The organism is Brachybacterium sp. GU-2 (assembly GCF_030866705.2).
GTDB lineage: Bacteria > Actinomycetota > Actinomycetes > Actinomycetales > Dermabacteraceae > Brachybacterium > Brachybacterium conglomeratum.
Window position 1 is genome coordinate 225,508 of the sequence record NZ_CP133037.2, and the last position, 113,038, is coordinate 338,545.

The 113,038-nt window shown below is 70.6% G+C and carries 108 protein-coding genes, 4 tRNA genes, 1 other RNA gene and 1 pseudogene (2 of these 114 running past the window's edge); 72 read left to right on the forward strand and 42 right to left on the reverse strand.

The features are described from left to right. On the reverse strand, positions 1-583 hold the 5' portion of the coding sequence (locus RBL05_RS01080) for a metal ABC transporter substrate-binding protein (RefSeq protein WP_308740912.1). It extends 407 nt beyond the left edge of the window; only the first 583 of its 990 coding nucleotides appear in the window; the start codon lies at positions 581-583; its stop codon lies off the left edge, out of view. A 150-nt stretch (positions 584-733) separates the two neighbouring features. On the opposite strand from RBL05_RS01080, the gene RBL05_RS01085 reads away from it, so the two are divergent. Both RBL05_RS01085 and RBL05_RS01090 read left to right on the forward strand, forming a co-directional pair. Next, a complete protein-coding gene (locus RBL05_RS01085) occupies positions 734-2,125 on the forward strand; it encodes a glycine--tRNA ligase (protein ID WP_308740911.1) in 1,392 nt (463 codons plus the stop codon). 229 nt (positions 2,126-2,354) lie between these two features. Then, the gene (locus RBL05_RS01090; RefSeq protein ID WP_308740910.1) at positions 2,355-3,395 is read left to right on the forward strand and encodes a DUF4037 domain-containing protein; all 1,041 of its coding nucleotides are present in this window, start codon (positions 2,355-2,357) and stop codon (positions 3,393-3,395) included. A 291-nt stretch (positions 3,396-3,686) separates the two neighbouring features. Here RBL05_RS01090 and RBL05_RS01095 read toward each other — a convergent pair whose 3' ends face one another. After that, positions 3,687-4,727 carry an LLM class flavin-dependent oxidoreductase gene (locus RBL05_RS01095; protein ID WP_308740909.1) on the reverse strand — a complete coding sequence of 347 codons (1,041 nt, stop codon included), beginning with the start codon at positions 4,725-4,727 and terminating at the stop codon, positions 3,687-3,689. A gap of 257 nt (positions 4,728-4,984) precedes the next feature. Between RBL05_RS01095 and dusB the strand changes: the two genes are divergently transcribed. The 7 genes from dusB to RBL05_RS01130 all read left to right on the forward strand — a co-directional run bounded on the left by dusB (position 4,985) and on the right by RBL05_RS01130 (position 12,603). Continuing rightward, positions 4,985-6,214, forward strand: a complete 1,230-nt coding sequence (gene dusB, locus RBL05_RS01100; RefSeq protein ID WP_308740908.1) for a tRNA dihydrouridine synthase DusB — start codon at positions 4,985-4,987, stop codon at positions 6,212-6,214. A gap of 3 nt (positions 6,215-6,217) precedes the next feature. Continuing rightward, positions 6,218-7,549: a deoxyguanosinetriphosphate triphosphohydrolase gene (locus RBL05_RS01105; protein WP_318603964.1), complete on the forward strand. Its 1,332-nt coding sequence runs from the start codon at positions 6,218-6,220 to the stop codon at positions 7,547-7,549. A 4-nt stretch (positions 7,550-7,553) separates the two neighbouring features. Next, positions 7,554-9,530, forward strand: coding sequence for a DNA primase (gene dnaG, locus RBL05_RS01110; RefSeq protein ID WP_308740907.1), 1,977 nt, complete (start codon positions 7,554-7,556; stop codon positions 9,528-9,530). Positions 9,531-9,751: 221 nt separating this feature from the next. Then, entirely contained in the window at positions 9,752-10,423 is a 672-nt protein-coding gene (locus tag RBL05_RS01115) for a MarR family winged helix-turn-helix transcriptional regulator (protein WP_308740906.1), read from the forward strand. A 238-nt stretch (positions 10,424-10,661) separates the two neighbouring features. After that, complete coding sequence (locus tag RBL05_RS01120) at positions 10,662-11,759, forward strand: NAD-dependent epimerase/dehydratase family protein (protein WP_318603965.1); 1,098 nt, start codon at positions 10,662-10,664, stop codon at positions 11,757-11,759. After that, entirely contained in the window at positions 11,735-12,052 is a 318-nt protein-coding gene (locus RBL05_RS01125; protein WP_318603967.1) for a DUF1731 domain-containing protein, read from the forward strand. Before RBL05_RS01120 ends, RBL05_RS01125 begins: the two co-directional genes overlap by 25 nt. A gap of 218 nt (positions 12,053-12,270) precedes the next feature. Further along, positions 12,271-12,603, forward strand: a complete 333-nt coding sequence (locus RBL05_RS01130) for a hypothetical protein (protein WP_308740904.1) — start codon at positions 12,271-12,273, stop codon at positions 12,601-12,603. Between the two features lie 123 nt (positions 12,604-12,726). Here the strand turns inward: RBL05_RS01130 and RBL05_RS01135 are convergent, their stop codons facing one another. The 5 genes from RBL05_RS01135 to RBL05_RS01155 all read right to left on the reverse strand — a co-directional run bounded on the left by RBL05_RS01135 (position 12,727) and on the right by RBL05_RS01155 (position 17,296). Then, positions 12,727-13,176 (reverse strand): hypothetical protein, encoded by a 450-nt coding sequence (locus RBL05_RS01135; RefSeq protein WP_308740903.1) that lies wholly within the window; start codon positions 13,174-13,176, stop codon positions 12,727-12,729. Positions 13,177-13,609: 433 nt separating this feature from the next. Then, positions 13,610-14,860: an IS256 family transposase gene (locus RBL05_RS01140; RefSeq protein WP_318603968.1), complete on the reverse strand. Its 1,251-nt coding sequence runs from the start codon at positions 14,858-14,860 to the stop codon at positions 13,610-13,612. Positions 14,861-15,094: 234 nt separating this feature from the next. After that, positions 15,095-15,388, reverse strand: a complete 294-nt coding sequence (locus RBL05_RS01145) for a hypothetical protein (protein ID WP_308740902.1) — start codon at positions 15,386-15,388, stop codon at positions 15,095-15,097. A 104-nt stretch (positions 15,389-15,492) separates the two neighbouring features. Then, positions 15,493-15,978, reverse strand: coding sequence for a hypothetical protein (locus RBL05_RS01150; RefSeq protein ID WP_308740901.1), 486 nt, complete (start codon positions 15,976-15,978; stop codon positions 15,493-15,495). Between the two features lie 155 nt (positions 15,979-16,133). Next, positions 16,134-17,296 (reverse strand): IS3 family transposase gene (locus RBL05_RS01155; RefSeq protein WP_318603971.1). Its coding sequence is split into 2 segments (ribosomal slippage): positions 16,134-17,009 and positions 17,012-17,296, totalling 1,161 coding nucleotides; the frame shifts between segments, so codons are not numbered across the junction. 98 nt (positions 17,297-17,394) lie between these two features. Here RBL05_RS01155 and RBL05_RS01160 point away from each other — a divergent pair. From RBL05_RS01160 to RBL05_RS01195, 8 genes are all read left to right on the forward strand, one after another. Further along, positions 17,395-18,330 carry a hypothetical protein gene (locus RBL05_RS01160; protein WP_308740900.1) on the forward strand — a complete coding sequence of 312 codons (936 nt, stop codon included), beginning with the start codon at positions 17,395-17,397 and terminating at the stop codon, positions 18,328-18,330. Further along, on the forward strand, positions 18,327-18,716 hold the full coding sequence (locus RBL05_RS01165) for a hypothetical protein (RefSeq protein ID WP_308740899.1): 390 nt from the start codon (positions 18,327-18,329) through the stop codon (positions 18,714-18,716). Before RBL05_RS01160 ends, RBL05_RS01165 begins: the two co-directional genes overlap by 4 nt. 1 nt (position 18,717) lies before the next feature. Beyond that, on the forward strand, positions 18,718-20,829 hold the full coding sequence (locus RBL05_RS01170; RefSeq protein ID WP_318603972.1) for a DEAD/DEAH box helicase: 2,112 nt from the start codon (positions 18,718-18,720) through the stop codon (positions 20,827-20,829). Positions 20,830-21,125: 296 nt separating this feature from the next. Next, on the forward strand, positions 21,126-21,830 hold the full coding sequence (locus tag RBL05_RS01175) for a FadR/GntR family transcriptional regulator (protein WP_318603973.1): 705 nt from the start codon (positions 21,126-21,128) through the stop codon (positions 21,828-21,830). A 1-nt stretch (position 21,831) separates the two neighbouring features. Continuing rightward, a complete protein-coding gene (locus tag RBL05_RS01180; RefSeq protein ID WP_308740895.1) occupies positions 21,832-22,746 on the forward strand; it encodes a dihydrodipicolinate synthase family protein in 915 nt (304 codons plus the stop codon). A 43-nt stretch (positions 22,747-22,789) separates the two neighbouring features. Continuing rightward, positions 22,790-24,061 carry an ABC transporter substrate-binding protein gene (locus RBL05_RS01185; RefSeq protein WP_308740894.1) on the forward strand — a complete coding sequence of 424 codons (1,272 nt, stop codon included), beginning with the start codon at positions 22,790-22,792 and terminating at the stop codon, positions 24,059-24,061. Positions 24,062-24,131: 70 nt separating this feature from the next. Then, positions 24,132-25,079 carry a carbohydrate ABC transporter permease gene (locus RBL05_RS01190; RefSeq protein ID WP_308740893.1) on the forward strand — a complete coding sequence of 316 codons (948 nt, stop codon included), beginning with the start codon at positions 24,132-24,134 and terminating at the stop codon, positions 25,077-25,079. Positions 25,080-25,083: 4 nt separating this feature from the next. Further along, entirely contained in the window at positions 25,084-25,905 is an 822-nt protein-coding gene (locus RBL05_RS01195; RefSeq protein ID WP_308740892.1) for a carbohydrate ABC transporter permease, read from the forward strand. Positions 25,906-26,068: 163 nt separating this feature from the next. On the opposite strand, the gene RBL05_RS01200 is transcribed toward RBL05_RS01195, so the two are convergent. Together RBL05_RS01200 and RBL05_RS01205 are read right to left on the reverse strand one after the other, a co-directional pair. Beyond that, positions 26,069-26,626: a PIN domain-containing protein gene (locus tag RBL05_RS01200; RefSeq protein WP_308740891.1), complete on the reverse strand. Its 558-nt coding sequence runs from the start codon at positions 26,624-26,626 to the stop codon at positions 26,069-26,071. Between the two features lie 12 nt (positions 26,627-26,638). Next, positions 26,639-27,166: a helix-turn-helix domain-containing protein gene (locus RBL05_RS01205; RefSeq protein WP_308740890.1), complete on the reverse strand. Its 528-nt coding sequence runs from the start codon at positions 27,164-27,166 to the stop codon at positions 26,639-26,641. Between the two features lie 358 nt (positions 27,167-27,524). Between RBL05_RS01205 and RBL05_RS01210 the strand changes: the two genes are divergently transcribed. From RBL05_RS01210 to RBL05_RS01225, 4 genes are all read left to right on the forward strand, one after another. Next, on the forward strand, positions 27,525-28,604 hold the full coding sequence (locus tag RBL05_RS01210; protein ID WP_308740889.1) for a hypothetical protein: 1,080 nt from the start codon (positions 27,525-27,527) through the stop codon (positions 28,602-28,604). A 64-nt stretch (positions 28,605-28,668) separates the two neighbouring features. Further along, positions 28,669-29,373 (forward strand): hypothetical protein, encoded by a 705-nt coding sequence (locus RBL05_RS01215; protein WP_308740888.1) that lies wholly within the window; start codon positions 28,669-28,671, stop codon positions 29,371-29,373. Positions 29,374-29,431: 58 nt separating this feature from the next. Continuing rightward, complete coding sequence (locus RBL05_RS01220) at positions 29,432-30,619, forward strand: site-specific DNA-methyltransferase (protein ID WP_308740887.1); 1,188 nt, start codon at positions 29,432-29,434, stop codon at positions 30,617-30,619. A 68-nt stretch (positions 30,620-30,687) separates the two neighbouring features. After that, a complete protein-coding gene (locus RBL05_RS01225) occupies positions 30,688-31,899 on the forward strand; it encodes a hypothetical protein (protein WP_308740886.1) in 1,212 nt (403 codons plus the stop codon). A gap of 378 nt (positions 31,900-32,277) precedes the next feature. Here the strand turns inward: RBL05_RS01225 and RBL05_RS01230 are convergent. Together RBL05_RS01230 and RBL05_RS01235 are read right to left on the reverse strand one after the other, a co-directional pair. Next, a protein-coding gene (locus tag RBL05_RS01230; protein WP_308740885.1) for an IS3 family transposase occupies positions 32,278-33,566 on the reverse strand; the annotation gives its coding sequence in 2 pieces (ribosomal slippage) (positions 32,278-33,293 and positions 33,293-33,566; 1,290 coding nt in all). A gap of 51 nt (positions 33,567-33,617) precedes the next feature. Then, positions 33,618-33,857, reverse strand: coding sequence for a hypothetical protein (locus tag RBL05_RS01235; RefSeq protein ID WP_308740884.1), 240 nt, complete (start codon positions 33,855-33,857; stop codon positions 33,618-33,620). 156 nt (positions 33,858-34,013) lie between these two features. Between RBL05_RS01235 and RBL05_RS01240 the strand changes: the two genes are divergently transcribed. Then, a complete protein-coding gene (locus RBL05_RS01240) occupies positions 34,014-35,249 on the forward strand; it encodes a metal-dependent hydrolase family protein (RefSeq protein WP_308740883.1) in 1,236 nt (411 codons plus the stop codon). A 15-nt stretch (positions 35,250-35,264) separates the two neighbouring features. Then, positions 35,265-36,692, forward strand: coding sequence for a sodium:solute symporter family protein (locus tag RBL05_RS01245; protein ID WP_308740882.1), 1,428 nt, complete (start codon positions 35,265-35,267; stop codon positions 36,690-36,692). 126 nt (positions 36,693-36,818) lie between these two features. On the opposite strand, the gene RBL05_RS01250 is transcribed toward RBL05_RS01245, so the two are convergent. Beyond that, a complete protein-coding gene (locus tag RBL05_RS01250; RefSeq protein ID WP_308740881.1) occupies positions 36,819-37,298 on the reverse strand; it encodes a hypothetical protein in 480 nt (159 codons plus the stop codon). 232 nt (positions 37,299-37,530) lie between these two features. Between RBL05_RS01250 and RBL05_RS01255 the strand changes: the two genes are divergently transcribed. Continuing rightward, on the forward strand, positions 37,531-38,193 hold the full coding sequence (locus RBL05_RS01255) for a hypothetical protein (protein ID WP_308740880.1): 663 nt from the start codon (positions 37,531-37,533) through the stop codon (positions 38,191-38,193). 44 nt (positions 38,194-38,237) lie between these two features. Here RBL05_RS01255 and RBL05_RS01260 read toward each other — a convergent pair whose 3' ends face one another. The 6 genes from RBL05_RS01260 to RBL05_RS01285 all read right to left on the reverse strand — a co-directional run bounded on the left by RBL05_RS01260 (position 38,238) and on the right by RBL05_RS01285 (position 41,984). Continuing rightward, the gene (locus RBL05_RS01260) at positions 38,238-38,624 is read right to left on the reverse strand and encodes an RNA polymerase-binding protein RbpA (RefSeq protein ID WP_308740879.1); all 387 of its coding nucleotides are present in this window, start codon (positions 38,622-38,624) and stop codon (positions 38,238-38,240) included. Next, the gene (locus RBL05_RS01265; RefSeq protein WP_308740878.1) at positions 38,624-38,794 is read right to left on the reverse strand and encodes a hypothetical protein; all 171 of its coding nucleotides are present in this window, start codon (positions 38,792-38,794) and stop codon (positions 38,624-38,626) included. The genes RBL05_RS01260 and RBL05_RS01265 overlap by 1 nt, the downstream gene beginning before the upstream one ends. 11 nt (positions 38,795-38,805) lie before the next feature. Then, complete coding sequence (locus tag RBL05_RS01270; RefSeq protein WP_318603980.1) at positions 38,806-39,132, reverse strand: hypothetical protein; 327 nt, start codon at positions 39,130-39,132, stop codon at positions 38,806-38,808. 269 nt (positions 39,133-39,401) lie between these two features. Continuing rightward, on the reverse strand, positions 39,402-40,460 hold the full coding sequence (locus RBL05_RS01275) for a DUF4062 domain-containing protein (protein ID WP_308740876.1): 1,059 nt from the start codon (positions 40,458-40,460) through the stop codon (positions 39,402-39,404). 144 nt (positions 40,461-40,604) lie between these two features. Beyond that, entirely contained in the window at positions 40,605-41,609 is a 1,005-nt protein-coding gene (locus RBL05_RS01280; protein ID WP_308740875.1) for a hypothetical protein, read from the reverse strand. A 301-nt stretch (positions 41,610-41,910) separates the two neighbouring features. After that, positions 41,911-41,984: transfer RNA gene (locus tag RBL05_RS01285), tRNA-Ile, on the reverse strand. Positions 41,985-42,294: 310 nt separating this feature from the next. Here RBL05_RS01285 and RBL05_RS01290 point away from each other — a divergent pair. From RBL05_RS01290 to RBL05_RS01305, 4 genes are all read left to right on the forward strand, one after another. Next, positions 42,295-42,366 (forward strand) — tRNA-Asn (locus tag RBL05_RS01290). 73 nt (positions 42,367-42,439) lie between these two features. Then, on the forward strand, positions 42,440-42,910 hold the full coding sequence (locus tag RBL05_RS01295) for an OsmC family protein (protein WP_308740874.1): 471 nt from the start codon (positions 42,440-42,442) through the stop codon (positions 42,908-42,910). Further along, positions 42,907-43,398, forward strand: coding sequence for a peptide deformylase (locus RBL05_RS01300; protein ID WP_062950737.1), 492 nt, complete (start codon positions 42,907-42,909; stop codon positions 43,396-43,398). Before RBL05_RS01295 ends, RBL05_RS01300 begins: the two co-directional genes overlap by 4 nt. A gap of 89 nt (positions 43,399-43,487) precedes the next feature. Then, positions 43,488-43,979: a DUF3145 domain-containing protein gene (locus tag RBL05_RS01305; protein WP_010551654.1), complete on the forward strand. Its 492-nt coding sequence runs from the start codon at positions 43,488-43,490 to the stop codon at positions 43,977-43,979. 101 nt (positions 43,980-44,080) lie between these two features. On the opposite strand, the gene RBL05_RS01310 is transcribed toward RBL05_RS01305, so the two are convergent. From RBL05_RS01310 to aceE, 5 genes are all read right to left on the reverse strand, one after another. Beyond that, positions 44,081-45,322: a beta-ketoacyl-[acyl-carrier-protein] synthase family protein gene (locus RBL05_RS01310; RefSeq protein ID WP_308740873.1), complete on the reverse strand. Its 1,242-nt coding sequence runs from the start codon at positions 45,320-45,322 to the stop codon at positions 44,081-44,083. 73 nt (positions 45,323-45,395) lie between these two features. Next, the gene (locus RBL05_RS01315) at positions 45,396-45,644 is read right to left on the reverse strand and encodes an acyl carrier protein (RefSeq protein WP_010551652.1); all 249 of its coding nucleotides are present in this window, start codon (positions 45,642-45,644) and stop codon (positions 45,396-45,398) included. A 145-nt stretch (positions 45,645-45,789) separates the two neighbouring features. Continuing rightward, complete coding sequence (locus tag RBL05_RS01320) at positions 45,790-46,791, reverse strand: beta-ketoacyl-ACP synthase III (protein ID WP_308740872.1); 1,002 nt, start codon at positions 46,789-46,791, stop codon at positions 45,790-45,792. Position 46,792: 1 nt separating this feature from the next. Then, positions 46,793-47,740: an ACP S-malonyltransferase gene (locus tag RBL05_RS01325; RefSeq protein ID WP_308740871.1), complete on the reverse strand. Its 948-nt coding sequence runs from the start codon at positions 47,738-47,740 to the stop codon at positions 46,793-46,795. A 114-nt stretch (positions 47,741-47,854) separates the two neighbouring features. Continuing rightward, entirely contained in the window at positions 47,855-50,602 is a 2,748-nt protein-coding gene (aceE, locus tag RBL05_RS01330) for a pyruvate dehydrogenase (acetyl-transferring), homodimeric type (protein WP_308740870.1), read from the reverse strand. Between the two features lie 307 nt (positions 50,603-50,909). Between aceE and RBL05_RS01335 the strand changes: the two genes are divergently transcribed. The 3 genes from RBL05_RS01335 (at position 50,910) to RBL05_RS01345 (ending at position 52,152) form a co-directional block, all read left to right on the forward strand. Continuing rightward, on the forward strand, positions 50,910-51,329 hold the full coding sequence (locus RBL05_RS01335) for a DUF3052 domain-containing protein (protein WP_308740869.1): 420 nt from the start codon (positions 50,910-50,912) through the stop codon (positions 51,327-51,329). Positions 51,330-51,396: 67 nt separating this feature from the next. Next, positions 51,397-51,473: transfer RNA gene (locus RBL05_RS01340), tRNA-Val, on the forward strand. A gap of 238 nt (positions 51,474-51,711) precedes the next feature. Further along, positions 51,712-52,152, forward strand: coding sequence for a hypothetical protein (locus RBL05_RS01345; protein WP_308740868.1), 441 nt, complete (start codon positions 51,712-51,714; stop codon positions 52,150-52,152). A gap of 14 nt (positions 52,153-52,166) precedes the next feature. Here the strand turns inward: RBL05_RS01345 and RBL05_RS01350 are convergent, their stop codons facing one another. The 5 genes from RBL05_RS01350 to RBL05_RS01370 form a co-directional block, all read right to left on the reverse strand. Then, positions 52,167-53,945 carry a hypothetical protein gene (locus tag RBL05_RS01350; RefSeq protein ID WP_318603985.1) on the reverse strand — a complete coding sequence of 593 codons (1,779 nt, stop codon included), beginning with the start codon at positions 53,943-53,945 and terminating at the stop codon, positions 52,167-52,169. Between the two features lie 62 nt (positions 53,946-54,007). Beyond that, positions 54,008-54,925 (reverse strand): DUF4365 domain-containing protein, encoded by a 918-nt coding sequence (locus RBL05_RS01355; protein WP_318603987.1) that lies wholly within the window; start codon positions 54,923-54,925, stop codon positions 54,008-54,010. A 51-nt stretch (positions 54,926-54,976) separates the two neighbouring features. Beyond that, positions 54,977-56,146 carry a hypothetical protein gene (locus tag RBL05_RS01360; protein WP_318603989.1) on the reverse strand — a complete coding sequence of 390 codons (1,170 nt, stop codon included), beginning with the start codon at positions 56,144-56,146 and terminating at the stop codon, positions 54,977-54,979. Positions 56,147-56,813: 667 nt separating this feature from the next. After that, on the reverse strand, positions 56,814-57,176 hold the full coding sequence (locus RBL05_RS01365) for a helix-turn-helix domain-containing protein (protein ID WP_308740864.1): 363 nt from the start codon (positions 57,174-57,176) through the stop codon (positions 56,814-56,816). Between the two features lie 240 nt (positions 57,177-57,416). Further along, positions 57,417-57,707 (reverse strand): hypothetical protein, encoded by a 291-nt coding sequence (locus tag RBL05_RS01370; protein ID WP_308740863.1) that lies wholly within the window; start codon positions 57,705-57,707, stop codon positions 57,417-57,419. 70 nt (positions 57,708-57,777) lie between these two features. On the opposite strand from RBL05_RS01370, the gene RBL05_RS01375 reads away from it, so the two are divergent. From RBL05_RS01375 to RBL05_RS01385, 3 genes are read left to right on the forward strand one after another with little or no spacing between them, the layout of a single operon-like run. Next, complete coding sequence (locus RBL05_RS01375) at positions 57,778-59,055, forward strand: SufS family cysteine desulfurase (protein ID WP_318603990.1); 1,278 nt, start codon at positions 57,778-57,780, stop codon at positions 59,053-59,055. Further along, positions 59,052-59,510 carry a Fe-S cluster assembly sulfur transfer protein SufU gene (gene sufU, locus RBL05_RS01380; RefSeq protein ID WP_062950747.1) on the forward strand — a complete coding sequence of 153 codons (459 nt, stop codon included), beginning with the start codon at positions 59,052-59,054 and terminating at the stop codon, positions 59,508-59,510. Before RBL05_RS01375 ends, sufU begins: the two co-directional genes overlap by 4 nt. A 5-nt stretch (positions 59,511-59,515) precedes the next feature. Next, positions 59,516-60,388, forward strand: coding sequence for a Nif3-like dinuclear metal center hexameric protein (locus RBL05_RS01385; RefSeq protein ID WP_308740861.1), 873 nt, complete (start codon positions 59,516-59,518; stop codon positions 60,386-60,388). Between the two features lie 126 nt (positions 60,389-60,514). Here RBL05_RS01385 and yaaA read toward each other — a convergent pair whose 3' ends face one another. After that, positions 60,515-61,111, reverse strand: coding sequence for a peroxide stress protein YaaA (gene yaaA / locus RBL05_RS01390; protein WP_318603993.1), 597 nt, complete (start codon positions 61,109-61,111; stop codon positions 60,515-60,517). A gap of 330 nt (positions 61,112-61,441) precedes the next feature. On the opposite strand from yaaA, the gene rnpB reads away from it, so the two are divergent. Then, positions 61,442-61,802, forward strand: an RNA gene (gene rnpB, locus RBL05_RS01395) — RNase P RNA component class A. Positions 61,803-61,923: 121 nt separating this feature from the next. On the opposite strand, the gene ppgK is transcribed toward rnpB, so the two are convergent. Beyond that, the gene (gene ppgK, locus RBL05_RS01400) at positions 61,924-62,724 is read right to left on the reverse strand and encodes a polyphosphate--glucose phosphotransferase (protein WP_308740859.1); all 801 of its coding nucleotides are present in this window, start codon (positions 62,722-62,724) and stop codon (positions 61,924-61,926) included. A gap of 197 nt (positions 62,725-62,921) precedes the next feature. Continuing rightward, complete coding sequence (gene map, locus RBL05_RS01405; RefSeq protein ID WP_308740858.1) at positions 62,922-63,809, reverse strand: type I methionyl aminopeptidase; 888 nt, start codon at positions 63,807-63,809, stop codon at positions 62,922-62,924. Positions 63,810-63,846: 37 nt separating this feature from the next. On the opposite strand from map, the gene RBL05_RS01410 reads away from it, so the two are divergent. Further along, entirely contained in the window at positions 63,847-64,032 is a 186-nt protein-coding gene (locus tag RBL05_RS01410; protein WP_308740857.1) for an SPOR domain-containing protein, read from the forward strand. A gap of 77 nt (positions 64,033-64,109) precedes the next feature. On the opposite strand, the gene panB is transcribed toward RBL05_RS01410, so the two are convergent. Next, positions 64,110-64,940 (reverse strand): 3-methyl-2-oxobutanoate hydroxymethyltransferase, encoded by an 831-nt coding sequence (gene panB / locus RBL05_RS01415; protein WP_308740856.1) that lies wholly within the window; start codon positions 64,938-64,940, stop codon positions 64,110-64,112. 156 nt (positions 64,941-65,096) lie between these two features. Here panB and RBL05_RS01420 point away from each other — a divergent pair, with 156 nt between their 5' ends. From RBL05_RS01420 to RBL05_RS01465, 10 genes are all read left to right on the forward strand, one after another. Further along, positions 65,097-65,624 (forward strand): hypothetical protein, encoded by a 528-nt coding sequence (locus RBL05_RS01420; RefSeq protein WP_308740855.1) that lies wholly within the window; start codon positions 65,097-65,099, stop codon positions 65,622-65,624. Positions 65,625-65,755: 131 nt separating this feature from the next. Beyond that, the gene (locus RBL05_RS01425; RefSeq protein ID WP_308740854.1) at positions 65,756-66,439 is read left to right on the forward strand and encodes a hypothetical protein; all 684 of its coding nucleotides are present in this window, start codon (positions 65,756-65,758) and stop codon (positions 66,437-66,439) included. Positions 66,440-66,607: 168 nt separating this feature from the next. Then, complete coding sequence (locus RBL05_RS01430; RefSeq protein ID WP_308740853.1) at positions 66,608-67,945, forward strand: glutamine synthetase family protein; 1,338 nt, start codon at positions 66,608-66,610, stop codon at positions 67,943-67,945. After that, positions 67,938-71,159, forward strand: coding sequence for a bifunctional [glutamine synthetase] adenylyltransferase/[glutamine synthetase]-adenylyl-L-tyrosine phosphorylase (locus RBL05_RS01435; protein WP_308740852.1), 3,222 nt, complete (start codon positions 67,938-67,940; stop codon positions 71,157-71,159). The genes RBL05_RS01430 and RBL05_RS01435 overlap by 8 nt, the downstream gene beginning before the upstream one ends. Before the next feature lie 139 nt (positions 71,160-71,298). After that, positions 71,299-72,216 (forward strand): PD-(D/E)XK nuclease family protein, encoded by a 918-nt coding sequence (locus tag RBL05_RS01440; protein WP_318603998.1) that lies wholly within the window; start codon positions 71,299-71,301, stop codon positions 72,214-72,216. A 173-nt stretch (positions 72,217-72,389) separates the two neighbouring features. Next, positions 72,390-73,082, forward strand: a complete 693-nt coding sequence (locus RBL05_RS01445) for a TetR/AcrR family transcriptional regulator (protein WP_318604001.1) — start codon at positions 72,390-72,392, stop codon at positions 73,080-73,082. Then, positions 73,079-74,008 (forward strand): ABC transporter ATP-binding protein, encoded by a 930-nt coding sequence (locus RBL05_RS01450; protein ID WP_308740848.1) that lies wholly within the window; start codon positions 73,079-73,081, stop codon positions 74,006-74,008. Before RBL05_RS01445 ends, RBL05_RS01450 begins: the two co-directional genes overlap by 4 nt. Beyond that, positions 74,005-75,651, forward strand: coding sequence for an ABC transporter permease (locus RBL05_RS01455; protein WP_308740847.1), 1,647 nt, complete (start codon positions 74,005-74,007; stop codon positions 75,649-75,651). Before RBL05_RS01450 ends, RBL05_RS01455 begins: the two co-directional genes overlap by 4 nt. 95 nt (positions 75,652-75,746) lie before the next feature. Then, positions 75,747-76,088, forward strand: a complete 342-nt coding sequence (locus tag RBL05_RS01460) for a YciI family protein (protein ID WP_308740846.1) — start codon at positions 75,747-75,749, stop codon at positions 76,086-76,088. Between the two features lie 47 nt (positions 76,089-76,135). Further along, positions 76,136-76,342, forward strand: coding sequence for a hypothetical protein (locus tag RBL05_RS01465; protein WP_308740845.1), 207 nt, complete (start codon positions 76,136-76,138; stop codon positions 76,340-76,342). Between the two features lie 81 nt (positions 76,343-76,423). On the opposite strand, the gene glnA is transcribed toward RBL05_RS01465, so the two are convergent. Beyond that, positions 76,424-77,854 (reverse strand): type I glutamate--ammonia ligase, encoded by a 1,431-nt coding sequence (gene glnA, locus RBL05_RS01470; protein ID WP_308740844.1) that lies wholly within the window; start codon positions 77,852-77,854, stop codon positions 76,424-76,426. A 178-nt stretch (positions 77,855-78,032) separates the two neighbouring features. Between glnA and RBL05_RS01475 the strand changes: the two genes are divergently transcribed. After that, positions 78,033-78,467, forward strand: a complete 435-nt coding sequence (locus tag RBL05_RS01475; RefSeq protein ID WP_308740843.1) for an RDD family protein — start codon at positions 78,033-78,035, stop codon at positions 78,465-78,467. 252 nt (positions 78,468-78,719) lie between these two features. Here the strand turns inward: RBL05_RS01475 and RBL05_RS01480 are convergent, their stop codons facing one another. The 3 genes from RBL05_RS01480 to lipB form a co-directional block, all read right to left on the reverse strand. Further along, positions 78,720-79,478 carry a DUF4191 domain-containing protein gene (locus RBL05_RS01480; protein ID WP_308740842.1) on the reverse strand — a complete coding sequence of 253 codons (759 nt, stop codon included), beginning with the start codon at positions 79,476-79,478 and terminating at the stop codon, positions 78,720-78,722. A 32-nt stretch (positions 79,479-79,510) separates the two neighbouring features. Next, on the reverse strand, positions 79,511-80,533 hold the full coding sequence (gene lipA, locus RBL05_RS01485) for a lipoyl synthase (RefSeq protein WP_308740841.1): 1,023 nt from the start codon (positions 80,531-80,533) through the stop codon (positions 79,511-79,513). 61 nt (positions 80,534-80,594) lie between these two features. Beyond that, positions 80,595-81,293 (reverse strand): lipoyl(octanoyl) transferase LipB, encoded by a 699-nt coding sequence (gene lipB, locus RBL05_RS01490; RefSeq protein WP_318604007.1) that lies wholly within the window; start codon positions 81,291-81,293, stop codon positions 80,595-80,597. Between the two features lie 81 nt (positions 81,294-81,374). Here lipB and RBL05_RS01495 point away from each other — a divergent pair, with 81 nt between their 5' ends. After that, positions 81,375-82,904: a hypothetical protein gene (locus tag RBL05_RS01495; RefSeq protein ID WP_308740840.1), complete on the forward strand. Its 1,530-nt coding sequence runs from the start codon at positions 81,375-81,377 to the stop codon at positions 82,902-82,904. Between the two features lie 97 nt (positions 82,905-83,001). Here RBL05_RS01495 and sucB read toward each other — a convergent pair whose 3' ends face one another. The 3 genes from sucB to RBL05_RS01510 form a co-directional block, all read right to left on the reverse strand. Next, positions 83,002-84,831 carry a 2-oxoglutarate dehydrogenase, E2 component, dihydrolipoamide succinyltransferase gene (gene sucB, locus RBL05_RS01500; RefSeq protein WP_308740839.1) on the reverse strand — a complete coding sequence of 610 codons (1,830 nt, stop codon included), beginning with the start codon at positions 84,829-84,831 and terminating at the stop codon, positions 83,002-83,004. A 23-nt stretch (positions 84,832-84,854) separates the two neighbouring features. Beyond that, the gene (gene lpdA, locus RBL05_RS01505; protein WP_308740838.1) at positions 84,855-86,258 is read right to left on the reverse strand and encodes a dihydrolipoyl dehydrogenase; all 1,404 of its coding nucleotides are present in this window, start codon (positions 86,256-86,258) and stop codon (positions 84,855-84,857) included. A 147-nt stretch (positions 86,259-86,405) separates the two neighbouring features. After that, positions 86,406-87,887, reverse strand: a complete 1,482-nt coding sequence (locus RBL05_RS01510) for a leucyl aminopeptidase (RefSeq protein ID WP_308740837.1) — start codon at positions 87,885-87,887, stop codon at positions 86,406-86,408. An 81-nt stretch (positions 87,888-87,968) separates the two neighbouring features. On the opposite strand from RBL05_RS01510, the gene RBL05_RS01515 reads away from it, so the two are divergent. The 15 genes and pseudogenes from RBL05_RS01515 (at position 87,969) to RBL05_RS01585 (ending at position 101,557) form a co-directional block, all read left to right on the forward strand. Next, a complete protein-coding gene (locus RBL05_RS01515; protein WP_318604010.1) occupies positions 87,969-88,334 on the forward strand; it encodes a hypothetical protein in 366 nt (121 codons plus the stop codon). Continuing rightward, positions 88,331-88,792, forward strand: coding sequence for a hypothetical protein (locus RBL05_RS01520; RefSeq protein ID WP_308740835.1), 462 nt, complete (start codon positions 88,331-88,333; stop codon positions 88,790-88,792). The genes RBL05_RS01515 and RBL05_RS01520 overlap by 4 nt, the downstream gene beginning before the upstream one ends. Before the next feature lie 92 nt (positions 88,793-88,884). Continuing rightward, a complete protein-coding gene (locus RBL05_RS01525) occupies positions 88,885-89,991 on the forward strand; it encodes a quinone-dependent dihydroorotate dehydrogenase (protein ID WP_308740834.1) in 1,107 nt (368 codons plus the stop codon). Between the two features lie 69 nt (positions 89,992-90,060). After that, positions 90,061-91,448 (forward strand): annotated as a pseudogene (locus RBL05_RS01530) (replication-associated recombination protein A). A gap of 132 nt (positions 91,449-91,580) precedes the next feature. Beyond that, positions 91,581-92,207 (forward strand): 30S ribosomal protein S4, encoded by a 627-nt coding sequence (gene rpsD, locus RBL05_RS01535; protein ID WP_010551614.1) that lies wholly within the window; start codon positions 91,581-91,583, stop codon positions 92,205-92,207. 154 nt (positions 92,208-92,361) lie between these two features. After that, positions 92,362-95,070: an alanine--tRNA ligase gene (gene alaS, locus RBL05_RS01540; protein ID WP_308740832.1), complete on the forward strand. Its 2,709-nt coding sequence runs from the start codon at positions 92,362-92,364 to the stop codon at positions 95,068-95,070. Next, positions 95,067-95,606, forward strand: a complete 540-nt coding sequence (ruvX, locus tag RBL05_RS01545) for a Holliday junction resolvase RuvX (RefSeq protein ID WP_308740831.1) — start codon at positions 95,067-95,069, stop codon at positions 95,604-95,606. The genes alaS and ruvX overlap by 4 nt, the downstream gene beginning before the upstream one ends. Next, positions 95,606-96,793: an endolytic transglycosylase MltG gene (gene mltG / locus RBL05_RS01550; protein WP_308740830.1), complete on the forward strand. Its 1,188-nt coding sequence runs from the start codon at positions 95,606-95,608 to the stop codon at positions 96,791-96,793. The genes ruvX and mltG overlap by 1 nt, the downstream gene beginning before the upstream one ends. Further along, a complete protein-coding gene (locus RBL05_RS01555; RefSeq protein ID WP_308740829.1) occupies positions 96,772-97,668 on the forward strand; it encodes a shikimate dehydrogenase in 897 nt (298 codons plus the stop codon). The genes mltG and RBL05_RS01555 overlap by 22 nt, the downstream gene beginning before the upstream one ends. A gap of 104 nt (positions 97,669-97,772) precedes the next feature. After that, entirely contained in the window at positions 97,773-98,201 is a 429-nt protein-coding gene (locus RBL05_RS01560) for a hypothetical protein (RefSeq protein WP_308740828.1), read from the forward strand. 90 nt (positions 98,202-98,291) lie between these two features. Continuing rightward, positions 98,292-98,377, forward strand: a tRNA-Leu gene (locus RBL05_RS01565). Positions 98,378-98,606: 229 nt separating this feature from the next. After that, a complete protein-coding gene (locus tag RBL05_RS01570; RefSeq protein WP_308741143.1) occupies positions 98,607-99,992 on the forward strand; it encodes a GntP family permease in 1,386 nt (461 codons plus the stop codon). A gap of 80 nt (positions 99,993-100,072) precedes the next feature. Continuing rightward, positions 100,073-100,204, forward strand: coding sequence for a hypothetical protein (locus RBL05_RS01575; protein WP_308740827.1), 132 nt, complete (start codon positions 100,073-100,075; stop codon positions 100,202-100,204). A 34-nt stretch (positions 100,205-100,238) separates the two neighbouring features. Then, positions 100,239-100,706, forward strand: coding sequence for a tRNA (cytidine(34)-2'-O)-methyltransferase (locus RBL05_RS01580; RefSeq protein ID WP_062950816.1), 468 nt, complete (start codon positions 100,239-100,241; stop codon positions 100,704-100,706). After that, positions 100,703-101,557, forward strand: coding sequence for an RNA methyltransferase (locus RBL05_RS01585; protein WP_308740826.1), 855 nt, complete (start codon positions 100,703-100,705; stop codon positions 101,555-101,557). Before RBL05_RS01580 ends, RBL05_RS01585 begins: the two co-directional genes overlap by 4 nt. 78 nt (positions 101,558-101,635) lie before the next feature. Here the strand turns inward: RBL05_RS01585 and RBL05_RS01590 are convergent, their stop codons facing one another. Together RBL05_RS01590 and RBL05_RS01595 are read right to left on the reverse strand one after the other, a co-directional pair. Beyond that, entirely contained in the window at positions 101,636-102,139 is a 504-nt protein-coding gene (locus RBL05_RS01590) for a hypothetical protein (protein WP_308740825.1), read from the reverse strand. Between the two features lie 85 nt (positions 102,140-102,224). Beyond that, positions 102,225-102,503 carry a DUF5703 family protein gene (locus RBL05_RS01595; protein WP_010551602.1) on the reverse strand — a complete coding sequence of 93 codons (279 nt, stop codon included), beginning with the start codon at positions 102,501-102,503 and terminating at the stop codon, positions 102,225-102,227. Between the two features lie 165 nt (positions 102,504-102,668). Between RBL05_RS01595 and RBL05_RS01600 the strand changes: the two genes are divergently transcribed. The 3 genes from RBL05_RS01600 (at position 102,669) to mshC (ending at position 105,373) form a co-directional block, all read left to right on the forward strand. Next, positions 102,669-102,986, forward strand: a complete 318-nt coding sequence (locus tag RBL05_RS01600) for a DNA primase (protein ID WP_308740824.1) — start codon at positions 102,669-102,671, stop codon at positions 102,984-102,986. A 219-nt stretch (positions 102,987-103,205) separates the two neighbouring features. Continuing rightward, positions 103,206-104,078, forward strand: a complete 873-nt coding sequence (locus RBL05_RS01605) for an undecaprenyl-diphosphate phosphatase (RefSeq protein ID WP_308740823.1) — start codon at positions 103,206-103,208, stop codon at positions 104,076-104,078. A gap of 35 nt (positions 104,079-104,113) precedes the next feature. Next, positions 104,114-105,373 (forward strand): cysteine--1-D-myo-inosityl 2-amino-2-deoxy-alpha-D-glucopyranoside ligase, encoded by a 1,260-nt coding sequence (gene mshC, locus RBL05_RS01610; RefSeq protein ID WP_308740822.1) that lies wholly within the window; start codon positions 104,114-104,116, stop codon positions 105,371-105,373. 18 nt (positions 105,374-105,391) lie between these two features. On the opposite strand, the gene RBL05_RS01615 is transcribed toward mshC, so the two are convergent. Next, positions 105,392-106,201, reverse strand: coding sequence for a PAC2 family protein (locus RBL05_RS01615; protein WP_308740821.1), 810 nt, complete (start codon positions 106,199-106,201; stop codon positions 105,392-105,394). Between the two features lie 120 nt (positions 106,202-106,321). Here RBL05_RS01615 and RBL05_RS01620 point away from each other — a divergent pair, with 120 nt between their 5' ends. The 6 genes in view from RBL05_RS01620 to pafA are tightly spaced (at most 52 nt apart) and all read left to right on the forward strand, a layout consistent with a single transcriptional unit that may run on beyond the window. Continuing rightward, positions 106,322-107,437, forward strand: coding sequence for a site-2 protease family protein (locus tag RBL05_RS01620; protein ID WP_308740820.1), 1,116 nt, complete (start codon positions 106,322-106,324; stop codon positions 107,435-107,437). Positions 107,438-107,480: 43 nt separating this feature from the next. Further along, a complete protein-coding gene (locus RBL05_RS01625; RefSeq protein ID WP_270407753.1) occupies positions 107,481-108,554 on the forward strand; it encodes a tRNA (adenine-N1)-methyltransferase in 1,074 nt (357 codons plus the stop codon). Positions 108,555-108,606: 52 nt separating this feature from the next. Next, positions 108,607-110,187 (forward strand): proteasome ATPase, encoded by a 1,581-nt coding sequence (gene arc, locus RBL05_RS01630; RefSeq protein WP_308740819.1) that lies wholly within the window; start codon positions 108,607-108,609, stop codon positions 110,185-110,187. Further along, positions 110,184-111,860 carry a depupylase/deamidase Dop gene (gene dop / locus RBL05_RS01635; RefSeq protein ID WP_308740818.1) on the forward strand — a complete coding sequence of 559 codons (1,677 nt, stop codon included), beginning with the start codon at positions 110,184-110,186 and terminating at the stop codon, positions 111,858-111,860. Before arc ends, dop begins: the two co-directional genes overlap by 4 nt. A gap of 28 nt (positions 111,861-111,888) precedes the next feature. Next, complete coding sequence (locus RBL05_RS01640; protein ID WP_010551593.1) at positions 111,889-112,080, forward strand: ubiquitin-like protein Pup; 192 nt, start codon at positions 111,889-111,891, stop codon at positions 112,078-112,080. Positions 112,081-112,084: 4 nt separating this feature from the next. Beyond that, positions 112,085-113,038, forward strand: partial view of a Pup--protein ligase gene (gene pafA, locus RBL05_RS01645; protein ID WP_308740817.1) — the 5' portion only. The gene runs 453 nt beyond the window's last position; the window shows 954 of its 1,407 coding nt (coding positions 1-954); it begins with the start codon at positions 112,085-112,087; its stop codon lies off the right edge, out of view.

Here is a 113,038-nt window from a genome sequence, read left to right on the forward strand (position 1 = left end):
AGGTGAACTCCTCGGCGTGCTCGGGGGAGAGCTCGCCCAGGCGCGCGGCGATCGCGTCGCCCAGATCCGCCATCCGCAGCGGGTCGTGCCAGAAGTGGGGGTCGTTCGGGCCGTGGTCGTGGCCCTCGTGGGAGTCGCCCTCCTCGGCGTGCTCGGCGTGCTCCTCTTCGCTCTCCCCGGCGTGCCCCTCCTCCGCGCTGCCGGCATCGGCCGCCAGGAGCGTGATCACGGAGGAGACGTCGAGCACGTTGTCGCCCCCCTGGGAGGCGATGGCGTCGTCGAGCGCGGTCTGGAAGCCGGGGATCTGCAGCACCAGGTCGGCCTCCTCGACGATCATGGTCTGCTTCACGGACAGCTCGAGGCCGTGGGCGTCGGCCCCCGGCGTGGTGAGATCCGTGAGGGCGACGTGCTCGCCGCCGATCCGCGTGACCAGGAAGCTCAGCGGGTAGGCCGAGGTGACGACCGACAGCCCGTCCCCGTCGGCGGCCGTGCCCTCCCCGCAGGCGGCCAGGAGCGCCGCACCGGCGCCGAGGCCGAGGGCGGACAGGAGGGTGCGGCGGCGAAGAGGGGAGGCATGCGACATGACAATCATTCTCACCAATGGCAGTGCCGTGGTGCAAGTGGGGAGGCCCTGCGGAGCCGGTGCGCGTGGGGACGCTCACACGCGAGCGGCGTCCTGGGCCGATGACTATGCTGGGCGCGTTCTGATCGCACCGTCACCAGGAGTCTCCCCGTGGCCAAGGCCCCCGCCAGCACGCTGGACAACGTCATCGCTCTCGCCAAGAAGCGCGGCTTCGTGTTCCAGGCCGGTGAGATCTACGGAGGCTCCCGCTCCGCCTGGGACTACGGCCCCCTGGGCGTGGAGCTCAAGGAGAACATCAAGCGCCAGTGGTGGCGCACCTTCGTCCAGTCCCGCGGGGACATGGTGGGCCTGGACTCTTCGATCATCCTCCCCAAGCGGGTGTGGGAGGCCTCCGGTCACGTCGCGACCTTCGTCGACCCGCTGGTGGAGTGCCGCAGCTGCCACAACCGCTTCCGCGAGGACCACCTGATCGAGGCCTTCGAGGCCAAGAAGGGCCGCGCCCCCGAGGGCGGGCTGGCCGAGGTCCCCTGCCCCAACTGCGGCATGCGCGGCGAGTTCACCGAGCCGCAGCAGTTCTCCGGCCTGGTGAAGACCTACCTCGGCCCCGTCTCCTCCGAGGCCGGCCTGCACTTCCTGCGCCCCGAGACCGCCCAGGGCATCTTCGTCAACTTCCTCAACGTCGTCACCGCCACCCGGCAGAAGCCGCCCTTCGGCATCGGCCAGATCGGCAAGGCGTTCCGCAACGAGATCACCCCCGGCAACTTCATCTTCCGCACCCGCGAGTTCGAGCAGATGGAGATCGAGTACTTCACCCCGCCCGCGGAGGCCGACGAGCACTTCAGGGCCTGGGTCGAGGAGTGCTGGAACTGGTTCGTGGATCTCGGCATCAAGGAGGAGAACCTCCGCCGCTTCGACGTGCCAGAGGACGAGCGCGCCCACTACTCGGCCGGCACCATCGACTTCGAGTACCGCTTCGGCTTCCAGGGCAGCGAGTGGGGCGAGCTGATGGGCGTCGCCAACCGCACCGACTTCGACCTGACCAGCCACACCGAGGCCTCCGGCACGAAGATGCAGTACTTCGACCAGGCCGCGAACGAGCGCTACACGCCCTACGTCATCGAGCCGAGCTTCGGCCTGACCCGCTCGATGATGGCCTTCCTCGTCGACGCCTATCGCGAGGACGAGGCTCCCAACGCCAAGGGCGGGGTCGACAAGCGCACCGTGCTGGGCCTGGACCCGCGCCTCGCCCCGGTCAAGGCCGCGGTGCTGCCGCTGTCCAAGAGCGAGGACCTCGTGCCGCGCGCCGAGAAGCTCGCCGAGTCGCTGCGCAGGCACTGGAACGTCGAGATGGACGTGACCCAGGCGATCGGCCGTCGCTACCGCCGCCAGGACGAGGTCGGCACCCCGTTCTGCCTCACGGTCGACTTCGAGACCGCCGAGGACCAGGCCGTCACCATCCGCGAGCGCGACACCATGACCCAGGAGCGCGTGGCGCTGGACCAGGTCGAGTCCTACCTCGCCGCGCGCCTGATCGGCGCCTGAGCCGCACAGCACGGCCGACGGGGCCGACGGGGATCTCCCCGTCGGCCCCGTCCTCGTCCCGGCGAGCTGACCGGTGTCCGGGACCGCGGATGTCCGGGACCGCGCGGGTCCGAGGCCGCCGAGCGTCGCCGACGGGCGCGTGGCGACATGAGATGGCTGTATCGCCATGTCGTGCCGCCACGCGCCCGTCCGTGACACGCCGCGCCGCGGGGATGGCAGAGTGCTCCGCATGAGCAGCGCCTCCGGCCTCGAGCTGTCCGCCGCGTACCACCGGGAGGTGGTGGCGCCGTTGCTGGAGCGCCGGCTGCCTGGTCTCCCGTACGCCGCGGCGCGGCTGGGCTCCGGCTCCGACGTGCTCGGGTTCGACGACGCGCAGTCGAGGGACCACGACTGGGGCCTCCGCCTCACGCTGCTCGTCGAGGGCGGCGCGGCGCAGGAGGTCGACGCGCTCCTCGAGCGGGAGCTGGCGACGCAGTGGCGCGGCCACCCCGTGCGCTTCGCGACGACCTGGGAGCCGGTGGTCCGCCAGCGCGCCGAGGTCGCCTCGGCCGCGGACTTCGCCGCCTCGCGGGTGGGGATCGCCCCGCAGCGCCTCGTCGGCGCCGCGCCGCTCGACCTGGTGGACTGGCTGCAGCTCACGGGGCAGGCGGCGCTCGAGGTGACCGCCGGTCCCGTGTTCCACGACGGCACCGGGGCGATCACCGCGATCCGGGAGCGGCTGCGCACGTACCCGGAGGACGTGCGCAGGTACGCGATCGGCGCGGACTGGACCCGCATCGGCCAGGAGCTCGCCGACGTGGGCCGGGCCGGGCTGCGCGGTGACGAGGACGGCTCCGCCGTGATCGCCGCGCGTCACGTGCGCACCCTTCTCCATCTCGCCCACCTGCTGCATCGGCGCTGGGCGCCCTACGGGAAGTGGCTCGCCCGCTCGGCGGCCGCGCTGCCGGACGGCGATGCTCTGCGCCGCTCCGTGCTCGCGGTGCTGCGGGCACAGGACTGGCGCACCCGGCAGGGCGCCCTCGCCGCGCTGGTCGAGCAGGTCGCCGCGCTGCAGGGACAGGTCGGCCTGCCCACCCTGGACCCCGCGATCGAGCCCTTCTTCGACCGCCCCCATGTGGGGCTGCGCGGGCTCCCGGAGCTGCTCGCCGAGGAGATCACCGACCCCGCGGTGCGCGCGCTGCGGCCCGGCATCGGCACCGCCGAGCAGATCAGCGACCACGTGAGCGTGCTCGTCGACCCCGTGCTCCGCAGGCGGCTCGTGGGCGGGTGAGCACCCGCTGCCCTTTCCGTCCGCATCCTCCTCCGCAGGGCGCCTCGACGACTCCGCCCTGTGCTGATCAGTCGCGGGCTGGTCAGCGCGCGGCGGAGAACGCACCGAGCGGAACGGCAGCGCCGCAGTCTGGGGCCATGACCACACACCGCCCCACCGCCCCGTCTCGACACCTCCGACCCCATCGTCCCGCAGCCCCTCATGGCGAAGGGCTATCGGAGGCCGAGGACAGATCCCGTCCTCGTCGCAGGATTCTCCTGCGACGTCCTCGGCGCGGACTCCCCGCGCTCCTCAGACGATCGCGGTGAGCAGGTGCGGGACGACGTGCCGGGCGAAGGTGCCGAGCATCGCGCGCTGGTCCGCGGCGGGCGCCCCGAAGGGGAGCACGAGCGAGATCTCGTCGGCCGCCTGGACGACCGCGTCGGCGACGAGGGCCTGCGCGACCACGCCGGGATCGCCGATGACGATGCGGGAGAACACCGCGGCGTTCCCGCCGATCTCCTGGGACTGGTGCTCGTCGCTGACGCCGGGCCCGGCGGTCCTCTCACGCGGGATGAGGGTGACGTAGCGCTCCAGGTCCGCCTCGGACTCCACCGGGATCATCTGGCGGGAGACCATCACGTGCCCCTCGCCGTGCCCCGCCTCGCGGGACGCCTCCCGGTAGGCCTCCAGCGCCTCGAGCTGGAGCAGCTCGAAGGACCGGCCGGAGCCGTCGTCCGGGGCCATGGTCGCCAGCTGCAGGCCGAGACCGGCGTGGCCCGCCATCGCGGCGCGCTGCGGACTCGCCGCGCCGTAGGCGAGACGCTCGCGCAGACCCGGGGCCTGGGGCTGGATCCGCAGCGGCGTGCCGGGATCGACGCCCTCGATGTGCTGGTCGGCGCCGGCGACGATCTCCCCGTCCATGAGCTCCAGCAGATCGTGCAGCACCCGGTCGACGTGGTCGGTGCGGTCCCCGTGCAGGGCCGCGAAGGCGCGGGTGTAGATCGCGTCGTGCGCGGAGTAGCCGGAGCCGAGCCCGGGGCGCAGGCGACCGCCGGTGAGCAGATCGGCGGTGGCGAGGTCCTCGGCGAGGCGGCCCGCGTTCTCGAAGCGCAGCGGGATCACCGCGGTGCCCAGCTGGATGCGAGAGGTGTGCTGGCCGAGCGCGGAGAGGAACAGCAGCGGGGAGGACAGGGCGTCCTGCAGATGCCGCACGCGCACATAGCCGACGTCGTAGCCCAGTTCCTCGGCCTCGAGGAACAGCGCGCGGCCGTCCTCCAGGGCACCGTGGTCCACCTGACCGACGAAGCCGATCCGGGGAGCCTCCCGGGTGCCGGATGCTGATGCGGTCATCTCACGCCTCCTTCGAGCGATGCCTTCACGGCGCGAGGGAGAGGAAGGGGATGCGCCGATGGCCCATTCTCCCAAGCGACCGCGACGCCGGTGGGGACTTCCTGCCTTCCGCCCGACGCGCCGTCGACGGATCCTCCGCACCGCGCGCAGCGACCGTTCCTCCACAGCCGTCGACGCGGAGCCAGAACTCGGCTGGATGCACATCACCACCCCTCCTCCTCCCATGGACGGCCCGGTGGTGGGAGAATCCCAGGACGATGACGCTTCTCCACGATGCCCCGCACGGAGCCCCCGCCCAGGCCAGCACCCCCGGTCCCGGCACGGGGGCTCGTCGGCGACCCCTCACGATCGGGAGGCTCACCGTGGACACCCCGGTGATGCTCGCGCCCATGGCCGGGGTCACCAACATGGCCTTCCGCGTGCTGTGCCGCGAGTTCGGCGCCCTGCACAGCCAGGACGACGGCGGTCTGTTCCCCACCGAGATGGTGACCACGCGCGCGCTGATCGAGGACCACCGCGAGTCCTGGCGCCTGCTGCGCATGGCCGATCGGGAGCGGCCTCGTTCCGTCCAGCTGTACGGCGTGGACCCCGCGGTCGTCGCCCGCTCGGTGGAGATGATCCTCGAGCGCGACGGCGCCGACCACATCGACCTGAACTTCGGCTGCCCCGTCCCCAAGGTGACCCGTCGCGGCGGCGGCGGCGTGCTGCCCTGGAAGGATGAGCTGTTCACCCGCATCCTGCGCGCCGCGGTCGAGGCCGCCGGCGACGTGCCGGTGACGCTGAAGACCCGCAAGGGCGTGGACGACGACCACCTCACCTACCGCGACGCGGGTCTGATCGCCCAGGAGGTCGGCGCGGCCGGGATCACCCTCCACGGCCGCACCGTGAAGGAGCAGTACTCCGGCACCGCGGACTGGACCTCCATCGCGGACCTCAAGCAGACCGTCACCGACATCCCCGTGCTCGGCAACGGCGACGTGTGGTCCGCGGAGGACGCGCTGCGGATGATGGACGAGACGGGCGCCGACGGCGTCGTCGTCGGCCGAGGCTGCCAGGGACGGCCCTGGCTCTTCGCCGACCTCGCCGCCGGCTTCTCCGGTAGCACCTCACGGGTCCGCCCCGGCCTCGGCGACGTCGCGCGGATCCTGCGCCGCCACGCCGAGCTGCTCACCGAGTTCTACGAGAGCGAAGACCGGGGCGTGAAGGACCTGCGCAAGCACGTGGCCTGGTACTTCAAGGGCTATCCCGTCGGCGGCGACATGCGTCGCCGCCTCGCGACCATGGAATCCCTCGCGGACCTGGACGAGAAGCTCTCCGAGCTCGACCTCGACGCTCCCTACCCGGGCGCCGACGTCGAGGGGCCGCGCGGCCGCACCGGCCACCCCCGCAACGCCACCGTCCCCGCCGGCTGGATGGACACCCGCGAGCTGTCCGACGAGCACCGGGCGCGCCTCCACGAGGCCGAGCTCGACATCTCGGGCGGCTGAGCCATGACGACCACCGCCCCTCCCGGCCCCGCCGCGGCCGTCCCGCCCGTCGGCTACACCGCCCACGACCTTGAGCGCTGGGTGCCCGAGCCGCCGAAGTCCCAGGCCCGCACGCCCTTCCAGCGGGACCGGGCCCGGGTGCTGCACTCCTCCGCGCTGCGCCGCCTCGGTGCGAAGACCCAGGTGCTCGGCGCGGGCGCGAACGACTTCGTCCGCACCCGCCTCACCCACTCCCTCGAGGTCGCGCAGGTGGGGCGCGATATCGGCGCCGAGCTCGGCTGCGACCCCGATGTGGTCGACGCCGCCTGCCTCTCCCACGACCTCGGCCACCCGCCCTTCGGCCACAACGGCGAGAAGGTCCTCGACGACCTCGCGAAGGACTTCGGCGGCTTCGAGGGCAACGCCCAGACCCTGCGCCTGCTCACCCGCCTCGAGCCCAAGGTGATCGGACCCGAGCGCCCCCACGGGCTGAACCTCACCCGCGCCTGCGTCGACGCCGCGATCAAGTACCCCTGGTCGCGCGGCGAGGGCCCGGACCCGGATTCCCCGAAGTTCGGCACCTACGCCGACGACCACGACGTCTACTCCTGGGCGCGCGAAGGCGCCGTGGAGGGCCGGAAGTGCTTCGAGGCGCAGGTCATGGACCTCGCCGACGACATCGCCTATTCCGTCCACGACATCGAGGACGCGATCACCGGACGCACCCTCGACCTCGGCCGCCTGCGCGACCCGATGGAGCGCTCCGCCGCGCTGTACGTCGTCCGGGACTGGTACATGCCCCACGAGAGCCTCGACGCGCTGGACGCGGCGCTGACCCGCCTCGAGGCCGAGCCCTCCTGGATGTCCGCTTTCGACGGGTCGATGCGCTCGGCTGCGGCGCTGAAGGACATGGCCAGCCAGCTCATCGGCCGCTTCACCCGCTCTGCGATCACTGCAACCCGCGTCGAGCACGGGCCCGCGCCCCTGTCCCGCTACAGCGGCGACGTGATCGTGCCGGAGGAGACCCACGTCGAGATCGCGGTGCTGAAGGGCCTGGCCGCCGCGTACGTGATGTCCTCCGCCTCCCAGCAGCCCGTCTACGAGGCGCAGGAGGAGATCATCCGCGACCTCTACTCCCGGCTGTGGCACACCGGCACCCAGCACCTCAGCCCCCTCTTCGCGGAGCTGTGGCAGCAGGCCGAGGACGACGACGCCCGGCGGCGCGTGATCGTCGACCAGATCGCCTCCTACACCGACGTCACCGCGAGGCGCCTGCACGAGGTGCTCTACGACCGCGCCCTCACGCACGTGACCGCCGCGGACATGCCCCTGCCCGGCCTCGGATCGGAGCTCTGAGCGGGTGGCACAGGGACTGATCCGCCGCGCCGACGTCGACCTCGTGCGCGAGCGCTCCCGCCTGGACGAGGTCGTCTCCGAGCACGTCACGCTGCGCACCGCCGGGATCGGCTCGATGAAGGGGCTGTGCCCCTTCCACGACGAGAAGACGCCCTCGTTCAACATCCGCCCCCAGCTCGGCCACTGGCACTGCTTCGGCTGCGGCGAGGGCGGGGACGTGATCTCGTTCGTCCAGAAGATCAACCACCTCAGCTTCGTCGAAGCGGTCGAGATGCTCGCCGGTCGCTACGGCGTCCAGCTGCACTACGAGGAGGGCGACGGCAAGGGCGGTGACCGTCCCGACTTCGGGACCCGGCGCCGCCTCCTGGACGCCCACTCGATCGCGGAGGAGTTCTACCGCGAGCAGCTCTCCGCCCCGATCGGCGAGATCGGGCGGCGCTTCCTCACCGAGCGCGGCTTCGACCAGGCCGCCGCCGAGCACTTCGGTGTGGGCTTCGCGCCCGAGGGCTGGGACTCGCTGACCTCGGTGCTGCGCGGACGGGGCTTCACCGAGGAGGAGCTCACCGCCAGCGGGCTCGTCTCCCAGGGCCAGCGCGGCGTGTACGACCGCTTCCGCGGGCGGCTCGTGTGGCCGATCCGCGACATCACCGGCAAGACCATCGGCTTCGGGGCGCGGCGCCTGCTCGAGTCCGACCAGGGCCCCAAGTACCTCAACACCCCCGAGACCGCGATCTACCACAAGTCCTCCGTGCTCTACGGCCTCGACCTCGCCCGGAAGGAGATCGCCTCCCAGCATCGCGTGGTGGTCGTCGAGGGATACACCGACGTGATGGCCGCGCACCTGGCCGGAGTCACCACCGCCGTTGCCTCCTGCGGCACGGCCTTCGGCGCCGAGCACGTGAAGATCGTCCGCCGCGTGATGGGTGACTCGAACCCGTCGGCCGGGCTGCGGCTGAACACCGAAGGAAAGGGCCTGGCCGGAGAGGTCGTCTTCACCTTCGACGGCGACGCCGCCGGGCAGAAGGCCGCGCTGCGCGCCTTCGAGGAGGACCAGCGCTTCGTCGCCCAGACCTATGTCGCCGTCGAGCCGAACGGCCTGGACCCCTGCGACCTCAGGATCCAGCGCGGCGACGAGGCGGTGCGGGAGCTGATCGAGACCCGCCGGCCGCTGTTCGAGTTCGCGATCCGCACCGCCATCTCCCAGGTCGACCTCGACACCGTCGAGGGCCAGGTCACCGCGCTGCGGATGGCCGCGCCGGTCGTGGCGAGGATCCGGGACCGTGCGATGCGGCCCGAGTACGCGCGCCGGCTCGCCGGATGGCTGGGCATGGAGGAGCGGACCGTGCTGCGCGCCGTGCACGACGCCGCCCGCACCGAGGGCGGCGGCGGGCACCGCGCCCGCGAGGTGCCGCCCGAGCGGGCGGGGGAGCGGCCCGGTGCCCCGGCGATCGAGGACGACGGCGGCGTCCTGCCGATCCCGCGCCTGGCCGACGTGGTCAGCCCCCGCGACCCGGTGGGCCAGGTCGAGACGCAGTCGCTGGCCGTGATGCTGCAGGCCCCGCACCTGCTGGACGCGGAGCGTGTGGCCGCCCTGCCGGACGACTCCTTCCACGTCCCTGCCCTGCAGGGGGTGTGGGACGTGATGCTCGCCGCGGGAACCCTCCTGGACGCCGTGGGCGGGCAGCTGCCCGCCGCGCGCTATCTGGAGCAGGTCCTCGAGATCGCCGGCGAGACGGTGCGGCCGCTCATCGTGGAGATCGCGAACCTCGACCTGCCGGCCCGCAGCGAGGAGGCGCTGGAACGGCTCGGCGTCTCGCTCCTGGACCGGCTGAGCGAGCTGTCGATCACGCGCGAGTACTCCGTGCTCAAGCAGCGTCTCCAGCGCACCGATCCCTCCGACGCCGAGCGCTACCAGCAGATCATGGCGCGTCTGACCGAGGTGCAGATCAAGCGTCGGTCGCTGCGGGCACCGTCGGACTGACGGCACCGCTCGAGGCGGGCTAGTCCGGGCCGGGGGTCCGCGCTCGCGCGCCGCCTCGCGGCGCTCGCGGTCCGTCGCGTCGTCGGGGCCGGCGGTCAGCAGATCGGCGGCGGAGCGCCAGCGCGTGCCGGCCCTGCGCGCCGCGGCGAGGCGGGAGGGCTCTCGGCAGGGCGTCCGGACCGCGCGGACCTCCGACGCCGACAGGACGCTACGATCCTGGGATGGACCAAGGTGGCGGCGCGCAGGAGTCGCGACGCGAGGGGACCGCGCATCCGGTCGCGGACGGCGCAGCGGATGATGCGCCCGACGCCGACGCGTCGGGCGAGTGGACGCAGAAGCCCGGGGAAGTGGCGTGGGGCGAGCATCCCGACGGCTACTGGTACCCCGAGCACGACTCCGCGATCGACCTGCTCGCGGCGCTGCGCACCTACGAGGCCGCACACGGCGACATGCGCCGTCGGACGAGCGCCGGGATGGACATGAACATGACCGACCTGGACGCGCTGCGCCATGTCATCGCGCACGAGCGGCACGAGGAGCCGCTGACCCCTCTGGGCCTGGCGCGGCTGCTCAGGATCTCCGGCGCCTCCAGCTCGAAGCTGCTGGACCGTCTCACCGCTTCGGGGCATCTGCAGCGGGTCCCGAACCCGGATGATCGCCGCTCGAGCGTCGTCGTCGCGACTGACCACGGGCACACGCAGGTCCGGGAGCGCCTGGACGGTCTGCACGCGCGGATGCAGGAGGCGGCGGAGCAGGTGCCCGAGGAGGTACGCGGTGAGGTCGCCGCCTTCCTCCGCCGCATCGCGGCGGTGCTCGATGCCGAGAGCACCTCCGACGCGCCGCTCCCCTCGGTCGAGCGATCATCTCCGGCCCCAGCCCCGCGCAGACGATGACCCCGCGGGTGACGGCGAGGCCTCGGACAACCCTGTCGGGCGCGTGTCACCGCGCCTCCTCCTGCACCCGGGGCACGGTGCGGCCGCGGCGTCCCAGGGGCGCTGCCCGGCGTGGCGTCCCGCCGAGCGTGCACCGTGCCGCGGCATTGCTCCACGCGTCCATAGCTCGGCGATGTAGCGTGAGGGGAGCCGATGTGATCGGGTGGCCCACCGCCCGCGCCGGAATCGAGGAGTCGCCGTGAGGATCGAGACCCGCTACCACCTCGAGCATCCCCGGGACGAGGTGAACGCCTGGCTGGAGAGGCCCGGAGCACTCACCCGGCTCACCCCGCCGGGTCTCGCCACGGCCGAGGACGCCGCCGAGGGCGGCACCGGGCAGGGCCGTCTCGTCGGCGTGCGCCTCGGCCCATCGTTGCTCCCGCAGCCGCTGCGCCCCCGCTGGCTGCTGCGCCACGCCGATGCGACGGCGCCCTTCGACTTCGCCGATCAGCAGGTGCGCGGCCCCTGGCGCACCTGGCGGCACGAGCACGCTGTCGAGCAGAGCGGCTCCGGCGCCGCGGTGCACGACCGCCTCGAGGTCGAGCTGCCGCGGCACCTCGAGCGATGGGAGCCCCGTGTCGGGGAGCTGGTGAGGGGCGTGCTCGACTTCCGTGCCCGCCAGCTGCGCGAGGACCTCGCCTTCCACGCGGCGCGGGCGGGCCGGCGCCCGCTCACCGTGGCGATCGCCGGGTCCTCGGGGCTCATCGGCAGCCAGCTGGCGGCGCTGCTCCGCACCGGCGGTCACACCGTCCGGCCGCTGGTGCGGCGCGCCGCGACGGCGCCGGGTGAGATCTCCTGGGACCCACAGGGAGGGCGGCTCGACCCCGCCGACCTCGAGGGCGTGGACGTCGTGGTCAACCTCGGGGGCCGCTCGATCGCGACGCGATGGACCGCCTCGGCACGGGCGGAGATCCGCGCCTCCCGCCTCGCGGGGACCGCGCTCCTCGCCCGCACCCTCGCCGGTATGGCCGACGGGCCGACGGCCCTCGTGCAGGCCTCCGCCATCGGGTACTACGGGCCGCGCCGGCCGGGGGAGAAGCTGGTCGAGGACTCCGGCCCGGGGAGGGGTTCCTCGCCGAGGTGGTGCGCGACTGGGAGGACGCGACGACCCCGGCGCGCGAGGCAGGACTGCGGGTGGCGCTGCTCCGCACGGGCCTGGTGCTCAGCGACGGCGGCGGATCGCTGCTGCCGCAGCTGCCGCTGTTCCTCGCGGGCGTGGGCGGTCGGCTCACCGCGCGGGACGCGGCCGTCTCCTGGATCTCGCTGGACGACATGGTCCGGGCCTACGCCCACGTGATCCTCTCGAGCACGGCGGACGGGCCGCTGAACGCGGTTGCGCCGGGAACGGTCACCGCCGGGGAGTTCGCGAGCACCCTCGGGCGGGTGCTGCACCGGCCCGCTCTGCTGCCCGTCCCCGCCGCCGGACCGGCGCTCGTGCTCGGCCGCGCCGGGGCCGACGAGCTGATCCGCACCGACCAGGACGTCTCGGACGGCCGGCTGCGCAGGAGCGGCTTCGAGCCTGCTCACCCCGAGCTCGAGCACGCGCTGCGCCACCTGCTGCGCCGGATGCCGACGGAGGGGGAGGGGTAGCCCAGGCGGGGCTTGAACCCGCGACCGACGGTTGCAATCGGCGCACTTCGCACTCCTTCGCATTGACCAGCGATCCGCCCCGATAGCCGGCATGACCAGTGTATACGTGCACCCAGGTCGCGCTTCGGGGGCCGCAACAGATCGCAGATCGATGTAACGGACGGTGCCCCAAATAGTGCCCCACGGGGCACAGTGCCGTCCATGGGAGAGGACCCGACATGCCCGACATGCACGACGACGCCGCCGACCAGCTCATGCGCCAGCTGCGCGCCCGGATGCTCACCACCAGTGTCCATGCCGACGGTGAGGCGCTGCCAGCTACGCCGCGCCGGTACTTCGACACCGCCGAACGGCTCGCGCTCGTCCCCGACGTGCAAGCCGTCCAGGGTGGTGGGGTCGACGGCGGGGCGGTGATCCACGTCGGCGAGTACCCGCTCACCCCGTCCGGTTCTGCCGCGCTAAGGGATCACCTCGGTGAGCTGCTAGCCGTGCTCGGCGGGGATGACGGCTCGGCGGACCCGTCGGACCCGACCGCCCATGACACCGGATGATGACGGCGCTGTGCGGACCGTGAACGGGTCGACAGGCAGGGAGCGGCCCCGGATCCCTTCACTGGGATCGGGGGCCGCTCTAGCACTGGTGAATGTCGGACGCGATTTGTCCGCGCTGCCGCTTTACCCTGCGTCGCGCTTCTTGTACCAGCTGCGCGCGATAGCGGCGTACGCTTCGACTTCCTCAGCAGGGCGACCGTGCCTCTCGGCTGCCTTGAGTGCGCGCCACCAGCGGTTACCATTTCGATGGGCCTTCTCCGGGGTCGCCTCCCCATCAACCGGCGGCAGGTTCCTATAGCCCTCCGGGAGTGCTTTCCGGGCACGCCCCGGTGTGGGTAATCCTGCGGCACGGCGCGCCATGTTGAGCCACGCCTGTTCGTCCCTGAGCTCTTTCTCGGCCCGACGCCTTGCTTTGTTCCGCGCCACCTCCAGCTCTTCGGCAGTTGCGTAGCGCAAGACCGGCGCAAGCTCATCCCATGAATAGTTCTCAGGACGGGATGCTTCGAGATCGACGACAACGGCAGGGGCGCTCTCTCCGTTCCCGCCACGTACGAACACGCGCCCGCCGATCACCGGTTCCTCCTTGAGTTCCAGGTGTACACGTATGGCATGCCGTCCTTGCGAGGTTCTTCGTCAAGGTGACGGTACTGAATCGCTACCAGCCGAGGATGCTTCGCTGTTCGCTTCTTGAATAGTCCGAACATGGGGCTCCCTTCGTCGCGGCCGCTTGCCCAAACGCCGCTCGGTGGTGCGTCGATATTAGACCGAGACTATGGTTATGCGCGGCACCACCGTTGCACTTCGGAGCACTGGCACAGGACTGTTATTGCCACCGCCGGGCGTGCAGGCATGGAGCGGCCCCCGGTCCCGGTGAGGGGATCGGGGGCCGTCCTGTGCCCGTCAGGGCGTCGCGTCGCGGATGATCCGCTGGTACGCGGCGATCATCCCCTCCAGGCGTGCCACGGTCAAGTCCCTGGAAGTGGTGTAGCGATCCTTCGCTGAGGGGTCAGGCGGTCAGGGTGGGCAGGGAGCTTGTGGTGACCTCCTCGGTGCTGGTGTCGGGGACGAGGCTGAGGCGGCAGCGGGCCAGGACGTCCAGTCCGAGGTAGCGGCGTCCTTCGGCCCACTCGTCGGTCTGCTCGGCCAGGACCGCGCCGACGAGGCGGACGATCGCCTCGCGGGTGGGGAAGATGCCGACGGAATCGGTGCGGCGACGGATCTCCTTGTTCAGCCGTTCGGTGGGATTGTTCGACCAGATCTGCACCCACGCATCCTTCGGGAACGCCGTGAACGCGAGAAGGTCTGCGCGGGCGGCATCGAGGTGCTCGGCCACGGCCGGGAGCTTCTCGCTCACGTAGTCCAGGAGCCGGTCGAACTGGGCGTTGACCGCTGCTGCGTCGGGCTGGTCATAGACGCTGTGCAGCATCGCCTTCACCGCCGGCCACATGCTCTTCGGCGTCACGGCCATGAGGTTCGCCGCGTAGTGGGTGCGGCACCGCTTGCCAGGCCGCCCGGGAAGATGCGCGGCGATCGCCTCCACCAGTCCCGCATGCGCATCGGAGGTCACCAGGCGCACCCCGGCGAGGCCGCGGGCGACGAGGTCCGCGAAGAAGCCGTTCCACGCAGCTCCGGTCTCGCTGGTCGCGACCCGCATGCCGAGCACTTCGCGGTGCCCGTCGCCGTTGACGCCGGTCGCGAGCAGGACGACGGCGTTGATCACGCGCCCACCCTCACGGACCTTCATCGTCAGCGCATCGGCGGAGACGAACGTGAACGGCCCGGCCTCGTCCAGGGGACGGTGGCGGAACTGCTCGACGTGCTCGTCCAACGACTCCGCCATCCTGCTGACCTGCGACTTCGAAAGGCTGTTGATGCCCAGGGTCTTCACGAGCTTGTCCATGCGACGCGTGGAGACACCGGCGAGATAGCAGTCCGCGACGACCGTGATCAGAGCTGACTCGGCGCGCTTGCGCCGCTCGAGCAGCCACTCGGGGAAGTAGGTGCCAGTGCGGAGCTTGGGAACCGCGACGTCGATCGTGCCGACGCGGGTGTCGAGGTCGCGATGGCGGTAGCCGTTGCGCTGCGCAGAACGACCAGCGCTGGGCCGGCCGTACTCCGCGCCGGCAACAGCGTCCGCGTCCGCGGAGAGCAGGGTGTTGATCACGTCCTGAAGCAAGCTGCGCATCAGATCCGGGGACGCTTCGGCCAGGGCTTCACCGAGCAGGCCGGAAGGGTCGACAATGTGAGGAGCGGTCATCGTGATGACTCCGTTCGAGAGTGCTGTGAGAGGTTCACTCGAAGGATCACACGGTGGCCGCGTCCTTGTCCGGGACGATCACAGGGCCACCGCGCTACACCACTATCGGGGACTTAACTCGTGCCACCTCGTGAGGGGCGAGCGTTGACCGGCCGTCGACGGCGTCCGCGTAGGTCGACTCCAGCACGGCGAGGACCCGCCTCCAGTGCTCGACCGGGGGATGCTGCTGCGCGATCATGACGCCTCTCCGTGCTGGGCGCGGAGACTGGTCGTCAGCTGGAACAGCAGCCCCTTGGCCTCGGTGGTTCCGTCGTCCCGCTGCTGGTCGAACAGGCCGCGGGTGCGGGCCTCCAGCTGGTCAACCTCCAGCAGGCGCGGCACCGTCCGCACGGGGTCCTGTGCGAGCAGGGGCCACAGGTGCGCCCGGTAGGTGGCGAACCGCGCCATCATCAGGTCACGGGACAGGGACTGCTCGGGCAGGGTGTCCTGCATATTGGCGAGGGCCCGGGTCACGGTCGCCTTGGACACGCCGTGCTCCTCGGCGGCCTGCCGGTGCGTGCGGCCCTGGGCCGGAGATTCCAGGATCGCAGCGTCCCGGCGTGCACGCTCGACCCGTGCCGCGGATCGGCCGGTCACTGGGCCGCTCCCATACGGCTCGCGTGCTGGGCCGCCTGCTCGGTTGCCACGTCGGCCGCGGTGAGGCGGTCAGCGTCGGCGAGGGCCTGCTGGTCCGCCTGGGGGAGCTGCATACCGAGGGTGCCCGCGTAGGCGGCCTGGTCGGCCTGGTAAATCACGGCGCGGGGGCCGTACTCGACCTGTCGCCCGTCGGCGGTCGCCTCCATCACGTCGATCCATGCGGTGGTGAGGTCGCGATCGCCGACCTCGGCGAGGGCCTGCTGTGCGCCGTCGTGCCCGAGCTGGGCGAGGCGGTCTAGCACGTTGCCTCGCAGCTCGGCCCGCGCCGCCTGCGGGTCGGGGGAATCCTGCACCTGGTCGCTGGTCTCCATCCAGTCCAGGATCGCGCCCAGGCGGCGCTGGTCGGCCTGGGCGATCAGCTGGGACAGGTGGGTGCCGCGGGCGAGCAGGGCGTCGATCTTCTCCCCCTCACGGGCCTGCACGGCGACCTGGTCCGCGGTGGTCGCGGGGAGGGTCGCCAGGACGGTGTCGCGGGGGGCGGGGCCGGTGGGTCGCTGGGGGATCGCGGCGCGCAGCGTGGCGCGGGCGGCGGCGCGGGCCTCGGGGACTGGTGCGCCGATAGGTGACAGTTGGGGTGTCAGGCCGCGAAGGCGACCGGGTTCATGATGGTCTCGTACTCGATGGGGGTCAATCGGCCCAGGCGGGCCTGCCGGCGACGGCGATGGTAAGTGCGCTCGATCCAGGTGATGATCGCGATGCGGAGCTCCTCTCTGGTCCGCCACCTCTTCCGGTCCAGGACGTTCTTCTGGAGCAGTGCGAAGAACGACTCCATCGCGGCGTTGTCCCCGGCGGCACCGACTTTCCCCATCGATCCGATGAGGTGATGACGGTTCAGAGCGTGCACGAACTTCCGTGACCTGAACTGAGATCCTCGGTCCGAGTGCACGATGCAACCGGCAGCGTCGCGACGCCTGGATATCGCGTTGTCCAGTGCGTTCACCGCGAGCCGAGCCTTCGTCCGGTCGCTGATCGAGTAGCCGACGATCCGTCCGGAGAACACGTCCTTGATCGCGCAGAGGTAGAGCTTGCCCTCGTCGGTCCAATGCTCCGTGATGTCAGTCAGCCACAGCTCGTTGACGTCGTCGGCGGTGAAGTCCCGCTGGACCAGGTCATCGTGCACGGGCGGGCCCGGACGTTTGCCGTTCTTGCCGCGCTTCTTCCCGAACACCGACCACCACTGGTTGTCGCGGCAGATCCGCCACGCGGTTCGCTCGCTCATCCGCTGGCCGGCGGCTTCCGCTTCGCCGGCGAGGAACCGGTACCCGTACTCGGGATCATCGCGGTGGGCATCCAGCAGCGCGTTCGCCCGGTAGGCCTCGACCAGCTCAGCTCCGGTGACCTGCTGTTTCCGCCAGCGGTAGTAGGGTTGGCGGGAGAGCTTCAGGACCCGCAGGGACACCGCGACGGGGATCCCGTCGGAGGCGAGCTCGCTCACGAGCGGGTAGAACCTTTTCCCGGCAGGTTCGCCTGGGACAGGTAGGCAGCAGCGCGGCGGAGGACCTCGTTCTCCTGCTCCAGCAGCCGGATCTTCTTCCGAGCATCACGCAGTTCGGTCGACTCCTCCCGGGACGCACCGGGCCGGTTGCCGTCGTCGATGTCGGCTTGGCGGATCCACTTATGGAGCGTCATCTCGTGGACACCGAAGTCCTTCGCGATCTGCGCGAGAGTGACGCCGTCCTCGCGGGACCGGGCCACACGCACGACGTCCTCGCGGAACTCTCGGGGATAGGGAGCGGGCATGATGCACATCCTTCCAGGCCGCCCATCAGGCAAGCCAGATCAGATGTCACCTATCCGTGCGGCAGTCCCTGTGGGGGAGCGACGAGGTCTGCTCGGCCGTGATCGCGATGCTGGTCTGTTACGCGCTCGGCGACGACGAGCGTGACGGGCATCTGGACCTGGCACGGTTCGCGGACGGCTTGACGTCGGCGGCGGGCTGGGTCGGCAAGGTCGTCGGCGCCATGCGGACGACGCGGATCCTGCGCGAGATGGCGGTGGAGTCTCGTGAACTGGCAGTCCCGCTCGTGCTCGAACAGGCTGCGGTCACCAGCGCAGAGGACGACGCCCTCGCTGCCGCCGTCCCGCTGATCGAGCAGGCGACGCGCGGACTGCCGGCAACGAGCGCCACCCTCCGGATCGTGCATGCTTCCGCACTCCACGAGCTCCTGGGGCTGCCTCCACTGTGCCCGTGGCTGCTCACGCCGGGGCAGGGGGACGAGTTGCGTGACGTTCTCGAGCATCGCCCCGATCTGCTGCGCCGGACGCTTCGCGGAGACCAGGGCACCGGCTGCGGAACGGTGGGGGAGGCGGTCGGTGTGCTGTGGGCGGGCTGGAGCTGGGATGACGCGGCGGCGATGCTCGCCCTTTCCACGCGTCACCGCGACATCCCGAAGGTGCTGGCCAGCGCCGCGCTGCAGCCTCTGCCCCGGCCGACCGCGCGCTCCGGGGAGCTGGAGCATATCCGGGTCCGTGCCCGTGACGGCGTCCCTGTGCCGGCGGCCGATGCGGTCGGTGCCGTGTTCGAGGCGTTCCTGGACAGCCGTGTCGACGTCTTCACCGACTTCGATCGTGTCCGCCACCCGCTGACGCTTTCGGAGTGTTCCCGGCGGGAAGCGTCGCTTGACGCGTTCCCTGCCCTGCTGCGGGGGGCGGCGCACCAGGCCGGCGTCGGCGACCTAGACCTGTTGTCGGGGCTGATCGCCTTGTTCATCGAGCCGTTGCCTGTGGCGGATCCCGCCTTCTTTACCCCGACCCGCTGGAGGTTCCCGACATGAGCCGCCCCACCACACCGACCCCGACCGCCCCCGACGACACTGCATCGCGCGCCCGGGCCATCGCGGGGACAGCGAGTCGACACCTGCTCCCGTTCGCTGTCGGTTTCAGTGCCGCCTCCCTGTGGCTGCTGCTCATCGCGGTCGTGACCGAGGCGATCGGCAGCACGCTCCTCGTCCTGGCCCTGGCGATCCTGCCTGGCGCCGTGATCATGGGCGTCTCGCGCCGGGAGCGGACGCACTGGGCCGAGTACGTGCTGGTGTGGATCGGGTTCTTCATCGCCGTGCCGCTGTACGGCGTCATTCTGCTGGTCGGCGGGTACGGGATCGTCCTGGCCCGCGCCTGGCACCGACACCGGCTCCGCTCCATCGAGCCTTCCGCGGACTGACGTGCCCTTCGCAGCACTCGTCGGCGACCGGGAACGCCCCCGCCTCGAACTCACCGTCCCCGACGGAGGAGAGGCGACCGAGCGCCTGAGGGCCATCGCCGGGGTCGAGGTCGACGACTCCACCGGGAAGTGCACCGTCTCGGCGCCGACGATGAGGACGCTCGAGGACCTCGCAGGCGCGGGGATCGCCGTCAACGCGTTCGAGTTCCCCGAGCCCCTCAACTCCCTGCGGCACCCGCTGGTCATCGACCCCGGCGACGGGAGCGTGCGCGTGTTCCCCCGCTTCGCCGACCACGCCGACATCAGCTTCGAGCTCGGCGACGACGCGGTGTTCGACCCCGCAACCGGGGCGTACACCGCACCCGCCGCAGCCGTCGCCGACTGGCCCGAACACCTCCTGTCACCCTCGCTGCGCGACGCAGGGGAAGGGAGCGCACCGCGAACAGGCCACCAGATTCCGCCGTCGGAGATGCTGGGGGAGCCGGCCACCCTCGAGGACGCCCTCCGGGTTCTCTCCACTGCGGCAGGGACCGAGGGACGCAAGCGCGAGATCGACCTGCTCACCGATGCTGTTGGCGACGTCCCCGACTGGTTCGGCATGACCCCCTACCCCTACCAGCGCATCGGCGGGCTCTGCGTCACCGCCGGCCGCCTGCTCCTCGCCGACGTTCCCGGCCTCGGCAAGTCCCTGCAAGCCATCCTCGCCGCCACACTCCTCGGCGCCCGACGCTGGATCATCAGCTGCCCACCCGTCGCACAGACCAATTGGGCTACCGAGCTCCAACGCCTCCACGTCCCCGCCCACCTCGACGACGCCCCGATCATGCTCATCCGGCCCGGCCGCACCATCCCCGACCTATCGGACACGGGCATCGTCATCGTCACCGACTCGCTGCTCGCCGCCCCCACCCGGCGCCCCCTCCTCGACGACCTGAAGGACTGGGGCGCGGACGTGCTGATCTACGACGAAGGACACCGCGCCAAGAACTGGCACTCCCGACGCTCGAAGGCCATGCGCGAACTCGCCGCCACCGTCACGGATCGCATGGTCCTCACCGGCACCCCGATCATGTCCAACCCCGCCGACCTGCCCTCCCTCCTCGCCATCACCGGACAATTGGAACCCGTCTTCGGGTCCCGCACCGCGTTCATGGCCCGGTACACCCGCTCCTACGAGATCACCGTCGGCCAGCAGACCATTCAGAAGATCGTCCCGAACAAGAAGCGTCTGCCCGAGCTCGCCCAGATCCTGCGCGACCAGGTGTGGGTGCGCCGCACCAAGGAGCAGGTCCTCCCGGAGCTGCCGGAGAAGCAGTTCTCGACGATGATCGTCGACGTACCCACCACCGAGTACCGTGCAGCGACCCGCGACGTCCGCGCGAAGATCGCCGCCTACCTGCGTGAGCGGACCCGGGAGCTCGGCCACCCTCCGTCGGAGAAGGAAGTGCGTGCCTGGTGCGCAGAGCAGATGGGCTGCGTGACGATGCTGCGCCGCGCCGCCGGCCTCGCGAAGATCCCCGCCGCCGCCGAGCACATCGCCGACTGGGTCACCGCCACCCGCCACGACGACGGCGACACGACAGTGTTCGACCGGCCCCTGATCGTCTGGGGCATCCACCAGACCGTCATGGACCGCCTCCACCAGCACCTCGACGAGCTCGCCGTCCCCCACGCGGTGATCAACGGCAGCATCTCGCTTACGCAGCGCGACCGCATCACTTCCGACTACCAGGCCGGGAAGATCGCCGTGATCCTCGCGAACATCGTCGCCGCCGGCGTCGCCATCACCCTCACTCGCGGCTCCGACGCCCTGTTCGTCGAGACCGAATGGCTGCCCGACCTCGTCTCCCAAGCCGTGGACCGCCAGCACCGCATCGGCCAGACCCGCCCTGTCATGGTCACGACCATGGTCGCCCCCGGCACCCTCGACCACACCATCCAGAAGGTGCAGCGCGCCAACATAGACGTCCTCGACGAGCTCGTCGGCGGCACCGGCCACCACGTCGCGGTGGGGGAGCAGGACATTTCCTCGCTCGCTATCGGAGACGTGATGTGGGAGCTCGCCGCACCCCTATGGCGCAAGGCACGGCGGGTTGACGGCGCCGCGGCATGAGGGCTGGGTCCACCGCGGTCTGTAGCCGCCGGACCCAAACGTGGTCAGGTCAGCTCCGCCATTTCCCCTTGAGCTGTGCAGAACGGGTTCTCTCTGCGATCAGGGGCCACGACCGACGCTGCCGAAGCAGTCCCGGGAGCTTTCGCGCATTGACCGGTGCCGCGTGAACAGACGGGCACGCGGCCTGTTGCCACCCTGACCGTTGCAACGCCCGCGCAAGCCCATCGGCAACGACGTCTCCCTTCGGTGGCGGAGCCACTATCTCAACCTGTCAGATATCTGATAACCTCGTCGGTATGGCGCAACCCACACGTCGGTTCGAGACACTGCAGTCCGAACTTCTCGACCTGATCCAACAGCTCGAGCTGAAACCAGATGACGCCTTGCCCTCCGAGGGGGAGCTCGCAGAGCGGCTCGCCGTCAGCAGGGCAACACTGCGCGAAGCCACCCGTGCGCTGCAGTCCCAAGGCGTACTCGAGGCACAGCAAGGACGAGGACTCTTCCTGCGCTCCTTCTCCGTCGCCCCCGTCATCTCCCGACTGCCGTACCAACTGATCGAGTCCGGCGCCGAGCTGGACGAGCTCCTCGTCGCGCGCGCCGCTCTAGAGCGAGGGCTTATCCGTGAGGTAGCAGACCGAATCAGCGAGGAACGCCTCGCACGCCTCGACGAGATCGTCGACACGATGCGAGAGAAGGAGACCCGCGGTATCGCCTTCCCAGAGGAAGACCGCGAGTTCCATCGCTCCCTGTACGTCGATCTTCACAACCGGGTCATCGACGGGACCCTCGAAGCCTTCTGGCAGCTGATGGACAAGATGCGCGACCAACTGCCAGCCCTGCGCTACGACGATCTCGCCGACCGTCACGCAGCCATCGTTCGAGCGCTCCGCGACCCCGAAACGCACGATCCGATCGCCGCACTCGATGACCACTTCATCGACATCCAGCAGCGCACCGATGAGCTGGTGGACATCCGCACCCACAACGCTGAGGAACAGTGACATGCCCACTACCGCGACGACACACACTTCGACACTTGAGCGCGCCGACGGCATCGTCTGCGCACTCCTGACGCCCTACCGCCCAGATGGCTCGATCGCCACCGACGTTCTGCAGGCACACACGCAGTCACTGATCGAGCAGGGCATCGACGGCCTGTACGTCTGCGGGTCCACAGGCGACGGCGTCATGCTCGATGCCGACTCCCGCGTGCACTGCGTCCAAGCCGTCGCGGAAGCCACGGAGGGGGAGGTTCCGATCATTGCGCACGTCGGCACCAACTCCACCGACATGACTCTCGACCTCGCAGAGCGGTCGGTCGAAGCCGGGGCGGACGCAGTCTCCTCGATCCTGCCGTCGATCCCCCTCACTGCCGCCGAGACGCGCTCCTACTTCCTGGACATCGTCCGCGCATCCCCGGCGCCGTTCATCGCATACAACTTCCCGGCCCGCTCCGGCGTCGGCCTCCCCCAGGATCTGCTCGCGGAGCTGGCGGAAGAGCCCAACCTTTACGGGCTCAAGAATACCTCCGGCGACATCTTCGAGATGTCGGCCTTCACGCGGCTTCGCGAGGGGAGCCTTCGCGTCTGGAACGGGCACGACGAAGTCCTCTACGCCGGCCTCTCCGTGGGTGCCTGTGGCGCGATCGGGAGCACCTTCAACGCGTTCCCACTGCTGTACAAGGACCTCCTGACCGCGTTCCGGAACGGTGACCACCCGGAAGCGCTGCGCCTCCAGCACCAGGTCGAGGACCTTGTCCGGATACTGGTGGCGTTCGGAGTCATGCCCTCATTGCGCGCGATCCTCGCCTCGCGCGGCGTGGAGATGGGGCCCAGCCGACGCCCCCAGCGCGACCTCGATGCCTCCAGCCGTAGCCAGCTGCTCTCCGCCATCGCCAACCTCAACCTCACTGCCTGACCTCTCTCCCCCCTGCATTTCCTGTGACCACGAAGGAGTTGTCATGACCAACCCGCGCTCCAATTTCACCCGACGGTGCGCCCTCATCGGAGGCCTCGGACTCAGCGCCGCCGCACTCGCCGCCTGCACCCCGGGCGGAACACCCGCAAGCGATGACTCCGCAAGCAGCGATGGCGGTGGGGATGGCGCCATCACGTTCTGGCACTATTACGGCGGCGCTGCCACTGCTCCGATCGAGGCCCTCGTGAAGCGGTACACCGAAGAGACCGGCGTCGAGGTCGACATCCGCTACATCCCCTTCGGCGACTTCAACCGCACCCTGCTGCAGGCCGCCACCGGCGACGGACTGCCCGACATCGCATTGGTGAACGCCTTCGACACCGCACTGTTCGCCGACTCCGGCATGCTCCTGGATCTCAGCGATCGCGTCACCGAGTGGGGACAGCAGGACTCGTACTTCGCCGGCCCCTGGGCAACGACCCAGGTCGAAGGCGCCACCTTCGGTCTCCCGCACGTCGCCGACACCTACGCCCTGTGGACAAACACCGCTGCGCTGGAGGCAGCGGGGGCCAAAGCACCCACGACCTGGGCAGAGACCGAGGAGGCTGCCATCGCCGCATCGGGAGATGGCACCTTCGGCCTGGCCTTCTGCGGCATCAACGGAGTCGAGGGAGCCACAGCATGGCTGCTGCGGTTCCTCGCCGCCGGGGGCGACGTCACCGAGTTCGCGAGCGAAGCCGGCACCACCGCGATGGAGTCCTTCCAGCGTCTGCTCCAGGATGGCGGGATCTCGGAAGGAGTGCTGACCTGGAATGAGGACGACACCTACACCCAGTTCCGCTCCGAAGCGGCGGCCATGATGATCAACTCCGCCTCCTACCTGACCTCGCTGGCCGAGGAGGCACCCGACCTCAAGTTCGAGGTGCTTCCTATGCCTGCCGACGCCATCAACGTCTCCTGGCTCTCCGCAGAGAACCTCACGATCACCAGTTCTGCGAGCAACCCCGACGCGGCCTGGGAACTGCTGACCTGGATGCAGCAGCCCGAGGTGATGAACGAGTACCTTCCCGACCGCAACAAGCTCCCGGTGCGGACCGACACCGCGGAAGACGAGCAGTGGCAGGAGCCGATCAAGAAGGTCTTCGTGGACCAGCTCGAGGTCGCGTGGGCGCCCGATGAGGAGGTAGCGCCTGCTTCTGCCGAGATCTTCACCGCCGCACAGTTGGCGATGCAGTCCGTGCTCAGCGGTTCCACCAGCGTCGATGCTGCTCTCACGGAGCTGCAGAAGGCAACGGACGACGCACTCGGCGCCTGACACCCACGAGGGCCGCTGCACTCGATGCTCAATGTGCAGCGGCCCTCCCTGACCTCACAGGATGTCCTTGATGACACTCACCGACGCACCGCTCCCCACGGCGCGCAACGAACAGGACGAAGCGCGCCGCGCTCGCGCATCGCGCCGGAAGCCGCAGCTGGGGAAGTATCTGTTCATCCTCCCCGCCGTCCTCTTCGTCATGGCCACCACGGTCTACCCGTTGCTCTACAACGTGAACCTCGGCTTCTACGACGCACCGATTCAGAAGTTCCTCGGAGGAACCGTTGAATGGGTCGGGCTCCAGCAGTACGGAGATGTCCTGGCTGACCCTGCGATGTGGTCCAGCCTTGCCACTTCGTTGATCTACACCGCCGCGACCATCGTTCTCATGTTGGTCATCGGCACCGCACTCGCAGTGCTCTTCAACAAGACGTTCCCCGGCAACAAGCTCCTCCGCTCGCTGCTCTTCCTCCCCTACATCCTGCCCTCAGTTGTCGCTGCCAATGTGTGGCGATGGATGCTCGATGGGACAAGTGGACTGGTCAACTACATCCTGATGTCCCTGCGCATCATCGAGGAGCCTGTGTTCTGGCTGGGCAACCCAACCATGGCCCTCCCCGCCGTGATCCTCGCGACCGCATGGACGATGGTGCCGTTCGCGATGCTCCTGATCATTGCTGGGCTGCAGAACATCCCCACTGCCACCTACGAAGCGGCGCAGCTGGACGGTGCGGGCCGTTCAGCGACTTTCTGGCGCATCACGGTGCCGCTTCTCCGCCCAGTGCTGTCCGTCGTCGCGCTGCTTGGCTTCATCTACACGTTCAAGACCTTCGACACGATCTTCATCATGACCCGCGGAGGCCCCGGAGATGCCACCACGGTGTTGCCGATCCTGGCGTACAACGAAGCGTTCGTGAACTTCGACCTCGGCACCGGAGCGACCGTGAACACCCTCCTGCTGATCATCCCCATGGTGCTCGCGATCTTCTACTTCCGCTCAACCCGGAACGAGGGCTGATTCCATGCAGAAGAAAACACTTCTCACCGGCGGTGCAACACTCCTGGTGATCGCATACTTGATCCCTGTCTATTGGATGGTCGCGACGTCACTGAAGCTGCCCTCGGACATCTTCAACTCACCCCCGGACATCTTCCCGTCCCCGCTCTCGTTCCAGGCATACGCCGACACTGTCGCCTCGGACCCGGCGGTCTGGCAGGGGCTCCGCTCCAGCCTCATCATCACGTTGCCCACGCTGCTGCTCACTCTCGTGATCGGGGCACCGGCGGCGTACGGGCTGGCGAAGTACAAGTTCCGAGTGACCGGCGCAGTGCTGTTCCTCCTCCTCGCCGCACAGATGCTGCCGACCATCAGCCTTGCGCTTCCCTTGTTCGCGATCTTCAGCCAGTACGGCCTCGTCGACACGTACGCCGGCCTGATCATCGCCAACGTCTCCGTCACCCTCCCGTTTGCCGTAGTTCTCCTCCGCCCCTACATGGCAGCGATCCCCGGAGACCTCCTCGAAGCAGCTCGCCTCGACGGATGCACGGCCTTCGGAGCGTTCCGACGCGTGGGACTTCCCTTGGTCCGTCCCGGTCTCGTCATGGTGGCAACCCTGACCTTCGTTATGACATGGGGTGAATTCGTCTTCGGGCTCACCCTCGCCACGAGCGACGACAAGCAGCCGATCACTGTCGTGCTCAACCGATTCATCGCAAGCTTCGGGACTCAGTGGACGAACCTCATGGCGGTGTCGACGATCATCGCCATCCCGATCATCGTCATCTTCATCGCCCTCCAGAAGCACGTCGTCGCCGGCCTCACCGATGGCGGGCTGAAGGATTAGGGGTTGCTCGCAGGTGATCAATCATGCGCGTCCTCGGGACGTCAGGATTCATCCACACTCCGGGACCTCCGCGAAGAACTTCGAGCGAATCCGGGTTGGCCCCGCGCCGCGGAAATGCTGGTCAGCGCAGTACGTCGCGCAGACCCGGAGCGGAGCGTAAGAACTACGCAGTGTCTGTCATCTGATACCGGACGTCGAGAAGATCCAGCAGGTGCGCGGGCAGCAGCTTCGCGCCGCGGGTGCCGCTGCGCGTGCAGATCTCGAGCACGGCACGGCAGGCAGGTGTCAGGTGCTGTCGGACCGTGTCGTAGACGAACTCCTGCGGAGAGATGGCGCGGATCGGAGCGGGCAGCTGTGCGGCGGGGAAGTCTTTGAGATTGCTGGTCACGATGGCTTCGGCACCTCCCTTGGCGGCGGCCGCCACGACGTGCCGGTCATCCGGATCCGGTAGCGAGTACGTTCCCTCGAGCGGTTCCCAGTCGGTCACCAGAGCGTCGTCAAACGCGCGCGTCATCGTCGTGATCAGCCGGTCAGCGCGGGCGGTAGCGTCGGCGTCTGGGGTGCCGCGTCGGACCAGCTTCTTGGCTTCGTGGAGGACCAGTTCGTCCAGGATCGCCGAGCTCCATAGTGGCCGGTAGGTGCCCTCGACGGGCAGGGACAGCAGAAAATCGCGTTGCAGGCTGGGCCACAACACGCTGGTGTCGAGGACGGCGGTGAACATCTGGCCAGTATGTCAGCGGGTTCCGTCACGCCGTCGGGTGGCACCCATTGCTTTGCGAGCCGTCTTGAGCTGGCCGAGGATCTCGTCGATGTCGTCCGTCTCATCCACGTCGACGGAGAGGGCCTCGATCGCTGCGTATTGCTCGCGGCGTCGCTGCTCGCGATAGTCCAGGACGTCGGTGAGGGCAAGGCGTCGGTGGGTGCCGGAGCGCGTGTACGGCAGCTTGCCGTGGTCCAGAGCCTTGATCAGGGTAGGTCGGCTGATGCCCAGTAGGTCCGCTGCCTGCTGCGTGGTCAGCGTCTGGGAGGTTGGCGAGATCGTGACCGAGAGGCCCTTCTGCATCGCGTCCACGACGCGTCGAAGGACCTGGTAGACCTCTTCGGGCAGTTCGACCGGATCTTCGGAGCCGCCGCCGATGAGATAGTGGCGGGGCACGGGATGGGTCGCTTCGTCCGCGACGAGGAGGTCGTGGACGCGTGCCAGCTGTTGCATGTCGCTCTCAGTGTGCGTGGACGATGCCAGGATGCTCGTGGCGGCCATGAACGACTCCTCAACTGACGGTAACGCAGGATGTTGCGTCTACTGCGATTAAGTGTAGTGGGTGGACCGGCCTAGCGGAACCCGCGCCTCCGCGATCGGCAGTACGTGCGGCGGCTCGACCAGGACGCGGGAAACGGGTCACACATCAGCAGCTTCCGAGCACCACGACCTGCCCGTCCAGCCCGGATGCGGCGAGCGAGCGCCGAGTGCGACAGTCGGCTGCCGCGTATCCCTACAGGCAGGTCGAAGTGTAGGGAGGTGTAGGACCAAGGCTCCGCCCTCCAGGCGCTCACACGAGTGTTTCATCTCCTCCGGAGCTCACGTCCTACCGGGTCAGTCTCGTGCCCACTGGCGGGTCATGAGGACGAAAGCCGAGAAGGGCCGGGCCCGCCACCGCGACATCGTCACCCGCTACGAGCGGAACGAACCCGCCTGCCCCAGCGCCCACCGGGCACCGGATGCGCTCGTCGTGCTAGTGCATCCCGAACCGGTGCCGGTCCGCTTCCGGGAGGTGGAGCAGGAGCGGGTCCACGACCGGGAGACGCTGCTGGGGGCGTGCCGGCGCGTGTTCGACCTGCAGGCCCGGGCCTGGGCGTACACAAGCAGGCACCGGGACGATCTCATCCAGGACTCATGCGTGATCGCGATGTCGAAGATCGTGCCCGCCGAAGCCGCGTGCCCGGGCGCGGAGGCGCTGATCCCGGAGGGGCTGGTCTACAACATCGTCCGTGGCGCGATGCGGCACCGCTCCGAGGGGGATGGCCGGTACATGGCCACCGAGTCCGGGCAGGGCCGCGAGATCCTCATGGCCACGTGGGAGGACCACGTGAAGACGGGCGGGGTCGAGTCGATGCGGCGGTTCGAGGAGATGGCCGACCAGGTCCGGTCCGCGTTCCCGATCGGGCGCCGCCCGACCCGCGGCTATCATCTCGGCCGCCTCGAGCAGGCGCACGAGTACATCCGCGAGATCGCCGAACGCCAAGCCCGACGGGTCGAGGATCCCGACCCCACCGCTACGGCGGCGCTGAGGGGTCGCGATCCGGAGACGTGCCCGATCGACCTCACCACAGCGATCGCCCGCCTCACCGAGACGCGGGCAGCGAACGGACAGTCCGTCGGGCAGCTCGTGACGTTCGCGTACCGGTTGCCGACCCCGCGCGGCCAGGCCGCGATCGAGCACGCCCGCCACGTCGCCACGTTCATCCTCCAGCACTTCGGCGACCACCTCGACGCCCACGGCGCGGCGGCGCTGTGGCGGGGCCGAGGCCGGTCACCCCTCGAGGCCGTGTTCGCGATCCGCACCATCGAGGACCGCGACCTGGTGCTCACCGTGCTCGAGCGCCTCGACCCCGACCAGGCCGACACCTTCCTCCGCTCCGTCCTCGAGGACCTCGCCGCCGGGATCGCGTACCGGCGCAGGGGCGCGGTGGCCGCGTGAGGGGTGCGGCCCCGCCCACTTGACGGGGGCAGACCACGCCTGGGCCAGCGGATGGAGACACGACATGACGATCGCGAAGAATGACGCCGAGACGACCGCCGGACCCGTGCGGACGTCGTCGGGGCCCGTCCGGAAGGCCTCGGGTTCCGGCGGGGGCCGACTGGAGGGAGGACCTCTCCGGAAGAAGGACACGGGGGAGAGCGGCAACGGCGGCCAGTTCGGATCCCTCACCCGAGCCGACGCCGACGTCACCGTGCCGCCCATGGATCCGGTGGCGGGGATGCGGGCGCAGGGCCGGTCCGGGCAGCTCATCGCCGACCTGTGCCCGGAGATCGACGTCGAGCGAGACGGGTACGCCGCAGCGCTCGAAGTCGCCGCCGAGGACGGGCCCCGCCAGTACTACCTGCGGCCGGACGGGCCGGACCGGATCCACGCCGAATCCCTGCAGAACCAGCGCTACAACGACCGCACCCTCTCCCAGGCCACATTCGACCTCAGCACCGGGAAAGGCACGTTCACCTACGACTTCGAAGAATCGTACGGGGACGTGGGCAAGGCGGACACGATCGACGCCGATCTCGACTTCAGCGGTGACGCGGAGCAGATCGCCCAGTACCTGCGCGAGTTCTCGGTCGACGACGGGGCGGTGGAGGACCAGATCAAGGAGTCGTTCGAGGACCCGCACGAGGCGGCCCGCGAAGCGTACGCCGTCGCGAACGGGGCACGCCCGCGAGGCTTTGTTCGCCGTCATCGCCCGCGGAACCGGTGACCGGTCGACACGCCGCCACGTCGCAGATCGGCTCCGGCCCCGCGCACTGCAAGGGAGTATGCGAACCCATCACGTGCACGTCGGCGACAACCTCGACATCCTCCCCACCCTGGACGGTCCGTTCGACCTGATCTACCTCGACCCGCCGTACAACACCGGCGGACGCGTCGTCACCGGCTACAACGACCGGTTCGAGGACTGGACCGGCTTCATGGCACCCCGCCTCGCCCACCTGCCGCGTCTCCTCGCCGAACACGGCATCGTGATCGCCTCCATCGACGACCGCGAGTGTCACCACCTTCGCGTCCTCCTCGACGACGTCCTCGGCGCCCGCAACCACATCGGCACCGTCGTCTGGGACGGCTCGACCCTCAACTCCTCCCGCCTCCTCAGCGTCTCCCACGACTACCTGATCCTGTACGCAAAGAACCACGCCGCCCTGAAGACTGCTGGGACGACGTGGCGGCAGCCCCGCCCCGACGCCGAAGCCATGCTCGACGCCGCCGCCCGCTCGTGGCGGCATGCGCACGGGGACCGGGCCGTCGCGCAGCAGCACTTCCGGGCCTGGCTCGCCCCCAGGCGCTCCACCCTGCCGCGGGGCCTGATCGAGTACGACCGCATCGACGACACCGGCACCCTCTACCGGGTCGGCGACCCCGGCGCCCCCTCCGTCCAGGCCAGCCGCTCCTTCCGGCATCTCACCCACCCCACCACCGGACGCCCCTGCCCAGTACCCAAGCGCGGATGGCGGATGAACGACGCCTCGATGGATCGCATGCTCGCAGACGGGCTGATCGAGTTCGGTCCCGACCACACCACCCAGCCGAAGCTCAAGCGCCGACTCGTCGACAACGCCACCGCCGTGCCCCGCTCCGTGTTCCGGCAGGAACGCGAAGGCGCCCGGCACCTCGCCGGGATCGACGGGGTCGGCGAGTTCCCCTTCCCGAAAGACCACACCGTCCTCGCCCGCTGGTTCACCACCGTCACCGGACCGAACGCACGGATCCTGGACCCGTTCCTCGGCTCCGGCACCAGCATCGAAGTCGCCATGGCCCTGAACGCCGCCGACGGCGGAACCCGCACCGTCACCGGCATCGCCCTCGACGAAGGCGGGATCATCGAGAACGTCCTCGTCCCGCGCCTGCGTTACTGCGAAGCGACCTACAGGGAGCAGGTCTCCTGGGGCGCAGTGGGTGCCGGCCCGCGGGATGTCGAGCTGCGAAGACGGCACACCACCGCCGCATAGAACCGGAACGAGCTCGGTCCCGTCCCGCGTACTCGGCACCCATGTCCGGGGACGTAGCCGGCCTGCCCATGGCGAAGGGGGAAAACGCGGGGTCGTCGGTCGGACCGAGGGCTTACGGTGGGGTGACTCGATGGCCATTCGTGGAGGTCATAGGGACACACCATCGGAGAGCAGAGGCCATGACCAGTCCGCACCGCAGTTACCCCTACGACGCGTACTACGACCACCTCGACCGCTCGGCTCTGCTGGAGATGCTCACGACATCAGCCGGCTACGACGCTGAGGACCTCGCCGATCTGACGCGCGCCGAACTCATCGACACCCTCATCGGCTCCGCCGTCGAGGCCGAATACCACGCCGAAGAGCTCGGCGAGGACTATCCGCTGCGCCGCCTCTCCGAGCCCCAAGACCTCTCGGTCCTCCGCGAAATCCGCAGGGCGGACGGGCATCACGTGTACTGGTGCTGGATGGACGACTGGGAGACTGCCGTCGAATCCCTCAACGGGGACCTGAACGAAGTCACCTGGGGCCTTCCGGCCGGTGTACGCGCCGGCGACGTGATCGTGACGGCCGTGAATTCGACCCCGGCCCTCCTCGCCTGCGTCGAACAGGTCAGCCGCGTCGAAGGCGGGACCGTGTTCGTCGAACCCCGCTGGACGACCGACCAGCCCGTGCCCGTGCACCACGTCGAGGCAAGCATCGCCGTGAAGCTGCCCCGCACGACCACGGTCCTGGCCGATGCGACAGGCGATGCACTCCTGGACCACAGCATCGACCTGCTCGAGCATCCGCGGCCGGTGTTCGTCGTCGCGGGAGACTGCACGCCGGACGGTCGCAGGACGGCGGGATCCGCGGTCCACGCCCTCACACTCCTGCAGGACGCGGAGTTGCGGTGCGCAGCCTGCGGCACCGACCACGGAACCTTCGAACTGCACTACTTCCGGCCTCGACACTTCGACCTCCAGCTGGAGATCCAGGACCACCTCGATGATGCCGCTCAGTTGTGCCTGGACTGCCATCTGCTGTGCCACTCGCCGAGCCTGAAGCGGCTGCGCGAGTTCGTGCGCCCGGTGCCCCTGACCTGCCCGGAGTGCGGCGCGGGCAATCCTCGGGAGTACATCTGGGGCATGCCCGTTGACCCGGAGACGGTCGATTCCGACGCCTTCATCCTGGGTGGCTGCGTGCTTCCCGGCGGACCGGCGCCTGGGTATCAGTGCCGCGCCTGCGAGACGGACTTCAGCGTCGTCCGCGCCGACGTCTTCCATGGATCGGCCTTCTGAACCCCCTTCGCTCGCGCCGGATGTAGCCGCAAGCCCCGGCGCTGCGTGACGCCGCCCCCGTCCTACGAGGTCAGGGGTGCGCCCACTGCGTCCGCATGAACGATGCCGCGCCCAACCATGCCGTGTTCTCCATGAACGCGGCCCTGAACTCCGCCCTGCTCACCCTGAACGCCGGACGGGTCGACACCGCCCCCGGACTCGACCGGGAAGGGGCGTACCTGTACGCGCGCGGCCTGCGCCACGAAGTCCTCGCCAACAACGCAGGGATCTCCGAACCGTTCGCGCCCTACCTCATCGCCGGGATCGTGTTCGCCGGACTCGAATCCCGCCACATCACCCACCACCCCCAAGAACTGAACCGGCCCGGGTTCTCTGCTGCTACTTTGCGGGTTCGGGCTCTCGGTCGAGGGCCTCGTGGTGGAGCGTCTCGAACTCTATCGGGGTGAGCATCCCGAGGGAGCTGTGGATGCGCCGGTTGTTGTACCAGTCGACCCAGCCGGCAGTCGCGAACTCGACGTCCGCGAGGGTGCGGAAGGGGCCGGCATGGAAGACGGTCGTGCGGACGCACTCGGTCTTGAACAGCCCGTTCACCGTCTCCATCAGCGCGTTGTCGTAGGCGTCGCGGACGGACCCGATCGACGGCGCGATGCCCTCGAGGGCGAGATGCTCGGTCAGACGAATCGCTGTGTACTGAGATCCGGCATTGCTGTGATGGATCAAATCTCCAGGTGAGACCGGAGTTCCTTCCCGTTCGCGTTGCCAGAGCGCGATCCGCAGCGGCGTCATGACCAGGTCGACCTTCTTGCTCGCGCTGGCGTGCCAGCCGACGATCCGCTGGGCGAAGACGTCCAGCACGAACGCGACGTAGACGAACCCTGCCCAGGTGCGGACGTAGGTGAAGTCGGTGACCCACACGCGGTTCGGAGCCGTGGCAGTGAAGTCGCGATTGAGCAGGTCACCGGCACGTTTCCCTTCCGGACCAGGGATGGTGGTGCGCAGCTTCTTCGCGCGCCGTACGCCTTCGAGGCCGACGGTGCGCATCGCGCGGTCGACTGCGCCTCGGGACGTGCCGGCGAGCCCTTCTTGGCGGCGGAGCAGGGCGACCCACTTTCGCCGCCCGTACAGGCCCTCCGGCGTCATCTGAACCTGCCCGGTGACCTCGTTGACGGTCCAGGCGAGGTCGCGGATCTTGTCCTCGACCAGGGCATCGGTGACGGTACGGGACGCGATGCGGGCCGGCCGCTTCCAGGACCTGTAGGTGCGTGCAGCGATCTCTAAGCCCTGCTGGCGCAGGACGCAAAGGATCGACTCGACTGCATAGCCCTCGGCTCTCATCTCATCGATGAACGCGAGGATTAGCGGTTTCGGGGGTCGAGCTCCCCCGCGAAGAAAATCGAGGCCCGCCGGAGGATCTCGTTGTCCTCCCGGAGCTGCTTGTTCTCCGCCTTCAGTCGCTTGACCTCGGCAGACTCCTCGCTGGTGACGCCGGGGCGGGTTCCGTCGTCGACGTCGGCCTGGGCCAGCCATCGCCGCACGGACTCCCGCGAGACGCCTTCCTGGCGGGCCACCGCGGCCGTCGCCGCCGTCAGGGTCGGGTACTCCTGCTGGTGCTCACGCACGAGTCGCACGCACCTCGCGCGCAGCTGGGGATCGATCTTCTTCGGCATGCTGTCCATCCTTCCGGACTCAAACAGCAGCGGCATCAAACCTGGGCCGGTTCACTCAGCGATGCCCTCCCGCTCCAGGCGCCGGTTCGCGAGCTCCACCTTGTGCTCGATGCGCTCCACCGACCAGGTCGGTACCCGCAGCTGCGGCCCCGTCGCGGAATCACCGGTCTCCCGGTGGATCCCTCCGGGGGTCTCGGCAATGGAGATGTCGGCGTCCGAGCGCGAGATAGTCCCGAACTCGCCCGCATTGCCCACCTCGCCGGTGTCCCTCTTCCGCACAATCCTCGACATGACTGTTCCCTCCCACGACGGGCTCTCAGCCAGCGAAGTGGGCGATGAACAGCCTTCACAGGACCCTCAGCCAACTCTGGGCGGCATCCCAGCAGGTGGAGCGGCGGACAGAAATGTGACCTGCAACCTACGATGTCGGGACCATCGATCTCAGGAGTGATTCCGCTGCCTACCGGAGCCGTCCTCACCAACACCCGCTTCCTGGACATCGAAACGGGCGAATGGCGCTCAGCGGACCTCGAGATACGCGACGGCCGATTCGCGAAGATCGCCGCGGCCGGAAGCCTCGCCGACGCTGACGACGCGATCGACCTCGCGGGCAAGCATGTTCTCCCCGGCCTCATCGACTGCCACGTCCACGTTTACGCGATGACCGCGAACCTCAGCGAGCTCGAGACCACCGCGCCGTCCTACGCGACGATGCACGCCGCCCGCCTCATGGGCGACATGCTCGACCGCGGATTCACCACCGTCCGAGACACCGGCGGGGCAGACCACGGCCTGGCCGCCGCCCAGACCGAAGGCCTGCTGCGCGGGCCGCGCCTGTTCTTCGGAGGGAAGTCCCTCACCCAGACCGGAGGACACGGCGACACCCGCCGACCCGGCCAGCAGATCTCGCACAGCTCCTCGTGCTGCGCAGGCCTCGGCGTCATCGCCGATGGACCCGACGCCGTGCGACGCGCCGCCCGGGAACAGCTCCGCACTGGAGCCCACCATCTGAAGATCATGGCCGGGGGAGGAGTCGCCTCCCCAACCGACCGCGTCGACTCCATCCAGTACTCCTTCGCCGAGATGCGAGCCGCCGTCGAAGAAGCCCAGGACGCAAACCGCTACGTCGCCGCCCACGCCTACACCCCGGGCGCGATCCAACGGGCCCTCGACGCAGGCGTGCGCTCCATCGAACACGCCAACCTGCTGGACGAGAAGTCCGCCGACGCGATCGCCGAAGCAGGCGCGTTCGTCACCATGAACCTCGTGACCTACTGGGCCCTCGACACCTTCGGTGCCGAAATGGGACTCCCACCCGTGAGCCAAGCCAAGGTCGCCGACGTGCTCAGCGCCGGGGAACAGGCACTGGCCCTCGCCCACCAGAAAGGACTGAACCTGTGCTTCGGAAGTGACCTGCTCGGTGGGATGCAGGTCCATCAGTCGAAGGAGTTCGAGATCCGCGCCCGCCACCAGGAGCCGCTGGACGTGATCCGCTCCGCCACCACCACCGCAGCCCGCCTGCTCGAGCGCGTCGGCGAGCTCGGCGTCATCCGTGAGGGCGCATTCGCGGATCTGGTCGTCCTGGAGGCCGACCCGCTGCAGGACATCACCGTGCTCTCCGCACCGGACCCCGCTCTAGTGATCCAGGGCGGCGAGATCGTGCGCGCCCGCCCGACCCACTGACCCGAAGGCACCCCCATGAACTACACACACATCGCCGTGCTCATCGCCTACATCGCCCTGATGGTCGTCATCGGCGCCTGGTTCGGTCGCAAGAAGGCCACCAGCTCGGGCGAGGACTTCGTCCTGGCCGGGCGTTCACTGCCGGCGCCCGTGATCGGCGGAACGATGCTCGCGACGTTCGTCGGTTCCGGCTCCATCATCGGAGCCGCCAACTTCGCCTACACCTACGGCCTGATCCCCGGCTTCCTGTTCTTCTCCGGGACGATCACCGGCACCATCCTGTTGATCGTCCTCTCCCGGCGTGTACGCGGAGTCGCCGGGCACACCGTCCCGGAGATGTTCGACAAGCGCTACGGCAAGCCCGTGCGGATCGCCGCGACCATCATGATCCTCATCGCGTTCATCGGGATCACCGCCTACCAGTTCACCGGCGCCGGCTACATCATCAGCCTGATCACGCCGCTCGAGGAGTCGACCGGTGCCGTGATCGCCGCGCTCCTCATCACGTTCCTCGCCCTGTCCGGCGGGCTGAAGTCCGTGGCCTGGACCGACTTCCTCTCCGCCGTCGTGATCGTCTTCGCACTCTGGGTGTCCGTGTTCTTCGTGGTCGGGACCGATGTCGGCGGCCTCGCCCCGCTGACCGAGGTCAACTCCGACGCCGGCGTCTTCGGAGGCCTCAGCGCACTCCAGATGCTCGGCTTCATCCTGCCCGTCCTCGTGCTGCTGCTCGGCGATCAGAACATGTACCAGCGCCTCGCCGCCGCGAAGAGCGACAACGCAGCCTTTTGGGGCGCGGTCCTCTTCTGCCTCGGCTCCATCGTGATGATCGTCCCGATCGTGCTGCTGTCCGTCTCCAGCGCCCTCCTCCAGCCGGGCATCGAACCGGACATGGCCGTGCTGTCCCTGTCCGGCACCCAGTTCACCCCCGCGGTCATCGGTGGCGCACTGCTCGCTGGCGCGTTCGCCCTCATCATCACGACCGGCTCGTCCTACCTGCTGACTTGCTCCTCAAACGTGGTCCACGACCTCGTCGGGCAGCTCAGCCCGACCAAGCCCTCCGACACCGCGAACCTCTGGATCGGCCGCGCCGCCGTGCTGGGGGTGGCCATCCTCGGTTTCGTGATGGTCAACTTCTTCCCGAGCGTCCTCGCGCTGCAGATGTACGCGTACACGATGTACGGCGTCACCATCACCCCGGTGCTGTTGGCCGGCCTGTTCTGGAAGCGGGCCAACGGGGCGGGAGCCATGTCGGCCCTGCTGGTGGGTGCGGCCGTCACACTGTTCTGGGAGATCTCGGGGCGAGCTGCCGAGTTGAATTCCGTGATCGTCGCTCTGCCGGCCTCCGTGCTGGCACTCGTGGTGGTCTCGCTGCTCACCCCGCCGGGCGATGCGCGAAAGCGGTCAGCGGCCATTCAGGACTCGGCGTCGGAGGTCTCTGCCTGAAAGGGACCTGGCGCGGTGGCCGGACCGAGCCATCGGGGCGTCCGCCTGCCATGCGGGCCTGCGCCGCGCCCATCGTCGAGGGGGCTGACGCCCGATCCTGCATATCTCTCCGCCGTGGGGGTGGGGTCAGAAGTCGTACCCGTCCTCCGACGCCTCGATCGGCTCCGCGGTGGGGGTCTCGGCGGGCTCCTCGACAGCCTCCGTAGGTGCCGGCGCTGCGTCGCCCTCCTCCGAGCTCGCTTCGGGTGCCGGGCTGGTCTCTTCGCCGAGATCACGCCGGATCAGCGCGATCACCGCGTCGAGCCGCTCCATCCGCTCCTCGAGGTGCTCTCGCTGGACCACGAGGGACTCGAGCCGCATTCGCGCGGACTCGTCCTGCCCCTCGGCTTCGGTCGTGCCGGCGACGATGCGTGTCGGGCACGGGTACGGCACGTTCGCCAGCTCCGGCGCGTACGACCAGTCCTCCCCGTCGGAGGTCACCTTCTCGAGGGCGTCGGTGCGGAGGCGGGTGCATTCGAGGCAGATGACGTCGACGTCGTAGCCGTTGTCGTGCGCGACGAGCGTCGGGCCGTGCAGCTTGCGGACGGACTCGATCAGCGAGGCCATGGATCCTCCTCCACGCAGGGTCATGTCCCCTCACCAGTGGGCGAAGAGATGCCGTCGTGGGACCTCCCCGGTCACAGCTGCGGGTCCAGCGCCGTGCCTCCCGGGCGAAGGAGTGGCGTCACGGCGTGCAGGGCGTCCCGATGAGGATCGGGTCGAGCGAGCCGGCGTCTCGTTGCGGTCCCGGTTCGTCCGACTCGCTCCATTTGTCTGAGTCTCCACATAGCTCGGCCGCATGCCCACGCCGAAGTTGTTCTCCAGGTACCTCGTCACTGCTGCGACCGCCATGCTGGTGCTGTCCGCCTGCGCCACCAGCCCCGTCGACACCCAGTCCGCACGCGCCGAAGGCCAGAACGCCGAGGTGTCTGCAGAGCCGACGACGGACGCACCCACCACCGACGCGGAGTCCGAGACCCCGTTGCCCACAGCGACTACGCCCGAACCGGAACCCGTGGAGACCAGCGGTGCCGGGGAGTTGGTGCAGCTGCCCTCTGCAGACTTCACAGTGCGGACCATCGAGGAGCGCGACATGATCCCTACTGATTTCCCGGACTCTGAGCCGAACTTCGAGCCGGGTGAGGGCGAGCGCCTCTGGTACTTCCACATCGAATGGACCAACAACACGCTGGACGCCGTGGCGAAGGAGTGCCACGGCCCCGACATGTTCGATCTCCGCGCCTACGACGTCGACGGCGTCGAGATGCTCATGGTCGACCAACCGGGAATGATCGAAGGGCAGGAGTGCTCAAGCGGTCTCCGGCAGGGCGAGACGGGTACCTGGTACACCGCATTCTACGGCGGTGACGCGGAGTTCGGATGGGCAGTGTTCACCGACTACTCCGGCGACGATGCCGTCGTGACACTTGATCCGTCCCTGGAGCTCATCCGCACACCCTGACGAACCCCGACCCCCGTAGACCGCGCATATGAGCGCAACGGGTGCTACGAGTGGGACGGCCCAGAGTGCAGCTTCCCGGCGCGCAGCAGCGCCAACCGGGCAGCGAGGAGGCGTTCGAGCTCGGCGTCGGTGCGACGCTCGGACACGTGGGCCCAATGGTCCTTTCGCTCGTGAGCCTTCGCGGTGGCCGGCATGCCGATCAGCTCGACGCCCTCATCGGCGTCGGTCGTGCATTCGGCGCCGCCGCGGCAGAGCCGGCACGGCCACCGGGCCGGAATCGGCGCCCGCGGGTGCAACCGCACCTCGGTGAGGACTTCGCACTGCCCGCACAGGTACGTGACGATCTGCGGCACGAGCGGCACGACCCGGTCCGGGTTCTCCACCGTCAGTGCACGGTGGGGCACCGTGGCGGGGAGCAGGGCGGCGGGCATCAGACGGCCGCCAGATCTCCGTGCTCGAGCAGCTCGATCACACCCAGCCCGTGCAGGGATTCGAGCATGGTCACGTCGTCGGTGGGGCCGATCCAGGCGACGTTCCCGACCGGCTGATCCCTGTCGCTGTACGGCGCGAACAGGCTCGTCACGAGCACGAGCGGCACCATGTGCTCCCACCTCACCCCGGGCCCGCGATCTCGCGTTCCGCGAGCAGCGCGGTCCAGATGTCCTCGGGGGTGGTTTCGTCGAGATCTCTGCGTTGCACGGCGGCGGCCACGATCGACTCCTGCACGGCGGTTGCGATCACGATCGCTTGCTCGAGCCGCATCAGGAACAGCACCTCAGGATCGTCCTCCTCGAGGTACTCGGGGCCGATGACGGCGGCGAGCAGTTCGTCATTGCGGTCTGCGTGGACGGTGCGTGCCCCGATGCGGAGGGAGAACTGCCCCGTTCCGTCGTGGGGCTCGGTGGTGGAGTGGAGGGTGTGGGTGTTGGTGGTGCTCATCGGTGCTTCCTCAGTTCCTGGGATCCGGGATCGTCACCCCGCACCAGTGGGCGGAGGATCCGAGACCTGTCCCATCGAGGGAAGAATTGAGCGCCTTTCCCGATCGCGTCAAGCATTTCAGAACGGTGGGGACTTCGAAGGCAGCCCGACCGAAAAGAATTGCATTCTTAATACTGTATCCACCAGACATGTTGTGGATCGGCGGCTTGTGTTGACAATTCAAATAGTATTCGCAGAGGTGATTGATAAAACTTGCGGACGCGCTAAACTTATGGATGGGATAGTGAGTGGTTAGCTCCTGCCTGTTCTGCACGGCTTGGGGTGGCCCGAAGGGAGACGAGGTACTCATCTCCGGCGGTTGTCAACTTCCAGTATACGGCGTTATCGCTCACTGTACGTTTCTTCGTGCCGACCGCGATAAGGCGTAGCGCCCTCAGCTGCACGATGATCGCCCCCCAAGATCTGTCTGAAATCTTCGCTGACGGTGACATGAAGTCCGTAGACCATGTTCCTTCGGTGTCAGCCTGAATGTCGAGAAGTATGTGGTTGTTGAAAGTGTTGCGCAGCGATGATTCAGGGGCCTCGTCGATCATGAATGGGCCCAAGACCTCAACGATCTCATCCCAGGTATAGGAGAGCTCGCCGTCCTCGCTCTGTAGATACCCGCGACCCTTGTGCAGAAGGGTTATTGTGACTTCCTCGTCACCGTGGGCAAACTTGCTGTCCATCTGTGTGGGGGTATAGGCGGAAATCTCGACCTCCTTCTTCTCATATCTGGCAATAGTCGCCTTGAGTTCGGCAATTTCTGCGCGAGTCTCGGGCGTTATCGCCTGATCTCCGCGTATCCAGCCTGGCCGGGGGTTATTCTTAATCAAATGCATTAGCCCCCGCGTAACCTTTGAGCCGAGATCTTCGGCGTTCGACCAGTCTCGAGTCATCTTGAGCTGGACCTTCTTGCGGAACTCGGCGAGCCTTTCTGTCGCTCTGCTATCCTTGTCTGTCTTGCCTACCGGGATCGCGTCTGGCTCGGCCGGGACAAAACCCATAACTGGGATACCGAGCTCAACTGCATAGTCGTACTCCTTCTCAGTATAGCTGATTCCCTCTTCGGTGACCGAGCCGTATCGCCCGCCAAGGATAACCAGGTAATAGTCACTTTGCTCTATGACACCCGTGATCAGGGTCCACTGATCGGTGTTGCCGGCTGGGAACAACTCCATGCCTGCAGGTAGGCAGTCCATCTCGAGCAATGCCTGCATGACCTCGCGACGCTCATCGATGAGATCAGTGAATGTCGAGCTGATGAATACCTGGTACCGTCTGTCCATGGCTCAGATGCTAGTCGGGATGGCTGACGTAGGTGCCTGATTAGTGCTTAAACGGGATGATCGCTACCAAGACGCAGTCCTCGCGTGCCCTTGGAGGGCTTGAACTGTCGTTCTGCCGAGCGTTCGATCTGTACCTCGCCGCGCTCAGGCCCCGGCGATTTTCGCGGCGTGCGCTGCCGCGGCAGCGCCCCGCAGCTCGCGCCCGTCCTCCCCGTAGACCCGGTCGGCGGCGGCCCTCGGGGCCCGGCGGCCGTTCCACGGGTCGGTGTCGCCGAGTTGGCCGGTGCCGTGGTCGAGGTCGTCCTGGCCGGTGTGCTCGGCGATCTCCGCCCTCGTCGGTTCGGGGCGCGTGGTGCGGCGGACGGTGCTGGAGGCGGCGAGGTGGTCCGCGAACTCGGTGGTGGGGGCGTAGTAGCCCTTGAACACCTGGGAGGGCTGGCCTTCGGTCTCGGTGACGCCGACGCCCTTGGACACCCCGGGCGTGGTCTTCACGTTCTCGGGGACCTCGGCGACGGAGTCCGGGGCGGAGAACGCGTTGGCGCGCTGGTTGTCGGAGGCGTTCGGGCCCATGAGGAACCTGTTCCCGCAGGCGGCCTTCAGTGCGGTGGAAACGCCGGTCTTGGTGTTGCCGAGCTGGGTGGAGACGAACACGTGCATGCCCACGAACCGCATCTCGAGCGCGATCTTCTGGATGAACGTCGCGACCATGTCCTTGAACCCGTTGGTCGCCTCCGCCTCGGCCCGCATCGGGTGGTCGCGGGGGAGCGCTTTGGGGACGCGTTCGGGGGTCATGAGGCCCGTGTACTCGTCGGCGATCAGCACGACGGGACGGAACGAGGGGTCGTCCGTGATCGCGAACCAGTTGTTGATCCCGCGGCGTTTGAGGATCGCGGCGCGACGCTTCCCTTCGGCGTAGACCATGCCGCAGGTCGCGACCATCGCCTCGTAGCTGTCGCACCCCCACCCGCCGTCGCGCACGTACGGGCGCAGCCAGTCGAAGTCGACAGCCTTGTCGGGGGTGTCGACGATCGCGAGCTCCGCCCCGGCTTGCAGCATCCAGTATGCGAACGCGGTGATGTTCACGCTCTTCCCGGACATCGGCAGGCCCTGCAGGAGCGTGTGGGAGGCGCTCGCGAGGTCCAGGCGCACCTCCGGCCCGGTCGCGTCTCCTGGACGGGCCAGGGCGCGTCCGAGGGGTGCCTGCGTCCAGGCGGTGTCGGCGGGGGACGTGAATTCGGGGACGGTCGAACGGGTAGGGGATCACGGCCGGGAAGGTCGGCGGCTCGGCGGGGATGATTTGGGCGGTGAGGGCTCTCGGGTCGATGTCGACGGGGCGTTGAGGCGCCCTGGGGCGACCCAGGACGCGAAATCAAAAGTCTGACAAAAGTCTGATTCGCTCGAAACTGGGCGACATGACGGTTCCGAAAAGCACCTCTGACCAGTGCCGTTGTAGCCCAGGCGGGGCTTGAACCCGCGACCGACGGATTATGAGTCCGCTGCTCTGACCGGCTGAGCTACTGGGCCGTGGCCCCGCGAGAGGGCCCGGACGAATCTACCACGCACGGCCGCATGACCTGGTTCGACGTCGCGCCGCGGGCCCCGCGGGCACTCCGCCTCGGACGGGCTCTCCGGTCGCCGCGGCGCCACCCGCCTCCTCGAGGTGCTCCGGAGCAATGACGACCTCCTCGATCCGGGAGCGGCGGCCCGGGCGATGACGCGTCAGCATCCACGACGGGACCCGGCGCGGGCGCGTAACCTTCGTCATAGTGGCCGGTCGTGAGGGGGTTCCGGGATGCGAGCCCCGCCCCGGTCCTGCTACAGTCGTCCAGGTCGATCCCGCATAGCTCAACGGCAGAGCATTCGACTGTTAATCGAAGGGTTGTTGGTTCGAATCCAACTGCGGGAGCCCCTGCGACTCAGCCCCGGCCTCGTCCGGGGCTGAGTCATTTCTTCCTCCGGTCCCCTGAAGGAGCATGCCGATGCCCTCCCTGCCCGATGACCGCTTCCCGCTCCCGGAGGACTTCGGCCCCGGCAGCGTGTGGGCGGACCGCACCGGCCACCGCACCCTCGTTGGCCGCACCCAGCGCGGGGTCGAGATCCCGATCGGCCACGGCGAGGGCGAGGCGAGCCCCGGCGAGCTGCTCAAGCTCGCCCTGATCGGCTGCGCCGGCATGAGCAGCGACGTGAACCTCGCCCGCCGCCTCGGCGAGGACTTCGAGGCGCGGCTGTGGGCCCACGGCACCTCCGACGAGGCCGAGAACCGCTACCTGTCGATCGCCGAGGAGGTGCAGCTCCCCCTCGAGGGGCTCACCGCGCAGGAGATCGCCACGGTCGTGAAGGTCTTCGGCCGGGCGGTCGCGGCGGGCTGCACCGTCGAGCGCAGCGTCGTCCCCGGCGTCGAGGTCACCCACCGGGTGCTCGGCGCGGAGCCGGGGGAGGAGCAGGCGTGACCGTCCGTCCCATCCGGGTCGTCGGCGACCCCGTCCTGCGCACCCCCTGCGACCCGATCCGAACGGTCACCGACGGCACGCGCACCCTCGTGCGGGACCTGCTCGACACCGTGGACGATCCCGCCCGCGCGGGCGTGGCCGCGAACCAGATCGGCATCGGCCAGCGCGCCTTCTCCTGGCACCTCGTCGAGACCGGTGAGCTCGGCTACATCCTCAACCCCGTCATCGTCGAGCTCTCCGAGGAGCTGCAGCACGACGACGAGGGCTGCCTCTCCGTGCCCGGGCTCTTCTTCCCGCGCACCCGCTCCGCCTACGCCCGCTGCGTGGGCACGGACCTCGAGGGCGAGGAGATCGAGCTGGCCGGTGAGGGGATCATCGCCCGCCTCATCCAGCACGAGGTCGGCCACCTCGACGGGGAGCTCTACATCGACGGCCTCGAGCGCTCCGTGAAGAAGCGCGCGTTGCGCCAGATCAGGGAGACCCTCTAAGCTCATCCTGGACCAGCACGCGCTGCCATCAGCTCCGTCCATGGTTCCGATTCGTTGGGGAAGACGCATCGGACACCGGAAGGAACGAGATGACCCAGGGCGTTCTGTACATCCACTCGGCCCCGCGCGCCCTCACGCCCCACATCGAATGGGCGGCCAGCGGGGTACTCGGCATGCCCGCACGCATCCGCTGGGAGGACCAGCCCGTCGGGCGCGGCCTGCAGCGGGCCGAGATGACCTGGCGCGGCCGTGAGGACACCGGCGCACGCCTGGTCAGCGCGCTGCGCGGCATGCACGAGGTGCGCTTCGAGGTCACCCAGGAGGCGACCGCCGCCGTCGACGGCGCCCGCTGGAGCTGCACCCCCGAGCTCGGCATCCACCACGCCGCGACCGACCACGCGGGCAACATCGTCCTCACGGAGGACCACGTGCGCGGCTGCATGGAGCGCGCCGGCTCCGACCCGCGCGCCCTCCCGCGCGAGCTCGGCATCGCGCTCGGCGAGCCGTGGGACGAGGAGCTGGAGATCTACCGCCACGCCGGCGAGGGCGTGCCGATGCGCTGGCTGCACCGCGTGAGCTGAGCGCGCGGCGGCCGCGGCCGCACGGTGCTCCGATGCGCGAAGGGCGCCCGTTCCCCGAGGGGAGCGGGCGCCCTTCGCGAGCGCTGCGGCAGCGGTGCCGGTCAGGCCGTGGTGACCACCAGCGCGATGTCGTGGCCGCCGAAGCCGAAGGCGTTGTTGAGCACCGCGAGATCCCCCTCGGGGAGCTGCGCCGGGGCGCCGTTCGCGATCGCCATCGGGGCCTCGGGGTCGAGGTTCTCGATGTTGATCGTCGGCGGGACGGTGCGGTGGTGCGCGGCGAGGACCGAGAACACGGTCTCGAGCGCGCCGGCGCCGCCGAGCAGGTGGCCGGTCATCGACTTCGTCGAGGTGACGACGATCTGATCGGTCTCGCCGCCCAGCGCGTCCGAGACGGCCCTCAGCTCGCCGATGTCGCCCAGCGGCGTCGAGGTGCCGTGGGCGTTGAGGTGCTTGATGTCCGCCGCGCCGAGATCGGCGTCCTCGACCGCCTCGCGCACCGCGGCGGCCTGCCCCTCGGGATTCGGGGCCGAGATGTGGTGGGCGTCGGAGGCCATGCCGCGGCCGGCGGCATAGCCGTAGACGCGGGCGCCGCGGGCCTTCGCATGCTCCTCGCTCTCGAGCACCAGGATCGCCGCGCCCTCGCCGAGCACGAAGCCGTCGCGGTCCACGTCGTAGGGACGCGAGGCGTGCTCGGGATCGTCGACGCGCGTGGACAGGGCCCGGATGTTCGCGAAGGCCGCGATGGTCATCGGGTGGATGGACGCCTCGGTGCCGCCGACGACGACCACGTCGGCCCGGCCGTCGCGGATCATGCCCATGCCCAGCGCCACGGCCTCCGAGCCGGAGGCGCAGGCGGAGACGGGGGTGTGGGCGCCGGCGCGGGCGCCGAGCTCCATGGAGATGTTGGCCGCGGAGGAGTTCGCCATCAGCATCGGCACGGTGAAGGGGTTGACGCGGCGGGCGCCGCGCTCGCGCACGACGTCCCATTGGTCCAGCGTCGTCCAGATGCCGCCGATGCCCGTGCCGACGACCACGCCGAGGCGGGTCGGGTCGACGTCGGGGGCGCCCGCATCGGCCCAGGCCTCGCGGGCGGCGACCATCGCGTACTGCCCGGAGGGGTCGAGCTTCTTCGACTCGGGACGGCTCAGGGAGTCCAGCGCCCCGGGCACCAGACGGCAGGCGAAGTCGACGGAGAGCCCGTAGGACTCCTTCCAGTCGTTCTCGAGGGTGCGGGCCGCGGAGGTCCCGGCCAGGGCCGCCTCCCACGTCGAGGCGACATCCGCGCCCAGCGGGTTGACGGTGCCGAGGCCGGTGACGGCGACTCGGGAACGGGAAGCGGACATGCGGACCTCCGGGTCGGGGCAGACGGGGAACGGCGACGCCCGGGACGAACCCGTCCCGGGCGTCAGGCGGGGCTCAGTTCTGGGCGCCCGCGATGTACTTGACGGCGTCGCCGACGGTGGCGAGGTTCTTGACCTCTTCGTCGGGGATGCGCACGTCGAACTTCTCCTCCGCGTTCACGACGATGGTCATCATCGAGATGGAGTCGATGTCGAGGTCGTCGGTGAAGGACTTCTCGAGCTTCACGTCCTCGGTGGCGACACCGGTCTCCTCGTTGACGATCTCGGCGAGGCCCTCGAGGATCTCGTTCTCGGTGTGTGCCATGGGTGCTCCTTAGGGTGTTCGGATTGTGTGGCGGGGACAGACTACCCGGGACGCTGTGCTGTTCCGGTCAGGCCGAACGATGTTACTTGCCGGTCGTGATGCGGGTGACAGTCGTCCGGGCGGTACCCGGCGGCCCGGGCGGGGCTCAGGGGAGGACCAGCACCTGGCCGGCGTAGGCGAGCCCGGCGCCGAAGCCGAACTGCACGAGCACGTCGCCGCTCTTCGCTGCGCCCTCCTCGAGCAGGCGGTGGGTGGCCAGCGGGATCGACGCGGCGGAGGTGTTGCCCGTCTCGGCGATGTCGCGGCCGATCACCACGTCCTCCGGCAGCTTCAGCTGCTTGGCGAGCTCGTCGATGATGCGCATGTTCGCCTGGTGGGGGACGAACACGTCCACGTCCTCGATGCCGATGCCGGAGAGCTCGAGCATCTCGCGGATCTTCTTCGCGGTGTGCCAGACGGCCCAGCGGAACACCGTGCGGCCGTCCTGCTCGAGGGTGGGCCATTCGGCCTTCCCGTCGCGGAAGTCGATCGATGAGCCGGTCATCCGGATCGTGTCCCAGTGGTCGCCGTCGCTGCCCCAGACCGTCGGCCCGATGCGCGGGGTGTCGGACGGGCCGACGACCGCGGCGCCGGCCCCGTCCCCGAGCAGGAACGAGATCGAGCGGTCGGTGGGGGAGACGAAGTCCGAGAGCTTCTCCGCACCGATCACCAGCACGTTCCGGGCGGCGCCCGAGCGGATGAGGGAGTCGGCCTGCCCGATGCCGTAGGCGAAGCCGGCGCAGGCCGCGGAGATGTCGTAGGCGATGACGTCGGGCCGGCCCAGCTCGCCCGCCAGCAGCGTCGCGAGCGACGGGGTCGGATAGGGGAAGGAGATCGTCGAGACGATGATCGCGTCGAGGGTCTCCAGCGCGATGCCGGAGCGCTCGATCGCCTCCTTCGCCGCGGTGAGGGAGAGGTCCTTGACGCCGACCTCGGCGCTCGCACGGGTGCGGGTGACGATGCCGGTGCGCTGGCGGATCCACTCGTCGGAGGAGTCGATCGGGCCGACGAGGTCGTCGTTGGGGACGACCAGGTCGCCGCGGGCGGCGCCGTAGGCGAGGACCTGCGAGCCGGGGACCGTCCGCGGGGCGGTGAGGGTGATCGCCATGTCAGGCCTCCTGGTCCGACGGGGCGCGTCCGGCGTGCTCGCGCACCAGGGCGCGGGCGGCCTCGAGGTCGTCGGGCGTGTTGAGGTTCGCCAGCGCGATCCCCTTCAGCTCGCGCTTCGCGAGCCCGGTGAGGGTGCCCGCGGGGGCGACCTCGATCATCGCGGTCACGCCGCGGTCGCGGAAGGTGGCCATGCAGGCCTCCCAGTCCACGGGCGAGGCGACCTGGGTGACGATCGCGTCGAGGTACTGCGCGCCGGAGGTGACGACCTCGCCGCCGGCGTTGGAGACCAGCGGGAGGGTCGGGTCGGCGGGGGAGAGCGTCGGCGCGAAGGCGGCGAGCTCCTCGCGGGCGGCGGCCATGTACGGGGTGTGGAAGGCCCCGGCGACCTGCAGCGGGATGACGCGCGCCTTCGCCGGGCCGTCCTCGCCGAGCGCGGCGATCCTCTCGGCGCTGCCGGCGGCGACGACCTGGGCGGCGGAGTTGATGTTCGCGGGGTGCAGGCCGTGGCGCTCGATCGCGGCGAGGACGTCCTCGCGGGTGCCGCCGACGACGGCGGCCATCGAGGTGGGCTCGGCCGCGGCGGCGGTGGCCATGGCGCGCGAGCGCACCGCGACCAGGCGCATCGCGTCCTCGTCGGAGAGCACCCCGCCGAGCGCCGCGGCGGTCAGCTCGCCGACGCTGTGGCCGGCGAGCACGTCGGCCGCCGGGAGGTCCTCCTCGGCGCGCAGCTGCGACGCGGCGACGATGCCCGCGGCGACCAGCAGCGGCTGGGCGACCGCGGTGTCGCGGATCGTGTCGGCGTCGGACTCGGTGCCGTGGCGCAGCAGGTCGATGCCTGCAGCCTCCGAGAGCCCCGCGAGGGACTCCTCCACGCCGGGCAGCTCACGCCAGGGGCTCAGGAAGCCGGGCTTCTGGGCCCCCTGGCCGGGGCAGACGATCGCGAGCACGGGAAACCTCCAGGGGAGAGAAGGGGAAGGCCCGCTCGCGAGGCGGAGCGGGCCGATGGGGGAGAGCGGCCGTCGGGCCGCCCCTCGCACGGAGGAGCGGCCCGACGGGGGTGATCAGGACTCGCCGCCGAACGAGCCGGACTCGCCGGCGTTCACGTTCGTCAGGTCGTACTTGTCGATGGCCTGGCGGACGACCGAGGGGTCGACCTTGCCGTCCTTGGCGAGCAGCTGGAGGGTCTTGACGACCATCGAGTGCGCGTCGATCTTCAGGTGGCGGCGGGCAGCCGGGCGGGTGTCGGAGAAGCCCCAGCCGTCGGCGCCGAGCACGCCGTAGCGGCCCGGGATCCACTCGCGGATCATGTCCGGGACCATGAAGTCGTAGTCGGAGGTGGCCACGAACGGACCCTCGACGCCCTCGAGGCGCTGCTCCAGCCACGGGGTGCGCTGGTCCTCGGGGTTCAGGAGGTTGTGCTTCTCGGCCTCCTGGGCCTCCTTGCGCAGCTCGGTCCACGAGGTCACCGACCACACGTTGGCGCGCACGCCCCAGTCCTGCTCGAGCAGCTCGCGGGCGTGCTTGGCCCACGGGACGCCCACGCCGGAGGCGAGCAGCTGCGCGACCGGGCCGTCGCCCTCGGGAGCGGCCTCGTTGAGGTACATGCCCTTGAGCAGGCCCTCCACGTCCAGGTCCTCCGGCTCGGCCGGGTGCACCATCGGCTCGTTGTAGACGGTGATGTAGTAGAAGACCTCCTGCAGGCGGTCGTCCTCGCCGTACATGCGCTGCAGGCCGTCGCGGATGATGTGACCGAGCTCGTAGCCGTAGGTCGGGTCGTAGATCACGGTGCCGGGGTTGGTCGAGGCGAGCACGGGGGAGTGGCCGTCCATGTGCTGGAGGCCCTCGCCCGCGAGCGTCGTCTTGCCGGCGGTCGCGCCGATCACGAAGCCCTTGGCCATCTGGTCCCCGGCGGCCCAGAAGAAGTCACCGGTGCGCTGGAACCCGAACATCGAGTAGAAGATGTAGAACGGGATCATCGGGTAGTCGTGCGTGGCGTACGAGGTGCCCGCCGCGGTGAATGCCGCGGTCGAGGAGATCTCATTGATGCCCATGTGCTTGATCTGGCCCTGAGCGGACTCCTTGTAGGCCAGCAGCAGGTCTCGGTCCACCGAGAGGTAGTTCTGCCCGTCGGGGTTGTAGATCTTCGCCGTCGGGAACAGCGAGTCCATGCCGAAGGTGCGGGCCTCGTCGGGCACGATCGGGACCCAGCGCTTGCCGGTCTCCTTGTCGCGCATGAGGTCCTTGAGCAGGCGCACGAGCGCCATCGTCGAGGCGATCTCCTGCTTGCCGGAGCCGCGCCGGACGACCTCGTAGGCCTTGTCGCCCGGCAGCTCGAGAGCCTTGTGCTCGGTGCTGCGGGACGGGACCGGGCCGCCGAGCGCCTCGCGGTGCTGCTTGAGGTACTGCATGACCGGGGCGTCGTCGTCCGGCAGGTAGAACGGCGCGTCGTAGACGCTGCCGGACTCGAGCTGCTCGTCGGAGATCGGGATGTGCAGGGTGTCGCGCAGGGCCTTGAGGTCCTCGAGCGTGAACTTCTTCATCTGGTGGGTCGCGTTGCGGCCGGCGAAGTTCGAGCCCAGGCGGTAGCCCTTGATGGTGTGGGCGAGGATGACGGTCGGCTTGCCGTTCTTCAGCGTCATCGCCTGCTGGAAGGCGGCGTAGATCTTCTTGGCGTCGTGGCCGCCGCGGTTGAGCTTCCACCAGATGTCGTCGTCGGAGAGGTTCTCGACGAGTGCCTTCGTGCGCGGGTCGCGGCCGAAGAAGTTGTCGCGGATGAACCCGCCGTTCTCCGCGCGGTAGGTCTGGTAGTCGCCGTCCGGGGTCGCGTTCATCAGGTCGATGAGCGCGCCGTCGGTGGACTCCTGGAGCAGCGGGTCCCAGCCCGAGCCCCAGATCACCTTGACGACGTTCCAGCCCGCACCGCGGAACTGGCTCTCGAGCTCCTGGATGATCTTGCCGTTGCCGCGGACCGGGCCGTCCAGGCGCTGCAGGTTGCAGTTGATGACGAAGGTGAGGTTGTCCAGGTGCTCCTTCGCGGCGATGTGGAGCGCGCCGCGGGACTCGACCTCGTCCATCTCGCCGTCGCCGAGGAACGCCCAGGTGTGCTGCTCGGAGGTGTCCTTGAGGCCGCGGTGGTGCAGGTAGCGGTCGAAGGAGGCCTGCTCGATCGCGTTGACCGGACCGATGCCCATGGAGACCGTCGGGAACTCCCAGAAGTCCTGCATCGCCCGCGGGTGCGGGTAGGAGGGCATGCCGTGCTCGGAGGAGACCTCCTGGCGGAAGCCGTCGAGGTCCTCCTGGCTCAGGCGGCCCATCGCGAAGGCGCGGGCGTAGATGCCGGGGGAGGCGTGCCCCTGGAAGAAGACGTGGTCGCCGCCTCCGGGGTGGCTGCGTCCGCGGAAGAAGTGGTTGAAGCCCACCTCGTACATCGTGGCGATGGAGGCGTAGGAGGAGAGGTGCCCGCCGACGGACACGCCGGGGCGCTGGGCGCGATGGACGACCATCGCCGCGTTCCAGCGGTTGATGTTGCGCAGCTCCTTCTCGAGCTCCACGTCGCCGGGGTACTCGGGCTGCTGATCCGCGGGGATCGTGTTCACGTAGTCCGTGGTGAGCGAGTCCGGCAGGTGCAGGTCCTCGTCGCGCGCGTGCTGGATCAGGCTCTGCATCACCTCGGAGGCCCGGTCGACGCCGCGGTGCTCGACGAGTCCGTCGAACGAGTCGAGCCACTCCCGGGTCTCCTCCGGGTCCGGATCCTGCGCGTGGCTCGGCAGGTTGATGCCGATGGGACGAGGGGTCTCGTGCGAAGTCACACTGTCCTTCTCTCTACCGGAGTCGATGGACCGGCCGCGGGAGCTCAAGAACGCCGGTGGGCCCGGCTCCTGTCGGCCTCGGTTCCGCCCAGACTACCGTCGTGCGACGCGCCGAGGACCTTCACAGACCCTCCCCATCTGTGACGCTGGGGACATTGCCGCCTGCGTCGGGATCGACGTCCTGCGCCGGGAATGCAGGAGAGTGCGCCGTGGCATAGAATCGGCGCGCGCAGCACCTGCGGTGGGCCCGTGCGGGCCGATCGGAATGCTGCGCTCGCACTGACACCACGTCTTGAGGAGTTCTTTCTTGTCACCGTCGGCCGACGCCCCCACGCCCAGCGCCATCGCCGAGGCGCTGAACCTCACCACGGGTCAGATCGTGCAGGAGATCGGCTACGACGACGACGTGGACCATGACCTCCGCGACGCGATCGAGGACCTGATCGGTGAGGAGATGGAGGACGAGGACACCCAGGAGATCGTCGACGCCGTGGTGCTGTGGTGGCGCGACGACGACGGCGACCTCACCGACGCCCTCGTGGACGCGCTGCGCAACATCGAGGCGGGCGCCCCTGTGTGGCTCCTCACGCCGAAGGCCGGCCGGCCCGGGCATGTCGCCCCGGGCGAGGTGCAGGAGAGCGCCGAGATCGCGGGCCTGCGCGTGATCAGCTCGCTGTCGCTGGCCGCCGACTGGACCGGTACCCGCCTGGCCAGCCGCGCCAAGTGACCGCCATCACCGACGGGGTCCCGTCCTGACGGGGGAGGCCCCGTCCTGACGGGGGAGGCCCCGTTCCGGGTCGTTAGCTCAGCTGGTCAGAGCGTCTGGTTTACACCCAGAAGGTCGGGGGTTCGAGCCCCTCACGACCCACCAGAAGGTCGTTGTTCAAACCAACGACATCACCGGTTTGAGTTCCAGACTTCGCCTTCCGTCCTTGGTGGTGGCGCCGAACGGGACCACCGCCGGTGCTCAACACCCCGAATACTCAACAGGCTCGTCTGGGCCGATTGACCCCCATCGAGTACGAGACCATCATGAACCCGACCGTCAGCCTGGCGGCCTAACCACAGCTGTCACCTGTTCGCGCATCAGTCCCGAGAGTGTTCAGCGGGTGCTCGCCAGCGGACTCCGCTCGCTCGCGCCGATACGGGAAATCCGGTGGACGCTCGGTGCCGGCTACGACCTACTGTCCAGCGAGGAACCACAGGTCCGCACTGTGCGTGTCGAAGGCGAGGGCCCGCACGGTCCGCTGCCTGTCCTGGAGATTCAGATCGACATGTCAGAGTGGCGTCAGGCCAGGGACGCTCCGGACGGCTCACTGCACCATTTACGTGGGGCGATCAAGGATCTCACCAAGGCCGTGGGTGGCGTAGACAAGACAATGAAGCGTGTTGTCGATCGCCTGGATTACCCAGCGCCAGAAACGGTCGAAATCAATGAAATAAGCGACGCCTTCACCAGGCAGCAACTTGCACCGCCAGCACCCGAGGATGAGGCGGATTCCAGCACAGGTCGAGCATCACTGCCACCGGCGACGGCGGAGGAACGATAGCGCCTGCGGAACTCTCAGTCGGTGGTGCTCTCGCGTGCAGCCTCGCGAATCTGTGCTGAAGGGTGCTGCGCGGCGATGGTCAGCAGTTGAGAAACGGCTGGCACCTCCGATGACGTGTGGAGCCCGGAAACGACCGCTGCGGCACTCCGCCTTCCGCCAGACTTCAGGACGTTCGACAGGATTGTCACGACTCCCTCGGATGCGCGCTCGGCAACGACCAACCGGCTCAGCCCTCTGAGCGCCGCGTCACGTACGGTTTCGTTTGCATCACCCGCTAAGGCGAGAAGAAGTTCGGACTCTGCCTTGTCTCCGAAACGTTCGATGATCCGTGCACTCGCGGCACGGTGAACCGTGTCCCCGCCCAGAAGCTCCCGTATCAAGGATTTGCGCGAGGCCTCATCTGTGAGCGCACCGAGCGCTTCGCCGGCGAGGCCTCGGATGTCCTCGTCGTCATCGAAGAAGGTCCGTACTGGCTCTCGGTTCCGAAGAGCTGACACGGCTTCGACAAGTTGTGTCTTGATTGGGTCGGCAAGCGTCGCTCCATGGACGGCGAGTACTTGCAATGCGCCAGACTGTTGCTGAGGTCTGACCCCGGGAGCCGTCAACAGAGTTTCGATACGATCCCACCGCGCACTCGAAGGGTGCCAGACACCGAGCAGGGTCAGTGCATGGGCGGGGTCGAGACCGCCGACACCGTACGCCCCCTTGGCGGCATACTCGATGAGATTGTCGATGACGCTGCACAGTCGATCGGTAAGAGCATTGACTGCATCGGAGGGCAGTGTTCGCACGTCGTTGATGGCTTCGAAGACGATCAACTCCCCGGCCCGGGCTCGTTGAAGGACTTGCTCGCGACTCTCCATGACTGTAGGAGCAGCGACCCTCAAGAAGGCCTCGCGTAGGTAGGCGGCGTCGCTCTCAGATCGGTTCGCCGCGCGCTGACGGTCACTCTCACGCCACGCGGATGCGGGGATCGTATGGATCAGCCGGGCGAGTGTCCGCGCGGTTCCGTCGTCGGTGACCGGTGGTTGGTTGAGGAAGTAGTCGATAACGTTGTGAAGTGCGTCCTCGCTGAATGTCCAGACCATGGCCTTCAGCAGATCGATGATTTTGTGGAGCACGATGAATGTAGGCCGAGCGCGTTCCAGGTAGGCCTGTGGCTCTTCGAGCATAGCCAGCGCCCACACGCAAATTGCGTCGGCATGTGCTGGTTCGAGAACGTCGCCGGCGGCCGTCAGTAGCTCGATATCTGCCAACGCGGTCGTCCGAGTTGATCGAGACAAGTCCACGTTGCTCGCCGCGATCCGGGCGGCTGTCGTTGGGCCCCTGCGCAAGATGTGTCGAGTCGCGCGCCCAGTGCTCTTGCTGTCACCGGAGAGACGGAGAAGAGTCAGCCGCCCGGCGACCCTGTCGGGATCATCCGTGGGGCCGGTGGTGACAAGGAAGTGCTCCGCGAGAGCGCCAATTGCGCCACGCCATCCGTCATGATCACCAGCGCACGAGGCCAGCAACGCCGCGGAAAGCAGGCGCTTGTGGGCAGTGTCCGAGCCCCCGATCCGAATCGACGCATCCTCGCTCCATCTCCGGAACTCCTCAGAGAGATGAGCGGATAGCCCATAGGACATCACCTGGGTTCTCCACCACGACGCTGGGTTGTCGCTGCGCTGGATGATGTTGGCGATGTCGCCCTGCATCCAGCCGCTGGCCCTGAACGACGTCAGCGCACACGCGCCCGCGATGGCCGCAGCCGTGACGTCTGACGGTGCCTCTCGATGGATTCGCTGGGTCTTCATCGCGAGGTCGAAAGCCTCCTCGTGTCGTCCGACCTCCAGCAGTGCCCGTGCTCGTTGAGCTTCTAGCCATGCGTGATCCACTGAGGAGTAGTCGTCATGTGCCAGGGCGCCCTGAAGCACCTGGAGCGCCGTATCGGGATCATTCTCGTCGAAGTGATAGACGCAGCAGAGCACGGATGCCGCGGCGCGCTCAGACGGCGTCGAAGCTCGGTCGACAAGCTGAAGCAAATCAGCGGGTTCTCCTTGGTAGTGCCAGAGATGAACGGCGGCAGTGGCGCGCCAACACCAGTCGTCGGCCTCACGTGCATCGTCGAGTGACAGCCCCTTCCGCTCGGCATCATTCTCCCTGCGAGCGTGGGAAGGCTCATCGGTTCTAGAATCCGTTCGAGGTCGTCCCGGAAGAGCACTTGCATGGCGAGGGCTTCGGGCCCGGATATTGAATCTGGGACCAGGTTCGGGTGGGGTGCGATGAGCCGGGGAGTGATGAGGGCATGCCGAACTTCGTCGACCGGAGCAAGATGTACCGCGCCGGTCCACGCAGAGCCGTCCCAGGTCCGAGTCGGAAGCTGTGTCAGCGCGACGTCGGAGAGTGCTTCGTTTTGGTCCGCGTCGACGGTTTGAGATGCCGGCACAAGAATCTTGGCGCCTTTGCCGGTCGGGATGACGTGTTCCGGGGTGACGTGGGCCCAGTACGAGACATCTCTGTCTTGATCGCGCAGGATCACCACGTGGGGCAGGGCGTGGCGCAGCCAGTAGTCGAAGTGTTCGCGGTCGTCTTCGGCAAACCACCACCCAGTTATCGTGCCGTCGGCGTCCTTCTTCGGGGAGTTGAAGTAAGACGGCCCGGTCTTGACCTGGGCACCCATCACGGCGCCGAGTTCGTACCGGCGGGCATCTCGCGGCCGCAGATATAGATCGGTGCCTGTGTCGTGCCGGCTATCGATCACCCCTCCCCAGCCCAAGCGCTCGAACTGCGCCAAGACCTCAGACTCACCCGAGGTTCCCGTAGCTTCATTCTTCGGCGCCCGCACCTACGCCTCCTCCGTTGCCCCGTCCGCAACAACCCGAACGTTGCGCATCGCAGAGCCAGTGAATACGAGCGGTATGAACGAGTCTCGAAATGCGATTCCCGCCGATCGCCTCGCAGAACCGCCACTGGGAGGAGTGGTGAGACGGAACCTCATACCGACTGGCGCCTTGCCTGAAACATGGTCAGGATGTGGCCCGCCCACTGGGTAACCGGGATGAGCGGGAGCGTCCAGATAGTCGGGGAGGTCTGCCCGTCCTTCGAAGTGTTTCGTGGCCGCGACGTGGAACATCGCCGCGTGGGCCCAGGCAATCATGTATGCCTCGGCGAGAACGGCAGGGACATCCACCCTCAACTGCGTCAGCTCCAGCCCTTGTCGATGTCCGTCCACCCTGGGTGCCTGTGCGAGAACTTCGATAACGGGGCGGTCGAAGATGTCCACGGCGTCCGGGCCGGTCAGCGCACCAACCGGGATGGTCCCATCTGCGCTGGGCGGAGTGGTGACGAATGAGACTTTGAGGTCATCACGAGCGCGGACTGAGAGACCGTGCTTGACGTTCTTGTGAGCAGCGTTGAGTTGGAGTTCATGTCCTAAAATTAGGTCGATAGCGAACTGGAGCCAGTCGGCGAACACGTTGGACGCCGAAGCAAATCGCTCGGTCATCCCGCTCTGCAAGTCCTGCTCGCGGAGAACCAGACGGGCGAACTGCATCGGGGCTTCTACCGAGGAGAAGAACTCGCGGATCTGGCTCACGACTTGATCGAGTCGGTTTGACCCGGCCGACAGGGCCTCCCAAACGCGCGATTCGGCTACGCGCGTCCGTTGCGAGAGTGCTGACGTCAACCGCACAAGCGACTCAGCCGCATGATGCCGCAGGGCGTAAGCATCCGTAGCGACCTGTGTAGCAATGGACCTCGGCGAGGTCTCGGGTATGAAGCCCACCGGCCGGCCAAGGAGGCGAGCGAACCGCCTACGGGTCTCGGTGGCGTGCTGCTGTTCATCATCGGGCGCGGCCAGGGGATAGTCATCGTTGTCGACGTCTGACTCTGCCCACCGCTGCATCATGCCGATCCGAGCGCTGAAGTACCCGAACGGATCAGACGCCAGGAACGTGTCGTCAAGCTCCTGACACTGCTCGGCCGTCAGCTCCGGCCCGGCTGGTGGCGGGAACATTCAACAAGCGTATGGTCGCGAGATCGGCCTGTCCATTCGCCTCGCCGGGCCACCGGCGCGCAGCGTGATCCACGCCTCATGCGAGAGTAGGGCGGACGACCAGTCGAAGCGCTCCAGGACCGCGACCGTAGCTGTCCAGTTTCTTCCTACTGGCAAGGAATCCCCCGTAGACTGCCTGATGAGGCTGATTTCTCCTCTGTAGTGCGCCGGTCTTGGCAGACCCTCGGGTCACTCTTCAACGCACTGCCTCACCAGATGCACTGTGCAATGGAGAGGAACAAAACCATGATTCGTCTGATCTGGACCGTCAGCTTCCACCCCCGCTGCTTCCTGCGGCGCTACATGCCCACCAAGATCCTGCTGGATGCGATCCGCACCCGCCGTGGTTTGAATTGGGGTATCCCCGCGATGCTGCTCGCGATCCCGTACCTGCTGATCGCGAACGTCTGTGTCCAACTCATCGAGGACGGCGCCTCCGGAGGGCTCCACCTCGCAGTGCTGTGGGCGATATGGAACATGCTCAAGATGCTCTGGATCGGGCCGGTCAGCGCTGTGCTCCTGATCCGCGCCCGCGTCCGCAAGTCCGTCACCGCCCGTCGCGAGCGCGCCCGCCGAAGCAGACGAGCGGGCCGTGGTCGACGCGATAGGTATCCGGTGAGGTGCGAACTCAGGCACCGACCCGGCGACGACCGCCAGCACGGATCGTCCCGCCGCACGCGAACACTGCCGAGCGCACGGCCTCGTTGGCGATTCCGAGTCGCGCGGCGACCTGAGCGAGCGTCATCCCACCTGCATAGAGCTGAGCGGCGTCCTGCCGGATCGCGTCGGGCAACTCCGGTCTGCCAGCTGCCAAGCCCGCCTGTCGTGCTATTTCTCGCACGGTGCTGCGGTGCACGTTGAATCGCGTCGCCAGCTCCCGCACGGGCACGTCATTGGCGTAACCGGCGATCAGCTCGGCTCGATTGGAGACGCTCAAACGGGTTTGGGGCTGACGCGAGTTCACACGCACCGGGCCGCGCTCATCGGTCATCCGAGCACCCCGAGCGCGCGGCCGACGAGCCCGAGAACCCCGTAGAACGCGGGAAATCAGCTATCCGAGCGGCTTCCGGGGGTTTGAGAAGCTGCTACGGAGGTCCACCCGAAGAGAAGCCCCCGACCTGCACTGACAGTGCTGGGTCGGGGGCTTTGTCGCGGAGTTGAGCACAGTCTGAGCACGACTCCCGCGATCATTGCGGCCGTGCTGACCCCCGTCGCGCGAAGGGCGCCAGCGTCAGCGGCTGACCCAGTAGGCCAGCACCAGCACCACGGGCACGGCCACGACGAGGCAGCCCCAGGTGACGGCGCTGCGGCGGTCGCGCTCCTTCTCCTCGGGGGTCCGCTCGCGCGGCTCGGGGCGGCCGTCCCGCTCCCACTGCTCGCGCTCTTCGCGCCGGCGCACCAGCATGCGACCGATGATGACGATGAGGGAGACCGCGATGGACACAGCGATCGCGGCGAGGATCAGGGTCTCCACGGGCACCTCCGGGGTCGTGAACAGAGCGGACTGTGCACAGCGTCTCACGGCCCCGCCCCCGGATCCTGGGCGTTCCTATACTGGCCGGACCGCCATCGACCACAGGAGGCCCCCGCAGGTGAGCGCAGCGACCAGACCCTTCGACGTGGACGCGATCAGGGCCGACTTCCCGATCCTGCAGCGGATGCTCGACCCCGAGACCCCGATGATCTACCTCGACGGCGGCGCCACCTCACAGCGCCCCCAGCCGGTCATCGACGCGGAGGTCGCCTATCTCACCCATGACCACGCCGCGGTCAAGCGGGGCGCGCATCGCATGGCCGGGGCCGCGACCGACGCCTACGAGGACTCCCGCGAGCGGCTCGCCGCCTTCCTCGGCGCCCCCTCCGCGCAGGAGATCGTCTTCACGAAGAACGCGACCGAGGCGCTGAACCTGCTCGCCCGCTCCCTCGGCGACGGCGACGCCTCCACCCCCGGGCACCTGCGCGTGCGCGAGGGCGACGAGATCCTCGTGACCGAGATGGAGCACCACGCGAACCTCGTCCCGTGGCAGGAGCTGGCCCGCCGCACCGGCGCCGTCCTGCGCTGGATCCCCATGGCCGAGGACTTCACCCTCGACCTCACGGACCTCGACTCGCTGCTCACCGAGCGCACGAAGGTCCTCGCATTCACGCACCAGTCCAACGTGCTCGGCACGGTCAACCCCGTCGGCCGGCTCGTCGAGGCGGCGCGCGCCGTCGGCGCGCTGACCGTGCTGGACGCCGCCCAGTCCGCCCCGCACATGCCCTTCGACCTCGCCGCGCTGGGCGTCGACTTCGCCGCCCTGTCCGGGCACAAGATGCTCGGCCCCACCGGCATCGGCGCGCTCTGGGGCCGCTACGAGCTGCTCGAGACGATGCCGCCCTTCCTCACCGGCGGATCGATGATCGAGACGGTGACGATGGAGGCCAGCACCTTCGCCGAGCCGCCCGCCCGCTTCGAGGCCGGCACCCCGCCGATCTCCCAGGCCGTCGGCCTCGCCGCCGCCTGCGACTATCTCGATGCGCTCGGCATGGAGCAGATCGCCGCGCACGAGCAGGCTCTCACCGTGCGCGCGATCGACGGGCTCTCCGGGATCGACGGGGTGCGGATCATCGGCCCGGCCGCCTCCCGGCAGCGCACCGGAGCAGTCGCCTTCGACGTCGCCGGCCGCCACCCGCACGACGTCGGCCAGGTGCTGGACTCCTACGGCATCGAGGTGCGGGTGGGCCACCACTGCGCCTGGCCCCTGCACCGTCGCTTCGGGCTCCACGGCACCACCCGCGCGTCCTTCTCCGTCCACACCACCGACGCCGAGGTCGACGCGCTCGTCCACGGCGTCGCCCGCACCGTCGAGTTCTTCGGAGCCCTCTCATGAGCACCCATCTCTCCGCGCTCTACACCGAGCTCGTGATCGAGCACGACAAGCGGCCCCTCCACGCCGGGCTGCGCGAGCCGTTCGAAGCCGAGGTACACCACGTGAACCCCACCTGCGGCGACGAGATCACGCTGCGCCTGCATCTGTCCGAGGACGGCGCCGAGCGGATCGAGGACGTCTCCTACGACGCGGTCGGCTGTGCGATGAGCCGCGCCTCCGCCTCGATCATGGCCGATCTCCTGATCGGCCACGGCGTCGAGGAGGTGGAGCCGGTGCGCACCCACTTCGAGCAGGCGATCGGCTCCCGCGGACGGATCGAGGGTGACGAGGAGCTGATCGGCGACGGCGTCGCGCTGATGGGCGCGGCGAAGTTCCCCGCCCGGGTCAAGTGCGTGCTCATGCCGTGGAAGGCCTACCAGGCGGCGCTCCTCGAGACGCGAGCGCTGCGCGGATGAGCGCCATGAGCGCCCGGACCCCGGCGACCTCCGAGACCACCGTGACCGTCGGCGACGTCGTCGGCGTGCTCGAGGCCGCCTACCCGCTCGCCTGGGCGGAGGACTGGGACCGCGCTGGCCTCGTCCTCGGGGAGCGGGAGGCGCCGGTCTCCCGTGTGCTGCTGGCCGTGGACCCGACGCTCGCGGTCGCCCGCGAGGCGGTCGCCTCCGGCGCCGAGCTGCTGATCACCCATCATCCGCTGCTGCTGCGCGGGGCGAGCTTCCTGCCTGCCGACGACGGGAAGGGCGCGGTGGTCACCGACCTGCTGCGCGCCGGGACGGCGCTGTGGTGCGGGCACACGAACGTGGACCGCTCCACCCGCGGCACCGTCGGCGCCTGGCTGCGGGCGCTCGACCTGCAGGACCCCCGCCCGCTGCTGCCCGGTGACGAGGGGGAGGAGGCAGGTCACGGCTCCACCCGCTTCGGGCTCGGCGCCGTCGGCGAGCCGGCGACGCCCACCACCGTCGGCGGCCTCGCCGAGCAGATCGCGGCCCTGGTCCCCGCGACCGCGCGCGGGATCCTGCACACGGGCGAGGCGGAGCGTCCCGTGCGCACCGTCGCCGTCTGCCCCGGAGCGGGCGACTCCTTCCTGGAGGCCGCCACGCGCAGCGGTGCCGACGTCTACATCACCTCCGACCTGCGCCACCACCCGGCGCTCGAGCACCTCGAGTCCGCGGCGGACCCCGCCGCCGTGCCGGCGCTGATCGACGTGCCGCACGCCGCGAGCGAGGCGCTGTGGCTCCCGCTCGCCCGCGAGCTGCTCACGGAGGCGCTGCCGGGCCTCGACGTGCAGATCACCGCGCAGGTCACCGACCCGTGGGGCGGCCGGGCCGGCTGAACCCGGTCGGGCAGGCCGAGCCCGGTCGGGCCGGCCGAACGCGACGGGGCCGCCCGAGAGCCGGGGCCGCGGCGCTCGGCCGGACCCGGGGACGCGGCCGGGCGGACCACGCCCGTCGAGGCGGCGTCAGTCGACCCGGTCGACCACGACGAGCCTGTCCCCGTCCAGCTCGACGCCGAGCCGGGAGCTGCCGCGCCCCGAGACCCCGGCGAGGCCTTCGCCGACGACGTCGACCAGCTCCTCCGCCGTGGCGGGCGCGGTCTCCGCCGCCAGCAGGACACGGGTCACCAGGCCCCGGTAGCGCTTCGCGTCATGGGAGATGACCTTGCGAACCCCGCCGCTGTCCTGCACCGGCGCGACCTCCAGCATCCGCACCCCGTCCCCGCTGCGCATCGCCATCATCGAGCGGTAGGAGCCTGAACGGCAGTCGACCACCAGCGGCGAGGACCCCGCGGCCTCCTCCTCGCGCAGCTGTCCGGCGATCGGCGTCAGCCGCGGCGCCCACCAGGACCCCGCCTTCCCCAGCCGCGAGAGCTGCGAGGAGGCGGAGAGACGGTAGGCGGGGATCCGGTCCCACCCGGCGTCGACCAGGCCCAGCAGGGCGCTCTGGACCAGCACGCGCCGGTCGCCGGGGATCTCCGCGCCCGGCTCGAGCTGGTCGTAGAGCACCCCCGAGTAGACGCCGAGCGGCGCGGCGGCGGGCTCCTGCTCGAGATGCAGCATGCGCCCGACGAGCTCGGGGAGGAGGCCGGGACCCCCAGCCGGGAGGCGGCGTCGGACCCCGCGGCGGTGCGGTGCGCGGCCCGCAGCATCGTCCCGCGCGCCTCCCGCAGCGCCGGCAGCGCGAGCTCGTCGAGGTCGAGCGGACGATGCCCCTCCTCGGCGGGCCGGGTCTTCGTCTCCGAGGGCGGCAGCAGGATCAGCATCAGACCATTCTCCGAGGCGGCAGGGCAGGGGCGAGGGAGGGCGCCGCGAGAGCTTCGGCACGTCGGCGCGGGCGCCTGCCCGCTGCGGAGGGGGAGGCGCAGGTGGGAGCGTATACTGCCGGGCGGACCAGTCGGCCGGGCAGCCGCGTCCCCGCGGCGTACGCCGCAGGGCCGAGGAAAGTCCGGGCTCCATCCGGCACGGTGGTGGGTAACGCCCACCCGGAGTGATCCGCGGGACAGTGCCACAGAGAGCAGACCGCCGCCGCGCCCTCGGGCGCGGCGGTAAGGGTGAAAGGGTGGTGTAAGAGACCACCGCGGTCTCGGTGACGAGACCGGCACGGTAAACCCCACCGGGAGCAAGGTCAGACAGGGAACGCATGAGGGCGCCGGCCCGAGTTCCCGGGTAGACCGCTGGAGGTCGTCGGCAACGGCGACCCGAGAGGGATGGCTGCCGATCACAGAACCCGGCTTACAGGCCGGCTGGTCCGCCCCGCGGGGCAGCCCCGCGAGGGCCGCGCCCGACGGGCGCGGCGCCCGAGGGGAGCGCCCGCGACGGAATCCCCCGGCCGACGGGGCGCTCCGACCGCGGGACGGCCTCGGCCGATGGGCTCAGCTGCCGGCGTGGTGCTTGTCGTCCTTCTTCTTGCCCTTCCGCAGGGCCTTCTCCTCGCGATGGGCGAGCACCGCCGCGCCGATGATCCCGGCCTCGTTGCGCAGCTCGGCCGGCACGATCTCGGCCTCGAGGTCCAGCAGCGGCAGGAACTTCTGGTGCTTCTTCGAGACGCCGCCGCCGACGATGATGCGGGTGGGGCTGAAGAGGAACTCGATGTGGGAGAAGTACTCCTGGAGGCGACCGGCCCAGGTCTCCCAGTCCAGGTCCTCGCGCTCCTTGGCGGAGGAGGCCATGTACTTCTCGGCGTCGTCGCCGTGCAGGAGCACGTGGCCGAGCTCGGTGTTGGGCACCAGGCGGCCGTCGACGAAGGTCGCGCTGCCCACGCCGGTGCCGAGGGTGAACACCTGCACCACGCCGGAGCTCTTACGGCCCGCGCCGAACTCCATCTCGGCGATGCCGGCGGCGTCGGCGTCGTTGACCACGAACACGTCGTGGCCGGTGCGCTCGGTGAACAGGGCGTCCACGTCGGTGCCGATCCAGGACTTGTCCACGTTCGCGGCGGTCTTCGCCACGCCCTCCTGGATCACGGCCGGGAAGGTGACGCCGACGGGCATGTCCTCGGGGATGTCGAAGGAGCCGAGGAGCTCGGCGACGGTGTCCGCCACGGCCTCGGGGGTCGAGGGCTGCGGGGTCGGGATCCGCACCCGGTCGGCGGAGAGCTCGCCTTTGCCGAGGTGGACGGGCGCTCCCTTGATGCCGCTGCCGCCGATGTCGATCCCGAAGGCCTTCTTGCTCATCGTCTCTCCTTGGTCGTGCGATGCGGGAAGGCCCCGCCCGGTGCCGGGGCGCCGCCCTCGGCACCCTCTCTCGGGCGCCCACGATACCCGGGCTGCGCAGGCACGCGACGGGGACGTCCGAGGACGGCCCCGCACGGCCGCCGGACTCCCGCGGAGGTCGCGGCGAGCGGTCCGCGGGGTCCGGGAACGGACCGGTCTCAGACGACGGTGAGGAGCTCGGGGCCCGCGTCGGTGATGAGCATGGTGTGCTCGAACTGGGCCGAGTAGGAGCCGTCGCGGGTGACGACCGTCCAACCGTCGTCCCACTGGTCCCAGGCCTGCGAGCCGAGCGTCACCATCGGCTCGATGGTGAAGGTCATGTTCTCCTCGATGACGTCGTCGAACATCGGCGCGGAGTCGTAGTGGGGGATGACCAGCCCGTTGTGGAAGCCCTCGGCGACGCCGTGGCCGGTGTAGTCGCGCACCGACTCCATGCCGTGGCGGGAGACGAACTTCTCGATGACGCGGCCGATCACGTTGACCTCGCGGCCGGGCCGGGCCGCCTTGATCCCGCGCAGCATCGCGTCGTGGGCGACCTCGACCAGCTCCTGGGCGCGCGGGGCGACGTCGCCGACGAGGAAGGTCGCGTTGCAGTCGCCGTGGACGCCGTGCAGGAAGGCGGTGACGTCGACGTTGAGGATGTCGCCGGACTCCATCACGGTCGAGTCGGGGATGCCGTGGCAGATGACCTCGTTCAGGCTCGTGCAGCAGGACTTCTCGAAGCCGAGATAGCCGAGCGTGGAGGGGTAGGCACCGTTCTCTAGCAGCACGTCGTGGACCACCGCGTCGATGTGGTCGGTGGTGACGCCCGGCTGCGCGGCCTCGCCGGCGGCCTGGAGGGCGAGCGCCGCGACGCGGGAGGCCTCGCGCACGCGGGCGATCACGTCGGCGCTCTGCACGAACGGACCCGTGTCCGAGACCGCCTCGTCCTTGCCCACGTACTCGGGGCGCTCGATGTGCGCGGGCACGGGCCGACGGGGGCTGAGGGTTCCGGGCACCAGCAGCGCGCGCCCCTCGGGACGGATCCAATCCTGCTCTACAGTCATGTCCACCAGTCTCTCACCGACAGCGAAGGAGACCGACGTGACCGAGGGCACGCAGTACTACTACAACCTGAGCACCGGCACGGTCGAGGAGGGGGCGCAGTCCCCGGCCACCGAGCGGATGGGCCCCTACGCCACGCGCGAGGAGGCCGAGCGCGCGCTGAGCACCGCCGCGCAGCGCAACCAGGAGTGGGAGGAGGACGACAAGCAGTGGGAGGAGGGCTGAGCCGTCGTGCACGAGGGCTGACCGCACCCGCGTGAGGGCCGGCCGCACCCGCGCGGGCGGCCGGCCCGTCGGCCCCGTCAGTCGAAGGAGTGCTCTGCCCCCGGGTAGCTGCGCTCCTCGACCTCGGCGCGATAGGCGGTCGCGGCGCCGAGCAGCTCGCCGCGCAGGTCCGCGAAGGCCTTGACGAACTTGCCCCGGAAGCCGGACAGGCCCGCCATGTCCTGCCACACGAGCACCTGGCCGTCGCAGCCGGCCCCGGCGCCGATCCCGATCGTGGGCACCCGCAGCGCGGCGGTGACCTCGGCGGCGACGCGGGCCGGCACGAGCTCGAGCACCATCGCGCTGACCCCGGCCTCCTGGATCGCGAGCGCGTCGGCGAGCATCTTCTTCGCCGCCTGCTCGTCGCGGCCCTGGACCCGGTGCCCGGAGTGGGCGTTGACGGACTGGGGCGTGAAGCCGAGGTGCCCGATCACGGGGATGCCCGCGGCGACGAGCGCCTCGATCTGGGGGACGACCTCGGCGCCGCCCTCGAGCTTGACCGCCTCGGCGCCCGCGCGCACCAGCTCGATGCCGTGCAGCACCGCATCCCGCGGCGCGGTCTCGTAGGTGCCGAAGGCGAGGTCGGCGACGATCAGCGGGCGGGTGACGCTGCGGGCGACGGCCGCGGTGAACACGAGCATGTCCGCATGCGTGGTCGCGGTGGTCGAGGAGTGGCCGAGCACGGTGGTGCCCACGGAGTCGCCGATCAGCAGGGTCTCGATCCCGGCCTCCTCGAAGACGCGGGCGGAGAACTGGTCGTAGGCGGTCAGCATCGCGAACGGGCGGCCCTGCTCCTTGGCCTGCTGGAGGTGGCGCAGTCGGATCTTCGCCGGAGCGGCAGGGACGGCGGCGGGGGACTCAGTGCTCACAGCGGGCTCCTGGACGGGGACGGGGATCCGGCGCTCCAGCCTAGCGCCGTCCGCGTTGCCCCGGGGCACCCGGTTCCCGCCGGTCAGGTGCGGTGCGTGCCCGGCGTGTGCCACCCTTGGAGCGTCGTGCGCAGACGTCGCCGAGAAGAGGTCACCATGGAACCGCATCCCCTGCGCGGCCCCGTCCGTCGGATCGCCGCCTGCGCCTTCGCCCTCGCTCTCGCGCTCGGCACCGCCGCCTGCACCGGCGGGGACGACGAGCAGCCCGCCCCGGAGACCCCCAGCGCGACGCCGAGCGCCTCGGCCGACGCCGCCCCGGAGGCGAGCGACGGCGCCGAGGTCACCGACGCGGATCTCTCCGCGGCGACCGACCGGTTCCTCGGCTTCCTCGGCGTGATCGACGACCAGGACTGGGAGGCCGCCTGCGCCTACGTGCTCGACCCGGGCACCGGCGCCGCCCCCGAGGGCGAGCGCCTGCAGCAGTGCGCCGACGGGGCGCGCGGCGCCATGGCGGACTACGAGGAGATGCTGGATCCGGGGGTGTTCGACCAGCTGGACGCCTCGATGGTCCAGGCCGAGCCCGCCGCCGACGGCACCATCTCGCTGAGCCTGCTCGAGCAGCCGGTGGAGATCCCGATGACACGCGGCGACGACGGGCAGTGGTACCTCTCGATCCCCTTCTGAGCAGCGCCCGCCGCGACGTGCGGGCCGGCTCCTGGGACATGGGGAGTACTCCCCAGCGACAGGGCCGCCCCTGCCGTGTCACTCTTCTGGTGTCCGGGGATCGTCCCCGGACGTTGACGGAGGACACGATCATGAACTCGATCATGCGCAGGACCGTCAGGGGAACGGCCACCGGGCTGGGTGCCCTCGCGCTCATCGCAGGGGCGTCCGCCTGCGGCGCGATCGGAGATCTCACCGGGGGAGGCGAGGGCGGCGACGACCCCTCGGCCGAGCAGCCCGCCGACGAGGAAGACGGCGGGGAGTCCGAGGGAGGCGAGCCCGAGGGCGCGGAGTCGGAGGGATCCGCCGAGGACGGCGAGAGCTCCGAGGGTGACGGGGCCTCGACCGACGAGGGCTCCGACGAGTCCGAGGACGCCGAGGGCGATGGCGCCGGCGGCGACAACTCCGCGGGCGGGGACGAGGCCGCGGGCCCGATCTCCGAGGAGGAGCTCACCACGGCGGGGGACCGGTTCTACGCCTTCTTCGAGGCGATCGGCGCCCAGGATCCCGAGGGTGCCTGCCGCCTGGTGATCGATTACGACACCGGCGAGCCCGCCGAGAGCGACGGCCTGCAGACCTGCGTGGACAGCTTCGACGAGGAGTTCGGCGGGGACTTCGACCCGTCGGCCGTCGATGCCATCGAGCGTTCGATGATCGGCGCCGAGGACAACGGCGACGGACGCGCTTCCATCACGATGCTGGACGAGCCCGCCGACATGTACATGAAGAAGGCCGACGACGGCCAGTGGTACATCGAGGCCGACGCCCCGTTCTGAGCCGACCGCAGCGGCGCACGCTCCGACGGTCCGCGGACGACGGGACGCCCCGACTCCTCCCGCGGAGCCGGGGCGTCGCTCATTGCGCCCCTCCGCCTGGGGAACCGCTGGTGACCCGCCCGGTGTCGGGACGCACGACGAGCCCCGCTCCTGAGGCAGACTTACCCCATGGGACATCTCCATGACGACGTCATCCGCACCGTCTCCGACAAGGACGTGCGGTTCATCCGGCTGTGGTTCAGTGACATCGTGGGGACGCTGAAGTCCATCGCGATCTCGCCGGCGGACCTCGAGATCGCCTTCACCGAGGGCATCGGCATCGACGGCTCCACGATCGAGGGCCTCACCCGCAGCTACGAGTCCGACATGATCCTGCGCCCGGACCCTGCGACCTTCGAGCTGCTGGCCTGGCGCGGCGAGACCAACGCGACCGGACGCATGATGTGCGACGTCCTCACCCCCGACGGCGAGCCCGCGGCCTCCGATCCGCGCCGCGTGCTGAAGGACGCCCTCGCCCGCGCGGAGGAGAAGGGGCTGGAGTTCTTCACCCACCCCGAGATCGAGTTCTACCTCTTCGAGCAGCCCTACGAGGAGGGCTCCCCGCTGCGGCCGGTGGACCACGCCGGCTACTTCGACCACGTCCACCGCGGCCAGGGCCAGGACTTCCGCCGGGCTGCCATCCAGCACCTGGAGGCGATGAACATCCAGGTCGAGTTCTCCCACCACGAGAACGGTCCGGGCCAGAACGAGATCGACCTGCGCTACGCCGACGCGCTCACCACGGCCGACAACATCGTCACCCTCCGCACCGTGGTCAAGGAGGTCGCGCTGTCGCTGGGGCAGGTCGCCTCCTTCATGCCCAAGCCGATGATCGACCAGCCCGGCTCCGGCATGCACACCCACCTCTCCCTCTTCCAGGGCGGGAAGAACGCCTTCCACGAGCCGGGCGCCGAGTACGGCCTCTCCCGCACCGGTCGCCAGTTCATCGCCGGACTGCTGCGCCACGCCCCCGAGTACGTGGCGGTGACGAACCAGTGGGTGAACTCCTTCAAGCGTCTCTGGGGCGCGCAGGAGGCGCCGAGCTACATCTGCTGGGGCCATAACAATCGCTCCGCGCTGGTGCGCGTCCCCTTCCACAAGCCCACCAAGACCACCTCCTCCCGGGTCGAGTTCCGAGGGCTGGATTCCTCGGCGAATCCCTATCTCGCCTTCGCCGTGCTGCTCGCCGCCGGGATGGCCGGGGTCGAGGGCGGCTACGAGCTGCCCGAGGGCGCTGAGGACGCAGTATGGGAGCTCACCGAGCGGGAGCGCCGCGCGATGGGCATCGAGCCGCTGCCCACCGACCTGTTCCGCGCCCTGGAGGTTTTCGAGGGCTCCGAGCTGATGGCGGACACGCTCGGCGAGCAGGTCTTCGAGTACTTCCTCCGCGACAAGCGCGAGGAGTGGCACCGCTATCGCGAACAGGTGACCGACCACGAGCTCCGCTCGACCTTCAGCCGTGTCTGACGGGGACGCCGTGAACGCCGCGCCACCGCCCGAGAAGCACGGCTCTCAGCAGGAGCACGCACCGACGTCACAGACCGTGCCGTCGTCGAAGTCCGCACCGCCCGAGCAGCCCGGTGCCAGCGAGGAGCCGGCGACCACCACCGGCGCCCTCGCCCGCCTCGGCTTCAGCCGCACCGACCGCGTCAGCCGCTTCCTCTCCGAACCGGCGCTGCGCGGCCTCGGCGACGGCGCCGCGGAGGCCCTCGGCGCGACGGCCGACGGGGACGACGCGGTGCTGGGCCTGCTGCGCCTGGCGGAGTCCGCCCGGGAGGCCGGCCAGGACGCCCTGCTCGAGGAGTTCCTCGCCGGGGTGGGCACCGCCGGCACCCCCGGACACCGGCTGATACGCCTGCTCGGCGTCTCGGTCGCGCTCGGCGACGTGCTCGCCCGCCACCCCGAGAGGCTCGAGCTCCTGCGCGAGGGGGACGACGAGCTCGCGGTCCCCGCCGCCGCGGTGCGCAAGGCGCTGCTCGAGGCCGTCGGCGCCGATCCGTCGGCCGAGGTGCCCGTGGCGGGCTCCGGCGGCCGCGAGGAGAGGGACGCGCTGCGCGCCGCCTACCACCTGCGCCTGGCCCAGATCGCCGCGGCCGACGCCGTCGCCGCCGACCCCGCCGCCCTCCAGCCCCGCGTCTCCGCCGCGATCAGCGACCTCGCCGACGCCGCCCTCGAAGCGGCCTCCGCGATCGCCCGCGCCACCGTCGAGGGGCACGAGCAGGTGCGCTGGTCCGTGATCGCGATGGGCAAGACCGGTGCGCGGGAGCTCAACTACATCTCCGACGTCGACGTCATGCACGTCGTCGCCCCCGCGCACGATGGCTACGAGGAGGAGGACGTGATCACGATCGGGGCCGCGCTGGCGAGGGAGCTCGCCCGCGCCTGCTCCGAGCGCACCGCCGAGGGATCGCTGTGGCAGGTGGACGCGAACCTGCGCCCCGAGGGCAAGGACGGACCGCTGGTGCGCACCCTGGACTCCTACCGCCGCTATTACACCGAATGGGCGAAGTCCTGGGAGTTTCAGGCGCTGCTGAAGGCCCGCGCCGCCGCCGGCGACCGCGAGCTCGGCGCCGCCTACGAGGAGATGGTTGCGCCGTGGGTGTGGAAGGCCTCCACCCGCGAGGGCTTCGTCGAGGACACCCGGGCGATGCGCCGCCGCGTCGTCGCCCACATCCCGCGAGCCGAGGTGGACCGGAACATCAAGCTCGGCCCCGGCGGACTGCGGGACGTCGAGTTCACCGTCCAGCTGCTGCAGCTGGTGCACGGGCGCGCCGACGAGCAGCTCCAGGGCCGCTCCACTCTCGACTCCCTCGCTCGGCTCGGCGAAGGCGGCTACATCTCCCGCACCCACGTCGCCGAGATGGACGAGGCCTACCGCTTCCTGCGCTGCGTCGAGCACCGCCTCCAGCTGCACCGCCTGCGCCGCACCCAGGTGCTGCCCACCGCCGCCTCGGACCTGCGCCGCCTCTCGCGCAGCATGGGCCTCGGCACCGACGAGTTCGCGGGGCGCTACCAGCGCACCCGGCGACGCGTCCGCCAGCTGCACGAGGAGATCTTCTACCGGCCGCTGCTGCTGACTGCCTCGCAGCTGTCCGACGGGGAGATCGCGCTGAGCGCCGAGGACGCCCAGGCGCGCCTGGCCGCGATCGGCTATCGCGACCCCGGCCGGGCGCTCGCGCACATCTCCTCCCTCACCGAGGGGATCTCCCGACGCGCCAGGATCCAGCGTCAGCTGCTCCCGGCGATGCTCGAATGGTTCGCCGACGGGATCGACCCGGACCTGGGGCTGCTCGCCTTCCGCCGCCTCTCCGACGAGATCGGCTCCGCCCACTGGTACATGGGGCTGCTGCGCGACTCCGGGCTCGCCGCGAAGCGTCTGACGAAAGTGCTGGCGGCGAGCAGGTACGTCGGCGAGGAGCTCGAGCGAATCCCGGAGGCGGTGCGCTGGCTGGCCCGCGACGAGCAGCTGCGGCCCCTGTCCCGCGAGGTGCTGGGCCGGGAGTTCCTCGCCGTGATCACCCGCGTGGGCACCGTCGAGGAGGCGCGGGACGTGCTGCGCCGCACCCGCAGCCGCGAGCTGCTGCGGATCGCGCTCGCCCATCTCACTGACGTCGCCTCCGCCGCGGACGTCGCCTGTGCCCTCACCGACCTCGCCGAGGCGGTGCTCGAGGCCGGGCTGCTGGTCGCCTATCACGTCGTGGCCCGCGAGCGGAAGGTCGTCGGCGAGGAGGCCGAGCCGCTGGACGGCGTCGACGAGGTCGACGAGACCACCGCGCAGGAGCTGCGCGAGCGACGCTCGGATCCCGCGCGGGCGCTCGGCGTGGAGCTGGCGATCATCGCCCAGGGCAGCTTCGGCGCCCGGGAGATGGGCTACTCGTCCGACGCGGACGTGCAGTTCATCGCCGTGGACCGGGGCGCCGGCCGCGACACCGTCGAGATCACGAACGCCGTCGCCACCCAGATCCAGAAGATCCTCAACGCCCCCGTCGCCCGCTCCGACATGAAGGTCAGCGCGGACCTGCGCCCCGAGGGGAAGGTCGGCCCGCTCGCCCGCACCGCCGAGTCCTGGATCGACTACCTCCGGCGGGATGCCGAGACCTGGGAGAAGCAGGCGCTGCTGCGGGCCCGCGTGGTCGTCTCCTCCGAGGCCCTCGGCGAGCGGCTGACCGGGGAGATGGACCGCCACCGCTATCCGGACGGCGGTCTGGAGGAGCAGGACCGTCGGGCGATCACGCGCATGAAGGCGCGGGTGGAGTCCGAGCGCCTGCCCCGCAACGCCGACCCCGCCCGGCATCTCAAGCTCGGACGCGGCGGGATGACCGACGTCGAATGGTGCACGCAGCTGCTCGCCCTCGAGCACGGCCACGAGGTCGAGGGCCTGCGCACCACCTCGACCCTCGCCCAGCTCGAGGCCGCGGTCGCGGCCGAGCTGCTCGAGGGGCGCGAGGCCGAGGAGCTGCGAGCCGCCTGGACGCTCGCCTGGCAGCTGCGGCGCGGGCTGTTCCTGTGGAAGGGGCGCGAGGGGGAGGTGCTCCCCAGCGATCGCAACGACCTGCGGGCGCTGGCCCTGCTGATCGACGGCGAGGACGCCACCGCATCGGAGCTCGAGGACCGCTATCTCAAGGTCACCCGCCGCTCCCGCGCCCTCGCCGAGCAGATCATCTTCGGCGAGACCTGCTGAGCCCTCCCGCTGACGTGAGACGCGCCCGCCCCCGGCGCGTCGGCCCTGCCCCGGACAGGCACGGGGCGGCCGAGCTTGTACCGTGGGAGGCTGTCCGCCCGCGTCGCCCCGCGCGACCCCCGCACCCCTCCGAGGACCGATGACCACCCCCTCCCTGAGCGCTGACACCCCGCGCGGCCGCATGTACCGCCTCGAGCCCGAGGGCCCGCTGATGTACCCCTCGATCACCACCGTGGCGGGGATGCGCGCCAAGGACTTCCTGCAGGGCTGGTACGCGACCATGGCCTCGAAGAGGGCGCTGGACATGTACGCCTGGCTCGAGCGGAACCCCGACCGCGCCGCCTCGGAGATCTCCCGCGTCACCCGCGACCGCTGGGGCACCCAGAAGAAGATCGCCGCGGCCGCGCCGGAGTACACCGCCGCCGCCTCGGACTTCGGCACCCTGGTCCACTCCGCCTGCGAGGACTGGGGCACCAGCGGCTCACGGCCCGACGCCGACCACATCGGCGGGATCATCGAGCGGATGCGCACCGGCTCCGGCGCCTTCGCCGCCGAGAAGGACCTCCGGGGCCTCGTCGCCCGTGCCGAGGTGCGACTGGACGGCTACGGCCGCTTCCTCGACGACTTCCAGCCCGAGTTCGTGGAGGTCGAGCAGACGGTCGTGAACCACTCCGTCGGCTACGCGGGCACCACCGATGCGATCGTGAGGATCGGGAACACTCTGCTCAGCGCCGACATCAAGACCTCGAAGAAGGTGCGCGGCGACTACGCGCTGCAGGGGGTAGCGGTGTGCCGTGCCGAGCTGCTGCTCGACGACGACGGCTCCACCCGCGAGATGCCGGAGCTGACCGGAGCGTTCATCATCCATCTCCCCGAGGCGGGCGGCTACCAGGCTGTGCCGCTGAGGACGGGGGAGGAGGAGTTCGAGGTGTTCCGGGCGCTGCGCGCGGCGTGGTCCTTCGAGCCCGACGAGTGCGCGCTCGAGCCCGCCGCCGACCCCAAGGGCCTCGTGCTCTCGCTGCTGCGCACCAAGGGCGGGCTCGACGCCCTGGGCTGAGCACTTCACGCCCTCCGCCGCCGCGCGCCGGTCCCTTCGGGGCCGGCGCGCTCGCATCTCCGGGCGAAGAATCCCTTGCCCCGCATTGAACACACGTATAGCGTGTTGAACGTCAGTTCAGCACAGGGCCTGCGCGCTCCCGCAGAGCGGGCCCGATGCCCGAGGAGAGCCGCATGGCAGAGTCCGCCCCCGCCGACGAGCGGATTCTCCAGGCCGCGATGCGACGCTTCGCCGTCGACGGCCTGGGCGCCCCGCTGCGCGCCGTCGCACAGGATGCCGGGGTCAGCGCGGGCCTGATCATCCACCACTTCGGCTCGCGCGAGAAGCTCCTCGAGGCCTGCGACCGGCGCGCCCTCGAGGTCACCCGGCAGCAGAAGAGGGCGGCGGTGACCGGTGGCGTGGGCACGATGCTCGCCCAGCTCGCCGCCGTGGAGCAGTACGCGCCCGAGACGGGCTACGTGCTGCGCCGCCTCCAGGCCGGCGGCCCGCTCGCCCAGCGGCTGATCGAGGACTTCATCGCCAATGCGAGGGACTACCACGAGGAGGGGGAGCGGGCAGGGGTGCTCAGCCCCAGCCGCGACCCCGAGGCGCGCGTGCGGGTGCTCGCGCACATGGCGCTCGGCTCCCTCGTGCTGCAGATGCCCGGCCAGGGGGCGCCGATGGACCTGGAGGACCTCCCGCGGTGGATGCGCGAGTACACCGACTCGCTGACCCTGCCCCTGCTCGAGCTCTACACCACCCCGCTGCTCACCGATGCGAGCCTGCTGGACGCCTATCTCGCCGCACAGGGCGACGCGGGCACCGCGGCCGACGAGGGCGCGCACACCACCGACTCCACCTCACCGACCGACGGGAGCCCGACATGACCACCCCGGAACCTGCGGTCCACGTCCGCGACCTCACCAAGACCTTCGGCGCCACGAGGGCGCTGGACGGCTTCGACCTCACCGTGCCCCACGGCGAGGTGACCGGCTTCCTCGGCCCCAACGGCGCGGGCAAGTCCACCACCATCCGCGTGCTGCTGGGCCTGCTGCGGGCGAGCTCCGGGACGGCTCGCGTCCTGTGCAGGGACCCGTGGCGGGACGCGGTCGCGATCCACCACCGCCTCGCCTACGTCCCCGGCGACACGAACCTCTGGCCGGGCCTGACCGGCGGCGAGGCGATCGACGTGCTCACCCGCGGCGAGAGCGGGGAGCGCCACCGCCGCCGACGCGAGGAGCTGATCGAGCGCTTCGAACTCGACCCCGCCAAGCGCGCCCGCACCTACTCCAAGGGCAACCGCCAGAAGGTCGCGCTCGTCGCCGCGCTCTCCCGCGACGTGGACCTCTACATCATGGACGAGCCGACCTCCGGCCTCGATCCGCTGATGGAGGCGATCTTCACCGACGAGGTCGCCCGCCTGCGCGCCGCCGGCCGGACCGTGCTGCTCTCCAGCCACATCCTCGCCGAGGTCGAGAAGCTCTGCGACACCGTCACCATCATCCGCGCCGGGAAGGCCGTGGAGTCCGGCACCCTCGCCGATCTGCGCCACCTCACCCGCTCCACCGTCGCCGCGACGACCGACGCCGATCCTGCGCCGCTCACCCGGCTCGACGGGGTCCACGACCTCGTCGCCGAGAACGGGCGCCTCCGCTTCGACGTGGACGACCGGGCGCTGCACGACGTGCTGCCCGTGCTCACGGCCCTCGGCGTCACCGGTCTCACGATCACCCCGCCCTCCCTCGAGGACCTCTTCCTGCGCCACTACGGCGACGAGCTCGAGCCCGTGTCCGAGGACGCGGACGCGTCATGACCGCCGCGACCGCCGCCCCCACCCATCGCGGGCAGCGCCGCGCGGCCGGCCCGCTCACCGGGCTGCGCGCCCTGCTCCGTCTCCACCTCCGGCTCGCCCGGCGCGGCATCCTGATCTGGACCCTGGCCGTGCTCGTCCTGGTACCCGCCTCGATCTATGCGATGGAGGACGTCTACCCCGACCAGGCGGCGCTCGACGCCCGGGCGGCGCTGCTGGACAACCCCTCGGCCGTGATGATGACCGGCCCGTTCTGCGCCGCCGACCACTACACCTTCTGGGCGATGGTCGTCAACGAGCTGCTGCTCTACCTGCTCGTCCCGGCCGCGATCATGTCGATCCTGCTCACCGCCCGCCTCACCCGCGGCGAGGAGGAGTCCGGACGGCTCGAGCTGCTGCGCTCCCTGCCCACCGGCCGCCTCGCCCCGTCGGTCTCCGCCCTGCTGGTGATGGCGCTGGCGAACCTCGCCCTCGGCGCCGCGGTGGCCGCAGGGATGCTGATCGGCGGGGGAGAGACGGCGGACTCGCTGGCGCTCGGGCTCGCGACCGCCCTGACAGGACTGGTCTTCGGCGCGGTCACCGCGGTCACCGCCCAGCTCACCGAGCACGCCGGCACCGCCTCCGGCACGGCGCTGGGGATCCTGGCGCTCGCGTTCATGGTGCGCGGCATCGCGGACGTGATCGAACGCGACGGCTCGTGGCTGTCCTGGTTCTCGCCGCTCGCCTGGGCGCAGCAGACGCGCGCCTTCGTGGACCTGCGCTGGTGGCCCCTGCTCGTCTCCCTCGCCGCCGTCGCCGTGCTGCTGGTGATCGCCGGCCGGCTCTCGCACCGCCGCGACCTCGGGGCCGGGCTCCGCCCCGCGGCGGCCGGACGCGCCGCCGCGTCGGCGGCGCTGCTCGCCCCGGGCGGCCTCACCCGCCGGCTGGTCGGCGGGACCCATCTGGCCTGGGGCATCGGACTGTTCCTCTTCGCGCTCGCCTTCGGCTCCCTCGCCAGCTCGCTCACCGACTTCGCGGAGAACCTGCCGGACCTGGCCGGCGTGGCCCCGATCCGGCTCGACGACCTCACCGGCTCGTTCTCCGCTTTCGTGCTGATGATGCTCGCGATCGGCCCGGTCGCCCTCGCCGTCTCCGGGATGCTCCGGATGCGCACCGAGGAGACCGCGGGACGCCTCGCCGGCGTGCTCGTCGCCGGCACCTCCCGGGCGCGCCTGGCCGGCCAGTGGTTCCTGGTCGTGCTGCTGGGCACCGCCGCGATGCAGGTGCTGCTCGGCCTCGGCGTCGGGATCGGCGTGTGGAGCGCGACCGAGGACACGGCCTGGATCGGCGAGATGACCCTCGCCGCGCTCACCTATCTCCCCGCCGTCGCGCTGTATGCGGCGATCGCCCTCGCCCTCTACGGGCTCGGGTCCCGCATCGCCCCTCTCGCCTGGCTGCTCGTGGTGTACACCGCGCTGGTGACCTTCCTCGGTCAGATGCTGGGCCTGCCCGACTGGGCCATGGACCTCCCGCCCCTGCAGCACATCGCCCTGGTGCCCTCCGAGGATCTCGAGGCGATGCCGCTCGTGGTGATGGGCGTCGCCGCCGCGGTGCTGGCCCTGCTCGGACTCGCTCTGCTACGCCGCCGGGACCTCACCGCCGGTTGAGGGCCGGTGGTCGTCGGGGTGGCGGCGCCGGCCCCGGGCGGGGAGACTCGGGGCGAGCCCCGCGACGGCGCGGAGGCCGACGAGAGGAGCCGACGATGGCGAAGTACCTGATCTCCTTCCCCAGCAGCGCGATGAACCTGTCCGACGAGGAGCTCGCCGCCGCGTCCGAGGACTCCCATGCCGTGGTCCGCGAGGCGAAGGCCGCCGGGGTGTGGGTCTTCGGCGGCGGGATCGACGAGTCCGTGCCCCCGGTGATGGTCACCGGCAGCGGCAGCGTGCTGGTGACGACCTACGAGCAGACCCGCCGCATCGACGGCGGGTTCGCCGTGCTCGATCTCGCTACCCGCGAGGAGGCGCTGGAATGGGCGCGCCGGATCGCCGTCGCGTGCCGCTGCGCCCAGGAGGTGCGGGTGTTCGGGGACGACCCGGAGAGCTGAGCCGCACCGCCTCGACGGCGAGCGTGCGCGACGCGCCGGAATCCGCCATGAGCAGGAGCTCAGGCAGGCGCAAAGTGACCGTCTCCACGATCTCGCCAGGCCGCACGAGGGCCCGCACCCTCTTCGAGGCCGCCTCGGCGGCCGACGTCGAGCTCGAGCGCGGCACCGTCTACGCCACCACCGGCGTGTTCGGGGCGGACGGTGCTCCCGGACACGGCGCTGTCGTCTCGTACCAGTACCGCTCCAGCCGCTGAGGCCGCCCGGAGCACCGACGCGGAGACCCCCGCCTCGCCGGACGGCGGGACGGGGGTCTCTGCTGCGCGAGCGCTGTCAGCTCAGATGTCGTAGTACAGCTCGAACTCGTGCGGGTGCGGGCGGAAGCGGAACGGATCGATCTCCGTGGTGCGCTTGAGCTCGATCCAGGTGGAGATGAGGTCCTCGGGGAACACGTCGCCCTCGGTGAGGTAGTCGTGGTCCGCCTCAAGGGCGTCCAGCGCCGCACCCAGCGAGTCGGGCAGCTGCTGGATCTGCGCGTGCTCCTCCGGCGGGAGCTCGTAGAGGTCCTTGTCGATCGGCTCGGGCGGCTCGATCCGGTTGCGGATGCCGTCGATGCCGGCCATGAGCTGCGCGGCGAAGGACAGGTAGGGGTTCGCCGAGGGGTCCGGGGCGCGGAACTCGACGCGCTTGGCCTTCGGGGAGGAGCCCGTGACGGGGATGCGAATGGCGGCGGAGCGGTTGCGGGCCGAGTAGACCATGTTCACCGGCGCCTCGAAGCCCGGCACCAGGCGCTTGAAGGAGTTCACCGTGGGGTTGGTGAACGCGGTCAGCGAGGGGGAGTGGGCGATGATGCCGCCGATGTACCAGCGGGCGATGTCAGAGAGGCCGCCGTAGCCGCGCTCGTCGAAGAACAGCGGCTCGCCGTCCTTCCACAGCGACTGGTGGGTGTGCATGCCCGAGCCGTTGTCGCCGAACAGGGGCTTGGGCATGAAGGTCGCGGTCTTGCCGGCGTCCCACACGGTGTTCTTGACGACGTACTTGAACTTCATGACGTCGTCGGCCGCCTGCAGCAGCGTGTTGAAGCGGTAGTTGATCTCCTGCTGGCCCGCGGTGCCGACCTCGTGGTGGGCACGCTCGACCTGCAGGCCGGTGTCCTCGAGCACGGAGACGATCTCGTCGCGGAGATCCGCCATCTGGTCGTTCGGCGGGACGGGGAAGTAGCCGCCCTTGAGGCGGGTCTTGTAGCCCTGGTTGCCGCCGAACTCGGACTCGTCGCGGTCGGTGTTCCACACGGCCTCGTCGGAGTCGATCGAGTAGAAGCCGGAGTTGACCGACGTCTTGAAGCGGACGTCGTCGAAGATGTAGAACTCGGCCTCGGCCGCGAAGAACGCGGTGTCCGCGATGCCGGTGGACTTGAGGTACTCCTCGGCCTTCGAGGCGACGGTGCGCGGGTCGCGGGAGTAGGGCTCGTCGGTGAACGGATCCACGATCGAGAAGTTGACGATCAGGGTCTTCCGCTCGCGGAACGGATCCAGGTACGCGGTCTCCAGGTCCGGCACGAGCTTCATGTCCGACTCGTGGATGGCCTGGAACCCGCGGATCGAGGAGCCGTCGAAGAGCTGGCCGGTCGCGATGGCCTCCTCATCGAAGGTGCTCGCCGGAATGTTGAAGTGCTGCATGACGCCGGGGAGATCGCAGAAGCGGATGTCGATGAACTCGACGCCCTCCTCCTCGATGTACTTCGAGATCTCGCTGGGATTGTTGAACACATCTCCTCCATCCGCGCCGTGCGGCGCGTTAAGTGCTGTCTCACCCCGAGGGGCCGAACCGCTCGAGTGCCGAGGGGCCGCGTCAGGCCGGGACTCGGGTGAGACCAAGCTTAGGGGCAGTGGTGCACCGCTCCCGGGGAGCCCGGCGATTCCCAGCACGGCCGCGTAGGCTCCGCCCGTGATCGATCGCAAGGACCTCGGCTCCTGGATGGACGGCCCGCCCAGGGAGGCCGGCTACGTCAAGGGCTCCGCTCTCGGACTGCCGGCCTCGGGCCGCGGCGCCGTCGCGTCGTTCTGGCGTCGACCCCTCTCGCTGATCGTCGACTGGGGATTGTGCGTGGGCATCTCGGCCCTGCTGTTCGGCGGCGACCCGCTGGCGAACCTGATCCTCTTCGCGGCGGTGAACGTGCTGTTCCTGACGCTTTTCGGGGTGACCCCGGGTCAGTTCCTGCTGCGGGTGCGGGTCGTCCCCGTCAGCGGCCGCAGCCCGATGCTGCTGCGCGCGGTGGTGCGCACCGTGCTGATGCTGCTGGTGCTCCCGGCAGTGGTCTGGAACCGCGACACCCAGCCCCTGCACGACGTCGTCGCAGGCACCGCGGTCGTCACCCTCTGACGGGGTCCTCCGCTTCGCCTGCGCCGCAGGAGCGAGCGCTCCTGCGTCTCCGGACGCGCCCTGTCGACCCGCAGGACGCCTCCCCACTTCATCCCGCTGACCTGCGTCGATGCCGAATGTCACGAAAAGGTCACGCAGATAACGAGAAGGTCACGACCGCCTCCCGGCGGTACGGGCAGCCCTTCCGCGCACAGCACGACGCCCCCACCCGCCGGAGCGGGAGGGGGCGTCGCCGAGAGGACGGGTGCCGGGTCAGCGGCCGCGCATCGCCTTGCGGTTCGGACGGGCACGCATCGGGTCCACGCCCTTGGGCACCTGCTGGCGCAGCGAGCGGTGCAGCGCGTTCAGGCGCTTGGTCACCTGTGCGGACTCCTGCTTGGTCAGCTGCTTCTTCATGCGCTGCATGTAGGTGGGGAGCTTGTGCAGCGGCACCTCGCCCTCGCCGTCGCCGACGACGATCTGGTGGACCGGCACGTTGTCGTGCTGGAGTACGCGCCGGATGCTGCGCCGCTCCTTCTCCAGCAGCTTCATCGAGATGCCCGTGGAGTCCTCGGCCACGATCGCGATGCCCGCCCGGCCCGAGGCGCGGAAGAGCATCTTCTGGCTGCGGGGATCGATCTGCACCGGCTCGTCCTCGACGTTCCAGCCGCGGCGGATCGACTGCATCGCGGCGAGGGCCGCGCCGGTCTGGCCCTTGATACGGTCGAAGGCCGCTCGCTCCGCCTTGCGGGCCAGGATGATCATCGCGATCAGCACGCCGACAGCGAGGCCCATGAAGATGCCGTACCAGGGGCTGTCGAAGATCAGCACGGTCAGCAGCACGCCGACGGCGATCGCGCCGACGATCGCGAGGATCATCAGCGGCAGGGTCGACCGGTCGACCTCCTGCGTGTACTTGAAGACCTCGAACATCTGGTTGAGGCGACCGGGCTTCTTCGTGCCGTCGGCGTTGCGCTTGCCGCGCTTCTTCGTGTCGTCCTTGGCGGACGTGGTCTCGGACGTGCGAGCCATGGGGGATGTGTCCTCTCGGGGCCGGCGGAGCGTCAGCTCGCGGCGGCCTGCTGGGTGCGGGCGACGACGCTCGCAGCTTCCTGACGGGCGGGCTGATCGGAGTCGAGGTGGCGGAGGTTCTCCGGGATCTCGCGGCCGAGCTCGCGCATCGCCTGCGCCCAGAGCTTTCCGGCGCGGTACGAGGAGCGGACCATCGGACCGGCCATCACCGCGAGGAAGCCCATCTCCCTCGCGGCCTCGGACAGCTCGACGAACTGCTGGGGCTTCACCCAGCGGTCGATCGGGTGGTGCAGCTTCGAGGGCCGCATGTACTGGGTGATGGTGAGGATGTCGCAGCCGGCGTCGACCAGGGCCTGCATCGACTCCAGGATCTCCTCGTCCGTCTCGCCCATCCCGAGGATGAGGTTGGACTTGGTGATCATCCCGGCGTCCTTGCCCATCGAGATGACGTCCAGCGACCGGTCGTAGCGGAACGCGGGACGGATCTGCTTGAAGATCCGCGGCACCGTCTCCAGGTTGTGCGCGAACACCTCCGGCTTGGCCTCGAACACCTGCTGGAGGTGCTCGCCGCGGCCCTTGATGTCGTCGATCAGCAGCTCGACACCGGTGCCGGGGTTCATCGCGTGGATCTGCTGGCAGGTGCGGGCGAACAGCCCCGCCGCGCCGTCCTCGAGATCGTCGCGGGCCACGCCCGTGACCGTCGAGTAGCGCAGGCCCATCTCCTTGACCGACTGCGCGACCTTGAACGGCTCCATCGGGTCCACCGCCATCGGCTTGCCGGTGGCGATGTTGCAGAAGTCGCAGCGCCGGGTGCAGGTGTCCCCGCCGATCAGGAAGGTCGCCTCCCGATCCTCCCAGCACTCGAAGATGTTCGGGCAGCCGGCCTCCTCGCAGACCGTGTGCAGGCCCTGGCCGTGCACGCGCTGCTTCATGGCCGTGTACTCGGGGCCCATGACGGCCCTGGTCTTGATCCATTCGGGCTTGCGCTCGATGGGGACCTCGGCGTTGCGCGCCTCGACGCGCAGCATGCGACGGCCCTCGGCAGCGATCGTCACCGTGATGCCTCCTCGTCTCGTCGTCCCTGAAGTCTATCGATCCCGTCTGCGCGCGCGGCGCTCACAGCACCGGTGCGGAGGTGCGGTGCGCCACGAGGTCGATCATCGCCTCGGCGACCGGGTCGAGCAGCTCGACGACCGGCACCCTGCGGCCGAGCTCCCGGCTGAGACTGGTCACGCCGGCGTCGTCGATCCCGCAGGGGATCACGTTCTGGGCCCAGGAGAGGTCGTTGGCGCAGTTCAGGGCGAAGCCGTGCATCGTGGCGCGCTTCGAGACGCGCATCCCGATAGCGCACACCTTGCGCTCCTGCTCGCCCTCACGAGCCACCCACACCCCGCTGCGGCCCTCGATCGGGACGGTCTCGAGGCCGAGCCCGGCGCAGACGTCGATGATCGCCTGCTCGAGGGCGCGCACGAAGCCGACCACGTCGATCGGGATCGGGAGCTTCACGATCGGGTAGCCGACGAGCTGCTGCGGCCCGTGCCACGTGATCTTCCCGCCCCGGTCGATGTCCACCACCTCGGCGCCGTCGCGGGGGCGCTCGTGGTCCTGGGTGAGCTTGCCCGCGGTGTACACGGGCTGGTGCTCCAGCAGGAGCAGCGTGTCCGGCCGCTCGCCCGCGACCACCTCGGCGTGGATCCGGCGCTGCAGGTCCCAGGCGGCGCGGTAGTCCACCGGCCCCGGGGGCAGGTCGAACTGTGCGTGCCGGTCCTCGTAGGGGAGCGGCTCGCTGAGGCCGAGACGGATCACATCGAGCATCTCTCCAGGCTACTCCTGCCGCGACCTGCACGTTGTGGATGACCAGCAGGGGTGCGCGTCGTGGTGGGGTTCACTGTGGCCATGGATCAGGGGGAGCATGCCAGGAGCGGAGGGCGCCACGGGTTCGTCCTGGGGCCGACGGTCGACGGTCCGGGCCGCGACGGCCCGGGCCGGGATGGCCCGGGCAGGGATGGCGCGGGACCCGCTGGCGCCGGCCTGGACGGTGCCGCCGCGGACCGGACCGGGCGCGAGGAGGAGAGCCTCGGAGCGCCGGGGCGGGAGGACGCGCTGCGGGTGCGGTGGCGGGGCCCGGAAGGGCGGGAGTCCGTCACCGCGGAGATGCAGCTGCTCGCCGCGCTCGAGGTGGCCGGGATCAGCGCCGCGCCGGACGTGATCGGCATGGAGGAGGACGGGTACATCCGCGAGACCGCCCCGCCGCTCGCGCGGCGCCGCGGGCGACGCGCCGCCGACGGCGGTGCACCCGCGACGGGGGAGCGGGTAGCACAGGCCCGGGCACGGGAGGACCTCGAGGCCCTCGTCGCGGCGCTCCACGAGCGAGGCTGGGTGCTCGGGGCACCGCGAGGCCGCGGGCTCGGGGTCCGGGCCGACGGCAGCGTGCTGGTGCTCGACCTCAGCGGCCTGCGACATGAGCAGTCCCTCGCGGTGCGCAGCGCGGATCTGCACTGGATCGACTCCGTGCTCGAGGACGAGGAGAGGACGCTGCGACGACGGGTCCACGCCCTCGCTGGCGGGGGCGCGCCCTCGCTCGACCTGCCCGGTCTCCTCGATGCCCCCGCGGGCGCGAGTCCGGCGGATCCGCCGCGGGTGCCGGGAGACCAGGGAGACCAGGGGGAGCCGGAGCGGCCGGACGGGGTACAGCAGGAGGTGGCGCGGGAGGAGGCGGAGGAGGAGGTCGACGCGGCCGACGCAGGATCTGTGGCGCCGCTTCCCGCTCCCCGGCTGCGCAGAGCGCGCACGGAGGCGCGGGCCAAGGGCGGAGCGGATGCCGGGTCATCGCGTCGGCGCGGGACCGGCGGCGCGCTCTCCGCGGTGCTGGGGGAGCGGCGGCACCGGCGCACCGCCCTGCTCAGCGGGGCGGTGGTGCTCGCCCTCGGCCTCGGCGCGGCGGCGGCGATCACCGTGACCATGGACCGCTCGGAGCCGGCGCGACAGGCCCCCGCGGTCGTCGCCGACGGAGCTCCTGCGGGCGCTGGCAGCTCGCAGGAGGGGCAGGTGCCCGCGATCGAGGACCCGTGGGCGCTGGCGGCGGAGCTCGCGGGCTCCCGCCACGCCTATCTCACCGGCGCCTCCGACGTGCCCGTCGCCGCCGAGGGCGGTCCCGCGCAGAAGGAGGACGAGCGGATCCGTGCGGCCTATGAGGGGTACGAGGTGCAGGGCAGCGGACCGGTCGTGCACGAGGCCGAGCTGCTCGAGGGGCCCGACGAGGACGGAAGGGCCGTGCTGCGCGTGCTCGTCTCGACCGCGGCCGGCCAGGTGCGCGAGGGCTCCGGCCTCGTGCAGGAGACCCCGAACAGCGGTGCCTCGCAGATCGATCTCGTGCTGATCTGGGACGGGGCCCGCTGGAGGATCCTCGAGACGCGCACCGCGTGAGACGCCCGAGGAGGGCCGGGACGAGGCAGGGCCCCGACACCGTGACGGTGCCGGGGCCCTGCCGATGCTCAGCCGATGGCTGCGCGCGGGGACGGGGTCAGAGACCGAGCTCGCCCTCGAACGCGCCCTCCTCGAGCCGCTTCTTCATGTAGGTGAGGAAGCGGGCGGCGTCGCCGCCGTCGACCATGCGGTGGTCGTAGGAGAGGAACAGGTACATCATCGAGCGGATCGCGATGGTGTCGTCGCCCTCGGCGTTCTGCACCACGGCGGGACGCTTCGTGATGGTGCCGGTGCCGAGGATGCCGACCTGCGGGGCGGGCACGATCGGGGTGTCCCAGAGCGCACCGCCCGAACCGGTGTTCGTGATCGTGAACGTCGCGCCGGAGAGGTCGTCGGGGACGAGCTTGTTGCTCTTCGCCCGGCCGCCGAGGTCGCCGATCTGGCGGGCGAGGCCGGCGAGGTTCAGGTCGCCCGCGTTCTTGATGACCGGGACCACGAGACCGCGCTCGGTGTCCGCCGCCATGCCGATGTTCTCCGAGCCGTGGTAGACGACCTTGTCGTCGTCGATGGTGGAGTTCAGCTGCGGGTAGGTCTTCAGACCCTCGATCGCTGCCATCATGAGGAAGGGCAGGAAGGTGAGCTTGGCGCCCTCGCGGGCGGCGAACTCGTCCTTCGCCTTCGCGCGCAGCTTCGCGATGCGGGTCACGTCGACCTCGACCGCGGTGGTCAGCTGCGCCATGCCGTGCAGGGACTCCATCATCCGCTGGCCGATGACCTTGCGGATGCGGGGCATCTTCTCCTCGGTGCCGCGCTTCGAGGAGACCTCGACCTTCGGCGCCGCGGGAGCGGCGGCCGCGGCGGCAGGAGCGGCCGCGGCGGCGGGTGTCGCCTGAGCCTTCTGCGCGTCGATCGCCTGCTGCACGTCCTGCTTGCGGATCCGACCGCCGAGGCCGGAGCCCTTGACGCTCGAGAGGTCCACGCCAGCCTCGGCCGCCATCTTCCGCACCAGCGGGGTGACGTAGCCCGAGGACTCCGCGCCGGAGACCGCATCGGCGGCCTGCGGGGCGGGAGCGGCGGGCGCCGCGGGCTCCTCCTGCTCCGGGGCCTCGGCCTTCGGAGCCTCCTGCTTCGGAGCCTCCTGCTTCGGAGCCTCCTGCTTCGGAGCCTCCTGCTTCGGCTCCTCGGCGGGCTTCTCCTCGGCCTTCTTCTCCTCGGGTGCGGGAGCGGCCGGCTCCTCCGCCTTCGGGGCCGCGGGGGCGCCGGAGCCGACGATCGCCAGCACGGAGCCGACCTCGGCGTCCTCGTCCTCCTGGACGCGGATCTCGAGCACCGTGCCCTCGACGGGGGAGGGGATCTCGGTGTCGACCTTGTCGGTCGAGACCTCGAGCAGCGGCTCGTCGACCTCGACGGTGTCGCCGACGGCCTTGAGCCATCGGGTGACTGTGCCCTCGGTGACGGACTCGCCGAGCGCCGGCATCGTCACCTCCTCGCCCTCGGCCGCGCCGCCGGAGGCGCCGGAACCGGCATCGCCGGAGGCGTCCGCGGGCTTCTCGGACTCCCCGGCGGGGGTCTCCTCGTCGGTGGACGGGGCGACGGTCTCGTCGGAGGCGAGGTCCTCGCCCTGCTCCTCTGCGGGAGCCTCCTCGGCCTCGGCGCCGGAGTCGCCGGAGCCGGCGTCCGCGGAGCCCGAGCCGTCGCCGATGACGGCGAGATCGGCGCCGACCTCGGCGTCCTCGTCCTCCTCGACCAGGATCTTCTCGATGGTCCCCGCGACGGGGGAGGGGATCTCGGTGTCGACCTTGTCGGTCGAGACCTCGAGCAGCGGCTCGTCGACCTCGACGGTGTCGCCGACGGCCTTGAGCCATCGGGTGACTGTGCCCTCGGTGACGGACTCGCCGAGTGCCGGCATCTTCACGGTTTCAGACATGGGGTTCTCTCCTCTGGGAAGACTCAGGCGTGGGCGTGCAGCGGCTTGCCGGCGAGGGCGAGGGCCGCCTCGCCCATGGCCTCGTGCTGCGAGGGGTGGCCGTGGATGAGGGAGGCGACATCCTCGGGGTAGGCCTCCCAGTTGACGATGAGCAGCGCCTCGCCCATCAGCTCCGAGGTGCGCGAGCCGATCATGTGGACGCCGATGATCGGGCCGTCCTTCTCGCGGACCAGCTTGATGAAGCCGGTGGTGCCGAGGATCTGGGACTTGCCGTTGCCGCCGAGGTTGTACTCGTAGGCCTCGACCTTGTCCTCGCCGAGCTGCTCCTTGGCCTGCTTCTCGGTGACGCCGACGGAACCGACCTCCGGCTCGCAGTACGTGATGCGCTCGATGCCGGACTCGACGATCGGGGCGGGGTTCAGGCCCGCGATCCGCTCGGCGACGAAGATGCCCTGGGCGAAGCCGCGGTGGGCGAGCTGCAGGCCGGGGACGATGTCGCCGACGGCGTAGACGCCGGGGACGTTGGTCTCGAGGGTCTCCTTGTTCGCGAGCACGAAGCCGCGATCCATCTCGATGCCCTGCTCCTCGTAGCCCATGCCGGAGGTGTTCGGGCCGCGGCCCACGGCCACCAGGAGGTAGTCGCCCTCGAAGACCTTGCCGTCGGCGAGGGTGACCTTGACACCGGTCTCGGTCTGCTCGGCCTTCTCGGTGAAGACGCCGAGAGAGAAGGCGATGCCGCGCTTCTTGTAGGCCCGCTCGAGGGCCTTGGAGATCGCCTCGTCCTCGTTGGCGACGAGGTGGGGCAGACCCTCCACGATCGTCACGGACTCCGCGCCGAGCGACTTCCAGATCGAGGCGAACTCGACGCCGATCACGCCGCCGCCGAGGATGATCGGGTTCTTCGGCAGCTCGGGCAGCTGCAGCGCCGTCTCGGAGTCTAGGAAGCGGCCGCCCAGGTCGATGCCCGGGAGGGTCTTCGAGTAGGAGCCGGAGGCGAGGATGACGTTCTTGCCGGTCAGGGTGCGGGTGCCGGACTCGGTCTCGACCGTGACGGTGTTCGGCCCGGTGAGCTTGCCGAAGCCCTCGACGTAGTCGACCTTGCGGGCCTTCACCAGGCCCTGGAGCCCCTTGTACAGACGGCCGATGACCTTGTCCTTGAAGCCGAGGACCTTCGTGGCGTCGACGCCGTTGAGGGTGAGGTCCACGCCGGCCGCAGCGGCCTCGGACGGTGCGTCGGCGAGCTCCCCGACGTGGAGCATGGCCTTCGTCGGGACGCAGCCGCGGTGCAGGCAGGTGCCGCCGAGCTTGTCCTTCTCCACGAGGGCGATCTTCTGGCCGAGCTGGGCTCCGCGCAGCGCGGCCGCATAGCCGCCGCTGCCACCGCCCAGGATCACGACGTCGAACTGGTCAGTGGTTGTGTCCGCCACCTGTGTGCTCCTCGGTGTCTTGGGTGTTCCGCGGCGCATTCGGACCCGGATGGCCGACGGCGCCGCCTGCGTGCCCCATGCTAGGGCACCGGGCGGCGCCGGGCGGACCTGTTGCGCGCAACTGTCAGGATGTCGATGCGGCGAGCATCACGCCACCGCGGCCCCGGCGTGGTCCTCGAGAACCTGCAGGACGGTGCGGACGCTCATCCCGGTGGCTCCCTTGCCCATGTAGCCCAGCGGTGCGCTGGCGAAGGCGGGGCCGGCGATGTCCAGGTGCGCCCACTCGGTCGAGCCCACGAACTCCTTGAGGAAGATGCCCGCCGAGAGCGCCCCGCCGGGACGCTCGCCGATGTTGCGCAGGTCCGCGACGCGACCGGTGAGGTCGGCGCGCAGCTCCTGCGGGAAGGGCAGCGGCCAGAAGGGCTCGCCGGCGCGCTCGGCGGCCGCCACCACGGCAGACCGGCCGATCTCGGTTCCCATCACGCCGCCGGTGCGCTTGCCGAGCGCGACCACGGCCGCGCCGGTGAGGGTCGCGACGTCCATCACCAGGTCCGGCTCCGCGGCGACCGCGTCGACGAGCGCGTCGGCCATGACCATGCGGCCCTCGGCGTCGGTGTTCAGCACCTCGACGGTGGTGCCGTCGCGCATGGTGACCACGTCGCCCGGGCGCTGGGCGCCGCCGCCGGGCATGTTCTCGGCGAGGGCGAGGAAGGTGGTGACCTTCACGTCCAGCCCGAGACGGGCCGCGGCGACGGTCGCGCCGAGCACGGTCGCGGCACCGGCCATGTCCGAGGTCATGTCCTCCATGCCGGGCGCCGGCTTCAGGGAGATCCCGCCGGTGTCGAAGGTGATGCCCTTGCCCACCAGCGAGACGGAGCGGCTCGCCCCGGCAGGTGCGTACTCGAGGCGGACCAGGCGCGGCGGGCGCGTCGAACCCTGGCCGACGCCGACGATTCCGCCGTAGCCGCCCTCGGCGAGGGCGGCCTCGTCCAGCACGGTCACCGTGATCGGGAGGTCGGCGACGAGCTCCTCCGCGCGGCGGGCGAACTCCGCCGGGGGCAGCAGGTTCGGCGGGGTGTTCACGAGGTCGCGCACGAGGTCGACGGAGCCGGAGAGCACTCGGGCCCGCTCGAGCGCGGGCTCGAGGGCGTCGGTCCCGGCCTCGCCGGCGAGCAGGACGATCTCGGCCAGGGCACCCTTGGGGGCCTTCTCTCCGGTGCCGGTCTTGTGCGCGGTGAAGGCGTAGGCGCCGAGCGCGGCGCCCTCGAGGGCGGCGGCGCGCTGCGCGTCGGACGCGGTGGGCAGGGCGAGTGCGGCGCGGCCGACGCCGGTCAGCGAGCGGGTCGCGGCGCCGACGGCGAGGCGGAGGTCCTCGGCGGAGACGGCGGAGAGATCCTCCTCGCCCACGCCGACGAGGAGCAGGGTGGTTGCGGCGGCGAGGCCGGTGGAGGGCAGACGGTGCAGGTCCCCGCGCGCGGCGGAGGGGGCGAGGCCCGCGACGGCCTCGGAGATCTCGGGGGATCCCGGGACGGAGGCGGGGGCTTCGCCCGCGCCGGCGACCAGGGGGAGCACGAGGACGTCGGCGGCGACGTCGACGAAGGGTTCAGCGGTCATTTCCAGAATCGGCATGGGCCTATCGTAGGTCTCGGCCCCGACCGACCGTCCGCGGCCGTGGAGGAGGACCGACCGCACGATGAGGGAGCCGCACCGATGAGCCTGCTGAGCATCGTGGTCGCCGTGCTGGGCGGTCTGACCGCCGCGCTCGCGATCTACTACGCCGCGAAGGATCTCAGCGCCGACCTCGTGCTGCTGGGCGCCGCGGCGCTGACAGCGATCGGCTGGATCGTGCTCGGCATCTCCCTCGGCGTGCGCGATGCCACCTCCGCAGGCCCGCCGCCCGAGCGGGTGACGCTCTACGGGTACGTGCTGACAGGGCTGATGCTCGTCGTCGGCGGGGGCTGGCTCGGCGCCTTCGAGCGCACGCGCTGGGGGAGCGTGGTGATCGCCGTGACGTGTGCGGTGACCCTCGTGCTCCTGATGCGCATCCACCAGATCTGGCCGGGAGGCTTCGCATGACCGCACCGCGCACCGACGACCGCCCTGCGGACCGCGACGGACGCGGTCCCGCGGCGGACAGGAGCCGCGGCGGGCGCGGCTTCGAGATCGTCCTCGTCGCCGTCTACGGCATCTTCGCCCTCTCGGCGACCGCGCGCAGCCTGGTGCAGGTGCTGCGGGACTTCGACCGTGCACCGGTGGCCTACTCCCTCTCGCTGCTCGCGGCGGCGACCTACATCGCAGTGACCGTCGCGCTGGTGCGCGGCGGACGGCGCTCGAGGGTCGCCCGGGTGCTCGTCGTCATCGAGCTGATCGGCGTGCTCGCCGTCGGCACCCTGACCGTGCTCGACCCCGTGCTGTTCCCCGAGGCGACCGTGTGGAGCGTGTACGGCCAGGGCTACGGCTACGTGCCGCTCGCGCTGCCCGTGCTCGCGCTGGTCTACATGCTGCGCGGGGCCCGCAAGCGCCCCGAGGCCTGACCATCGGGCCCCGGCGGCCCGGCCGGAGCACCCCTGCGGCGCGTCCGCAAGAGCCCTGGGCCCCGGGGAGCGGGGCCCGGACCGCGTACCGTATGCCCGTGACCACCGACACCGCCGCCCGTCGCGGGCCCTACGACGTCCTGTTCCGTCACGTGCTCGCCCGTCTCGACCCCGAGCAGGCGCACCTGCTGACCCTGCGGGCGCTGTCGCTCGCGCACGCGGTCCCCGGCGCGCCGCGGCTCCTGCGCCGCGCGACGGGCACGCCGGACCCGATGCGGCCCGCGGGCACCGATCGTCGCGTGCTCGGCGCGGAGCACGCCTCCCCGCTCGGACTCGCGGCGGGTCTCGACAAGGACGGGGAGCTCCCCCTCGCGTTCCTCGACCTCGGCTTCGGCCATGTCGAGGTCGGCACCGTCACCGCGAAGGCGCAGCCCGGCAATCCGCGCCCGCGCTCCTTCCGCCTGGTGGGGGACCGCTCGCTGATCAACCGCATGGGCTTCAACAACCACGGCGCTCAGGCCCTCGCCCATCGCCTCGCCGCGGCCCGACGCACCGAGCGCGGCCAGCGCGCGGTGATCGGCGTGAACATCGGCAAGTCGAAGATCACGGCGCTCGAGGACGCGGCCGAGGACTACCGCTTCTCCGCCGGTCTGCTCGCGCCCTACGCCTCCTATCTCGCCATCAACGTCTCCAGCCCCAACACCCCGGGGCTGCGCGACCTGCAGAGCGTCGAGATGCTCCGCCCGATTCTCGAGGCCGTCGTCGACGAGAGCCGCAGCGCCGCCCGTCGTCTGCGCCGCGAGGTGCCGGTGCTCGTGAAGATCGCCCCCGACCTCCACGACGCTGACGTCACGGCGGTGGCCCGCCTCGCCGCCGAGGTGGGGCTCGCCGGCGTCATCGCGACCAACACCACCATCTCCCGACCCGAGGAGCTGCGCGCCGACCGCGCCGAGATCGCGCGGATCGGCGCAGGCGGGCTCTCCGGCCCGCTGCTGGCCCGCCGCTCCCTCGAGATCCTCCGACTGCTCCGCACCGAGCTGGGGGAGGAGGCCGTGGTGATCAGCTGCGGCGGCGTGACCACCGCCGAGGACGTCCGCGAGCGGCTGGCCGCTGGCGCCGACCTCGTCCAGGGCTACACCGCCTTCATCTACGAGGGCCCGTCCTGGCCCGGGCGGATCGCGCGCTCCCTGCGTCGCTGAGCCCTGCCGTCACGGGAGTCACCGCGGGCGAGGCCCTCCCCGCACGGGCGCCGGGCCTACTCTGGAGGGATGGACGAGGACCTCTTCTCGCTGGGCGGTGATGCGCCCGCGCCGCGCACCCTGTCGGACCGCAACGTCGACCACCGCGCCCCGCTCGCGGTGCGGATGCGCCCCCGCACCCTCGAGGAGATCGTCGGCCAGCACGCGGCGCTGGAGCCCGGCAGTCCGCTGCGCCGCCTGGTCTCCACCGACGACTCCCGCACCGCGCCGAGCTCCGTGATCCTGTGGGGACCGCCCGGCACCGGCAAGACCACCCTCGCCTATGTCGTCGCGCAGTCCGGCGACCGCGAGTTCGTCGAGGTCTCCGCCGTGCTCGCCGGGGTCAAGGACATCCGCGACGTGGTGGACCAGGCCCGCTCCCGGCTGCGCACCGTCGGCCGCGAGACCGTGCTCTTCGTCGACGAGGTCCACCGCTTCTCGAAGTCGCAGCAGGACGCGCTGCTGCCGAGCGTCGAGAACCGCTGGGTCACCCTCGTCGCCGCGACCACCGAGAACCCCTACTTCTCGGTGATCTCCCCGCTGCTGTCGCGCTCGATCGTGCTCACCCTCGAGCCGCTCGCCCGGGAGGACCTCGACACCCTCGTGGACCGCGCGCTCACCGACGAGCGAGGGCTCGGCGGTGCCGTCACCCTCACGCGCGACGCCCGCGAGGCGCTGCTGCGGCTCGGCGGCGGGGACGCCCGCAAGATCCTCACCTCCCTCGAGGCGGCCGCCGCCGCGGCCCTGATGAAGGAGTCCAAGGAGATCGACGCGGCCACCCTCTCCCAGGCCGTGAACCGGGCCGCGCTGCGCTACGACCGCGGCGGCGACCAGCACTACGACGTCACCAGCGCCTTCATCAAGTCCATGCGCGGCAGCGACGTCGACGCCTCCCTCCACTACCTCGCCCGCATGATCGAGGCGGGGAGGACCCCCGCTTCATCGCCCGACGCGTCGTGATCGCCGCGAGCGAGGAGGTGGGCATGGCCGACCCCGCCGCGCTGCAGGTCGCGGTCTCGGCGATGCAGGCCGTGCAGATGCTCGGCATGCCCGAGGGGCGCATCCCGCTCGCCCAGGCCGTCGTCCACATCGCCACCGCCCCGAAGTCCAATGCCTCCTACAAGGCGCTGGACGCCGCGATCGCGGACGTCCGCGCCGGGAAGGGCCAGGGCGTCCCCGCCCATCTGCGCGATGCCCACTACTCGGGAGCGAAGAAGCTCGGACACGGGGTCGAGTACCAGTACGCCCATGACGCCCCGCACGCCGTGGTCGCCCAGCAGTACGCGCCCGACGACCTCGTCGGCACCCGCTACTACCATCCCAAGGGCCACGGGCACGAGGAGGTCACGAGCCGCCGGGTCGAGGCGCTGCGGCGCATCCTGGACCAGGCGCCGCCCCCGACCGGCGCGGGCGCGTGAGGCACTCCACAGGAAGCCTGGCGTGACCAGCCCCGTCGGACATGGACCCGGACGGGGGCGTGCGGTAGAGTCGGTCGCTGAATCCGCGGCTGCAAGACTGGATTCACCACACGCGAACAAGAGGTATACCTCGTGACCAACGTCACCCGTGCGCGCCGCCAGGCGCGTCTGTCCCGAGCCCTCGGGCTCCCGCTCACCCCGAAGTCGGTCAAGTACTTCGAGAAGCGCCCGTACCCCCCGGGCGAGCACGGCCGCGCCCGTCGCCGCACCGAGTCCGACTACGCGGTCCGCCTCAAGGAGAAGCAGCGTCTGCGCGCGCAGTACGCCCTCCGCGAGAAGCAGATGCACCGCGCCTACCTGGACGCCAAGAAGCAGCCGGGCCTGACCGGCGAGTCGATGGTCGAGCTGCTGGAGATGCGCCTGGACGCGCTCGTCCTGCGCGCCGGCTTCGCCCGCACCATCCTCCAGGCCCGCCAGGCCGTCGTGCACCGCCACATCCTGGTCGACGGCCAGCTGGTGGACCGCCCTTCCTTCCGCGTCGCGCCCGGCCAGACCATCCAGGTCAAGCCGAAGTCGCAGGCCATGGAGCCCTTCCAGATCGCCGCCGAGGGCGGGAACTCCGACGTGCTCGCGTCGGTCCCCTCCTACCTCTCCGTCGAGCTGCCCGAGCTGAAGGCCCAGCTCGTCTCGCGCCCCAAGCGCGCCGAGGTCCCCGTCACGGTCGACGTCCAGATGGTCGTCGAGTACTACGCGCGCTGACCTCTCCTCTCCGCGGCGCGACAGGCCCCGGCGGGTGTACTCCGGTACCCTGACCGGGGCCTTCGTGTCCGCAGTGCCGGCCGCACCACGGCCGTCCGCCCCACAGCATCCCGCCGCGCCGCCGACGCGGCTCCAGGAAGGACATCCCGCACCCATGCGCACCTCCGAGATCCACCGGCGGTTCCTCGCCCACTTCGAGAAGAAGGCGCACGAGGTCGTTCCCAGCGCCTCGCTGGTCTCGAACGACCCCTCGATCCTCTTCACGATCGCCGGCATGGTCCCGTTCATCCCGTACATCGTCGGCACCGAGAAGGCGCCCTACGACCGTGCGGTGAGCGTGCAGAAGTGCATCCGCACCAACGACATCGAGAACGTCGGGCGCACCACCCGCCACGGCACGTTCTTCCAGATGGCCGGGAACTTCTCCTTCGGCGACTACTTCAAGACCGGTGCGATCGACTTCTCCTGGGAGCTGCTGACCTCCTCCGTCGACGACGGCGGCTTCGGCCTCGAGCCCGAGCGGCTCTGGATCACCCTGTGGGAGCAGGACCAGGAGTCCTACGACCACCTCGTGCAGGTCATCGGCCTGGACCCCGCGCGGATCGTGCAGCTGCCCTGGGAGGAGAGCTGCTGGGACACCGGCCAGCCCGGCCCCGCCGGCTCCACCGGCGAGTGGTACTACGACCGTGGCCCGGAGTACGGCCCCGACGCCCCCACCGGCCGTCTTCCCCAGTGGCCCGGCGACGAGCGCGCCGAGGACCGCTATCTCGAGATCTGGAACCTCGTCTTCGACCAGTTCCTGCGCGGCCCCGGCAAGGGCAAGGACTACGAGCTGCTCGGCGAGCTCGACCAGAAGGCGATCGACACCGGCCTCGGGGTCGAGCGTCTCGCCTACCTGCTGCAGGGCAAGCAGAACATGTACGAGATCGATCAGATCTTCCCCGTCATCGAGAAGGCGCAGGAGCTCTCCGGCCGCCGCTACGGTGCGGACGAGGAGGACGACGTCCACCTGCGCATCATCGGCGACCACGTGCGCAGCGCGCTGATGCTCGTCGGCGACGGCGTGCGGCCCGGCAACGAGGGCCGCGGCTACGTGCTGCGCCGCCTCATCCGTCGCGCCGTGCGCTCCCTGCGCCTGCTGGGCTACGCCGAGCCGTCGATGCCGCACCTGCTGCCGATCTCCAAGGACCTCATGGCCGAGTCCTACCCGGAGCTCGAGGCGGACTTCGCGCGGATCGCCGAGATCGTCTACGCGGAGGAGGAGACCTTCCGACGCACGCTCGAGACCGGCACCGCGATCTTCGACCAGGTCGCGAAGAGCGCCGCGGCCGACGGCGGGCGCGTGCTGCCCGGCGACGACGCGTTCAAGCTCCACGACACCTACGGCTTCCCGATCGACCTGACCATGGAGATGGCCGCCGAGGTCGGGCTCCAGGTCGACGAGGACGCCTTCCGCTCCGCGATGCAGGAGCAGCGCGAGCGCGCCCGCGCCGACGCGGCCGCGAAGAAGACCGGCCACACCGACACCGGTCTCTACAACCGCCTGCTCTCCGAGCGCGGCGGCGAGGTGCCGTTCCTCGGCTACACCGAGGACACCGTCGCCACCACCGTCGAGTCCGTGCTCGTCGACGGCGCGCTCGTCGACTCCGTCCAGGCGCCCGCGCAGGTCGAGGTCGTGCTCGCCTCGACCCCGTTCTACGCCGAGTCCGGCGGCCAGCTCGCCGACCAGGGCAGCATCGCCCTGACCGGCGGCGGCCTGGTCGAGGTCGACGACGTGCAGAAGCCGGTGAAGGGCCTGATCGTCCACCGCGGGCGCCTCGTCGAGGGCGAGGTCGCCCCCGGCGTCTCCGCCATCGCGTCGATCGACCGCGACCGACGCGGGGCGATCGCCCGCGCCCACACCGCCACGCACATGGTCCACGAGTCCCTGCGCGAGGAGCTCGGCCACGGTGCGACCCAGGCCGGCTCCGAGAACTCGCCCGGCCGGATGCGCTTCGACTTCCGCTACGGCCAGGCCGTGCCGAAGTCCGTGCTCGAGCAGATCGAGGGACGCGTCAACACGCTCCTGCAGGAGGAGCTCTCCGTCACCGATCAGCAGATGCCGATCGACGAGGCGAAGGCGCTCGGCGCCCAGGCGCTGTTCGGCGAGAAGTACGGCGACATCGTGCGCGTCGTCTCCATCGGCGGGGATTGGTCCCGCGAGCTCTGCGGCGGCACCCACGTCGCGAGCACCGGCGCGATCGGTACCGTCCAGCTGATGGGCGAGGCCTCGATCGGCTCGGGCGTGCGCCGCGTCGACGCGCTCGTCGGCCTGTCCGCCTACCGCCACCAGGCCAAGTCCCATGCCCTGGTCTCCCAGCTCTCCGAGATGCTGAAGGTCGGCTCCGCCGAGGAGCTGCCCGAGCGCGTCCGCTCTCTCACCCAGCGGATGAGGGACATGGAGAAGCAGCTCGCGACGCTCCGCGGCCAGCAGCTGCAGGCCGAGGCGGGCCGCCTGGTCGACAGCGCCCAGGACGTCTCCGGCGTGCGCGTGCTGCTGCACGACGCGGGGGAGGGGGTCGCCGCCGGCGACCTGCGCACCCTCGCCACCGACCTGCGCGCCCGCCTCGGCGAGGACGCGCCCGTCGTCGTCGCCGTGGCCGGGCACGAGGGCGGTCGCGCCGCCCTCGTGGTCGCCACCAACGCCGGCGCCCGCGACCTCGGCCTCGCGGCCGGGAGCCTGCTGCGCACCGGCGCGGAGGCCATGGGCGGCCGCGGCGGCGGAAAGCCCGACCTCGCCCAGGGCGGCGGAGGCGAGCCGGCCCGCATCGCCGAGGCCCTCGCCGCGGTGCGCGGCGCGATCGAGGAGACCCGGACCGCATGAGCGGCCCGGTCGACGCCGAGGCGCCGACGGGCCTCCCGCGCGGGGTGAGGCTCGGCGTGGACGTCGGAGACGTCCGCGTCGGGCTCGCCCGCAGCGATCTCGACGGTCTCATCGCCACACCGGTCGAGACCCTCGAGCGCGACACGGCGGCGCGCCGAGTCGTGGAAGAGGCGGTCGAGCTGGACGCCCATGTCATCATGGTCGGGCTCCCGCGGTCCCTGGACGGGTCCGAGGGCGTGGCCGCGACGAAGGCGCGCGTGTTCGCCGCGGAGCTCGTGACGCTGCTGGTCGCGGGCGCACGGCAGATTGAGGTCCGCCTGATCGACGAGCGGCTGACCACGGTCTCCGCGCACAAGGCGCTGCACAGCTCCGGACGCAAGGGTCGCCGCCACCGCCAGGTCGTGGACCAGGTCGCCGCCGTGATGATCCTCCAGCAGGCCCTGGACCTCGAGAGGTCCACCGGGCGGCGCGGCGGCGAGCTCGTCGAGGAGCCGCCGAGCGCGACCGCGGAGGACCAGACCGAGGAGGACAGCTGATGAAGGACGAGGATCTCTCCTTCGACGAGCTCGCCGAGGCGCAGAACCCAGAGGACGACGAGGCGGCCGCCCCTCGCCCGCGCCGCGGCGGGCATCGCGGCGAGCCGCGGCGCCGACGCGGCGGATTCTTCCGCTCGCTGCTGCCCGTGCTGCTCGTCCTCGCCGTGGTCGGCGCCCTCGCCGTCGGCGGCTTCCAGGGGTACCGGTGGGTCACCGCGAACGTCAGCGTCGAGGACGAGGCCCCCGAGTTCGAGGGCCCCGGCAGCGGGGAGGCGCTCGTCGAGGTCGGCGAGGGCGACACCGGCACGGACATCGCTGCGACCCTCGTGGACCAGGGCGTCATCAAGACCTCCGCGCCGTTCGTCACGCTGTTCTCCTCCACCCAGGACGCCTCGAAGATCGAGCCGGGCGTGTACCGGCTGAAGAAGGAGATGACCTCCGCCGACGCGCTGACCATGCTGATGGACCCGGAGAACCTCGCCGGGCACCGCGTGATCGTCCCCGAGGGACTGCGCCTCACCCAGATCTGGGCGCTGCTCTCCGAGGAGACCGGCATCCCGGTGGAGGAGTTCGAGGCCGCCGCGAAGGACTACACCTCCTACGGCATCCCCGAGAACGAGGCCGGCACCCTCGAGGGCTATCTCTGGCCCGGCCGCTACGACATCCTCGAGGACCACACGGCCGAGGACGTCATCGAGATGATGTGGGGCCGGATGAAGGAGCAGCTCGAGCAGCGGGAGATCCCGAAGGACCAGTGGCACACCACCCTCACCTACGCCTCCCTCGCGGAGATGGAGGTGCGCAACCCCGAGGACTACGGGAAGGTCGTGCGCACGATCCACAACCGCCTCGAGGGCACAGGCGAGGCGAAGGGCTCGCCGATGAAGCTCCAGTTCGACTCGACCGTCCACTACGTGACGGGGAAGTCGGCCAGCGTCGGCACCACCGATGCGGAGCGGGCCACCGACAGCCCGTACAACACGTACCTCAAGGACGGCCTGCCGCCCGGCCCGATCGCCGCGCCCGGCGCCGAAGCGCTCGACGCCGCCGCGGACCCGCCCGAGGGGGACTGGCTCTACTTCGTGGCCGTCAACACCGACACGGGCGAGACCAAGTTCGCCTCCACCTGGGCCGAGCACGAGAAGAACGTCAAGGAGTGGCAGGAATGGGCGGCCTCGAAGGACTGAACCGGCAAGGACCGATCCGCCGCTTCGCGGTGATCGGCTCGCCCGTCGCCCATTCGCTCTCCCCGGTGCTGCATGCCGCCGCATACCGAGCGCTCGGCGTGGACGACGCCCGCTACGAGCGCTTCGAGGTCGAGGCGGGGGAGCTGCCCTCCTTCCTCTCCGACGGGCCCGGGCGCGAGCTCGAGGGCCTCTCGGTCACCATGCCCGGCAAGCCCGAGGCCTTCGCCCTCGCCGCCGAGCACGACGAGGTCTCCCGGCGGCTCGGCGTGGCCAACACCCTGCTGCGCCGCCCCGGCGGCACCTGGCGGGCCGAGAACCACGACGTGCACGGGATCGCCGCGGCCCTGCGCGACCACGGCGCTCGGTCCGTGGCCACCGGCGGCGTGGTGGGCTCGGGGGCGACCGCGCTCAGCGCGCTCGCGGCGCTGCTCGACCTCGGCGCCACCACCGTCCTGCTCACCGCCCGCAGCGCCGAGAAGCTCGCGCCGCTGCACCGCTTCGCCGAGGAGGCCGGCGCCGAGGCGGTCGAGATCCCCTGGTCCTCGCACCACGAGGTGCTCCGGGCCGATGCGGTCGTCAGCGCCCTCGCGGTGGAGGGTGCTCGAGCCGTCGCCGCCGCCTGGGAGGCCCGCGGCGAGGCCGGGATCACGCCGCCGCGGGTGCTGCTCGACGTGCTCTACGACCCGTGGCCCGCTCCCGTCGCCGCCGTCGTGCAGCAGGCCGGGGGAGAGGTCGCCGACGGCCTCGAGATGCTCGCCCACCAGGCCGACATGCAGGTGCGCTCGATGCTGCACCTCCCCGCCGCCCCGGTCGCGACGATGCTCGCCGCCGCCCGGGACGAGCTCGCACGGCGCCGGGGGAGCGCCGGGAGCTGAGCACCCTCCGCACCGCCCTTGTCCCCGCAGGTAAAGACGGGGTAAAGTGACGCGCGTCGCAGGGACCCGTCCGGGCCCCGGGAAGAGCGGGAGGGGACGGCGGCATGGAGCTGGCGAAGGACGGCCTGAACGGCGGCACGACGGCGCAGGGTGCCGAGGGGCTGGAGGCCGCACGGCAGGTGATCTCCTCCCCGGATGCCGTGACCGCGACGTCGATCCCCGCAGACCTCTCGACGGCCGCGCTGCGCCGCTGCACCGCCCTGGCCACCCGCGCCCGCGCCGATCTGCTCACGCGCGGCCGACAGGACGCCGCCGCCCAGCTCGCCGCGCTCCTCGAGGAGATGGGGAGCTGGGAGGCGTCCCACCTCCTCGACCCCGAACCGACCATGGTCGTGCTCGCCGCCGCCGCCCTCCAGGACCTCGCCGACCGCCTGCCGGTACCGGCCCCGGCCGGCCTCGAGGTGCGGATCGAGCTCGCCCTCACCGTCCTGCACGCCGTGATGGATCGGGGCCGGGTGGGCGCCCCGGCGTGATTGTCTTCACGTTCACCCTGGCAGAGGCGCTTTCTGGTCCGGAGCGAGGTTCGGACCGTGCTACTGTTCTCAAGTCAGCACGACGCACCTGTCCGGGTGGCGGAATTGGTAGACGCGCTAGCTTGAGGTGCTAGTGCCCGCTTTAGGGCGTGGGGGTTCAAGTCCCCCCTCGGACACCGCAGGGAAGGCCCCGGCTCACTCGATGAGCCGGGGCCTTCCGCATGTCTGGATCCCTGCGTCCCGGGAGACGACCGCACTCGGACGCGGAGGCGACCTGTCTGACAGGATGAGCTGTCGGCGGCTGCCCCGCCCGGCGTCGGCGCCGGCCCGCAGCCCGACCGCGTTCCCAGGACCCCGCGCCGTGCGGCGTCCCTCCGTCCCTTCCCCAAGGAGATCCCCATGGAGATCGAAGGCTGGTCCCAGACACTCGGGGCCGCGCCGCTGCTCGCGATCGCGGCCGGCGCCGTCGCGCTGATCCTCGTCCTCGTCATCCGGTTCAAGCTCCACGCCTTCCTCACGCTGATCCTGGTCAGCCTGCTGACGGCGTTCGCGACCGGAATCCCCTCCGGCTCGATCGTGGACGTGATGCTGGACGGCTTCGGCGGCACCCTCGCCAGCGTCGCCCTGCTCGTGGGCCTCGGCGCGATGCTCGGCAAGCTGATCGAGCACTCCGGCGGCGCGACCGTGCTGGCCGAGACGATGATCCGCATGTTCGGCGAGAAGCGGGCACCGCTCGCCCTCGGCGTCGCCTCCCTGCTCATGGGCTTCCCCATGTTCTTCGACGCGGGGCTCGTGGTCATGCTCCCGATCGTCTTCGCGGTCGCCGCACGGCTCGGCGGCCCCGTGCTGCTCTACGCCATGCCCTCGGCCGTCGCCTTCTCGGCGATGCACGTCTTCGTCCCGCCGCACCCCGGCCCCGTCACCGCGACGGAGCTGTACGGCGCGAACCTCGGCATCGTGCTGCTGATCGGCCTGGTCTGCGTGATCCCCACCTTCTACCTCACCGGCGTGCTGTGGGGTCGCGTGACCGCCAGGAAGTTCCCCTTCACCCTCGAGACCATGGGCGGGATCTTCGGAGGCGGCGACGGCGAGCCGGTCGCGAACCCGCCGAAGGTCGGCACCGTCATCGCGGTGCTGCTGCTGCCGATGGCGCTGATCTTCCTCAACACCGGCCTCGACTTCCTGCGCGCCGCCGGCGCGGTGGACGAGAGCGCCGTCTGGTACGGCGTGCTCACCACCCTCGGCTCCTCCGCCGTCGCACTGCTGATCTCGGTTCTCGTCGCGCTCCTCGTGCTCGGCTCCCGCCGCGGCGAGAACGGCTCCGCGCTCGAGAAGATCGTCGACTCCTCGCTCGGCCCGATCTGCTCCGTCGTGCTGATCACCGGCGCGGGCGGCATGTTCGGCGGCGTGCTGCGCTCCTCGGGCATCGGCGACGCGCTCTCCGGAGTGCTCGGCGACCTGGGCCTTCCGCTGATCCTCGCCGCCTACGTCATCGCCGTGGTGATGCGCGTCGCGCAGGGCTCGGCGACCGTCGCCCTCGTCACTGCCGCCGGTCTGATGGCGCCGGCGGTGGAGGCGGCCGGCTATTCGGCCGGACAGATCGCCGCGATCACCGTCGCGACCGCCGCGGGCTCCGTCTTCGCCTCGCACGTGAACGACTCCGGCTTCTGGCTCGTCGGCCGGCTGCTGAACATGGACGTGGCCACGACGCTGCGCACCTGGACCGTGCAGCAGACCCTCGAGTCCGTGATCGGGTTCGTCATGGCCGGAGCCCTGTTCCTGATCCTCTGAGCAGGAGGTGGGCCGGGGCGCGGGGGAGCGGGTGCCGGTCTGGAGCGGGGCAGCGTCGCCCCGAAGCCGAGGAGACCGCCGTGGCCGCAGCGTCGTCGGACGTCCCGCTCCCCGCGCCCGCCCCGGTGCGCACCCCCGCCTGGCGCTGCGCGCTGGGGATGTTCGGCACCTCGATCCCGATCAACCTGATCCGGCAGGCCGCGCACTGGTGAGGGGACGGGGACGGTGCGTGGGAGAATCCTCCTCATGGTCCACGTCTTCCTCCACGAGCCGGCGATCGCCGGGAACACCGGCAACGCGATCCGTCTGGCGGCCGTGACCGGCGCCCGCCTCCACCTCATCGAGCCGCTCGGCTTCGACCTCGAGGACGCGAAGCTGCGCCGAGCAGGACTGGACTATCATGACCTCGCCGAGGTGAGCATCCACCCCGACCTCGAGACCGCTCTCGCCGCGGTGCCGGACGCGCGGGTCTTCGCCTTCACCGCGCACACCGAGACCACCTTCGGACAGGTCGAGTACCGGCGGGAGGACGTGCTGCTCTTCGGCACCGAGCCGACCGGGCTGCCCGAGGAGGTCATGGCCCACCCGCGCATCACCTCCCGGGTGCGGATCCCGATGCTCCCGGCCCGCCGCTCCCTGAACCTCGCCAACTCGGTCTCGATCGCCGTCTACGAGGCCTGGCGCCAGCTCGGCTACGACGGGGCCGGGGCATGAGCCCTCGCGACCCCCGCCGCGCCGCGCAGCGCACCGCGCGCCGCATCGAGCGCCGCAACGCGCAGTTCCAGCAGTGGCAGTCCCTGCTGACCAACCGCACCAAGCGCAGCCGCGCCGGGGAGATGCTCGTCCAGGGCGTCCGCCCGATCACCCAGGCGATCGACCACGGCCACGAGATCCGCGCGCTGCTGACCGACTCGAGGGAGAACCCCTCCCGCTGGGCCCGCGAGCTGCTCGAGTCCTCGCCGGCGCCCGTCGTCCACCTCGCCCCCGAGCTGATGGCCGAGCTGGGGGAGAAGGAGGACGGGGCCCCCGAGCTGCTGGCCGTCGCCGCGATGCCCGCGGACGACCTCTCCCGCCTCGAGGCCGGGCCGCGCTCGACCGTGGTCGTCTTCGACCGGCCGACGGGGCCGGGGAACATCGGCTCCCTCGCCCGCTCCGTCGACGCGCTCGGCGGCGCGGGGCTCGTGGTCACCGGCCACGCCGCCGATCCCTGGGATCCCGCCGCGATCCGGGCGAGCACCGGCTCGGTCTTCGCCGTGCCCGTCCTGCGCGCCCCCTCGCACCGCGAGGTGCTCGAGTGGGTCGAGGGCCGACGCGCCGCGGGCGAGCCGTGGACGGTGCTGGGGCTGGACGAGGCAGGCGGCCACGAGGTCGCGGACGTCGACCTGACCGGGCCGACGCTGCTGGTCGTCGGCAACGAGACGGTGGGGATGAGCGCCGGGTGGAGGGAGGCCTGCGACGCGATCGCGGAGATCCCGATGAGCGGAAGCGCCTCGTCGCTGAACGCCTCCGTGGCCGGGTCCCTCGCCCTCTACGAGGTCGCCCGGCAGCGCCGGCGCGGCCGCTGAGCCGGGGCCCGCCCGCGATCGCCCTGGCGGTGCCGTCCGAGCGATGGCGTCCAGGCGCTGCCGTCCGGGTGTTGCCGCTCAGGCGGTGCCGAGCGCCGCGGCGACCATAGGAGCGCCCAGCAGCCCCAGGAACGGGACGGCCAGCAGCACCGGTCCGACGGCGAAGCGCGCCCCCGAACGCCGGGTCGCGAGCAGGACCACGCCGCCCAGCACCCCTGCCAGGAGCATCCCTGCCAGCAGCCCCGCCAGGAGCACCTCCCCGCCGAGTGCCGCCGACATCAGCACCACCACCGGCACCGTCTTCGCATCCCCCATCCCCAGCAGCGACGGGGCGAGGAGCCCCAGGAGGATGGCGCCGGCCCCGAGGGCCATGGCGATGATCGCCGCCGAGGACAGGGCGGGACGCAGCGAGGGGACCAGCAGCGCGAGCACGGCGAGGGCGAGGCCGACCCCGCCGGTGAGCCCGGCGACCCAGCGGTTCGGGAGCCGGTGCGAGGTGCCGTCGTGCCAGGCGAGCAGCGCCGCCGGCGGCAGGTAGACCACCAACAGCACGGCGAGCAGGAGCGGGGAGGAGACGGGCACGGGCCCATCCCACCAGATCCGCACGGTCCGCGCCCGGCCGGCGCTAGGGATGTGGACGACGGGCGGACGCCGCTTTTAGTCCGCTCTACAGCGTGGACTGCACCCGGATGATCCGCCGCCGCATCCAGACCTTCTTCCCGCCGCCCATGTACAGGCGGGTGCGCGCATGCTCCCAGCGCCCGTACTCCGCCTGCTCGGCGAGCTCGGCGCGGACCTGTCCGATCGAGCTGCCGCGGGGGACCGTGATGATCTGGTACTCGTAGTCCTCGAGGCGGCGCCCGCGCTCCACGGGCAGGTCGCGACGGCCACGGGGGTCGCTCACGTGCTGGACCTCAGCGGTGAGCGGGGTGCGGGGTCGGATCAACAGTTCCTCCTGAGCGCGATGACCTGGGACGGGGCCGTCGCGGCGTGAGATGCGGCACGGTCACTGCGGAGCGGGGGGCCGCCTGCGCATCCCGGTGCGGGATCACGGGGACGGCCCGTCGTTCTCCCCTGTCCATTGTGCCCTCGGACGATGTACGGTCCAACCATGAACACGGATCCTCGCTCCGCTCTCGCTGCGCTGATCGCCGCCCTCGAGCGTCACTACGAGGCTGCTGCCGCCTCCCGCGGTGACGACGACCCGGCCCTGGACGCCGCCACCGAGCAGCTCTCCACGGCCTTCGACACCTACGACGACGCCCTGTTCGACGCGTACGACATCGCCACCCCGCTGATCGTCTTCGACGGGGACGATGACGACGAGGACGATGAGGACGACGACTTCGACGATCTCGACGACTTCGAGGACGACGACTACGACGATGAGGACGACGAGGACTACGAGGACGACGACGAGGACCGCTGAGGTCGCGCTCGTCTGAGGCGCCGGCCGCTCCGGGCTCCCTGTCCGGCCGTCGGTCCCACCTCGTCCGCCGGACCTCCATGCAGTCTTCACCTCATCAGCGCCGCGCGGCGCCGGGCACCCGCCCGGCGCCGCGTACGCTGTGCGGGGTCGATCGCGGCGCTGCCGCAACCGTGACGCCGTCCGCGGCGACCCCGAGCGCGAGTCCATCGAGGAGAGTCCATGTCCTTCATCGAGGCGGTGATCCTGGGCCTGGTCCAGGCTCTGACCGAGTTCCTCCCGATCTCCTCCAGCGCGCACGTGCGCGTGGTCGGGGAGCTCATGAACCCCGGGGAGGACCCGGGTGCCGCGTTCACCGCGATCATCCAGCTGGGCACCGAGACCGCGGTGCTGATCTACTTCTGGAACGACATCACCCGGATCATCGGCAAGTGGTTCAGGGCCCTGGCCGGCAAGGTCCCGCACTCGGATCCCGATGTGCGGATGGGCTGGCTGGTGATCCTCGGCTCGATCCCGATCGGCGTGCTCGGGCTCCTCTTCGAGGACCAGATCGACCACAGCCTGCGGAACCTGTACATCACCGCCTCGATGCTGATCCTCTTCGGCCTGCTGCTGGGGCTGGCCGACAAGATCGCCCCGCATCGCAAGGAGCTCGATCAGCTCACGGTGCGCGACGGCATCCTCTTCGGTCTCGCCCAGGCCCTCGCGCTGATCCCCGGCGTCTCCCGCTCCGGCGGAACGATCACCGCGGGGCTGCTCATGGGCTACTCCCGCAAGGCCGCCGCCCGCTACGCCTTCCTGCTCGCGGTCCCCGCCGTGTTCGCCTCCGGTCTCTACAAGGCCGTCAAGGAGGTCCCGGTGCTCTTCACGGCCGACGGGCGCGCCGCCGCGGCCGCCGCGGGGGAGCCCTCGCTGGCCGCGATCGCGATCGCCACCCTCGTCGCCTTCGGCGTCGGCTACGCGGTGATCGTGTGGTTCATGCGGCTGATCGAGAACCGCTCCTACCTGATCTTCGTGATCTACCGCATCGTCGCGGGCGTGGTCCTGCTGGGCCTGCTCTGGTTCGGCGTGATCGACCCGCTGGGCGGCGCGTGATCCCACGTCGTCGGCGCCGATCGTATGATCGAGTGGTGCAATCCTGGACCACTCCTGAGCTGACCCCGCTGCCCGCCTCCACGACGCCGCTGCGGCTGTTCGACACCCGCACCGGGCGCATCGCCCCCGTGACGCCGCTCGTGCCGGGACACGCCCGCCTCTACGTCTGCGGGATCACGCCGTACGACTCGACCCACCTGGGCCATGCGGCGACATATCACGCGGCCGACCTCATGCGTCGTGCGCTCGTCGACTCCGGCCTCCGGGTCACCGCCGCCCAGAACATCACCGACGTCGACGACCCGCTGCTGGAGCGCGCCGACCGTGACGGGGTCGACTGGCGCGAGCTGGCCGAGTCCCAGGTCGCGCTGTTCAGCGAGGACATGGCGGCGCTGCGCATCATCGCGCCGGAGACCTACCGCTCCGTGAGCGAGGCGATGGACGAGATCATCGCCACCGTCGACACCCTGCGCGAGCGGGGCCGCGCCTACCAGGTGCCGACCCCCGACGCCGAGGGCGACGACTGGTACCACGACCTCTCCCTCGACGGCGCTCTCGGAGACGTCTCCGGCTGGACCGAGGAGCAGATGCTCGAGGTCTTCGCCGAGCGGGGCGGGGACCCCGACCGCGAGGGCAAGCGGGGCCGTTTCGACCCGCTGCTGTGGCGCGCCGAGCGCGAGGGGGAGCCTGCCTGGGACGGCGGCGCCCTCGGGCGGGGCCGCCCCGGCTGGCACGTGGAGTGCGTCTCCATCGCCGAGGAGGGCCTGGACCTGCCCTTCGACATCCAGGCCGGCGGCAGCGACCTCGTCTTCCCCCATCACGACCTGAGCGCCGCCCACGCGGTCGGCCTCGGCCGCCCCTTCGCGACCTCTTACGCGCATGCCGGGATGGTCGCGTACGAGGGCGAGAAGATGAGCAAGTCGCTCGGCAACCTCGTCTTCGTCCACCGCCTCGTCCGCGACGGCGTCGACCCGATGGCGATCCGTCTGGTGCTCATGGCGCACCACTACCGCAGCGACTGGGAATGGTCGGACACGGAGCTCGAGGGCGCGCAACAGCGCCTGGAGGCCTATCGCGCCGCCGCCCGCCTCCGCGATCTGCGCCCCGACGTCGTCGAGGCGCTGCGCGCCGCGCTGCGCGACGACCTCGACACCCCGGCCGCACTCGCGGCGCTCGACGCCTGGGCCGCGGGCGACGAGCTCCCGGGGACCGCGGGCCGCGAGCTGCCCGGGGACGCCCCGGGCGATGTCGCCGCCGCGGTCGACGCCCTGTTCGGGATCACGCTGATCGGCTGAGCCCGCAGGCCGGGAGGCTCAGTCCGTCTCGCGGCGACGCCGCAGGAACTGCTCGAACTCCTTCGCGATCGCGTCGCCGCTCGCCTCGGGCAGCTCGGCCGCGTCCTGCGCCTGCTCGAGGCGCCGCACGTACTCGGCGACGTCCTCGTCGGTGCGGGCCAGCTCGTCCACCCCGCGCTCCCACGCCTCGGCGTCCTCCACCAGCTCGCCGAGCGGGATCGGCGCGCTGATCAGCTCCTGCACCTCGCGCACGAGGCCCAGCACCGCCTTCGGGGAGGAGTTCTGGGAGACGTAGTGGGGGACCTGCACCCAGATGCTCGTCGTCCTCAGCCCTGCGCTCGCGGTGCGGCGGGCGAGGATCGTCGGCACCCCGATGGGTCCCGAGTACAGCTCGGAGTCCTCGACCCGCTGCGCGGGCACCGGCTCGACCTGCGAGGAGACCGGCAGGGGGCGGCTGTGCGGGGAGTCGGCGAGCAGCGCGCCGAGGGAGACCACCGAGGAGACGTCGAGCGCCTGCAGCTGCTCGAGCACCTCGTCGCAGAACCTCTTCCAGCGCAGCGACGGCTCCGGTCCGAGCACCGCGACGATCTCCGGACCCCGCGGCGGGGTGATCAGGTGCAGGCGGGTGTCGGGCCAGTCCACGACCCGCAGCCCCTCATCGGTGGTGCGGATCTCGGGCCGGTTGACCTGGAAGTCGATGAACTCCTCGGCGTCGACCGCGCCGACGGGCCGCGAGGGCCACACCTCGAGGAGATGCTCGATCACCCCGGTGGCCGCCTCGCCGGCGTCGTTCCACCCGCTGAAGGCCGTGATGGCGATTCGACTCATCGCTCCATCATAGGCTCGTCGGGCCCTCGTGCCGGGGCCGGGCCGTCTTGAGCCGGGACGCAGGAGCAGGGACTATCCTCGCCCTGCCCCGGGGAGCCGCCCCGCGATCGAGGAGGCCCCATGCCACGGACGATGCTGAGGATCGGCGCGCTGCCGCCGCTCCAGGTCAGCCCGGCCACCCTCGTCACGGTGCTGCTGGTGGCCGTGCTGATGTTCCCCTCGCTGCAGGGGCCGGGCCTCTCCGCCGGGCGGAGCGCGCTCGTCGCCCTCGGCCTGGGCCTGTTCCTCATCCTCTCCGTGCTGGTCCACGAGCTCGCCCATGCGCTCGTCGCCCGCGCCTTCGGGGCGAAGGTCGACCACATCGCGCTGACCCTGTGGGGCGGGCACACGCAGTACCGGGCCGAGCGGATGCCCGCGATCGGGTCCGTGCTGGTCTCCCTCGCCGGACCCGCGAGCAACAGCCTGCTCGCCGCGGCGACCGGCGCCCTCGGCGCGATCGCGGCACAGGGCACGGTGCTCTCGGTCGCCGCCTCCTTCGCGACCTGGCTGAACGTGGTCCTGGCCCTGTTCAACCTGCTCCCCGGCCTGCCGATGGACGGCGGGCGGGCGCTGGAGTCCCTGCTCGCCGCGGTCCTGCGCCGTCCGGTCCTCGGCACCCGGATCACCGCCTGGATCGGACGTGCCATCGCCGTCGGCGTGGTGCTGCTGCCGCTGTCGCGGATCGTGCGCCTCGGCGGAGCGGGCGGCTTCTCCCTGCTGACGCTCCTCTGGGCGCTGCTCATCGCGGGCCTGCTCTGGCAGGGGGCGAGCCGCGCCCTGGAGGAGGCGCGCGTCCAGGAGCGGGTGGGGGCGCTCGACGCCGTCGCGCTCGCCCGGCCGGTGCGCCTGCTCGCCCCGCACACCCCGCTCGCCGCCCTGCCCGACGGGCCGGGGGCGGAGCAGGTGCTGCTGCTGGATCCCGCCTCCCCGCGCCCCGGCACCGTCGGCCGGGCGCTGCGCCTCCAGGGGGAGGCGGTCGCAGCGGTCCCGCCGGGGCACCGCGAGCAGGTCCCCGCCTCCGCCGTCGCCGAGCCCGTCGGGGACGTGGTCGCGCTGCGCACGGGCCTAGGCGGCGAGGAGCTGGTCTCCGCGATGCTCGCGCGCCCCGCGCCGGTGTACCTCGTGGTCGACCCCGACGGGCGGCCCCAGGGCGTGATCCTCAGCGCCGACGTGAACACGCTCCTGCGCGGACGGTGAACAGGCCCGGTCACCGCGCTGGTCCGGCCCTATGCTGGAGAGCATGACTTCTCAGCCGCCGCCCGCCGCCGACGACACGGCGTCGGGCCCCGCGCCCCGCGCGCCCCGTCGCGGCCTCGACCGCACCGGTCCCTTCGCCCTCGGCGACAAGGTCCAGCTCGCGGACTCCAAGAACCGCCTGCACACCATCACCCTGAAGCCGGGCGGGCAGTTCCACTCCCACCGCGGCGTGCTCCACCACGACCAGCTGATCGGCGCCGAGGACGGCACCGTCGTCGAGAACAGCCACGGCATCCGCTACCAGGCGCTGCGGCCCCTGTACGCCGACTACATGCTCGCCATGCCGCGCGGCGCCGCGATCATCTACCCCAAGGATTCCGCGCAGATCCTCATGTGGGGCGACATCTTCCCCGGGGCGCGCGTGCTCGAGGCCGGCGTCGGCTCGGGAGGGCTGACCACCGCGCTGCTGCGCGCCGTCGGCCCCGAGGGATCCGTCCACTCCATCGAGCGTCGCGAGGACTTCGCCGAGGTCGCCCGCGAGAACGTCGGCACCTTCTTCGGGCTCGAGGAGGAGGCGCTGCACCCGCGCTGGGACCTCACCGTCGGCGACTTCCAGGACGTCGCCCCCACCCTCGGCACTGCCGCGGTGGACCGCGTGGTCCTGGACATGCTCGCCCCCTGGGAGTGCGTGGAGGCCGCCGCGGACGTGCTCGTCTCCGGCGGCGTGTTCCTCGCCTACGTCGCCACCGTCACCCAGCTCTCCCGCACCGCGGAGGCGCTGCGCGACCACGGCGAGTTCACCGAGCCCCACGCCTGGGAGTCCTTCGTGCGTCCCTGGCACCTCGAGGGCCTCGCCGTGCGCCCCGAGCACCGCATGAACGCGCACACCGGCTTCCTGCTCACCGCCCGCCGCACCGCCCACGGCACCGAGGCGCTGCGCCGCGCGACCCGGCCCGCGCCCGGCTCCCGCGACGAGGAGGAGCTGAACCACCCCGACAACGAGGGCTTCGGCGGCGGCTCGGGCGAGTGGACCGCCCAGGACGTCGGCGAGCGGGGCGTCGCACCCCGCAAGCTCAAGCGCGCCCTGCGCGACATCCGCCAGGGCCGGGACCGCTGAGCCGCACCATCACAGACCACCGAGGAACCCGCCCCACGGGGAGGAGACGACGATGAAGACCTACGCGGAGATGACCGCCGAGCTCGAGAAGCTCGCCGCCCACAACGAGCGACTGGTCAGCGGGCTGCGCTCCGCCCGCGCCCAGATCGTCGAGCTCAAGAACGACCTCGAGCGGGTGGGGGATCCGCCGAACTCCTACGCCACCTTCCTGCGCCGCTGCGAGGGCACCACCATCGACGTGCTCCACAACGGCCGACGACTGCGCGTCGCGACCGCGGCGAGCCTCGACCTCGACGCCCTCACCCCCGGCACCGAGCTGCGCCTGAACGAGGCCCTCGCCGCGGTCGAGGCGGTGCCGCAGGGCGACTCCGGCAATGTCGTGCCCGTCGTCGAGGCCCTCGCCGACTCGCGCGTCCTCGTCGCGGTCGCGCCCGACGACACCCGCGTGCTGCGCCGCGCGGGCGCCCTCGCCGAGGAGACCCTCCACCCCGGCGACCACGTGCTCGTGGACCTGCGCAGCCAGCTCGTGCTCGAGCGGATCGACCGCGCCGAGATCACCGATCTGGTGCTCGAGCAGGTGCCGGAGGTGTCCTTCGACGAGATCGGCGGGCTCGGCGAGCAGATCGAGGCGATCCGCGACGCGGTCGAGCTGCCCTTCCTGCAGCAGGACCTCTACCGCACCTACGGGCTGCGGCCCCCGCAGGGCGTGCTGCTCTACGGCCCGCCCGGCTGCGGCAAGACCATGATCGCGAAGGCCGTCGCGCACGAGCTCGTGCTGCGCAGCGCCGAGGTGCGCGGGGTGAGCGTGGAGGACGCGCTGGCGAACTCCGCCTTCCTCAACGTCAAGGGCCCCGAGCTGCTGAACAAGTACGTCGGCGAGACCGAGCGGTCGATCCGACTGGTGTTCGAGCGCGCGCGGGAGAAGGCCGCCGCCGACCACCCCGTGGTGATCTTCTTCGACGAGATGGAGGCGCTCTTCCGCACCCGCGGCACCGGCACGTCCAGCGACGTCGAGACCACGATCGTGCCCCAGCTGCTGGCCGAGATCGACGGCGTCGAGGGCCTGGACAACGTGATCGTGATCGGCGCCTCGAACCGCGAGGACATGATCGACCCGGCGATCCTGCGGCCCGGTCGCCTGGACGTGAAGATCCGGGTGCGCCGCCCGAACGCCCGCGCCGGCCGCGAGATCCTCGGCCTGTACCTCGGCGAGGACGTACCCGTGCGGGAGGACCGCGAGGCGCTGCTGGACCTCGCCGTGCGCGAGATCTACGCCGAGGGCCCCGCCACCGCCTACGTGCGGGTCGAGTACGCCGACGGCGGCCACGACACCCTCCACTTCCGCGACTTCGTCTCCGGGGCGACGCTGCGCAACATCGTGGACCGGGCGAAGAAGCTCGCCGTGAAGGACCAGATCGCCACGGGCGAGGTCGGCGTCGGCTCCGAGCACCTGACCGAGGCGATCCGGGTCGAGTTCGCGGAGAACGAGGACATGCCCTCGGCCGCCCATGCCGAGGACTGGGCACGGGTGACCGGACTGCCCGGACGCTCCCGCCGCCGGGTCGAGGCCGTGGTCCCGCTGCAGGACCGCAGCCGGCCCGAGGACGCCGCCGCCGAGGAGGTCTCCGCATGACCGAGCAGCACCGACCCGCCCTCACCACCGAGCGGGTGATGGGCATCGAGACCGAGTTCGGCGTGCTGCACGCCGACCTCGAGGACCGCGCCCGCGCCGGGGCCGGCAGCTCGATCCTGCTGTCCCATCTCGTCGTCGGCGCCTACGCCCTGCTCGACCCCGCCGAGGGGGAGCGCGGCCGGCGCGTGCGCTGGGACTACGGCGACGAGACCCCGCTGCGGGACGCGCGCGGCTTCGAGATGCAGCGCGCCGCCGCCCATCCCACCCAGCTCACCGACGAGGTGCGCGATGCCCACGTGCCGAGCGTCGAGCTCGACGCGCCCGTCACGGGCCCGGAGGTCGCGCCCGAGGGCGATGACGCCGAGGTCCTCGCCTGGGCCTCGCAGCGCTCGATCGGCAACGCGGTGCTGCGCAACGGCGCCCGCTGGTACGTCGACCACGCCCATCCCGAGTACTCCGCCCCGGAGGTCCTGCGCGCCCGCGAGGCCGTCGTCGTGGACCGGGCAGGGGAGGAGATCGCCCGCCGGGCGATGGGCATCCTCGCCGGCGCCGAGGGAATCCCCGAGGTCGCCCTGTACAAGAACAACACCGACGGCAAGGGCGCCTCCTACGGGACCCACGAGAACTACCTCGTGGACCGGGACGTGCCCTTCGAGCGGATCGTCGAGGCGCTGCTGCCCTTCTTCGCCACCCGGCAGGTGCTGGTCGGCGCGGGCCGCGTCGGAATCGGCACCCGCGGCGAGACGCCGGGCTTCCAGCTCTCCTCGCGCGCCGACTTCATGGAGGCGGAGGTCGGCCTCGAGACCACCCTGAACCGCCCGATCGTCAACACCCGCGACGAGCCGCATTCGGACCCGGGCCGCTTCCGCCGCCTCCACGTGATCATCGGGGACGCCAACCTGCTCGAGGAGTCCACCTTCCTCAAGCTCGGCACCACCTCGCTCGTCCTCGCCGCGCTCGAGGCGGAGCACCGCGCCGGGCGGCGGATCCTGCCGGACCTGGCGCTTGCCGACCCGGTGGCCGCCGTGCGCACGATCAGCCACGACCCGAGCCTGCGGGCGACGGTCCCGCTCGCGGACGGCCGCGAGCTCACCGCCCTCGAGATCCAGCGCGCCCACCTCGAGGCGCTCTCCACCGCGGCCGATGCGGCCGACGAGGAGACCGCCCAGGTGCTCCGCGCCTGGGGCGAGCTCATCGACCTCCTCGCCGAGGACCCGATGCGCGCCGCCTCCCGCGTCGAATGGGTCGCCAAGCTCTCCCTGCTCGAGCGCTACCGCGCCCGGCACGGCCTGGACTGGTCCGATCCGCGGCTGGGCATGGTCGACCTGCAGTACTCGGACCTCCGCCCCGGGAAGGGCCTGTTCGACAGGCTCCGCGCCGCCGGCGCCGTCGCCACCCTCGTGGGCGCCGACGAGGTCGAGGCCGCGATCACCACCGCCCCGACCAGCACCCGCGCCCACCTGCGCGGCGGGCTGATCTCCGGCCACGGCGCTCACGTCCCCTCCGCCGGCTGGGACGCGATCACCGTCGCGGGCCCTGCGGGCGGCCACCGGCTGCGCCTGGCGGACCCGCGCCTGGGCAGCGCCGAGTGGTGCGCCCGCCACGGCATCGACCCCGACTCCGACCTCGACAACGTGCTCGACGCGCTGCGCCGGGCCGTCACCGCATCCTGACCCACCCGCACCCCTGAAGGAGGACACCATGTCCCAGCAGTCCCTGAACGCCCCCGGCGGCGGCCCCGACGAGAACGCGCCTGACGACGAGACGCTGACCGGAGGCCAGACCTTCGCCTCCGTGCAGGGCACCGACGACCTGCTCGACGAGATCGACTCCGTCCTCGAGTCCAACGCCGAGACCTTCGTGCGCTCCTTCGTGCAGAAGGGCGGCCAGTGACCCGATGAAGCGCCGAGTGGGAGGTCTGGAGACCGAGTTCGGGCTCGTGTGCGTGCGCGCCGACGGCAGCCGCGCCCTCGAGCCGGAGGAGGCGGCGAGGGAGCTGTTCCGGCCGGTCGTCGCGATGGGCCGCTCCTCGAACGTCTTCCTCCGCAACGCCGCCCGGCTCTACCTCGACGTCGGCTCCCACCCGGAGTACGCGACCGCCGAGTGCGACGACTGGTGGGACCTGGTGGCCCAGGACCGGGCGGGGGAGCGGATCTTCGCCGAGCTCACCGCCCAGGCCGATGCGCGCCTGGCCGAGGACGGCCAGGACGCCCGCATCCACCTGCTCAAGAACAACGTCGACTCGGCCGGCAACGCCTTCGGCTCCCACGAGAACTACCTCGTGGACCGGCGCGGCGAGTTCACCCGCCTGCCCCGCTACCTGCTGCCCTTCCTGGTCACCCGCCAGATCGTCACCGGCGCCGGGGGAATCGCCCCCGCCGTCCCCGGCGAGGCGGGCGAGGGGGCGGGAGCGCAGTTCGTCTTCTCCCGACGCAGCGACCACATGTGGGAGGCGGTCTCCTCCGCCACCACCCGCACCCGCCCCATCATCAACACCCGCGACGAGCCGCACGGGGACGCGAACCTCTACCGGCGCCTCCACGTCATCGTCGGCGATTCGACCATGAGCGAGGTCTCCACCCACCTGCGCTTCGCGACCACCGACCTGGTGCTGCGCGCGATCGAATCGGGCAGGGCCCTGCCCGAGCTGGGCCTGGCCGACGACATCTCCGCGATCCGCGCCGTGGCCCGCGACCTCACCGGCGCCGCACCCCTGCCCACCGCCGGCGGCGGCACCACCACCGCGCTGGAGGTGCAGCAGCGCTGGCTCGACCACGTCGCCGACCTCGCCGAGGGCGAGGAGACCGAGGTGCTCGAGAGCTGGCAGAACGCCCTGGACGCGGTGCGCACC

Bases quoted from the DNA above. Each gene is read 5' to 3' on its own strand.
- RBL05_RS01090 (WP_308740910.1), top strand. From the start codon at position 2,355: ATGAGCAGCGCCTCCGGCCTCGAGCTGTCCGCCGCGTACCACCGGGAG.
- RBL05_RS01095 (WP_308740909.1), bottom strand. From the start codon at position 4,727: ATGACCGCATCAGCATCCGGCACCCGGGAGGCTCCCCGGATCGGCTTC.
- dusB (WP_308740908.1), top strand. From the start codon at position 4,985: ATGACGCTTCTCCACGATGCCCCGCACGGAGCCCCCGCCCAGGCCAGC.
- RBL05_RS01105 (WP_318603964.1), top strand. From the start codon at position 6,218: ATGACGACCACCGCCCCTCCCGGCCCCGCCGCGGCCGTCCCGCCCGTC.
- RBL05_RS01115 (WP_308740906.1), top strand. From the start codon at position 9,752: ATGGACCAAGGTGGCGGCGCGCAGGAGTCGCGACGCGAGGGGACCGCG.
- RBL05_RS01125 (WP_318603967.1), top strand. From the start codon at position 11,735: ATGGTCCGGGCCTACGCCCACGTGATCCTCTCGAGCACGGCGGACGGG.
- RBL05_RS01130 (WP_308740904.1), top strand. From the start codon at position 12,271: ATGCCCGACATGCACGACGACGCCGCCGACCAGCTCATGCGCCAGCTG.
- RBL05_RS01140 (WP_318603968.1), bottom strand. From the start codon at position 14,860: ATGACCGCTCCTCACATTGTCGACCCTTCCGGCCTGCTCGGTGAAGCC.
- RBL05_RS01165 (WP_308740899.1), top strand. From the start codon at position 18,327: ATGAGCCGCCCCACCACACCGACCCCGACCGCCCCCGACGACACTGCA.
- RBL05_RS01175 (WP_318603973.1), top strand. From the start codon at position 21,126: ATGGCGCAACCCACACGTCGGTTCGAGACACTGCAGTCCGAACTTCTC.
- RBL05_RS01180 (WP_308740895.1), top strand. From the start codon at position 21,832: ATGCCCACTACCGCGACGACACACACTTCGACACTTGAGCGCGCCGAC.
- RBL05_RS01185 (WP_308740894.1), top strand. From the start codon at position 22,790: ATGACCAACCCGCGCTCCAATTTCACCCGACGGTGCGCCCTCATCGGA.
- RBL05_RS01190 (WP_308740893.1), top strand. From the start codon at position 24,132: ATGACACTCACCGACGCACCGCTCCCCACGGCGCGCAACGAACAGGAC.
- RBL05_RS01195 (WP_308740892.1), top strand. From the start codon at position 25,084: ATGCAGAAGAAAACACTTCTCACCGGCGGTGCAACACTCCTGGTGATC.
- RBL05_RS01200 (WP_308740891.1), bottom strand. From the start codon at position 26,626: ATGTTCACCGCCGTCCTCGACACCAGCGTGTTGTGGCCCAGCCTGCAA.
- RBL05_RS01205 (WP_308740890.1), bottom strand. From the start codon at position 27,166: ATGGCCGCCACGAGCATCCTGGCATCGTCCACGCACACTGAGAGCGAC.
- RBL05_RS01210 (WP_308740889.1), top strand. From the start codon at position 27,525: ATGAGGACGAAAGCCGAGAAGGGCCGGGCCCGCCACCGCGACATCGTC.
- RBL05_RS01215 (WP_308740888.1), top strand. From the start codon at position 28,669: ATGACGATCGCGAAGAATGACGCCGAGACGACCGCCGGACCCGTGCGG.
- RBL05_RS01220 (WP_308740887.1), top strand. From the start codon at position 29,432: ATGCGAACCCATCACGTGCACGTCGGCGACAACCTCGACATCCTCCCC.
- RBL05_RS01225 (WP_308740886.1), top strand. From the start codon at position 30,688: ATGGCGAAGGGGGAAAACGCGGGGTCGTCGGTCGGACCGAGGGCTTAC.
- RBL05_RS01235 (WP_308740884.1), bottom strand. From the start codon at position 33,857: ATGTCGAGGATTGTGCGGAAGAGGGACACCGGCGAGGTGGGCAATGCG.
- RBL05_RS01245 (WP_308740882.1), top strand. From the start codon at position 35,265: ATGAACTACACACACATCGCCGTGCTCATCGCCTACATCGCCCTGATG.
- RBL05_RS01250 (WP_308740881.1), bottom strand. From the start codon at position 37,298: ATGGCCTCGCTGATCGAGTCCGTCCGCAAGCTGCACGGCCCGACGCTC.
- RBL05_RS01255 (WP_308740880.1), top strand. From the start codon at position 37,531: ATGCCCACGCCGAAGTTGTTCTCCAGGTACCTCGTCACTGCTGCGACC.
- RBL05_RS01260 (WP_308740879.1), bottom strand. From the start codon at position 38,624: ATGCCCGCCGCCCTGCTCCCCGCCACGGTGCCCCACCGTGCACTGACG.
- RBL05_RS01265 (WP_308740878.1), bottom strand. From the start codon at position 38,794: ATGGTGCCGCTCGTGCTCGTGACGAGCCTGTTCGCGCCGTACAGCGAC.
- RBL05_RS01270 (WP_318603980.1), bottom strand. From the start codon at position 39,132: ATGAGCACCACCAACACCCACACCCTCCACTCCACCACCGAGCCCCAC.
- RBL05_RS01275 (WP_308740876.1), bottom strand. From the start codon at position 40,460: ATGGACAGACGGTACCAGGTATTCATCAGCTCGACATTCACTGATCTC.
- RBL05_RS01295 (WP_308740874.1), top strand. From the start codon at position 42,440: ATGCCCTCCCTGCCCGATGACCGCTTCCCGCTCCCGGAGGACTTCGGC.
- RBL05_RS01305 (WP_010551654.1), top strand. From the start codon at position 43,488: ATGACCCAGGGCGTTCTGTACATCCACTCGGCCCCGCGCGCCCTCACG.
- RBL05_RS01310 (WP_308740873.1), bottom strand. From the start codon at position 45,322: ATGTCCGCTTCCCGTTCCCGAGTCGCCGTCACCGGCCTCGGCACCGTC.
- RBL05_RS01315 (WP_010551652.1), bottom strand. From the start codon at position 45,644: ATGGCACACACCGAGAACGAGATCCTCGAGGGCCTCGCCGAGATCGTC.
- RBL05_RS01320 (WP_308740872.1), bottom strand. From the start codon at position 46,791: ATGGCGATCACCCTCACCGCCCCGCGGACGGTCCCCGGCTCGCAGGTC.
- RBL05_RS01350 (WP_318603985.1), bottom strand. From the start codon at position 53,945: ATGAAGACCCAGCGAATCCATCGAGAGGCACCGTCAGACGTCACGGCT.
- RBL05_RS01360 (WP_318603989.1), bottom strand. From the start codon at position 56,146: ATGTTCCCGCCACCAGCCGGGCCGGAGCTGACGGCCGAGCAGTGTCAG.
- RBL05_RS01365 (WP_308740864.1), bottom strand. From the start codon at position 57,176: ATGACCGATGAGCGCGGCCCGGTGCGTGTGAACTCGCGTCAGCCCCAA.
- sufU (WP_062950747.1), top strand. From the start codon at position 59,052: ATGAGCACCCATCTCTCCGCGCTCTACACCGAGCTCGTGATCGAGCAC.
- RBL05_RS01385 (WP_308740861.1), top strand. From the start codon at position 59,516: ATGAGCGCCCGGACCCCGGCGACCTCCGAGACCACCGTGACCGTCGGC.
- yaaA (WP_318603993.1), bottom strand. From the start codon at position 61,111: ATGCTGCATCTCGAGCAGGAGCCCGCCGCCGCGCCGCTCGGCGTCTAC.
- ppgK (WP_308740859.1), bottom strand. From the start codon at position 62,724: ATGAGCAAGAAGGCCTTCGGGATCGACATCGGCGGCAGCGGCATCAAG.
- map (WP_308740858.1), bottom strand. From the start codon at position 63,809: ATGACTGTAGAGCAGGATTGGATCCGTCCCGAGGGGCGCGCGCTGCTG.
- RBL05_RS01420 (WP_308740855.1), top strand. From the start codon at position 65,097: ATGGAACCGCATCCCCTGCGCGGCCCCGTCCGTCGGATCGCCGCCTGC.
- RBL05_RS01425 (WP_308740854.1), top strand. From the start codon at position 65,756: ATGAACTCGATCATGCGCAGGACCGTCAGGGGAACGGCCACCGGGCTG.
- RBL05_RS01430 (WP_308740853.1), top strand. From the start codon at position 66,608: ATGGGACATCTCCATGACGACGTCATCCGCACCGTCTCCGACAAGGAC.
- RBL05_RS01440 (WP_318603998.1), top strand. From the start codon at position 71,299: ATGACCACCCCCTCCCTGAGCGCTGACACCCCGCGCGGCCGCATGTAC.
- RBL05_RS01445 (WP_318604001.1), top strand. From the start codon at position 72,390: ATGGCAGAGTCCGCCCCCGCCGACGAGCGGATTCTCCAGGCCGCGATG.
- RBL05_RS01450 (WP_308740848.1), top strand. From the start codon at position 73,079: ATGACCACCCCGGAACCTGCGGTCCACGTCCGCGACCTCACCAAGACC.
- RBL05_RS01455 (WP_308740847.1), top strand. From the start codon at position 74,005: ATGACCGCCGCGACCGCCGCCCCCACCCATCGCGGGCAGCGCCGCGCG.
- RBL05_RS01460 (WP_308740846.1), top strand. From the start codon at position 75,747: ATGGCGAAGTACCTGATCTCCTTCCCCAGCAGCGCGATGAACCTGTCC.
- RBL05_RS01465 (WP_308740845.1), top strand. From the start codon at position 76,136: ATGAGCAGGAGCTCAGGCAGGCGCAAAGTGACCGTCTCCACGATCTCG.
- RBL05_RS01480 (WP_308740842.1), bottom strand. From the start codon at position 79,478: ATGGCTCGCACGTCCGAGACCACGTCCGCCAAGGACGACACGAAGAAG.
- lipB (WP_318604007.1), bottom strand. From the start codon at position 81,293: ATGCTCGATGTGATCCGTCTCGGCCTCAGCGAGCCGCTCCCCTACGAG.
- RBL05_RS01495 (WP_308740840.1), top strand. From the start codon at position 81,375: ATGGATCAGGGGGAGCATGCCAGGAGCGGAGGGCGCCACGGGTTCGTC.
- sucB (WP_308740839.1), bottom strand. From the start codon at position 84,831: ATGTCTGAAACCGTGAAGATGCCGGCACTCGGCGAGTCCGTCACCGAG.
- RBL05_RS01510 (WP_308740837.1), bottom strand. From the start codon at position 87,887: ATGCCGATTCTGGAAATGACCGCTGAACCCTTCGTCGACGTCGCCGCC.
- RBL05_RS01515 (WP_318604010.1), top strand. From the start codon at position 87,969: ATGAGCCTGCTGAGCATCGTGGTCGCCGTGCTGGGCGGTCTGACCGCC.
- RBL05_RS01520 (WP_308740835.1), top strand. From the start codon at position 88,331: ATGACCGCACCGCGCACCGACGACCGCCCTGCGGACCGCGACGGACGC.
- RBL05_RS01525 (WP_308740834.1), top strand. From the start codon at position 88,885: ATGCCCGTGACCACCGACACCGCCGCCCGTCGCGGGCCCTACGACGTC.
- alaS (WP_308740832.1), top strand. From the start codon at position 92,362: ATGCGCACCTCCGAGATCCACCGGCGGTTCCTCGCCCACTTCGAGAAG.
- ruvX (WP_308740831.1), top strand. From the start codon at position 95,067: ATGAGCGGCCCGGTCGACGCCGAGGCGCCGACGGGCCTCCCGCGCGGG.
- mltG (WP_308740830.1), top strand. From the start codon at position 95,606: ATGAAGGACGAGGATCTCTCCTTCGACGAGCTCGCCGAGGCGCAGAAC.
- RBL05_RS01555 (WP_308740829.1), top strand. From the start codon at position 96,772: ATGGGCGGCCTCGAAGGACTGAACCGGCAAGGACCGATCCGCCGCTTC.
- RBL05_RS01560 (WP_308740828.1), top strand. From the start codon at position 97,773: ATGGAGCTGGCGAAGGACGGCCTGAACGGCGGCACGACGGCGCAGGGT.
- RBL05_RS01580 (WP_062950816.1), top strand. From the start codon at position 100,239: ATGGTCCACGTCTTCCTCCACGAGCCGGCGATCGCCGGGAACACCGGC.
- RBL05_RS01585 (WP_308740826.1), top strand. From the start codon at position 100,703: ATGAGCCCTCGCGACCCCCGCCGCGCCGCGCAGCGCACCGCGCGCCGC.
- RBL05_RS01600 (WP_308740824.1), top strand. From the start codon at position 102,669: ATGAACACGGATCCTCGCTCCGCTCTCGCTGCGCTGATCGCCGCCCTC.
- RBL05_RS01605 (WP_308740823.1), top strand. From the start codon at position 103,206: ATGTCCTTCATCGAGGCGGTGATCCTGGGCCTGGTCCAGGCTCTGACC.
- RBL05_RS01615 (WP_308740821.1), bottom strand. From the start codon at position 106,201: ATGAGTCGAATCGCCATCACGGCCTTCAGCGGGTGGAACGACGCCGGC.
- RBL05_RS01620 (WP_308740820.1), top strand. From the start codon at position 106,322: ATGCCACGGACGATGCTGAGGATCGGCGCGCTGCCGCCGCTCCAGGTC.
- RBL05_RS01625 (WP_270407753.1), top strand. From the start codon at position 107,481: ATGACTTCTCAGCCGCCGCCCGCCGCCGACGACACGGCGTCGGGCCCC.
- arc (WP_308740819.1), top strand. From the start codon at position 108,607: ATGAAGACCTACGCGGAGATGACCGCCGAGCTCGAGAAGCTCGCCGCC.
- dop (WP_308740818.1), top strand. From the start codon at position 110,184: ATGACCGAGCAGCACCGACCCGCCCTCACCACCGAGCGGGTGATGGGC.
- RBL05_RS01640 (WP_010551593.1), top strand. From the start codon at position 111,889: ATGTCCCAGCAGTCCCTGAACGCCCCCGGCGGCGGCCCCGACGAGAAC.